The 115,343-nt window shown below is 46.4% G+C and carries 98 protein-coding genes and 1 pseudogene (2 of these 99 cut by a window edge); 56 read left to right on the top strand and 43 right to left on the bottom strand.

Annotated elements, in window-relative coordinates:
- Positions 1-219 carry the start of an NAD(P)H-dependent oxidoreductase gene (locus tag Pcarn_RS16730; RefSeq protein ID WP_261837064.1) on the bottom strand. The gene continues 726 nt to the left of window position 1, outside the view, so the window shows 219 of its 945 coding nt (coding positions 1-219); its start codon is at positions 217-219; its stop codon lies beyond the left edge, outside the window.
- Between the two features lie 120 nt (positions 220-339).
- Here Pcarn_RS16730 and Pcarn_RS16735 point away from each other — a divergent pair, with 120 nt between their 5' ends.
- On the top strand, positions 340-1,245 hold the full coding sequence (locus Pcarn_RS16735; protein WP_261837065.1) for a LysR family transcriptional regulator: 906 nt from the start codon (positions 340-342) through the stop codon (positions 1,243-1,245).
- A 43-nt stretch (positions 1,246-1,288) separates the two neighbouring features.
- On the opposite strand, the gene Pcarn_RS16740 is transcribed toward Pcarn_RS16735, so the two are convergent.
- Positions 1,289-2,008, bottom strand: coding sequence for a GntR family transcriptional regulator (locus Pcarn_RS16740; RefSeq protein ID WP_261837066.1), 720 nt, complete (start codon positions 2,006-2,008; stop codon positions 1,289-1,291).
- 428 nt (positions 2,009-2,436) lie between these two features.
- Between Pcarn_RS16740 and mngA the strand changes: the two genes are divergently transcribed.
- The gene (gene mngA, locus Pcarn_RS16745) at positions 2,437-4,374 is read left to right on the top strand and encodes a PTS 2-O-a-mannosyl-D-glycerate transporter subunit IIABC (protein ID WP_261837067.1); all 1,938 of its coding nucleotides are present in this window, start codon (positions 2,437-2,439) and stop codon (positions 4,372-4,374) included.
- 85 nt (positions 4,375-4,459) lie between these two features.
- Entirely contained in the window at positions 4,460-7,099 is a 2,640-nt protein-coding gene (gene mngB, locus Pcarn_RS16750) for a mannosylglycerate hydrolase (protein ID WP_261837068.1), read from the top strand.
- A 51-nt stretch (positions 7,100-7,150) separates the two neighbouring features.
- Here the strand turns inward: mngB and Pcarn_RS16755 are convergent, their stop codons facing one another.
- The 4 genes from Pcarn_RS16755 to Pcarn_RS16770 all read right to left on the bottom strand — a co-directional run bounded on the left by Pcarn_RS16755 (position 7,151) and on the right by Pcarn_RS16770 (position 10,040).
- Positions 7,151-7,639, bottom strand: coding sequence for a hypothetical protein (locus Pcarn_RS16755; RefSeq protein WP_261837069.1), 489 nt, complete (start codon positions 7,637-7,639; stop codon positions 7,151-7,153).
- A 126-nt stretch (positions 7,640-7,765) separates the two neighbouring features.
- On the bottom strand, positions 7,766-8,098 hold the full coding sequence (locus tag Pcarn_RS16760) for a DUF4156 domain-containing protein (protein ID WP_261837070.1): 333 nt from the start codon (positions 8,096-8,098) through the stop codon (positions 7,766-7,768).
- 26 nt (positions 8,099-8,124) lie between these two features.
- The gene (locus Pcarn_RS16765; protein ID WP_261837071.1) at positions 8,125-8,664 is read right to left on the bottom strand and encodes a dihydrofolate reductase family protein; all 540 of its coding nucleotides are present in this window, start codon (positions 8,662-8,664) and stop codon (positions 8,125-8,127) included.
- A 65-nt stretch (positions 8,665-8,729) separates the two neighbouring features.
- On the bottom strand, positions 8,730-10,040 hold the full coding sequence (locus Pcarn_RS16770; RefSeq protein ID WP_261837072.1) for an ABC1 kinase family protein: 1,311 nt from the start codon (positions 10,038-10,040) through the stop codon (positions 8,730-8,732).
- A 228-nt stretch (positions 10,041-10,268) separates the two neighbouring features.
- Between Pcarn_RS16770 and Pcarn_RS16775 the strand changes: the two genes are divergently transcribed.
- The 12 genes from Pcarn_RS16775 to Pcarn_RS16830 all read left to right on the top strand — a co-directional run bounded on the left by Pcarn_RS16775 (position 10,269) and on the right by Pcarn_RS16830 (position 21,294).
- Complete coding sequence (locus tag Pcarn_RS16775; RefSeq protein ID WP_261837073.1) at positions 10,269-11,180, top strand: homocysteine S-methyltransferase family protein; 912 nt, start codon at positions 10,269-10,271, stop codon at positions 11,178-11,180.
- Positions 11,181-11,182: 2 nt separating this feature from the next.
- On the top strand, positions 11,183-12,724 hold the full coding sequence (locus Pcarn_RS16780; protein WP_261837074.1) for a BCCT family transporter: 1,542 nt from the start codon (positions 11,183-11,185) through the stop codon (positions 12,722-12,724).
- Positions 12,725-12,883: 159 nt separating this feature from the next.
- The gene (locus tag Pcarn_RS16785; protein ID WP_261837075.1) at positions 12,884-13,186 is read left to right on the top strand and encodes a DUF1330 domain-containing protein; all 303 of its coding nucleotides are present in this window, start codon (positions 12,884-12,886) and stop codon (positions 13,184-13,186) included.
- Positions 13,187-13,434: 248 nt separating this feature from the next.
- On the top strand, positions 13,435-13,872 hold the full coding sequence (locus tag Pcarn_RS16790; protein ID WP_261837076.1) for a GNAT family N-acetyltransferase: 438 nt from the start codon (positions 13,435-13,437) through the stop codon (positions 13,870-13,872).
- 107 nt (positions 13,873-13,979) lie between these two features.
- A complete protein-coding gene (locus tag Pcarn_RS16795; RefSeq protein WP_261837077.1) occupies positions 13,980-14,639 on the top strand; it encodes an endonuclease III domain-containing protein in 660 nt (219 codons plus the stop codon).
- Between the two features lie 131 nt (positions 14,640-14,770).
- On the top strand, positions 14,771-15,157 hold the full coding sequence (locus Pcarn_RS16800; RefSeq protein WP_261837078.1) for a hypothetical protein: 387 nt from the start codon (positions 14,771-14,773) through the stop codon (positions 15,155-15,157).
- A 211-nt stretch (positions 15,158-15,368) separates the two neighbouring features.
- A complete protein-coding gene (rbsD, locus tag Pcarn_RS16805) occupies positions 15,369-15,788 on the top strand; it encodes a D-ribose pyranase (protein WP_261837079.1) in 420 nt (139 codons plus the stop codon).
- 18 nt (positions 15,789-15,806) lie between these two features.
- Entirely contained in the window at positions 15,807-17,312 is a 1,506-nt protein-coding gene (gene rbsA / locus Pcarn_RS16810; protein WP_261837080.1) for a ribose ABC transporter ATP-binding protein RbsA, read from the top strand.
- Entirely contained in the window at positions 17,309-18,298 is a 990-nt protein-coding gene (gene rbsC, locus Pcarn_RS16815) for a ribose ABC transporter permease (protein ID WP_261837081.1), read from the top strand. Before rbsA ends, rbsC begins: the two co-directional genes overlap by 4 nt.
- 86 nt (positions 18,299-18,384) lie before the next feature.
- Positions 18,385-19,266, top strand: a complete 882-nt coding sequence (gene rbsB, locus Pcarn_RS16820) for a ribose ABC transporter substrate-binding protein RbsB (RefSeq protein WP_261837082.1) — start codon at positions 18,385-18,387, stop codon at positions 19,264-19,266.
- Between the two features lie 102 nt (positions 19,267-19,368).
- Positions 19,369-20,283 carry a ribokinase gene (rbsK, locus tag Pcarn_RS16825; protein WP_261837083.1) on the top strand — a complete coding sequence of 305 codons (915 nt, stop codon included), beginning with the start codon at positions 19,369-19,371 and terminating at the stop codon, positions 20,281-20,283.
- A gap of 9 nt (positions 20,284-20,292) precedes the next feature.
- Positions 20,293-21,294, top strand: a complete 1,002-nt coding sequence (locus Pcarn_RS16830; protein WP_261837084.1) for a substrate-binding domain-containing protein — start codon at positions 20,293-20,295, stop codon at positions 21,292-21,294.
- Positions 21,295-21,323: 29 nt separating this feature from the next.
- Here Pcarn_RS16830 and Pcarn_RS16835 read toward each other — a convergent pair whose 3' ends face one another.
- Both Pcarn_RS16835 and Pcarn_RS16840 read right to left on the bottom strand, forming a co-directional pair.
- Complete coding sequence (locus Pcarn_RS16835; RefSeq protein WP_261837085.1) at positions 21,324-21,884, bottom strand: sugar O-acetyltransferase; 561 nt, start codon at positions 21,882-21,884, stop codon at positions 21,324-21,326.
- Between the two features lie 2 nt (positions 21,885-21,886).
- On the bottom strand, positions 21,887-22,276 hold the full coding sequence (locus tag Pcarn_RS16840) for a VOC family protein (protein ID WP_261837086.1): 390 nt from the start codon (positions 22,274-22,276) through the stop codon (positions 21,887-21,889).
- Between the two features lie 334 nt (positions 22,277-22,610).
- Between Pcarn_RS16840 and Pcarn_RS16845 the strand changes: the two genes are divergently transcribed.
- Positions 22,611-24,377 (top strand): SgrR family transcriptional regulator, encoded by a 1,767-nt coding sequence (locus Pcarn_RS16845; protein ID WP_261837087.1) that lies wholly within the window; start codon positions 22,611-22,613, stop codon positions 24,375-24,377.
- Positions 24,378-24,486: 109 nt separating this feature from the next.
- A complete protein-coding gene (locus tag Pcarn_RS16850; RefSeq protein ID WP_261837088.1) occupies positions 24,487-24,699 on the top strand; it encodes a hypothetical protein in 213 nt (70 codons plus the stop codon).
- Positions 24,700-24,876: 177 nt separating this feature from the next.
- Here the strand turns inward: Pcarn_RS16850 and Pcarn_RS16855 are convergent, their stop codons facing one another.
- From Pcarn_RS16855 to Pcarn_RS16875, 5 genes are all read right to left on the bottom strand, one after another.
- Positions 24,877-25,542, bottom strand: a complete 666-nt coding sequence (locus Pcarn_RS16855; protein ID WP_261837089.1) for a hypothetical protein — start codon at positions 25,540-25,542, stop codon at positions 24,877-24,879.
- A 155-nt stretch (positions 25,543-25,697) separates the two neighbouring features.
- A complete protein-coding gene (locus Pcarn_RS16860) occupies positions 25,698-26,558 on the bottom strand; it encodes a LysR family transcriptional regulator (protein ID WP_261837090.1) in 861 nt (286 codons plus the stop codon).
- A gap of 74 nt (positions 26,559-26,632) precedes the next feature.
- Positions 26,633-27,748, bottom strand: coding sequence for an ABC transporter substrate-binding protein (locus tag Pcarn_RS16865; protein ID WP_261837091.1), 1,116 nt, complete (start codon positions 27,746-27,748; stop codon positions 26,633-26,635).
- Positions 27,749-27,902: 154 nt separating this feature from the next.
- Positions 27,903-29,246: an anaerobic sulfatase maturase gene (locus Pcarn_RS16870; protein WP_261837092.1), complete on the bottom strand. Its 1,344-nt coding sequence runs from the start codon at positions 29,244-29,246 to the stop codon at positions 27,903-27,905.
- A gap of 63 nt (positions 29,247-29,309) precedes the next feature.
- Positions 29,310-29,696, bottom strand: a complete 387-nt coding sequence (locus Pcarn_RS16875; protein WP_261837093.1) for an FKBP-type peptidyl-prolyl cis-trans isomerase N-terminal domain-containing protein — start codon at positions 29,694-29,696, stop codon at positions 29,310-29,312.
- A 637-nt stretch (positions 29,697-30,333) separates the two neighbouring features.
- On the opposite strand from Pcarn_RS16875, the gene Pcarn_RS16880 reads away from it, so the two are divergent.
- The 3 genes from Pcarn_RS16880 to Pcarn_RS16890 all read left to right on the top strand — a co-directional run bounded on the left by Pcarn_RS16880 (position 30,334) and on the right by Pcarn_RS16890 (position 33,649).
- Complete coding sequence (locus tag Pcarn_RS16880; protein WP_261837094.1) at positions 30,334-32,055, top strand: sulfatase-like hydrolase/transferase; 1,722 nt, start codon at positions 30,334-30,336, stop codon at positions 32,053-32,055.
- A 159-nt stretch (positions 32,056-32,214) separates the two neighbouring features.
- On the top strand, positions 32,215-33,243 hold the full coding sequence (locus Pcarn_RS16885) for an SGNH/GDSL hydrolase family protein (protein ID WP_261837294.1): 1,029 nt from the start codon (positions 32,215-32,217) through the stop codon (positions 33,241-33,243).
- A 73-nt stretch (positions 33,244-33,316) separates the two neighbouring features.
- A complete protein-coding gene (locus Pcarn_RS16890; RefSeq protein ID WP_261837095.1) occupies positions 33,317-33,649 on the top strand; it encodes a YnfA family protein in 333 nt (110 codons plus the stop codon).
- A 48-nt stretch (positions 33,650-33,697) separates the two neighbouring features.
- Here Pcarn_RS16890 and Pcarn_RS16895 read toward each other — a convergent pair whose 3' ends face one another.
- The 5 genes from Pcarn_RS16895 to Pcarn_RS16915 all read right to left on the bottom strand — a co-directional run bounded on the left by Pcarn_RS16895 (position 33,698) and on the right by Pcarn_RS16915 (position 37,878).
- The gene (locus Pcarn_RS16895; RefSeq protein ID WP_261837096.1) at positions 33,698-34,384 is read right to left on the bottom strand and encodes a GntR family transcriptional regulator; all 687 of its coding nucleotides are present in this window, start codon (positions 34,382-34,384) and stop codon (positions 33,698-33,700) included.
- A gap of 309 nt (positions 34,385-34,693) precedes the next feature.
- Complete coding sequence (locus Pcarn_RS16900; protein WP_261837097.1) at positions 34,694-35,566, bottom strand: aspartate/glutamate racemase family protein; 873 nt, start codon at positions 35,564-35,566, stop codon at positions 34,694-34,696.
- A gap of 149 nt (positions 35,567-35,715) precedes the next feature.
- Entirely contained in the window at positions 35,716-35,958 is a 243-nt protein-coding gene (locus Pcarn_RS16905) for a hypothetical protein (protein ID WP_261837098.1), read from the bottom strand.
- 209 nt (positions 35,959-36,167) lie between these two features.
- Complete coding sequence (locus Pcarn_RS16910) at positions 36,168-36,932, bottom strand: hypothetical protein (RefSeq protein WP_261837099.1); 765 nt, start codon at positions 36,930-36,932, stop codon at positions 36,168-36,170.
- 166 nt (positions 36,933-37,098) lie between these two features.
- The gene (locus Pcarn_RS16915) at positions 37,099-37,878 is read right to left on the bottom strand and encodes a phytanoyl-CoA dioxygenase family protein (RefSeq protein WP_261837100.1); all 780 of its coding nucleotides are present in this window, start codon (positions 37,876-37,878) and stop codon (positions 37,099-37,101) included.
- Positions 37,879-37,970: 92 nt separating this feature from the next.
- Here Pcarn_RS16915 and Pcarn_RS16920 point away from each other — a divergent pair, with 92 nt between their 5' ends.
- The 3 genes from Pcarn_RS16920 to Pcarn_RS16930 all read left to right on the top strand — a co-directional run bounded on the left by Pcarn_RS16920 (position 37,971) and on the right by Pcarn_RS16930 (position 41,304).
- Positions 37,971-39,020 (top strand): NHL repeat-containing protein, encoded by a 1,050-nt coding sequence (locus Pcarn_RS16920; protein ID WP_261837101.1) that lies wholly within the window; start codon positions 37,971-37,973, stop codon positions 39,018-39,020.
- A 170-nt stretch (positions 39,021-39,190) separates the two neighbouring features.
- Positions 39,191-40,240: a Gfo/Idh/MocA family protein gene (locus Pcarn_RS16925; RefSeq protein WP_261837102.1), complete on the top strand. Its 1,050-nt coding sequence runs from the start codon at positions 39,191-39,193 to the stop codon at positions 40,238-40,240.
- Entirely contained in the window at positions 40,240-41,304 is a 1,065-nt protein-coding gene (locus tag Pcarn_RS16930; RefSeq protein ID WP_261837103.1) for a Gfo/Idh/MocA family protein, read from the top strand. The genes Pcarn_RS16925 and Pcarn_RS16930 overlap by 1 nt, the downstream gene beginning before the upstream one ends.
- A gap of 39 nt (positions 41,305-41,343) precedes the next feature.
- On the opposite strand, the gene Pcarn_RS16935 is transcribed toward Pcarn_RS16930, so the two are convergent.
- Together Pcarn_RS16935 and Pcarn_RS16940 are read right to left on the bottom strand one after the other, a co-directional pair.
- Positions 41,344-42,198: a helix-turn-helix transcriptional regulator gene (locus Pcarn_RS16935; RefSeq protein ID WP_261837104.1), complete on the bottom strand. Its 855-nt coding sequence runs from the start codon at positions 42,196-42,198 to the stop codon at positions 41,344-41,346.
- Positions 42,199-42,327: 129 nt separating this feature from the next.
- Complete coding sequence (locus Pcarn_RS16940) at positions 42,328-43,344, bottom strand: LacI family DNA-binding transcriptional regulator (protein ID WP_261837105.1); 1,017 nt, start codon at positions 43,342-43,344, stop codon at positions 42,328-42,330.
- A gap of 284 nt (positions 43,345-43,628) precedes the next feature.
- Between Pcarn_RS16940 and Pcarn_RS16945 the strand changes: the two genes are divergently transcribed.
- The 5 genes from Pcarn_RS16945 (at position 43,629) to Pcarn_RS16965 (ending at position 49,314) form a co-directional block, all read left to right on the top strand.
- Positions 43,629-44,744: an ABC transporter ATP-binding protein gene (locus tag Pcarn_RS16945; RefSeq protein WP_261837106.1), complete on the top strand. Its 1,116-nt coding sequence runs from the start codon at positions 43,629-43,631 to the stop codon at positions 44,742-44,744.
- A gap of 60 nt (positions 44,745-44,804) precedes the next feature.
- The gene (locus Pcarn_RS16950; RefSeq protein ID WP_390904504.1) at positions 44,805-46,094 is read left to right on the top strand and encodes a carbohydrate ABC transporter permease; all 1,290 of its coding nucleotides are present in this window, start codon (positions 44,805-44,807) and stop codon (positions 46,092-46,094) included.
- Between the two features lie 4 nt (positions 46,095-46,098).
- Positions 46,099-46,929 carry a sugar ABC transporter permease gene (locus Pcarn_RS16955; protein ID WP_261837107.1) on the top strand — a complete coding sequence of 277 codons (831 nt, stop codon included), beginning with the start codon at positions 46,099-46,101 and terminating at the stop codon, positions 46,927-46,929.
- A gap of 2 nt (positions 46,930-46,931) precedes the next feature.
- Positions 46,932-48,671 carry a glycoside hydrolase family 13 protein gene (locus tag Pcarn_RS16960; RefSeq protein ID WP_261837108.1) on the top strand — a complete coding sequence of 580 codons (1,740 nt, stop codon included), beginning with the start codon at positions 46,932-46,934 and terminating at the stop codon, positions 48,669-48,671.
- Between the two features lie 67 nt (positions 48,672-48,738).
- Positions 48,739-49,314 carry a GDSL-type esterase/lipase family protein gene (locus tag Pcarn_RS16965; RefSeq protein WP_261837109.1) on the top strand — a complete coding sequence of 192 codons (576 nt, stop codon included), beginning with the start codon at positions 48,739-48,741 and terminating at the stop codon, positions 49,312-49,314.
- A 66-nt stretch (positions 49,315-49,380) separates the two neighbouring features.
- Here Pcarn_RS16965 and Pcarn_RS16970 read toward each other — a convergent pair whose 3' ends face one another.
- On the bottom strand, positions 49,381-49,671 hold the full coding sequence (locus Pcarn_RS16970; RefSeq protein ID WP_261837110.1) for a hypothetical protein: 291 nt from the start codon (positions 49,669-49,671) through the stop codon (positions 49,381-49,383).
- A gap of 571 nt (positions 49,672-50,242) precedes the next feature.
- Between Pcarn_RS16970 and Pcarn_RS16975 the strand changes: the two genes are divergently transcribed.
- The 3 genes from Pcarn_RS16975 (at position 50,243) to Pcarn_RS16985 (ending at position 53,261) form a co-directional block, all read left to right on the top strand.
- Positions 50,243-50,749, top strand: coding sequence for a hypothetical protein (locus Pcarn_RS16975; protein ID WP_261837111.1), 507 nt, complete (start codon positions 50,243-50,245; stop codon positions 50,747-50,749).
- A 516-nt stretch (positions 50,750-51,265) separates the two neighbouring features.
- A complete protein-coding gene (locus tag Pcarn_RS16980; protein ID WP_261837112.1) occupies positions 51,266-52,300 on the top strand; it encodes a hypothetical protein in 1,035 nt (344 codons plus the stop codon).
- Between the two features lie 10 nt (positions 52,301-52,310).
- The gene (locus Pcarn_RS16985; protein WP_261837113.1) at positions 52,311-53,261 is read left to right on the top strand and encodes a UDP-3-O-(3-hydroxymyristoyl)glucosamine N-acyltransferase; all 951 of its coding nucleotides are present in this window, start codon (positions 52,311-52,313) and stop codon (positions 53,259-53,261) included.
- A 65-nt stretch (positions 53,262-53,326) separates the two neighbouring features.
- Here Pcarn_RS16985 and Pcarn_RS16990 read toward each other — a convergent pair whose 3' ends face one another.
- The 6 genes from Pcarn_RS16990 to Pcarn_RS17015 form a co-directional block, all read right to left on the bottom strand.
- Positions 53,327-54,934 (bottom strand): glycoside hydrolase family 43 protein, encoded by a 1,608-nt coding sequence (locus tag Pcarn_RS16990; RefSeq protein ID WP_261837114.1) that lies wholly within the window; start codon positions 54,932-54,934, stop codon positions 53,327-53,329.
- A complete protein-coding gene (locus Pcarn_RS16995) occupies positions 54,921-56,756 on the bottom strand; it encodes a glycoside hydrolase family 13 protein (RefSeq protein WP_261837115.1) in 1,836 nt (611 codons plus the stop codon). The genes Pcarn_RS16990 and Pcarn_RS16995 overlap by 14 nt, the downstream gene beginning before the upstream one ends.
- A gap of 194 nt (positions 56,757-56,950) precedes the next feature.
- The gene (locus Pcarn_RS17000) at positions 56,951-57,925 is read right to left on the bottom strand and encodes a Gfo/Idh/MocA family protein (protein ID WP_261837116.1); all 975 of its coding nucleotides are present in this window, start codon (positions 57,923-57,925) and stop codon (positions 56,951-56,953) included.
- A complete protein-coding gene (locus Pcarn_RS17005) occupies positions 57,918-58,739 on the bottom strand; it encodes a Cof-type HAD-IIB family hydrolase (protein ID WP_261837117.1) in 822 nt (273 codons plus the stop codon). Before Pcarn_RS17005 ends, Pcarn_RS17000 begins: the two co-directional genes overlap by 8 nt.
- Positions 58,740-58,748: 9 nt before the next feature.
- Complete coding sequence (locus Pcarn_RS17010; RefSeq protein ID WP_261837118.1) at positions 58,749-59,651, bottom strand: glycyl-radical enzyme activating protein; 903 nt, start codon at positions 59,649-59,651, stop codon at positions 58,749-58,751.
- Between the two features lie 51 nt (positions 59,652-59,702).
- Positions 59,703-61,994: a pyruvate formate lyase family protein gene (locus Pcarn_RS17015; RefSeq protein WP_261837119.1), complete on the bottom strand. Its 2,292-nt coding sequence runs from the start codon at positions 61,992-61,994 to the stop codon at positions 59,703-59,705.
- An 890-nt stretch (positions 61,995-62,884) separates the two neighbouring features.
- On the opposite strand from Pcarn_RS17015, the gene Pcarn_RS17020 reads away from it, so the two are divergent.
- The 8 genes from Pcarn_RS17020 to Pcarn_RS17055 all read left to right on the top strand — a co-directional run bounded on the left by Pcarn_RS17020 (position 62,885) and on the right by Pcarn_RS17055 (position 77,097).
- A complete protein-coding gene (locus Pcarn_RS17020) occupies positions 62,885-64,651 on the top strand; it encodes a class I mannose-6-phosphate isomerase (RefSeq protein ID WP_261837120.1) in 1,767 nt (588 codons plus the stop codon).
- A 9-nt stretch (positions 64,652-64,660) separates the two neighbouring features.
- Positions 64,661-65,590: an ROK family protein gene (locus Pcarn_RS17025; protein WP_261837121.1), complete on the top strand. Its 930-nt coding sequence runs from the start codon at positions 64,661-64,663 to the stop codon at positions 65,588-65,590.
- 15 nt (positions 65,591-65,605) lie between these two features.
- Complete coding sequence (locus tag Pcarn_RS17030) at positions 65,606-67,276, top strand: AGE family epimerase/isomerase (RefSeq protein WP_261837122.1); 1,671 nt, start codon at positions 65,606-65,608, stop codon at positions 67,274-67,276.
- 88 nt (positions 67,277-67,364) lie between these two features.
- A complete protein-coding gene (locus Pcarn_RS17035) occupies positions 67,365-70,097 on the top strand; it encodes an MGH1-like glycoside hydrolase domain-containing protein (protein WP_261837123.1) in 2,733 nt (910 codons plus the stop codon).
- 59 nt (positions 70,098-70,156) lie between these two features.
- Positions 70,157-70,801 carry a polysaccharide deacetylase family protein gene (locus Pcarn_RS17040; protein ID WP_261837124.1) on the top strand — a complete coding sequence of 215 codons (645 nt, stop codon included), beginning with the start codon at positions 70,157-70,159 and terminating at the stop codon, positions 70,799-70,801.
- A gap of 18 nt (positions 70,802-70,819) precedes the next feature.
- Positions 70,820-71,524: a ChbG/HpnK family deacetylase gene (locus tag Pcarn_RS17045; protein ID WP_261837125.1), complete on the top strand. Its 705-nt coding sequence runs from the start codon at positions 70,820-70,822 to the stop codon at positions 71,522-71,524.
- 10 nt (positions 71,525-71,534) lie between these two features.
- The gene (locus tag Pcarn_RS17050; protein WP_261837126.1) at positions 71,535-72,365 is read left to right on the top strand and encodes an alpha/beta hydrolase; all 831 of its coding nucleotides are present in this window, start codon (positions 71,535-71,537) and stop codon (positions 72,363-72,365) included.
- Between the two features lie 232 nt (positions 72,366-72,597).
- Positions 72,598-77,097 carry a phosphodiester glycosidase family protein gene (locus Pcarn_RS17055; protein WP_261837127.1) on the top strand — a complete coding sequence of 1,500 codons (4,500 nt, stop codon included), beginning with the start codon at positions 72,598-72,600 and terminating at the stop codon, positions 77,095-77,097.
- A 315-nt stretch (positions 77,098-77,412) separates the two neighbouring features.
- On the opposite strand, the gene Pcarn_RS17060 is transcribed toward Pcarn_RS17055, so the two are convergent.
- On the bottom strand, positions 77,413-79,104 hold the full coding sequence (locus Pcarn_RS17060) for a DUF4041 domain-containing protein (RefSeq protein ID WP_261837128.1): 1,692 nt from the start codon (positions 79,102-79,104) through the stop codon (positions 77,413-77,415).
- 238 nt (positions 79,105-79,342) lie between these two features.
- A complete protein-coding gene (locus Pcarn_RS17065) occupies positions 79,343-81,085 on the bottom strand; it encodes a hypothetical protein (protein WP_261837129.1) in 1,743 nt (580 codons plus the stop codon).
- 386 nt (positions 81,086-81,471) lie between these two features.
- Between Pcarn_RS17065 and Pcarn_RS17070 the strand changes: the two genes are divergently transcribed.
- Complete coding sequence (locus Pcarn_RS17070; protein WP_261837130.1) at positions 81,472-81,783, top strand: hypothetical protein; 312 nt, start codon at positions 81,472-81,474, stop codon at positions 81,781-81,783.
- Positions 81,784-82,156: 373 nt separating this feature from the next.
- Here Pcarn_RS17070 and Pcarn_RS17075 read toward each other — a convergent pair whose 3' ends face one another.
- From Pcarn_RS17075 to Pcarn_RS17090, 4 genes are all read right to left on the bottom strand, one after another.
- Positions 82,157-82,882, bottom strand: a complete 726-nt coding sequence (locus Pcarn_RS17075) for a hypothetical protein (protein ID WP_261837131.1) — start codon at positions 82,880-82,882, stop codon at positions 82,157-82,159.
- Between the two features lie 545 nt (positions 82,883-83,427).
- Positions 83,428-86,139 carry an MGH1-like glycoside hydrolase domain-containing protein gene (locus Pcarn_RS17080; protein ID WP_261837132.1) on the bottom strand — a complete coding sequence of 904 codons (2,712 nt, stop codon included), beginning with the start codon at positions 86,137-86,139 and terminating at the stop codon, positions 83,428-83,430.
- A gap of 139 nt (positions 86,140-86,278) precedes the next feature.
- On the bottom strand, positions 86,279-87,370 hold the full coding sequence (locus Pcarn_RS17085; protein ID WP_261837133.1) for a Gfo/Idh/MocA family protein: 1,092 nt from the start codon (positions 87,368-87,370) through the stop codon (positions 86,279-86,281).
- A gap of 8 nt (positions 87,371-87,378) precedes the next feature.
- A complete protein-coding gene (locus Pcarn_RS17090) occupies positions 87,379-88,440 on the bottom strand; it encodes a Gfo/Idh/MocA family protein (RefSeq protein ID WP_261837134.1) in 1,062 nt (353 codons plus the stop codon).
- A gap of 423 nt (positions 88,441-88,863) precedes the next feature.
- Here Pcarn_RS17090 and Pcarn_RS17095 point away from each other — a divergent pair, with 423 nt between their 5' ends.
- The 4 genes from Pcarn_RS17095 (at position 88,864) to Pcarn_RS17110 (ending at position 94,025) form a co-directional block, all read left to right on the top strand.
- Positions 88,864-89,760, top strand: coding sequence for an ROK family protein (locus tag Pcarn_RS17095; protein WP_261837135.1), 897 nt, complete (start codon positions 88,864-88,866; stop codon positions 89,758-89,760).
- 377 nt (positions 89,761-90,137) lie between these two features.
- Positions 90,138-91,796 (top strand): glycoside hydrolase family 13 protein, encoded by a 1,659-nt coding sequence (locus tag Pcarn_RS17100; protein WP_315972699.1) that lies wholly within the window; start codon positions 90,138-90,140, stop codon positions 91,794-91,796.
- A 69-nt stretch (positions 91,797-91,865) separates the two neighbouring features.
- Positions 91,866-93,077, top strand: coding sequence for an extracellular solute-binding protein (locus tag Pcarn_RS17105; RefSeq protein WP_261837136.1), 1,212 nt, complete (start codon positions 91,866-91,868; stop codon positions 93,075-93,077).
- 222 nt (positions 93,078-93,299) lie between these two features.
- Positions 93,300-94,025, top strand: a complete 726-nt coding sequence (locus Pcarn_RS17110; protein WP_261837137.1) for an N-acetylmannosamine-6-phosphate 2-epimerase — start codon at positions 93,300-93,302, stop codon at positions 94,023-94,025.
- Between the two features lie 112 nt (positions 94,026-94,137).
- On the opposite strand, the gene Pcarn_RS17115 is transcribed toward Pcarn_RS17110, so the two are convergent.
- Entirely contained in the window at positions 94,138-94,833 is a 696-nt protein-coding gene (locus Pcarn_RS17115) for a GntR family transcriptional regulator (RefSeq protein WP_261837138.1), read from the bottom strand.
- 293 nt (positions 94,834-95,126) lie between these two features.
- Between Pcarn_RS17115 and Pcarn_RS17120 the strand changes: the two genes are divergently transcribed.
- From Pcarn_RS17120 to Pcarn_RS17130, 3 genes are all read left to right on the top strand, one after another.
- Positions 95,127-97,874 carry an MGH1-like glycoside hydrolase domain-containing protein gene (locus Pcarn_RS17120; RefSeq protein WP_261837139.1) on the top strand — a complete coding sequence of 916 codons (2,748 nt, stop codon included), beginning with the start codon at positions 95,127-95,129 and terminating at the stop codon, positions 97,872-97,874.
- 32 nt (positions 97,875-97,906) lie between these two features.
- Complete coding sequence (locus tag Pcarn_RS17125; protein WP_261837140.1) at positions 97,907-98,788, top strand: D-hexose-6-phosphate mutarotase; 882 nt, start codon at positions 97,907-97,909, stop codon at positions 98,786-98,788.
- 293 nt (positions 98,789-99,081) lie between these two features.
- A complete protein-coding gene (locus Pcarn_RS17130; RefSeq protein WP_261837141.1) occupies positions 99,082-100,821 on the top strand; it encodes a glycoside hydrolase family 13 protein in 1,740 nt (579 codons plus the stop codon).
- Between the two features lie 124 nt (positions 100,822-100,945).
- On the opposite strand, the pseudogene Pcarn_RS17135 reads toward Pcarn_RS17130, so the two are convergent.
- From Pcarn_RS17135 to Pcarn_RS17150, 4 genes and pseudogenes are all read right to left on the bottom strand, one after another.
- Positions 100,946-101,088 (bottom strand): annotated as a pseudogene (locus tag Pcarn_RS17135) (helix-turn-helix domain-containing protein); the annotation flags it as partial.
- A 117-nt stretch (positions 101,089-101,205) separates the two neighbouring features.
- Entirely contained in the window at positions 101,206-101,730 is a 525-nt protein-coding gene (locus Pcarn_RS17140) for a transglutaminase-like cysteine peptidase (RefSeq protein WP_261837142.1), read from the bottom strand.
- A gap of 257 nt (positions 101,731-101,987) precedes the next feature.
- Positions 101,988-102,587 (bottom strand): helix-turn-helix transcriptional regulator, encoded by a 600-nt coding sequence (locus Pcarn_RS17145; RefSeq protein WP_261837297.1) that lies wholly within the window; start codon positions 102,585-102,587, stop codon positions 101,988-101,990.
- A 271-nt stretch (positions 102,588-102,858) separates the two neighbouring features.
- On the bottom strand, positions 102,859-103,239 hold the full coding sequence (locus Pcarn_RS17150; RefSeq protein WP_261837143.1) for a Rid family detoxifying hydrolase: 381 nt from the start codon (positions 103,237-103,239) through the stop codon (positions 102,859-102,861).
- A gap of 326 nt (positions 103,240-103,565) precedes the next feature.
- Between Pcarn_RS17150 and Pcarn_RS17155 the strand changes: the two genes are divergently transcribed.
- The gene (locus tag Pcarn_RS17155; protein ID WP_390904508.1) at positions 103,566-104,825 is read left to right on the top strand and encodes an SLC5/6 family protein; all 1,260 of its coding nucleotides are present in this window, start codon (positions 103,566-103,568) and stop codon (positions 104,823-104,825) included.
- A 32-nt stretch (positions 104,826-104,857) separates the two neighbouring features.
- Here Pcarn_RS17155 and Pcarn_RS17160 read toward each other — a convergent pair whose 3' ends face one another.
- From Pcarn_RS17160 to hisC, 4 genes are all read right to left on the bottom strand, one after another.
- Complete coding sequence (locus Pcarn_RS17160) at positions 104,858-105,493, bottom strand: HD domain-containing protein (RefSeq protein WP_261837145.1); 636 nt, start codon at positions 105,491-105,493, stop codon at positions 104,858-104,860.
- On the bottom strand, positions 105,490-105,969 hold the full coding sequence (locus tag Pcarn_RS17165; protein WP_261837146.1) for an ASCH domain-containing protein: 480 nt from the start codon (positions 105,967-105,969) through the stop codon (positions 105,490-105,492). Before Pcarn_RS17165 ends, Pcarn_RS17160 begins: the two co-directional genes overlap by 4 nt.
- A 152-nt stretch (positions 105,970-106,121) precedes the next feature.
- Complete coding sequence (locus Pcarn_RS17170) at positions 106,122-106,895, bottom strand: ABC transporter substrate-binding protein (RefSeq protein ID WP_261837147.1); 774 nt, start codon at positions 106,893-106,895, stop codon at positions 106,122-106,124.
- 12 nt (positions 106,896-106,907) lie between these two features.
- Complete coding sequence (gene hisC, locus Pcarn_RS17175) at positions 106,908-107,984, bottom strand: histidinol-phosphate transaminase (protein ID WP_261837148.1); 1,077 nt, start codon at positions 107,982-107,984, stop codon at positions 106,908-106,910.
- A 153-nt stretch (positions 107,985-108,137) separates the two neighbouring features.
- Here hisC and Pcarn_RS17180 point away from each other — a divergent pair, with 153 nt between their 5' ends.
- The 8 genes from Pcarn_RS17180 to Pcarn_RS17215 all read left to right on the top strand — a co-directional run bounded on the left by Pcarn_RS17180 (position 108,138) and on the right by Pcarn_RS17215 (position 114,948).
- Positions 108,138-109,061, top strand: a complete 924-nt coding sequence (locus Pcarn_RS17180; protein WP_261837149.1) for a LysR substrate-binding domain-containing protein — start codon at positions 108,138-108,140, stop codon at positions 109,059-109,061.
- 94 nt (positions 109,062-109,155) lie between these two features.
- On the top strand, positions 109,156-109,452 hold the full coding sequence (locus tag Pcarn_RS17185; protein ID WP_261837150.1) for a Dabb family protein: 297 nt from the start codon (positions 109,156-109,158) through the stop codon (positions 109,450-109,452).
- Between the two features lie 246 nt (positions 109,453-109,698).
- A complete protein-coding gene (locus Pcarn_RS17190; protein ID WP_261837151.1) occupies positions 109,699-110,178 on the top strand; it encodes a TetR/AcrR family transcriptional regulator in 480 nt (159 codons plus the stop codon).
- 229 nt (positions 110,179-110,407) lie between these two features.
- Entirely contained in the window at positions 110,408-111,649 is a 1,242-nt protein-coding gene (gene codB, locus Pcarn_RS17195) for a cytosine permease (protein WP_261837152.1), read from the top strand.
- Between the two features lie 9 nt (positions 111,650-111,658).
- The gene (locus Pcarn_RS17200) at positions 111,659-112,936 is read left to right on the top strand and encodes a cytosine deaminase (RefSeq protein WP_261837153.1); all 1,278 of its coding nucleotides are present in this window, start codon (positions 111,659-111,661) and stop codon (positions 112,934-112,936) included.
- Positions 112,937-113,132: 196 nt separating this feature from the next.
- Positions 113,133-113,486 (top strand): DUF2799 domain-containing protein, encoded by a 354-nt coding sequence (locus Pcarn_RS17205; protein ID WP_261837154.1) that lies wholly within the window; start codon positions 113,133-113,135, stop codon positions 113,484-113,486.
- Positions 113,487-113,622: 136 nt separating this feature from the next.
- On the top strand, positions 113,623-114,378 hold the full coding sequence (locus Pcarn_RS17210) for a DUF4344 domain-containing metallopeptidase (protein ID WP_261837155.1): 756 nt from the start codon (positions 113,623-113,625) through the stop codon (positions 114,376-114,378).
- Positions 114,379-114,948 (top strand): hypothetical protein, encoded by a 570-nt coding sequence (locus Pcarn_RS17215; RefSeq protein WP_261837156.1) that lies wholly within the window; start codon positions 114,379-114,381, stop codon positions 114,946-114,948.
- Positions 114,949-115,012: 64 nt separating this feature from the next.
- Here the strand turns inward: Pcarn_RS17215 and Pcarn_RS17220 are convergent, their stop codons facing one another.
- On the bottom strand, positions 115,013-115,343 hold the final stretch of the coding sequence (locus Pcarn_RS17220; RefSeq protein ID WP_261837157.1) for a c-type cytochrome. Its footprint extends 1,826 nt past the window's final position; only the last 331 of its 2,157 coding nucleotides appear in the window; its start codon lies beyond the right edge, outside the window; it ends in the stop codon at positions 115,013-115,015.

A 115,343-nucleotide genomic window follows, 5' to 3' on the forward strand; every position in this document is an offset into this window, starting at 1 on the left:
AACCGAATACCAATAGAATGGGAATTGCAGAACAATCACATCCGCTTCAAGCAGTGCTTGCTGCTCTGCTTCCACATCGATTTTGTAATCTGGGTATAGGCTGTCCAAGCGGCGAACCTGGATGTCTGATACGTCTTGTTGAACCTTGTCTAGGATCACCTTGTTAGTGAAAGATTCGTCCAGATTTGGGTGACCAGAAATTACTACAACCTTGCTCATTGCTTTGCTCCAAAATGGGTTAATGCTCGATTTGTGAGTATTCTAGCGAGCCACCTATTGTGTTAGTAGGGCACACTTTACTATTATTTAATTAGGCTAAAGCTAACAATAAAGTTTGATATGAAAGGTACAACATATAATCAGCTGATGGTGTTTCACAGCATAGTGGAGCAGGGGAGTATCCGAGGAGCCGCGCGCAGTCTAGAGATGGCTCCGCCGTCTGTGAGCCAAGCGCTGAAGCTGTTGGAGTCAAATATTGGTCTCACTTTGTTTAACCGCTCTACCCGTCGTATGGAACTGACAGAAGCAGGGCATCTGCTGTATGACCGAACCAAAGAAGCACTCTCCTCACTTTCTAGCGCGTTGGAGAGTGTGAATGAGCTCAGTGAGGTGCCATCAGGGTTAGTGCGCATCACCTTGCCACGTTTCGTCTATCAAACCTATCTTAAGGATATCTACCCCGAGTTCTGTGCTCGCTACCCACAGATACAGCTTGAGATCTCTGTGTCGGATGCGGCGGTGGATATCGTAAAGCAGGGCTTTGATCTCGGGATTAGATTCGGCGATCGTATCGAGCAGGGCATGGTAGCGAGAAAGCTCACAGAGCCCATGCCTGGAGCTATATTTGCTTCACCTGATTACCTTGCTAAGCATGGCACGCCACAAACCATTGATGAGCTAAAGGCGCACCCCTATATCCAGTACCGATACATCACCTCGAACCAGTTTGCCTATTTGGAGGTGATGGATAAAGAGGAAAGACGCAAGCTGGAAATGCCGACGGCCATCGTGGTGAATGATATTGAGCTTGAGGTGGATGCTGCACTAAATGGTATGGGCATTGGCAGTATTGTTTTGCCTTGCGTTGAAAAGCATCTTGAGAGTGGCGAGCTTGTTCCCATCTTGCAACAGCAGTGGGCCATCTATCCGGGTTTATATGTCTATTTTGTGCAGAACAGTCAAAAGGTGAAGAGGGTGAGGGTACTTATCGACTTCTTGGTAGAGAAAATTAACCAGTCACGCTAGGGATACAACTAGCAATGACTGATAATACAAAATAGATACAAATCTAGCTCTTATGTCTTTTTGCGACCAAGGTAAATTTGTAGTCTGTTGATTTAAAGAAGTTTCTGCTGTACTCAAAAACCGTATCGTCGTGCAGATAACCTCGGGTACGTTTCTCTATGATAGGCTGGGTTTCATCGATACCTAGAAGCTCGGCGATATCCTGAGGTGGGTGCACCGGAATGATCTCTTGCTCACTTCTATCTATGACCATACCCTTCTCAGACTCTATGAAATGGTACTTAGAGCCTTGCATCGTCTGGTATGAGAGATCAGGAAACAGAGCCAGTGGTAGCCAGGTCTCTTCTACGGTAATCGGGTTATCGTCTAGGTAACGCACGCGTTTCACGTAGAAGATCTTATCGCCCTCACTTATGTCGAGGTGCTCCGCCATGGTAATAGAGGCCGTCGAGATCTCAAACGCAATCACATCGCTGTGGGTTTTTACATCCAAGTGTGCCCACTTTTCATCAAAGCTCGATTGTTGATAGATGTCGTAGTTCACCTTGTTCTCTTTCACATAGGTGCCACTGCCTTGAACGCTTTCCAGCTCATCATTTTCAATCAATAGCTTAAGTGCCTGACGAACGGTTACGCGGCTTACAGAAAACTCTTCGCGCAGCTGCGCCTCAGTAGGCAAGGCTTCCCCTACCTTATACTCACCACTGCTGATCTTCTCTCTGATTTCATCAGCGATCTTGCGATACATGGGCAATCTGGCCATGAATACTCCAACTAACTTCTAATGTCCCGCTTTGTTACGGGCCGATCTTTATTCTTATTACACCCTTGCAACCTCAAAAAGCCATCGAAGTTACATTTTGAAATACTTGGGTGTTCATATCACAAACCTGAATGTCACCGCTTGCTGATTAATAAATATCCAGCATATTGACCGGAATTATGCATTGCTTGAGACAAATTAGTGCTCTCAAGTAAGGCTTGTGACTAGTCACTGATGGCTATGATACGACTTTTATTTACTTGGACAAGAGTTTGTATAGGACTTTTTAAAGTAACTTTAAATACAAATTTAATACAAAAAGATCAATATGCGAGATCGTTGTCACAGTTTATTTGTATTAAATAGGTATTATTTGAGTCGTTGAGTAGCTACCTCCTCATAGAACGTGACTAACGGGACGACAGGTTATGAAATTAACAACTCTTACCAACGCATCGCTAATAAACCTACAAACGACTTTTGAAAGTCGTGATGCGGCAATACATGCACTTGCAGACCAACTAGATAAACAAGGCAAGTTGCATGACAAACAACAATATTTAGACGCTGTATTTAAGCGTGAACAAGAAGGGCCTACGGCTCTAGGTGAAGGCCTAGCGGTACCGCACGGTAAAACCGATGCAGTAAAAGAAGCTGCCTTTGCTGTTGCAACACTAAAGCAAGACCTTAAATGGCAAGGCATCGACGAAGATGAAGACGTTAACCTTATCTTCTTGATCGCAATTCCTAACGCAGAAGCGGGTTCTACCCACATGCATCTGCTAACCGAGTTGACCACCACTCTCGTTGACGATGAAGTTCGCGAAGTCGTGCTTAACGCAACAACTGCTGAACAGGTTTTGGCGCTTTTGGGCGATGAAGAACCAAAGTCGACCTCATCAGACTCCCCTGCTGATGAGAATGCTCCGACTATCGTATGTGTCACTGCCTGTCCGGCAGGCATTGCACATACCTATATGGCAGCGGAGTACCTTGAAAAAGCGGGTAAAAAGCTAGGCTACAACGTGGTAGTTGAGAAGCAGGGTGCAAACGGCATCGAAGGCCGATTGACTGCTGAGCAACTTAATAAGGCAACCGCTGCAGTATTTGCAGCCGAAGTTGCTATTAAAGAAGTCGAGCGTTTCCAAGGTATTCCGCGAGTTGAGACTCCAGTAGCTGAGCCTATTCGCCACGCTGAGCGCATCCTAAATGATGCGATTGAGGCATCGAAATCTGGCTCTGGTGAAGAGCGTGCAATAGCAACAGACGACAGGCCAAAGAAACTGCCGCTAAAGACCGAGCTTAAGCAAGCACTGCTTTCTGGTATCTCTTATGCGGTTCCCCTTATTGTTGCTGGTGGTACAGTATTGGCTGTTGCGGTTCTGATTGCTCAAATCTTTGATCTGCAAGATTTGTATGCAACCGATGGCTCTTGGCTATGGATGTATCGCAAGCTCGGTGGTGGCCTACTGGGTACGCTGATGGTGCCAGTACTTGCCGCTTACACTGCATACTCACTGGCGGATAAACCGGCCCTTGGTCCAGGCTTTGCCGCAGGTATCGCTGCTAACCTTATCGGTTCTGGCTTCCTTGGCGGTGTAGTAGGCGGTTTGATCGCCGGCTACGTGATGCGCTGGGTGAAAGAGAACGTGCGTTTAAGCCCTGCGTTCAATGGATTTTTGACCTTCTACCTCTATCCAGTCATCGGCACCTTAGTTGCGGGTAGCTTGATGCTGTTCGTAATTGGTAAGCCAGTAGCTTGGCTAAACCAAGGTCTAACCGACTGGCTGAACGGCATATCTGGTACCAACGCACTGCTTCTTGGCGCGGTTATTGGTTGCTTCGTATCTTTCGACCTTGGTGGTCCAGTAAACAAGGCTGCGTATGCCTTCTGTCTGGGTGCTATGGCGAACGGTGTGTATGGTCCTTATGCCATCTTCGGTAGCGTTAAAATGGTATCGGCATTTACAGTGACCGCATCGACCATGCTGGCTCCACGCTTGTTCAAAGACTTTGAGATTGAGACAGGTAAATCCACTTGGCTACTTGGCCTAGCGGGTATCACCGAGGGTGCTATCCCAATGGCGATTGAAGACCCTATACGCGTAATTGGCTCTTTCCTTGTGGGCTCTATCATGACTGGCGCTATGATTGGCGCTGCGGGTATCGGCCTTTCAACTCCGGGTGCTGGTATCTTCTCCATCTTCCTACTGCACGATGCAGGCCTAGGTTCATTCATGGCCGCTGGCATCTGGTTCGGCGCCGCTATTATCGGCACCATTATCTCTACACTGCTTCTGGTTTCGTGGCGTGCACACGCTGTGAAAAAGGGCAAGTTTGACGCTCAAGTAGCGACTCAAAACTAATCACTTAGCAACAATCAAAGATGCTCGGGTTCAAGCAACCCGAGCCATTCCAAACATTAGCGATGTTTCGCACAGGTACAAGATTATGACTACATCTCGCGTCCACATTACTCCACACATGCACTGGGATCGTGAATGGTATTTTACGACTGAAGAGTCTCGTATTCTTCTGGTCAACAACATGGAAGAGATCACGAACCGCCTAGAGTCGGACCCTGAGTACAAATACTATGTGCTCGATGGCCAGACTGCAGTTCTGGAAGACTACTTCGCTATTAAGCCTGAGAACAAACAGCGTGTGAAAGCTCTAGTTGAGGCGGGCAAGTTGATTATCGGACCATGGTATAGCCAAACCGATACTATGCAGGTTTCGGGTGAGTCTATCGTGCGTAACATGCTGTATGGAATGAAGGACTGCTTAGAGTTTGGTCAGCCAATGAAGATAGGTTATCTGCCAGATTCATTCTCAATGAGCTCGCAGTTACCGATGATCTACAAAGGCTTCGGTATCGACCGTGCTATGTTCTGGCGTGGTTGCTCTGAGCGTCACGGTACCAATAAGACTGAGTTCGTTTGGCAATCCAATGATGGTAGTGAAGTAACGGCTCAAGTATTGCCTCTGGGTTATGCTATCGGTAAGTATCTGCCTCAAGATGAGCAGGGTCTGCGTGACCGTCTAGACAAGTATTTCCCTGTACTTGAGAAGCCGTCAGTCACTAAGGATATCCTGCTGCCAAACGGCCATGACCAGATGCCTATCCAGAAGGATATCTTCGAGGTGATGGACAAACTTCGCGAGATCTACCCTCAGCGCGAGTTCAAGATGAGTCGCTTTGAAGAGGTGTTCGAGCGCATTGAAGCGGTTCGTGATCAGCTTGATACGGTTAAGGGTGAGTTTAACGACGGCAAATACATGCGTGTTCACCGCACCATTTCTTCTACTCGTATGGATATCAAGCTTATCCACGCTGAGGTAGAGAACAAGATCGTAAATATCCTTGAGCCATTGGCGTCTATCGCTTGGACCCTTGGCTTTGAGTATCATCACGGCCTTATTGAGAAGATGTGGAAAGAGAGCATGAAGAACCATGCTCATGATTCTATCGGATGTTGCTGTAGCGACAAGGTGCACGCTGAGATCCTAGCGCGTTACATCCTTGCTGATGATATGGCTACTAACCTTATTAAATTCTACAAGCGTAAGATTGTTGACCACATGCTTGAGCGTGAGGGCTGTGACAAGCTGGCATTGTTTAACCTACTGCCGTATGAGCGCGAAGAGGTGGTAAACACTACCATCACTATCCGTGCTCAAGAGTTCAGTCTGTTTGATGACCAAGGCAACGAGGTTGAGTACTTTATTACCGATTCTCGTGAAATTGACCCAGGTAAGGTAGACCGTCAGATCGTTCACTACGGTAACTACGACCCATTCATGGAATTCGATATTCAGTTTACCCGCACCGTACCGGCGATGGGCTTCACCACCCTTCATATTGAGGGTAACAAGTCTGGTTCACTGAAAGCAGTTGCGTCACAAAGTAATGCTCTTGAGAACGAGTTCTACCACATTACTGTTAACGAAAACGGAACGCTTACGCTTTTAGATAAGGCCACCCAAAAGACCTTTGAACAGGTACTGCGCCTAGAGAACGGCTCAGATGATGGTGATGAGTACGACTACTCACCGTCTCGCAAAGAGTGGCTGATCTATTCGGATGAGTTCAAGGTTGATACCAAGGTGACTCAGCAAGGATTCCAGTCTGTTGCTGATATCAAACTGCGCATGCAGGTGCCAACTGACCTTGAGGCTCGTGAAAACCGCAGTAACCAAGATGGCTATGTAGATGTGGTTTGTCAGGTTGTGCTGAAGCAGGGCTCTCGTCGCATCGAGGTGAACATGGAACTGGATAACCAAGCTAATGACCATCGTCTACGCGTGCTTATCCCAACCCCATTCACTACCGACACAGTAGTGGCGGACAACCAGTTTGGTCTTATCACTCGCACTACTCAAGATGCCGCCATGGAAGTGTGGGAGCAAGAGGGTTGGAAAGAAGCGCCAGTGCCTGTGTATCAGATGATGAACTTTGCCTCTCTTGAAGAAAGCGGTGCTGGCATGGCGGTCATGTCTGGTGGTCTGCGTGAGTTTGAAGTAATTGAATCGGCAAATGCTGGCAAACGTGACACCTTTGCTCTGACCCTGTTCCGTGGGGTGGGTGTGCTTGGTAAAGAGAACCTGCTGCTTCGTCCGGGTCGTCCATCGGGTATCAAGATCCCAACCCCAGATTCACAGACCCGCGGTAAGCTTAGCTGTAGCTTTAGCCTGTTTGGATTTGAAGGCACACACGTTGAAGCTAACGTGATGGCAGAAGCGCGTGAGAACGTGACTCCAATTCAGTGCTACAACAAGATCCCATACAACGCGATGAAGTTGAACGTGGGCGAGCAGAACCTACCGCTAGAGTTCAGCCTACTGAACAAACCAAAATCTGGCGCAGTGCTAAGTGTGCTGAAAAAAGCTGAGAATGCCGATGCGCTAGTGCTTCGTGTTTACAACCCTGCAGAGGGTACAGAGGTAGAAGACAAGGTAGAGTTCACCTCGCAAGTGGCAAGCTGGCGAGAAGTAGACCTAAACGAGTCGCTACTTGAGACAGATGCAGAGATGCAAAGCTTTGGTACGCTGAAGCCATGTCAGGCGAAGTCGTTCCAAGTTAAGTTTTAAGACTGACTATATAGAATAGTGAAAGCCGACCTAGTGTCGGCTTTATTACGTTTAATGGCGAGCTGAAGGAGTCCAATAGCTTGATGGTTTCAAACTGCTAAAGTGGTAGTGGGCTCGTTGGATCTCGTTAAACTCTAACATCCATTTAGAGCAGCGTTGCTGGCCACAAAAGGCTTCCATATGTTTGAGCAAGGTCTCTCCATTACTCTCGATAACCTGCATGGTGGCAGTCACCAGATCCGACTGTTCTAAAGAAAGGAACTGCATTAAAGCGTAGTTCTGATTTAGGGTATCGAACGCTTGTTGTTGTCTGCCTAGGCTTTCAAGGATCTTGGATTGAGCAATAGCCGCATCGGTTATACCGCCAAGTAAGCAAACAAACTGGCACGGCCTAGTACTGGTACTTTCAACTGCGTTGTGAACATGAGTTGGAAGGTTGTCTAACACTAACTTAAACAAGCTAAATGCTTCGGGAAGTTGACCTCGCTCCATTAGCTTTTCAGCCTTTTGGTATTGAATCCAGCACTGTTTGAGTTCCATTTTTGAACGCTCCCTTTGTAATCAGCAAACAGTATTTAAATGCAATTAGGTTTCAATTGCAAATAATTATCATTTGTATTTTGAGAGTGTTCAAAAAAGGATGCTAGAGAAACCTAATATCCAGTCCTATTTAAGGCATTTGTACGCACTGCCAGAGAAGGTCACCGATGTCTGGAAGTAACGCTTGTCTATGGTAAGCACGGTATCAGCACCTAGGGCGCTGGCCTCGTTTTTCAACTCGTTTAGTGCGCCTTCAACGAGAGTATCGTTAGGGTAAAATAGATAGCTATACCAATGGCCTTCGGAGCCTGTGACCTCACCAAGCCATTCACAATCGGCATTGGCTCGAATAGGGAAGGATTCCACTGCCACGTTGGCGGCAGTGGGTTCTAATTGCTTGGTAGGCGTTGTGCAACCTGCTAACGCCACTAGGGCGAAGATGCCCAGTAAGTACTTCATTCTTAAACCTAATTTAGATGCTTATCCTAAGCATAGTCGGATCTTGTGAAGGTATTTTTAACTAAAAGGTCATTCAGCGTTTCGCTCTTCTCAAGCTTGAATTGCAAGGGTTGCTCAAGGTCCGAAAACAGTGGAATACCGCCACCTAACAAGATAGGGATGGTAGTGATAACAAGCTTGTCGATAAGGTCTTCTTGAAGAAAACTTTGCACGGTTTTACCGCCGTCGATGTAGAGGTTGTTCAGGCCCTTCTCTTTTAACGTAGCGGTTATCTCTTCAGGGGTTCCTTTGACTGGAAAGATCTTATCTTCTAGACCTTCTGGCGCTTGGGTCAGCTTTGAACTCAGCACATATACAGGTTTGTTGTATGGCCAGTCGATACCAAAAGAGAGCACCTTCTCCATGGTGTTTCGCCCCATTACCAGTGCATCGATGGAGTCCATAAATTCCGCGAAGCCAAAGTCAGAGCCATCAGGGTTTGGCACTTGGTGTAACCAGTCTAGGTCATTGTTCTTGTCAGCAATGTAGCCGTCTAGGCTGGTGGCGATGTAGACGATATTAGCCATGATTTTCCCCGCGTAATCAGTTAGATATAGATTGTAAGCCTTAAAATGGAAGCGGGGTAGAGGGATCAGTCTCTATAGGCCGAAAAGATAGCACTCACATCAACGCGAGCGTTCAGGCGTGCTGCAAGCAAATAGAGTCCACCGATCTTTCTATGCAAGAACAGCGCATCGGCGGGTGGAGTGTGCCAGTAGTCCTGCTCCATGCTAAGGACATTACCCGCTTCGCTGATCCGCTGTGCAAGACCACTCTCGGCAAAGTCATACTTACCTTGGTGCTTGAGAGGCTCGCATGCGAGTTTCACTAGCTCGAAGATGGCTTGTTTTTGCTCGGGCATTATCTGCTGGCTGAAGAATCCTATCTGTTCTAGCGCATCATTGAGACGCTGGTCGTCGTTGTGTAAAACACCGTTAAAGGCATGGCGATAGCCGTCACTGATGCGGTCGCTATACTCTCGCGTTGCACCGAAATCTAGCAGCACCACACGGCGCGAATCTTCTTGGTATAAGAAGTTGGCGAAGTTAGGGTCGGTTTGCACTAGCTTGAACTCGAATATCTCGCGAAAAAGTAGCTCTAGCAGCAGGTGCATGATGCGGTCTCGAGTTTCTTGGTCGGCGCCATCAAGGCTTTCTATGGGAAGTCCCTCTACATGGGTCATGGAGAGTACGCCCTCAGAGGATGATTCTAGATGTACGGTCGGCAGAACGAAGTCAGGATTCCCACTTAGCAGTTCTTGATAGCGGGTTATCCAAGTTGCTTCCAATATATAGTCTGCTTCAGCGTGGAGCTGTTTCTTGGCCTCATCAAGCAAGCCTTTGTAGTCCACCCCCTTGGGGATAAGCCCGATTAGGTTTAGCAGGGTACCTACGTTGTCCACGTCACTGTCGATACTCTTGCGTATACCGGGGTACTGAACCTTGACGGCAAGCTTGGTACCATCGTCTGCATGTGCCTGATGAACCTGACCGATAGAGGCGCTGGCTATGGGCCTAAAATTGAATTCGATGAAATTGTGTTGCCAGTTGTCGCCTAACTGTTCTGTGAGCACTTGTGAAAGCTGCTTGGCTGGCATTGGCGTTGCGTCTGAGCGAAGGCGGGAGAGGATATGAGCGAGCTCAGGACTGATAAGATCCCCTGCATCCATTGAGAGCAGTTGGCCTACCTTCATAGCTGCACCGCGAAGGTGGGCCAGTTGGTCGGCAATGCGCTTGGCATTGGCAGGCGTCAATAAAAGGTCTTTGGCCTTGGGTCGTTTACCCTGTGCCAGTTGCTTAGCTCCCTCGGTGACCATAGCACCCCCTACCCGTGTGGCCAGGGATGCAATCTTGCCAAAGCGCGAAATGCGATGGGTGGGAACCTTACTTTCTTCGACTGCCATATCAGAACCTTTTCCTTAACTTCCTGTGCATCATACGCAACTTAGCCTTGGCTTGCTCAATTGTTGTTTTGATTCATGAGTTTGAGTGCATAGCGATTCTGAACATGAGTAAAACTCATAGTGCCAACATGAATTTTGCTCATGTTGATGCTGAGGAGTTTTCACTTTGATTTCCATCACACTGTGGTTGAATGGAGTCATATCCGTTTAGCAGTATGGAAGTCTACAATGACAAAGGTAACGATTTTAGATGGTGGCATGGGACGCGAGCTTAAGCGAATCGGTGCACCTTTTTCTCAACCATTGTGGAGCGCACAGGCGCTTATCGAATCGCCTAAGCATGTGGCACAAGCGCATCTTGGTTTTATTGAGGCGGGCGCAGAGATCATCACAGTAAACAGCTATGCCTGTGTACCATTTCACCTAGGTGAAGAGCTTTATGCAGAGCAAGGCGCTCAGCTTGCTGAAAAAGCGGCTAAGATTGCGCGCGATACAGTGACTGAGTCTCAGAAAGAGGTATTGGTTGCTGGTTCTATTCCACCTGCATTTGGTTCATATCGTCCTGATTTGTTTGAAGCGCAAAAGGCTTTGGAGATAAGCGATACCTTGTTCAAGGCACAAGAGCCACACGTGGATATCTGGCTTGCTGAGACGGTAGCCAGCATTGCAGAGGCTAAGGTTATCACTCAAGTACTGTCGAAGACTGATAAGCCAAGCTACATCTCCTACACCTTGATTGATGAAGTCGATGAACCTGCGCGTCTTCGCTCAGGTGAGTTGGTAACGGATGCGGTGGCGCAGCTTCTTAAAACCAATGCCAGCGGTATCTTCTTTAACTGTTCCATCCCTGAGGTAGTCGAGCAGGCAATCAAGGATGTTAATCAAGTCCTAGAAAAAGCGGGTAAAACACTCACCATAGGCGTGTTTGCCAACAGCTTTACGCCAATTAAATCGGGCCATCAGGCCAATGACACCATCCAAGAGTTACGCAACTTCTCTCCTGTGGAATATCTAGAGTTCGCAAAAACTTGGCAAGCACTGGGTGCGAGCATTATTGGCGGCTGCTGTGGCATCGAACCAAGCCACATTCAAGAGTTGGCAGCATGGAGTGACAGCCTAGTAAACGAGATGGAGCAGTAATCGTGAAGAACCTTAACTTTGGCCTAGCCATTCCCGCTATCGCGCTAGTTATCCTGTTGCTGGCCGTTTCTTCTTTCTTCCCCGACCAGTCCCAGGCGATGGCCGGCAATGCCATGACCTTTGTGACCGACTGGTTCGGTTGGCTGGTGCAACTGGGCAGTTTAGCTTTGGTGGGCTTTCTATTTTGGCTGGCTTTCTCTAAATATGGCTCTATCCGTTTGGGAGAGGGCAAGCCTGAATATTCGAATTTCTCATACGGCGGTATGATCTTTACCGCAGGTGTCGGCGCGTCGCTAATCTATTGGGGCATCGGCGAACCTATGTATTATCTGCAGTCGCCACCACTGTTTGCAGATACCAATAGCTACGCAGCTGCAGCATGGTCGGTCACCTATTCCATCTTCCATTGGGGAATTACAGGCTGGGCTATCTATTGCTTCCCAGCGATCCCTTTTGCTTATGCGTTTTACGTTCAGAAGAAACGCACACTCAAGCTTTCTACCCTGTGTGAACCAGTAGTAGGTAAGAACCCTGTAGTGGCTAAGTTTATCGATCTTCTGGCTATCTTTGGTACCTTGGCAGCATTCGCGAGCTCTCTAGCATTGACGGTAACCTTGCTTAGCACAGGTGCATCTGAGTTGTTTGGTATCGAGAATGGCCTAGTGCTACAAGGTGGCATCATTCTGCTGTTTGTTTTGGTTCTTCTAGCAGTAATGCTGGTGGGCTTTAATCAGGGGATTAGCAAGGTATCTGATTATACGGTTATGGCGGCCATTGGCTTTGCTCTGTTTGTGCTGTTCTCATCCAATGCACACTTTATCTTGAATAACTTTACCGATTCCATTGGTGTGATGCTGGATAGCTACTTCCGTATGTCGCTGTGGACGGACCCAGTTCAGCAAAGCGGTTTCCCACAGGCATGGACTCAGTATTACTGGTTCTGGTACTACGCTTATCTCATCATGATGGGTCTATTTATCACTCGTATATCCCGTGGTCGTACTATCCGTGAGGTGATTCTGTATGCTATCTCGATGGGCTCTCTTGGCTGTGCATTCTTCATCTCTATCTTCGGTGGATACGCAGTATGGGCGCAGCTACTCGGTGGCTATCCGGTGCAGGATTGGATGAGCGATGGCGGTCTAACCTTTGCTGTGGTCTCTCTTATCAAGACTCTGCCTGCGAAGAATGTAATCCTAGCGGTATTCTTGGTAATACAGTTCTTCTTGATGCTAACCACAATGTCGAGTGCAAGCGTGGCAACATCTATGCTCACCACCAACCAACTAGCACTGAGCGGTGACCCAGACAACAAGGTGAAACTACTGTGGGCAGGTGCCATTGCGCTTATAAGCTTCAGCGTGTTCCTGTGCGGTGGCGGCATTAATACCATCAAATCACTGTGCGTGGTTGCAGGTCTGCCGATGATGTTTATCTACGCCATCTTGGTCAGAACCCTGATGATGCAGCTCTCAGGAGATGAGGTTAAGGAGAGCGAAACCTCGAAAAACGAACAAGCAGAGCTTGAACAACTGACTGCTTGATACAGCGTTAAGCGAAAATCCCTTTAAGCTCTGTGCTTGAAGGGATTTTTTAGTTTTTATTGAAACTGATTACCTTTGTAGAGCAATTATCAACTTCAAAACCTATTGCTATGCTTAAGTCTGTTTTGGACATCATGCATCAACAGAAGGGTTTTGAAGATGGCTTATTATTCGGTTCTTGAAGTGACCCCAACCACAGATACTTGGCAAGCGGACTATGTTCCTGTGTCCAACCGCATAGTTGAAAAGCATGGTGGCAAGTATGTGGCACGTACCGTGAATCACGAACGCATTGAGGGAGCAGGAACCGAGCCAGCACTGCGCATCATCCTTTGGTGGCCATCCAAAGAGGCTGCGATTGCATTCATGAACGACCCAGAATATTTGCCTCACCTCAAGGCTCGCACCGAGGGCTCTATCAGTGACCATGTGTTGATTGAAGCTAAGGATGATCTCGCTTAAGTGAGAAAGAGTGGCACCTGCACAAGAATGCTAGGTAAACTCGTGTGTGCAGGAAGAGCGTTCTGTGATTCAAGCCAGGTGCCAATGTCGACTCATGCACCCTAACCCGCGAGCGATGCAAAAAGAAGAAGCTGGCCTTTAGAACGCAAATAGCCATTGGTTATGGAACCTTTTGTTTAGACATTAAACAACTTGTTGTACACTGGCTAGCGACTCAATTCCGAGTCGACAACCTAAGTTTAAAACAGATGAAACTCTATGACGTGACCCCTGCCGATTACGCAGAAATGCTGGCGGTTTGGGAAGATTCAGTCCGAGCTACTCACGACTTCATCACAGAAGAAGACATCGAGTTTTTTAAACCCATCATTATGGAACACGCCTTTCCTGCAGTCGCACTCAAGTGTGCGAAGGATGAGGACGGCGCTATCCTTGGCTTTATCGGTGTCAATGACCACAAGATAGAGATGCTGTTTGTGCTGGACTCAGCCAGAGGGCAAGGGATAGGGAAACTGTTATTGCAATATGCCCTTGAGCACTTTGACGTGAACAAGGTAGATGTGAATGAGCAGAATCCGGAAGCCACTGGCTTCTACAAAAAGATGGGCTTTAAGGTGACCTCACGCTCACCACTCGATGATATGGGAAAACCATTCCCAATTCTGCATATGGAGCTGGATAAGTAGTCTCGAAAAGACCTCAACCTATCTGTTAGAAGAAAACCCCGAGAATAATAAGCTCGGGGTTTTCCGTCTTTATCCTGCTGTTAGGTCAATTCAATAGGATCTCCTCTATGTCTAGCAAAGTTTCTGATAACGCGATCATCCGTAAGGTATTCAATGACCTAGAGTCTCATTACGGTTATTTTATCTGGTGGCCAAGCGATGATGCCTATCAGATCATGCTGGGGGCTATACTGGTTCAGAACACCAACTGGAACAATGCTCAGAAGGCGATAGACAACCTAGGTGAGCGACTTAATCCTAGGTCAATATCTGCGATGAATTTAGATGAGTTGGCACCCCTGATTCGTCCTAGTGGCTACTACAACCAGAAAGCTATCAAGATAAAAGCCCTCACTGCATGGTATGCACAATACCGCTTTGATATTGAATTAGTGCGCGCACAAGAATTCGATAGACTTCGCAGTGAACTGCTGGCGATTAAAGGTGTGGGTGGTGAAACTGCAGATGTAATTTTGACCTATGCCATCGGCAAGGCCTCGTTCGTCATTGATGCCTACGCAAGGCGGATCTTCTCTCGCTTTGGTCTCACGGTTCCGAAGAGCTATGAGTCATTCAGGGATATGATGCAACAAGCCATTGCGTCCGATACCAAGATCTACGCCTACTATCATGGCTTGATGGTGGAGCATGGGCAGAGGTTTTGTAAAAAGCGTCCAATGTGCGAAGAGTGTCCCTTATTCTTTGAGTGTAAGAAGCTCGGCATTTAAATATTGATCTGGATGAATATAACTCCAATAACTTCAGACCTTTGATCACAGAAATGATTTTAAATCAGTCAGTTACTTAGTCAGTGCGCTAATTTATTCCTAATTCCACTTTGTTGAATATGAGGGCATTTGTGCTAAATAATCAAGATTTTGGCATTCAGGGGAATCGGTTTTATTTCAAGTCTGACGATTACAAACTCGATAGAATAAGAAGTGCCCGAGCTAGAGAAAATTCATATCAAAGTCAGTTAGTTAGGGTTCTAGTTATTGGGGCTTTATTTTCCAGCATTGTTTGGGTTATCTGCCCTGGTGGTTTCGCTACCATACTTGCGCCAGTTGCTATGCTTGTTGGCGTTATCTTTGCCCTATTTACCGCCAAAAGGTACGAATTTCAGGTCAAATTCGCACATATCGATGAGACTGGAGAGCAGTGGGTATCCGTAGCTAAGTCCAACAAACAGGCTGATATGGCCCTATTTGAGCAACAAGTCGATTTGCTCAAGGCCTCAATAAGCTGACAGTTTAGTATTCAATTAGGGGCACTTAGTTCCCCTTAATTGATACCCCCTTCACATTCTTCCTAGATCCAGTCTCGATCCCGATCACACATTCAATCTTTGAATATTTCTAATTTCTGAATCATAGTTAATATCTCATCGAAACGTATCGATGTGTATTTCTCGACGTTAACAAAATATAAAAAGTAGCGTTAAGCAAAAGGTCTCTGACATGAAAAAAAGCACCCTAATCAACTCAGAAATATCCTATCTGGTTGCAACCCTTGGCCACACAGATGAAATAACCGTGTGCGATGCAGGTTTGCCTATCCCAGATGAGGTGCAACGCATTGATCTTGCGCTGACCCATGGCGTGCCGTCTTTTATCGACACGGTAAAGGTGATCCTGACTGAGTCTCAGATCGAGGGCGTGGTTATCGCTGAAGAATTCAAAACTGTGAGCCCAGAGCTTCATGATGCACTGCTTGATGAGCTTAATACTGAAGAGTCACGCTGTGGCAAGCAGATTGGCATTCAGTATGTGTCTCATGAGGAGTTCAAGGCGAAGACACGTGAGAGCCGTGCTGTAGTTAGAACCGGTGAGTGCACTCCATACGCAAACGTGATCTTTCAAGCTGGCGTGGTTTTTTAACCCATTAGAGGAATTGGTATGACACAAGCCATTCTACAACTCGCAGAGATTGAAAAGGCATTCCCTGGCGTTAAGGCGCTAGATAAAGCCAGCCTCAATGTCTACCCGGGCCGTGTTATGGCCCTGATGGGAGAAAACGGCGCCGGTAAATCGACCCTGATGAAGGTGCTGACCGGCATCTACACCATGGATAGCGGCTCTATTTTCTATCAAAATGCCCCCGTTGCCTTTAAAGGTCCTCGCGATTCGCAAGAGGCAGGCATCAGCATTATCCACCAAGAGCTAAACCTGATTCCTGAGTTGACCATCGCCGAGAATATCTTCCTTGGCCGTGAGTTCACTTCAAAATTTGGTCGCATTCAGTGGGACCAAATGTATCAAGAGGCCGACCGCCTACTTGCCCGTCTCAATGTGAAGCACAGCTCAAAGACATTGCTTGGAGCATTAAGCCTTGGTGAGCAACAGATGGTGGAGATCGCTAAAGCGTTGTCGTTTGATTCCAAGGTCATCATCATGGATGAGCCAACCGATGCGCTGACTGACACCGAGACTGAATCTCTATTTTCTGTAATCCGTGAGCTACGTGAGCAGGGCTGCGGCATTGTTTATATTTCGCACCGTCTTAAAGAGATCTTCGAGATCTGTGATGACATTACTGTGCTTCGTGATGGCAAGTTTATTGGTCAGTGTCAGGTTTCTGAGACCGATGAAGATGGCCTTATCGAGATGATGGTAGGTCGTAAGCTAGACGAACAATATCCTCGAATCGATGTGCGTCATGGTGACCTTTGCCTCGAAGTAAAAGGGCTTACCGGCTCTGGCGTACATGATATCAGCTTCAACCTAAAGCGTGGTGAAATCCTTGGCGTATCCGGCCTAATGGGCGCAGGACGTACTGAGCTGATGAAGGTTATCTATGGCGCCTTGCCGAGCGAGCGTGGTGTTATCAACCTAGACAATCGCACGATCAATCCAGTCAGCCCACAAGATGGCCTTGCCAATGGTATCGCTTATATCTCGGAAGACCGTAAGGGTGATGGATTGGTGCTTGGCCTTTCAGTGAAAGAGAACATGTCTCTTTGTTCACTAGATAAGCTCACTAAAGGTGGTCGTATTCAACACGGCGAAGAGGTGATAGCGGTTGAAGACTTCATCAGACTTTTCAATATCAAGACCCCGACCCGAGACCAGATCATTGGCAACCTATCAGGTGGTAACCAGCAAAAAGTGGCTATCGCTAAGGGCCTAATGACCAAACCTAAAGTGCTTATCCTCGATGAGCCGACCCGTGGTGTAGACGTGGGTGCGAAGAAAGAGATCTATCAGCTAATTAACAAGTTCAAAGCCGATGGCATGAGCATCATCTTGGTTTCATCTGAGATGCCAGAAGTGCTTGGCATGAGCGACCGCATCATAGTGATGCATGAAGGTCGAATTAGCGGTGAATTCGATGCCAAACAGGCAGACCAAGAGAAATTAATGGCATGCGCCGTTGGCAAGAGTATTAATGAGGTAGCAGCATGAGCAGCAAGGCTATGAGCAAATCAACAACTGAAATGGACAGCAGCAAAAAGCTGTTTAGCAAAGAGTGGTTAATCGAGCAGAAGTCTCTGATTGCACTGCTATTTTTGATTGTCGTGGTGTCGTTTTTGAACCCGAACTTTTTCACCGTAGACAACATCCTTAACATCCTTCGCCAGACCTCAGTGAATGCGATTATCGCGGTAGGTATGACGCTGGTTATCCTAACCGCAGGTATCGACCTTTCGGTCGGCTCAGTGCTTGCCCTGTGTGGCGCATTTGCTGCCAGCATGATAGCCCTTGAGGTGCCGGTGCTGATTGCAGTTCCGACTGCTCTGTTTGCCGGTGCAGCTTTGGGTGCTATCAGTGGCATTATCATTGCCAAAGGTAAGGTGCAGGCTTTTATCGCAACCCTAGTGACCATGACACTGCTTCGCGGCGTGACCATGGTGTACACAGACGGCCGTCCTATCTCTACTGGCTTTACCGAGACTGCTGACGCATTTGCATGGTTTGGTACTGGCTACGCTCTAGGCATCCCAGTTCCTGTTTGGCTAATGGTTATCGTATTTGCATCGGCTTGGTATCTACTAAACCACACCCGCTTTGGTCGCTATGTTTACGCTCTGGGTGGTAATGAATCAGCAACTCGCCTTTCAGGTATTAACGTAGACCGCGTGAAGATCGGCGTATACGCCATCTGCGGTATGTTGGCTGCCCTTGCTGGCATTATCGTTACCTCTCGCTTGTCTTCGGCTCAGCCAACCGCTGGTATGGGTTATGAGCTAGACGCGATTGCAGCGGTTGTATTGGGTGGTACTAGTTTGATGGGCGGTAAGGGTCGCATCATGGGAACCCTGATCGGTGCGCTTATTATCGGCTTCCTCAACAACGCCCTAAACCTACTCGACGTATCTTCTTACTACCAGATGATTGCTAAAGCTGTCGTGATCCTTCTGGCAGTGATGGTAGACAATAAAAATAAATAATCTCATTTGGTAAACAAACCTAAAGGAATGCCAACTGACTGGCTTGCTAGTCAGTTGGAAACCTCTCCCTACACAAGGAAATTACAATGAAAAAACTAACTACTTTGATCTCCGCGGCTCTGCTTTCATCGACTATGTCTGTGGCAGCGCAAGCTCAAGACACTATGGCGATCGTTGTTTCAACCCTAAACAACCCGTTCTTTGTCACCATGAAAGACGGTGCTGAGGCGAAAGCAAAAGAGTTAGGCTACAACCTGATCGTTCTTGATTCGCAAAACGACCCAAGCAAAGAGCTTTCTAACGTGGAAGACCTGACTGTGCGTGGCGTTAAAGCGATTCTGATCAACCCAACAGACTCAGACGCGGTATCGAACGCTATCCGTATGGCTAACCGTTCTAACATCCCTGTACTGACTCTTGACCGTGGTGCAAGCCGTGGTGAGGTAGTAAGCCACATCGCATCAGACAACGTTGCTGGTGGTGAGATGGCTGGTAAGTTCATCATGGAGAAAGTAGGTGAGACAGCAAAAGTAATCCAACTTGAGGGTATTGCGGGTACTTCTGCTGCACGTGAGCGTGGTGAAGGCTTCATGAAGTCTGTTAAAGAAAGCAAGATGCAAGTGCTAGCGAGCCAGCCTGCTGACTTTGACCGCACTAAGGGCCTAAACGTAATGGAGAACCTACTAGCAGCAAACTCTGACGTTCAAGCGGTATTTGCTCAGAACGATGAGATGGCGCTGGGTGCACTTCGCGCAGTTCAAGCATCTGGTAAAGACGTAATGATCGTGGGCTTTGACGGCACAGATGATGGTATCGCAGCGGTTAATCGTGGCCTACTTTCTGCAACTATCGCACAGCAACCAGACATGATCGGTGCTTTGGGTGTTGAGACTGCAGACAAGATGCTGAAAGGCGAGCAAGTTGAAGAGTACATTCCAGTACCTCTAAAAGTGGTTACTAAGCAGTAATTACCTTATTTGCCCCCTCTCTGGTGAGGGGGCAAGATATGTCTGGGTTCTTATCAAAGTGCCCATACCTATCTTTATCACCCCATTTCCAGAGGGCAACCAATGAGCAAACTAGTCGTTTTGGGCAGCGTGAACGCTGACCATGTGTTGCAGGTTCCATCTTTTCCTCGTCCGGGAGAGACACTACACGGTCGCAACTATCAGGTGATCCCTGGTGGTAAGGGCGCAAACCAAGCGGTTGCCGCAGCAAGATTGAACGCAGACGTTGGCTTCATCGCTAGCGTGGGCAGTGACGCCTTTGGTATCAATATCATCGAAGACTTTAAGGGCGATGGTATCGATACATCAGGCGTAAAAATTGTAGAGGGACGCCCAACCGGCATCGCCATGATTCAGGTAGCAGACAGTGGCGAGAACAGCATCTGTATTTCAGCTGAGGCAAACGCAGACCTAACCGCTGACGCTATTACGGATGACCTGGAAGCCATTGCCAGCGCTGAGTACCTTCTCACACAACTTGAAACACCTTTGTGTGGCATTCAAAAAGCAGCTCAGCATGCCAAAGAAAACGGCACTCAGGTTATCCTAAACCCAGCGCCAGCCTGTGAGCTCTCCGATGAACTGCTTGCGCTGGTGGATATGATCACTCCAAACGAAACCGAAGCAGAAGTGCTGACGGGTATTGCAGTTACTGACCAACAAACGGCACAATTAGCCGCGGATAAGCTCCATCAAAAGGGCATTCGCACCGTGATGATTACTCTTGGCGCGAAAGGCGTGTGGGTAAGTGAGAACGGTGAAGGTCGCATCGTTGAAGGCTTTAGAGTCGAAGCGACAGATACTACGGCAGCGGGTGACACCTTTAATGGTGCGCTCGTGACTGGGCTTATCGAGGGTAAGGAATTGCAACAGGCGATCATCTTTGCCCATGCGGCTGCTGCGATTTCTGTTACCCGATTTGGTGCGCAGACATCCATCCCAAGCCGCGATGAAGTAGATGCATTTTTAGAAAAATAAGGGATACATATGGCGACAATGAAAGACATAGCTAAGCTGGCAGGGGTTTCTTCCTCAACGGTTAGCCATGTGATTAACAAGAGTCGCTATGTGAGCGAAGAGATCTCTGAGCGCGTCAACAAGGCAGCTAAAGAGCTGAATTACTTTCCATCTGCGCTGGCGCGAAGCCTGAAAACCAACCGCACCAATACCATAGGTATGTTGGTGACTAACAGCACCAATCCCTTCTTTGGTGAAGTGGTAAAAGGGGTAGAGCGCCACTGCTACCAGCGTGGCTACAACCTTATCCTGTGTAACACTGAGGGCGACCAAGCGCGAATGCGAGACTCCATCGAGACCTTGATGCAAAAGCGTGTGGATGGCCTTATCTTAATGTGCCCATCCCTCGAGGGTGAGAAGCTAGAGGTGTTCGACAAATACCCGAGCATCCCTCTGGTAGTAATGGACTGGGGCTCGGTCAGCTTCGAAAGTGACAAGATCCAAGACAACTCGCTGCAGGGTGGCTATATCGCTACCAAGCACTTGCTTGATTGTGGGCACAAGGATATTGGCTGTATTACTGGTCCTTTGTCTAAGCATCAGGCTCAGATGCGTTTGGATGGTTTTAAGCAGGCTCTGAACGAGTTTGATATCGACTTAAATCAAGAGTGGATAGAAGAGGGTAACTTTGAGTGCGAGGGCGGATTCGAGGCCCTTGAGCGATTGATTGCTAAGGGTGAACTGCCAAGTGCTTTGTTTGTCTGCAATGACATGATGGCTATGGGTGCGCTCAATGCCGCCGCCAAACACGGTATTAAGATCCCACAAGATCTATCGGTCATTGGATACGATGATCTGCACATCTCCAAGTTTATGACTCCGGCACTCACTACAATCCATCAGCCTAAGTTCCGACTGGGTAAAGCCGCTGTGGATGCGGTTTTGAATAAACTACAGAGCCAAGATAGCGAACATCAGATAGTGCAGCTAGAGCCTAAACTGGTGGAGCGCGATACTGTTAGACCGCTTTGAGGGTAATGGCAGTTTAGGCTCGTCGCTAACTAGTTGTTCAGTTCACGCAGTACTCGGCAAGGATTTCCGGCAGCTAGTACATTCCCTGGGATGTCTTTGGTGACCACGGAGCCAGCACCGATCACTGTGTTGTCTCCGATGCTTACTCCTGGGCAGATGATTGCCCCGCCACCAATCCATACATTGTGGCCAATCTTTATTGGCAGTCCAAACTCGACGCCTTCCTCGACGCGCTGTTTTACATCGAGAGGGTGACCGGCCGTGTATATCTGCACGTTAGGGGCGAGCATGACGTTGTCGCCGAATTCCACTGTATTTACGTCTAGCACAGTACAGTTATAGTTGGCGTAGAAGTTTTTCCCAAAAATGATGTTACTGCCATAGTCACAATAAAAGGGTGGATTGATCTGCGGTATGTCCACCCTGTTTGGTAACAAGCTCTCTATTGCTGATTTCCAAGTATCTGAGTGACGTGTGCTTTGGTTCAGTTTCATTAGGAGCTCACGGCATCGAGTGTGCTCCTCAAACAGCTCTTTGTCGGAAGCCAGATAGGCTTCACCGGCTAACATCTTTTCTTTTTCAGTTTTCATAATCAGGTCGTTATCTCAACTCGGTTGCCTTCAGGGTCTAAAATTTCACTCTCATAGTATCCGTCACCCGTCCATCGCGGTCCGCTGATAACCTCAAACCCGTTAGAGGCGAAAGACTCAGTAAGCGCTTCAACCTTCTCGACACTACCCAGCGAAAACGCCACATGTGCCATGCCAGTGAACTGCTTTTGAACATCCTTGGGTAGCGTCTCAACCGAGTCCATTTTCATCAACTCGATACGAGCACCCTCAGAAAGAGACAAGAAGTAAGAAGAAAATCCCTTTTTTGGGTTTTCATATTTGTTATTGCTCTTGGCATTGAAGAAGGTCTCATAAAAGGACTTCATTTTCTCTAGGTCTTCACACCATATTGCTATGTGTTCAATCTTCATTTGTCCGCCTTGTCATTTGTCGTTTCATTCCAGTCATAGAGAGAAAGTAATGACTGGGTGTAAGCTATCATCTCCCGCTCCAATGTGGTTTTTGCGCTTTCACATCGGGATTGGTAGTAGTGGGTAATGGGTTTTGAGTTCAGGTTTAGAATAAAAGCCTTCATTGCTGTCAACATGTCATAACCTCCGCTAGTTGGGTTTATTATCAATAAAATACGGAAATCAAAAACAGAGAATGGAAATCTATAAATTTCCACATATTGCTGTTTTAATAAGGTTTTTAGCTTAAAATTGGCTCTGTACGGTTAAATGTGGAAATTTATAGTTACTGGGAGTGCCTATTTTGAATGTCGAAAAACAGATTCTTTATTTTTCTCGTTTGGCTAAGCTAGGGGTGAGCAAAGAGATACTCACCACACTTCCAGAACTTGCAGAGACCATGTTCACCAGTACACGGCACTGTCGTGCTTTACTAAAAGAGCTCAGCAATGCAGGCTGGATAGAATGGACTCCAAAAGTGGGGCGCAATCAACGCTCGCACCTCTTCCTAAACTACAGTTTGGAAGGCATGAAGGCAGAGCTGTCGAAGCAACTCATAAGAGAGGGAAGCTATGAGAAAGCACTAAACCTCATAGACAATGACCAAGAGCTGTTTGGCCGCCTGCTGAAAAGTACCTCTGGCACACAACAGCACCAAGGGCGGCTCCATGTTCAGCTTACCTATAACCGCCAGTTCTCTACCTTAGTTCCACATATCCCTCAGAGAAACAGTGAGCGTTTCCTATTGCGTCAGGTATACAGTTGCCTCACTCGATGTGATGAACTAGGTCATATTCAGACGGACCTCGCTCATCACTGGAGTTACGATGAACAAAAACTGGTGTGGCGATTTCATCTAAGACCTTACCTTAGATTTCATGATGGCAGTGACATTAACTCGGCAGTTGTTGTAGAGCTATTTCAACAACTTAGAAAGAGCGCAGTATATAAGCAAGAACTCGCTCATATTAAAGAGATGCGGGCAATCAATCCTCTTTGTATTGAGCTTGAATTAAGTGAATCCGACCCCGGCTTAGCGGGCCTGTTATCTCAGATTAAGTATTCAATTCAGCCTAGCGTTCAAGACTCCAAAGCGAGGAAAGTGGTTGGCAGTGGCATGTTCAAAGTCACTGAACACAGCCTTCAGCAACTGACTCTTCAGGCCTTTGATGATTATCATGGCTTTCGAGCACTCACAGAGTCGATTACGATTTGGCAGGTGGTAGAGCAATCTTCGCGAGTATTTGGAGACACTGTGCTTCAGGCGGGAACAGGGAAGCAGACCATCCCTCTTTGTTCCAACTACTTGTCTGTAGAGGGCGGGCAATCTGAATCGGAGAGTGAACAGAGAAGCAGTATCGAGGATGGGTGCCTACTGACCCTAGTGAATAGCCGTGCACAACTATCTTTGTCTCAGCGTAAGTATCTAGGCCAGCTTATTTCCACCGAGCGGCTTTTGCAGCAGGTAGCCTCTACAACGGATAAAGTCGAAGCTGTTCCAGCCTACAATCTGCTCCCTGATTGGCTCGGCATGTTGCAAATTGAAGACTGTGTAGAATCACTTCCGAAGAGGCTGACCATAGGCACCTTTGAGCACAAAGCCCTTAAAAAATGTGCCCCGATAATCACTGAATTACTAGAGCGCGTGGGGGTGACTTGTACGACCAAGATATACTCATTTGAAGAGTTTCATCAGCGTGCAAGCGACAATACACTGTGTGAGGACTTGCTACTCACCAGCATGAACCTAGATGAGAATCGCCCTATTTCAGCCTTCTATTGGATGTGGTCGAATCCTATTATTCACCAAAGCCTGCCTGTTCAAGATGCTACTTGGTTAAAAGGTCGTCTGACAGAGATTAGAAGCGAAAAACCTATAACAAGATACCTTAAAGAACTGGAGCCTATCGCATCGGCCCTGATTACATCTGGCTGGATTATCCCTATGTTTCACCATCGTCAGACCTTGCGCTTTGAAGGTGTACTAAAAAACGTGGCTATGAACACCTGGGGCTGGCCTGTTCTCCAAGATATCTGGAGTGATGAAAGCCAAGCTAATTAGTCTAGATATCTGCTTATCAATAACGTTGAGGTTTGAACCTAAGCTGATCTAATTTATACCGTTAGGTACTCGCTATATCCTGTTTTATATCGAAATAGGAGGAGAGATTATGCCAGTATTAGCGACAATAGCTGCGATTACAGCTGTGTTCTATGCCACCTCATCTGATGATGAAGATACGGTGCCAGTGCCTTACAGCATTGAGTGGATCTGCGAAGATAATAAGGCGTGCTATCGCGGAATTGTCTTTGAAGTCCCTGATGTTATAGCGCAAGCGAGTGTACATTTGAAAGAGACACCCAGCGTGCGGCAACAGACTTAGGAGTAGATGATTAGATATTCCAAATCAAATGGTTGGAATATCTAATCAGATAGATTTTAACTTGCCAACCCTTCGTTTTGGATTTTTATTATATCTTGGTCTAATTAATATGTTTATTGTGTAAATCTCAATAGATATATCTCTCTAAATCTGTCTATTTATTAATTCAGGGCAGTTTTAAAAAGCAATTTTATATTGAATATATGCTTCTCCATCAAATGACTTATCATAGTCTAAATCGTCATACTCCATACTCGAACCAGTGTAACCCAAACGTATTTGATTATTTCCCATCTGATAGCTGAGGAATAGATCGGCACTGAAGCTGTTATAACCTGATTCACCAACACTGATAAAAGGGTCAAAGCCGAGTGATAAGCCTGGGTATAGCTTTGCACGGGTATAGAGACCTAAGGTGCTAGTTGCAATCCAGTCATCCTCTTCAATCTCCAAGCCCCCAAGGACTAGGACGGGGTGAAACTTAAGGCTATCGTTTATCTGAATCGTCGAGATCCCCCCTATGCTTGCAGTTGAGCCGGAGTTGCCGTCCAGCTCAATCTTGGATTCGGCATATACACCGATACTGTTCCATAGATTCATATGGGCATAACGAAATTTGAGGGCGTCAAATCCGTCTTTGGTCTCGGCTAACAATAAGTTGCTACCCCAAGAGAACCCTGTAGTGACATCAAAGTTGCCATCCGCATCCAACCTTGCCCCGACGCTCGAGTAAACAGCGGTAGGGTCAGCCATATCGACACTTTTCGCTTCATCTTCTGCGAGTACCGAACCTGTGGCTAATAGGCAACTTGATACCAAAATGTATTTATAAATAGAACGCATGTAAATAGAACCAACTGTAAATGAAATTATGTAAAGGCTAACAAGATAAATTAGATCATTAAATAATGGTGTCTTTGTGAAAGAAATAAATAATGCTGATGTCTAGAATATATGCGAGGCTAGTGTTGCTTTATTAAACACTATCGAGTTTTAAATTAACCGTACAGCCTAGAGGGACCAATATTCTTGGACAAAGAATACTTTATCGTTTCCCTTATATTCTTATGGAAGGGGTCATTGATATGGCGGCGATGATAAATCATATTTATTTTTGCAGGCTTCAGTTTGATAGGATATTCATAAATATTTAAGCCAAACTGTGGTGCTAATTCTTCAGCGATAGAACGAGGAGCCGAAGCAATGTAATCCGTTCTCGAAGCCAGTGACAGCATTGAGGAAATGGACTCGGTTTCTACCTTAACCTGCCGCTCTTTGACCGGTTGCTCAGCCAAAAACTCTAGAGTGTTTAAGTTATCTCGGCGAAATCTCCACGCTATGTGTTGCTCTTTATAGTATTGCTCCTCATTTATCGTATCGCCTATTCTCGGATGACCAACTCTTGCCAAGCAAACAGCTTCTTCCTCGTATATTTCTTCAGATACGAGTGCACTAAAATTGTTGCGCATCACATCGATAACTAAATCAACCTTCTGCATCACCATGTTATCTATGATTTCTTGCTCGCTTACAGGGGTAGCCGCAATATCAATCGCCTCGATACATGCAATCTTGTGAAGTAGCAGTTCGGTGCAATACAGTTTTACATGTCCAGTTTGTTGTCCAACACCTTCAAGAATAGAAAGCGGATGGCTAATTTTTTTCGCTAGAGCAACGGAAAAACTAGTCGGAGCAATACCTCGACCATCTCGAACAAAGAGTGGTTTGCCTAAACTACTCTCTAGGCGTTTTAACGCTGCACTCACTGCAGGTTGGCTGATTTTTAGCTCTTCGGCCGCCAACGTTATTGATTTTCGGTTGTACACGGATAAAAAAGTGGTTAACAGGTTTAGGTCCATTTCTTACCTCTCTTAGCGTTTAGAATGGGTTGCAGTCAGCAACAACAGGCTGCTGACTGCAGGGATTTAGGTGGTTAGTCTTCGCTTAAATCGGTGAATTTGAGTGTTGATGGATGGAAGAGCTCTTCAACCTTTAGCTGTTTGCTCGCTAGCCCCTGTTCGTATGAGTAGCGGAATAAGGTCTCAAGTGTTTTGGTATTCTTCTCATCTAAGCCATAGGTGAAGAAGTTCTCTCCCATCAGAGCCTGAGTAGACTCTATCTCTTGGACATACCAAGGAAGCATGTCGGCAGCCCAACCTAGCTTATTCATTTGAGCGTAAGAAATATCTTTGGCTTCAATGTATGCGTCATACACAGCCTCGGCTAACCAAGGATGCTCTTCTAAAAGTTCTGTCTTGATAGCGACAGCATGCATGATTGGAAAGATGCCAGTCTCTTGGTAGTAAGTTTGCTCAGCTGAGCGTGAGTCAGCAAACAGGCGTCCTACTCGCTCATCACCCTCTACATAGGCCTTTGGTTCCGCCGCATGGAATAGTGCATCTACTTCACCCGTTACCAGTAGCTCGGACTCATCTTTGCCCTTGCTCCCGGTGCGAATGACCACACCATTTGGCATAACGGCTTCCTGTGCTGAAACCGCTCCTGTCAGCTCTTTAGACGAGTCAGCGTCAGATGAAACCCAGTTTACGTCTTGGGGTGTGATGCCATATTCGTCTTGGAGCATGCCTCGGATCCAAGTTAAAGATGTGGAAGAGTAACCAGGTGTGCCTATAGTCTTGCCTTTCAGATCTTCTGGTTTTTCAATGCCAGAATCTGTGTTGATAAAGATGCTCTTATGGCGGAAAACTCTGAGAGGATAGATAGGTAGCAAGGTGTAGTCGCGGAACTCTTCGTTGGCATAGGCGAGCATATATGGATGCAGACCAATCTCAGTAATATCTAGAGTCTGATCGCCGTTGAGCACGTCGTTGTTCATCTCACCGATACCCATTTTCTTGAACTCCAGATCGACACCTTGGATATCGACCTTGCCACTTAAAATAGGCTCAAGACGAGGAAAGTCATAGCCTGAGATAGTAAGTTGCAGATTGCCGCTCTCCATCACTTGGGCTTGTGTGGTAGGGCTGGTATCAGCATACGCGACTGATGATGCCAGAAGCAGACTGGTTATTTTTATCTTGTGTTTCATTTATTGTTCTCCAGTTTAGATAGGGATAATTCGTAAATTTGGTGAGACTTGGCTTTTATTGGACGTAGGTCGACCGAGAGCAAGGCGCTGAGGCCTACCTTGCTCTTGTATTGATGGTTAGATTTGAGGCTGTGGGGAGGAACTGCCTACTCGACTAGTAGCTCACGTTAAAGATATGGCGCTGGTTCTGACCAAGCATCTGTGCCATGCGCTCATCGTTGTAGCGACCAAACTTCACCGGATAACCATAAAGGCGCGCGATTCTTGCCATGCGCTGGTCGATATGGGCAAAGTATTTCTTCCAGCCAGCACACAGGTAGTTTTGATTGGCTTCGCCATTCTTGTTCTTGATGAAACGGTTCTTAGGGCACTCGCCATAGCAAGCAAACACATATTCACAGGTCTGGCACTCTCTGGTTAGTGACTCAATCTTGTTATAGCCAAACTCCTGTTGCTTCTCGCCATAGATGATACCCTCGAGGTTGTCATGATGGATATTGCCGACCTTGTGCTCGGGATATACGTAGTGGTCACAGGTGTAAAGGTCGCCATTTGGCTCCATTGCTAGCCCTTTCCCGCAAACAGGATTAAGGGTGCAAAGCTGGCTACTCTCACCAATCCAAGATGCTAGATTGGCCTCAAAATATTGAACGAATACCTTGCCAATATCTTGCTTTTCCCATTCATCAAACACAGCGATAAGGAAATTACCCCAGCCAAGATCAGACACACAGAATGACTCTACTACTGAGTCTTTATTGCCTGGGATCAGGCGCTTATCACCTTGTAGGATCTGATTCTCTGTATTCCAAGAATCCGTGCCGCTCTGTGGTGCATCGGTGCGGAAGGTTTTCTGTTCAACGATAGGAATGAACTGCATCTGGGTCGATTTCACTACATCACGCAGGAATCGATACACCTCAACTGGATTCTGGCTAGTGAGGTTATTCACGCAGGTCAGGGTGGCAAACGACACCTTGTGTTTATGAATCAGTTCAACCGCTCTCATTACTTGGTTGAAGGTGCCTCTACCTGCACGGTTCTTGCGATGCGCATTGTGTAGCATCTCTGGACCATCAATACTCAGGCCAACCAAAAAGTCGTGCTTGGCGAGGAATTCGCACCACTCATCGTTTAGAAGAATACCGTTGGTTTGCAGGTCATTCTTAATTGTGACCCCTGAAGGACAATATTTCTGTTGCAGTTCAACAACGGTTTTGAAGTATTCCAAGCCCAGAAGAGTAGGTTCGCCACCTTGCCACGAGAATATGATCTCTGGGGCATTGTGAGACTCGATATAAATCTTGATGTAGTTCTCAAGCTCAGCCTGATTCAGTTTAGGCGTACAGCCTTTCTTATATTCAAGTAGGTCTTGCTTACTCAGGTAATAGCAATAAGTACAATCGATATTGCATGCAGCACCAATAGGCTTTGCCATGATATGGGTGCGCTTGATAGGGCTACCGTTGAAGGTGTGGTTGTTGTTGATGCTTGTCATATCTTACCTGTCACTTGGTTGTTAACACACAATTGATGTCTTATTTCGCTAAAGAGGGGCTTGTTACTGAAGACCGGCTTCTTTCTCTAACTGAGCCACTGCGCTAGCAATGTCTTCTGTTAGCTCTTCAAGCAGTTCTGTAGATGCCGCTGGGGTAATTAGTGATGAGCCAGTGAGGGTGTCGGTTATGCCCTGAAGGACGTAGTTCTTATCGATCTCGACACCGATTTCAGCGGACTGCTCAAGCTCCATCGACATTCGTATTGCAACCGTTGAGCCCAATGCGTAGGCTTTTTGTTCCGCTCTATCACTCGGAATATATGCCTCACTCGATTCGGTTGCTGAATTTTCAACAACCTCTACAGGCTGTTTATTTTCTGTTGTTTCTTCAGTTTGGCAACCTGCAGTAATTAACGCAGATAATGCTATTAGAGCGATTTTAGTATCCATGATTACCTCTGATTAGTAATGAATAAGGCAGTGCGCCTTGAATTGCGATGAACTATAAAAGAGATATTTATAAAGTGAAATGCATTAATTTATTGATAGATAAAGTCGAGGTTATTTATCGAGGCTGCATAGTTAAATAATACTTATATTATCAATGGTTTGGAGGTGTGATAACTGATACATAAACGAGATTGAGGTGACAAGTAAAGCTAGCTTTATTGTTTGTTTTCGAACGTTCAATGGATTGAATTGGTTTGTGGTTCATGCAATGAGTTAATTTATATTTAGATGTATAAGACCACTTAAATATTAATTTCCACATATTACTTCTGCTTTTATTTATATACGTAAAACATAAACAAAAGTGAGGTTTCATGTAAAGTTTACTTAATTGATTGAAAGCAAGATAAATTAGAGGATACGTATCGCACGGAGCACATGCCTATTTAGAAATAAGGCGAATCCGTCAGAAAAAAGATTAGTTGTCCGCACTAGGAAAGGTGTTACTCAAGGAGCTAATTGGTTTGGTTACTTTATCCAAACAGCTGACTAAATAATCCACCTATTCGTTATGTACACAAGCGAGCCGGTCAGACTCGAAACCGAATAGCAGTACATAATCTACGAGGGCGATACTGTGTTAAAAATTAATAAATCAATAGTCGCGGCATCTGTAGCAGCTGCTACTTTCGGTGCCACTACTGTACAGGCAAATGAGATCATTCACGATGCAGAACACTATATTCTGCACGCACAAAGCGGTGAGCGTTGGGCGGTTGAAGATGGTGAACTTGATAAAAAGCTAGCTGAGCTAGAGGCTCGTTTCGGTACTAAACCTAACATCATTCACTATATGTGGGATGACACACCGCTAGGTGATGTGGGTATTCCGGATATCCAAAAAACACGTGGCTATGAAACACCTGTGATGAACCAGATGGCCAAAGACGGTGCAAACTTTATGCGTATGTACACCGAGCCTTCTTGTACTCCCACACGTGCTGCTGCACTAACCGGTCGTTATGCAGTACGGAACGGCATGTACACCGTTGGTTTCCCATACGAGTATGGAGGTCTGCCACGTACTGAGGTGACTATCGCTGAAATACTGAGTGAAGCGGGCTATAAGACTGCATTCCACGGTAAAGCTCACCAAGGTGATACCGAAGGCGGTAACATGAATGAGCAGGGCTTTGATGAAGCATTCTGGACGCCATACAACCAAGTACCAAGTCTTTACAATGCACGTGGTCAACACGGCGTTCTTGCGAAAGGCGTACTGATGCCTGAAATGTTCCCAGAAGATCCATATGAGCTGGATCCTGAGTGGCGTCCAAATGGTTTTGTGTATGCGCTCGAAGGTAACAAAGGCGGTCCTGTAACAGAGTGGGGCGAGCCAACCGAAGACTACTACTACAACATCGACCGAGAAGCGACTGACCGTACTCTAGATTTCATTGAGCGCAGTGTCGATGAAGGCAAGCCTTTCTATGTTGCACATTGGCCGACTATGGCATCTTTCCTAAACATCAAACCAGGTGAAGATTTCCGCACAGTAAACGGCTCAATTCTGGCTGAAGGCCTAGTTCGCATTGATGACATGCTAGGTGAGATTCAGGACAAGGTTAAAGAGCTAGGCATTGAAGAAAACACGCTAATTATTGCTATGGCAGATAATGGCCCTATGGTAACCGGTGGTCCAGTGGGTATGAACGAAACCCTACACACAGGTGGTAAGGGTATGTACACCGAGGGTGCGGTTCGTGTTCCTATGGTGGCGACATGGCCAGGTATGATTGAAGAGGGTTCTGTCCCAGGTGATATCCTTCACGTAACGGACCTGTTTACTACCTTTGCTCGTCTAGGTGGCGCTCTAGAGCATGTTCCGACTGACCGTATTATCGATGGTGTTGACCAAACTTCACTGTTCATTAACGGTGATACTCACAGCCGTCGTGACTATGTGTACATCTACACCGGTGATGAGCTAGGTGCGATTGTGAAAGGTCGTTACAAGTGGCATGCAGGTAATGCGGCTAAAGGTCTATCAGGTGCTGAGTACTATGACATCTACGCTGACCCACGTGAGCGTGTTGGTATGATGCTGCCAATGTTCCCTGCAAAAGGTATGTTCACTACCATGAAGGCTCGCCACAACATGATGATCGATGCGTATCCAAACATCGAACAGGAGCGTGCAATGCCATTCATCTCAGTTGAGAACCCACGTGAAGACCTTCGTAAAGCGGGTGAGCTACGAGTGGATGAGGAAACCTTCCCAATCGATATTCGTGAGCACATGCAAAACGTGAAAGGCTACGAAAACTTCCAACAAGATGAGTGGAAGCGTGAGAAGTAATTAAACCTCTCTGAAGTCTGAATTGAAGCCCTTGCAGTATTTCTGTGAGGGCTTTTTTATTGTTTTAACACTAAAGGGATGTCTGTGCGTAAAAGGCTGAAGTTTGCTTTTTTGAACTAAATTTACCTCTTACATCTAGTAAAATGGAGTTTATGTGTGATGAAACTACTTCCACTAAAAGTACTCGGCCTTTCTTTAATTCTCAGCAATTCCGCTTTTGCAGACACGCCTAACTACAGCAATTTTTATGTGTTCGGGGATAGCCTTTCTGACAATGGTAATCTAGCGCAGGTTCAAGAAATTAAGCCTTATGTAGATAGTTTTACTAACGGTGATGTTGCTGTGGAATACCTTGCACAAGAGTTAGGTATTCCCTTAGTGCCATCAGGTTATCTTGTGGCACTCGCGGTTGAAGGTGCACCTATTATCGGAAGCAATTTTGCGGTTGGCGGGGCTCGCGCCTTGAACAACCCTGATGCAGGAGCCGCTGGTAATGTGATCAACCTTAGCACTCAAGTTGATGTGTTCTTGCAATCTCAAGGCGTTGTTCAGGGAAATCAAATAGATCCAGCTGCTCTGTATTTTGTGGGTGTAGGTGGTAATGATATTCGAGATGCTAGGGCCATCATCCAAGATAGTATTGGGAAAAGCGGTGGTTTCTTTGCTCGTTTCGAGGCCTACTCTCAACTTGCAGATGCTGTGGAAGCGAATGTTACTGAGGTTGGCAAGTTAGCCTCTTTTGGCGCAAAGAACATAGTAGTTATGAATGCTCCAGACATAGGACTAATCCCTGAATCTGACATCTTATCCCAATCAAAGCTTTCCGAAGCAAATAACTTTTCTGAGAGATTTCAGGCTAGGTATCTACCACAGACAGCAACCCACCTAACTAAATTTTACAACACTCAACTGAGCCAAGGGTTAAAGCTGTTGCAGGCACAATTCCCAGACTCAAATATCATTGAATTTGATCTATTCGCATTAGAAAAAAAACTTGTCGCGTCACCAGTGAGCTTTGGTTTTTCTGAAATCGATCTAGCGTGCGCCAACATATTTACTGGCGGTCCAATCAATGACCCTACATTTGTATGCCCAGGTTTCTTGTACTTCGATGAAATCCATCCAACAACTCAGGGACATAGTGTTATCGCGCAAGGCCTATTAGAAGCAATACAGGATGATGATTAGCGCATTACTAGCCTAATCTGAGGCTGAATGAGATACTTCAGCCTCTCTATCTCCATCTCAACAGGTAACCTAAGTGCCAGAGTTAAAAACAGTCGGCCTATTTTTCATCACCGCAATTGCAGAGATACTAGGGTGTTATCTACCTTACCTTTGGTTAAAAGAAGATAAGTCTGTGTGGCTATTACTACCTGCGGCTTTCTTTTTGGGCTTGTTTGCTTGGCTGTTATCTCTTCACCCAACAGCCGCTGGTAGGGTTTATGCCGCCTATGGTGGCGTCTACATTTTCGTTGCTATCTTGTGGCTATGGGCCGTGGACGGCATTAAGCCAAGTATGTGGGATGTAGTAGGTGTGTCAGTGTCGCTACTTGGTATGGCGATCATCATGTTTGCGCCGAGGGCAGGTTAAGCGCGAACAGTAGCAGACCTCTTTTCTTCAAAGAGGTCTGAAAATCAACTATCGAATAGAAACGGTAGTCAGCTCATTTGAAGCCAACGTCTCAATCGTATACTGCGCCAGTACAGAGTGGAGTAGATAAACATGGTGATGTATAGACAGACACACATGACCTGTTTCCTTGCGTAGCAAGAAGGCTTCTTTGTCGTTAAGTACCTTACCACTGATGGTCTTGGCGTCGTGGCTGATGTTTTGGCCTGATTCGCGTTCAACAAATTTAAGCATCGAAGACTCGCAATCTTGCTCCTTTAGGCTTGGGAACATCGCCTTTGGCATCCAGGTCTCTTCGATGATAGATGGCTCATTATTGATGATGCGCATGCGCTTGAAGTGATACATGCTAGCGCCAAGCTCGATCTTGAACTTCTCGGCTAGGATTTCGTCCGCCTCTACCTCAGCAAATTCCAACACGATATTCTTCAATACCGCATCATTGTTAATGCGCTCCGAGATACTGGTCAGATTGTTGTCTTGATAAAACTCTGGCGGGTTTACAAACATACCTGAGCCTTGTCTTGAGTGAACAAAAGACTCTTGTTTCAGCTTCTCTATGGCTTTGCGCAGGGTAGGGCGGCTTACCCCAAAGCGTTCGGCTAGGGCGTGCTCACCATCTAGCTGAGACCAAGCTGCAAATTTGCCACAAGTGATGTCAGCCCTGATTGACTGGTAAACCTCGATATATTTCATAAATATGAGTCTACAATGCATGTAATTACAAATCAAAGGCTGTTGGTTGTTTTTGATACGTTTCCACTATAATTTAATTTGTTTTTCATGCTGATATATCAGTGCGGTTGTTTAAGTTTATTCTTTGATGGTTTAATTTGTACTGTCAAAAATAGGTTCATTGACACCAAGTAGGGCTCTCTGGTGACCTGTCACATGAGGATGTTGTAGGCGATGTGGATACATAAAGCCTCTAAACCAGACAAAGGAGCTCATTTAGCTCCTTTTTCATATATAAACAGCTTGGGTCGGCTCCCTCGCTTTTCGCTATCAGTAAGAAGTATTACTCAAGATGTAATCAATGATGTCTTGGTCTTCATGGATTTGAGTAGGTTCTAACCCAACCTTTGGAAAGTAACCTGCTTCGATAAGAATTTCAGCTCTTTGGTAGATTGCTACCACTCTATCGGCAACGGCTTCCATAGGGTCGATAAAGCTTAGCTGTGGGAATTGCTTTTGCAGATAGCTACGCACTAGAGGTAGTTCAGTACAACCCAAGATGATTGTGGTTGCGCCTCTCTCAACAAGGGGCTGAATAGCTAGAGCAAGTAGCCCCGCATTTCGCTCAAACTCGCCAGACTTGATGCCGTTTTTGTGGCGGATATCTTGTCCGCACTCGGTTTTCTGTCCTGTTACCTCACCATAGATGGCGCTATGCACATAGTGCTCTTGCTCGAAACGCTCTGGCTTAACATACACAAGGTTGGCTTGTTCAAGATAGGTGTCATAGATGCCCGAGTTATAGGTACCATTGGTACATAGGATACCCACAACTGATTCAGGATTGTCAGCCTTGATATGGTCAACCGTAGTTTTGAGCATATCGACGATATAGGTGCGGGTTTGCTTTTGAACCTGTTCGCGGAAGTAGTGCGCCGTATTACAGGTCATTACCGCGAACATAGCATTGTTTCGCTCAAGCATTTTTGCAGATTTCACCATTTCAGGTACTGGGTCCTGCCCGCCCTCATTAATTGCTTCTGAGCGGTCTGGAATATCAGGGTTTTTCACCACTAACATGCCCATATGGTCTTGGTCTTTGAGGGCGCCGTGCTCGATTTCTTTCTTAGCCACAATGTCTTGAAACAGTGCATCAGCTTCTGGGCCCATATTGCCCATCACTCCAAATAGAATTTTTTTCATCATCAGTCTCCATAGATTTAACTTGGGACCTAGGTTAGGGGCAATTGGGTGGATGACTAACTCAACCTTGATGGATCGAATCCTCTAAGCACTCTTTAGACAAAAAAATAGCGAGGTATCTAACCTCGCTATTGTGTTTCGTATCGGATTTACTTGTTTGGGAGCACAACGTATAGGGTGGTGCAGATCAGACAGATGACCATTGATGCTCCGGTGAAGGTAGCTAAGGTATCCTCTGTCAACGACAGACCAGGTATGGATTTATGTATATGCCAGATGTCCATCATAAACAGACCTACCGCGAAGGTGACCCCAGAAATGAGAGCGATTACTAGCATTATCCATGTGATTTCGAACGTCTTTAACTGTGGTACATGTCTACCATGAGACATTAGCACCTCCCTGTTGTTCTTGATTTTCCACTGCTTTTTTCTTTTTTAGAAATATAAATATCAGTGGAAGTATTGAAACAACATGGACTTCTGTAAAGAAGGGGCTTTTATCGCGAGGGTAAAAATATGAAGCTCGCCACAGATATATGTAGCGAGCGACAAATATTTATAGCCTCTAGATTCTGAGGCTATTTAATTCAGCCTGGCTATTAGTAGCCGAATGCAGGGGCAAGAACCTTGTGTATCTTTGCAGGGAAGTCATCAAATAGATACAGGGTATTCGTATGAAGCGAGCCATCTGGAAGACGGAAAGTCGCGTTGAAGAAGAAACGCTCCGCATTCTTATAGGCATCCATATCAAAGTCTGTGCTGCCAAACAGTGGTCTACCGTCTGAACGTACATGTGGCGTATCACCACGAGCGAGCAACACATGATTGATGTACTGGCAGGTATAGTCTTTGCAGTCATAAGAGATGTTGATGGTCGCACCTTCTGCATCTAGGGTCACATCTTGGTCGGCAAGACCAATGGCATTGTGATTGATCATTGGCCAGATACGGCCGTTGTTGATCTGCTTGTCATTAATCACCCAGATAAAAGCGTGCTCATACAGCATCTCAGGCTCGCTTTGACCACGAGAAATGAAGTACACCACGCTCAGTTCATCGTTTTGCCAGTTGCACGAAACATGGGTAAACATCTGTGGATGCTCTTCTCCCTTATAGCGACATACTGCATCAAGGTCTTCAACTGTCATGCCATAGCGCGTAGAGGCTTCAAAATACCAGTGATTAGGGTCCCGATCTGGGATCAGGTCTTCCGGTAGATGCCCTGGGCCTTCAGGATTAGGGCGTTCAGGGATCATATCTCCCGGAAGATGTACCGGTGGCAACTGCTGTGAAGCATTTTGATTGTCAGAAGAATTACATCCAACTAAAGCAAGACCTAGGAACAGGGGAACAAGGCGTTTCATATATAAACCGAGTGAACAGTGGGACACGGCGCAATTTATATCAGTCCTGAATCTGCTGGACTATTTAGTCTTCCGTATATCGATGATAAGCAAAACTTATCATCAACCAGATGTGAAAAAGGCTCTAGATACCTAGAGCCTTTTAATGAGCTATCAACACTAGTTTTTAGAACTCAGGCACCTGTACAACTTTGTTGTTACCTAGGTTTTCACCACGAAGATGATATAGCTTGTGAGTCTCATTGCCTGGGTGGTTCTGGTTAATTTTACAGTCGAGAGACACATAGCGCATGGTGTATCCACAGCGTCGTATTGGGCTGGTGTTTGCTAATGCGCCATGGAAGATGCGCCCGTCATGCACCGAGCACTCATTCGGTTGCAGTTCAAAATAGACCGCATCGTTATCATCGAAATATCGATTGTGAAGCTCGGTACCAAAGGTATGGGTTTCCTTGCTTACAGGTACATACTCTAGATCGCCACTTACCAAATGGGTGCCAGGAATCACGCGCATACAACCGTTTTGCTTGTTTGAAGGGTCAATAGCAAGCCAAATGGTCGCCAGCTTATCCATTCTATCGATTCGACCTTCCCAGTATTTTGAATCTTCGTGCCAAGGTGTAGTACGTCCGGTGAAGGGTTCTTTACAGATGAAGTGGCTACTCCAAAGGCCAATGTTAGGACCGATCAAGGATTCAACCAGATCCAATACAGGTTTGGCTGTCAGAAACTCAAATAGTCTTGGATCTGCATAGTGAGGGCGGTTGAGTTCATCCGCTCTGAGGTCTCCCTTCTCAGCGAGTAGAGATTCAAAGATCTCGGCCAGCTTAGAAAACTGACTTTCTTTAAGAAGAGGCTGCTTATGCAGGATGAAGCCCTGTTCTTGATATTGCTGCAGGGCAGTAGGATTTTGTGATTCAGGTCGAGTAGGGGTAGCTGTTGTCATAATGCCCTCCGTTTTTGTGTTTACAAATTAAACTTGTTTGTTATGTTATGCAAACTTTATTTTGTTAACTTTGTAATAACAGAGGATCAGCCATGCCTACCAAGTTTGAGGTCAATACCAATTGGACTAAGGTGCCACAACATATACGCATAGATAACTGTCATGAGCTAGCACAGAGCCGAGATGGTAGGGTGTTTCTAAGCGTCGATTGCCCAGAAAACAATATCTTAATTTTCACAGAACAAGGGAAGTTCCTTGAAAGCTGGACCCTCGGCTTTGATGGTACTCACGGGCTAACCCTGTTCGAAGATGAAGGTCAGGAATACCTGCTTATTACACAAACTGGCGTGACTGAGATTAATGGTGTGGTCAATAAAGGGTTAGGTAAGGTTGTAAAAACAACTTTGGATGGAAAAGTGCTTCACACCTTTAAGAATCCATTTGAACTTGGTCTATATGAGCAAGGTTTAACCTACAACCCAACTGAAACCTGCGTTGCCAGCAACGGTGATATCTACATCGCAGACGGCTACGGTGCGAGCTTTGTGCACTGCTTTGACCGAAAGGGCACCTATAAACATACCTTTGGTGGCTTCAGTGAATTGGACAGTTCACTGCTTAATCCGCACGGTATCGCTATTGATTCTCGCTCTGGAACTGAGCGTTTGGTGGTATCGTCTCGAAAACAATCGCGCTTTAAATTTTACACGCTCGATGGCGAATATATCGAGGCTATTCATTTGCCCGGCGCTTACCCGTGCCGCCCCGTCATCAAAGGCGATTACCTGTATGCAGGCGTGTGTTGGTCTGGCCCAATCGTCAGTGATGTTGACCTAGAAAATTATCTCGAGCGAGATGACAACAGTGGTTTTGTCTTGATCCTGGATAAGCAAGGTAAGGTGGTTGAGGCTTTGGGTGCAGAGGCGGTTCTCTATGACAATGGCATTCTTACTCCTCTCTGCGTATCCGAAGACTCCCCCTTCCATCATGTGCATGACGTTCTGGTATTGGAAGACAATAAGCTGATTATTAGTCAGTGGAGAGCAGAGCAAACCCTTCCTTTTTCCCTTCTATATATAAATCATCAAAGCGACGATTGTGATTTGAGTCTCAGCGTTAATAGTCGATTGTTCGAGGGATAATTTTTAGGTTATTTGGGGTAAGTATTGCGCGGAATCCTCGTTTATTAGTCCTGTATATTTGTCTGCACAAACTAGTGATTGTTGCTAGATTTCACCGGTGCTAGGGGGTCTGAAGGTAACTCACAACAGTGATCAATTTGTACACAACTAGACTGATTTATGGGACTAAGATGAAAAAGTGGAAAGTAGCAGGAATCAATTTTGACCATATGCATATGAGCATGTTGCTAGGAGATGCTTATAGCAACAGCAATGTAGAGATTGTTGGGGTCTGTCATGAACGCGTTGAAGAGATGGCCGACTCTATTGAGTCATTCCATATTTCTCAAGACCGTGTTTATTCTGATTACAAAGCGTGCCTAGATGAAACTCAACCTGATATTGTAATTATTTGCCCAGCAAACAAAGACCACCTAGAGTGGACTCGCAAGATTGCAGAGCATGGTGAGGGTTATCACATAGTGGTAGAGAAGCCATTCGCCCTGACGCTCTCTGATGCTCAAGAGATGATCAATGTTGTTGAGGCGACTGGCAAGAAATTGGTGTGTAACTGGCCTCTCGCTTGGTATCCCTCTCATGTGACCGCGAAGCGCCTTATCGATGAAGGCTTGATTGGTGAACTTTTGGATATCCATTATTACGATGGCAACATGGCCGACGATGATGTGATTTCAGGTGACCAGTTGTGGCTGCTGAACAAAGAGCAAGGCGGTGGTTCACTACAAGACTATTTGGGCTATGGTGTGACCCTTGGCACCTGGTTTATGAACGACAAACTGCCAAAGTCAGTAACTGCGTTCGCCACAGTGCGTGACGGTGAGGAGATCGATCGCCACAGCATCACGGTATGCGAATACGATACTGGCCTGTCTAAGTTTGAAACTCGCTGGGACATGCTGTCTAACCCTTGGGAGGAGCAACCCCTGCCGAAGACCGGTTTTATCCTAGTTGGAAGTCAGGGTACGATTGCGAGTTTTGATTACGCAGAGGTGGTTGAGGTCCAGCTGAGAAAAGACAAGCAACGCTTGGATATACCAGTGGATACTCTGCAAGCTCCGCAGCAAAACTTCTGTCAGTACCTGATCCACTGCATCGAGAATAATCTTGGGGTTGAAGGCCCAATTTCGGCCAAGACCTCGAAGATAGGACAGATGATAGTTACCGCTGCTGAGATGAGCATCGAACAGCGCAGAACTGTTGCCGTAGAGGAGCTGTTCTAATGGATAAGATCGCTAAAGCACTTCAGTTGGCATACAAACCGACTCTGACCCAAGGTTTTGAGCCGCGCATTGCATTAATAGGCTGTGGTGAGATCTCGGGCGCACACCTGCAGGCCTATCAAAAAGCCGGTTATCAGGTAGTGGCACTGTGTGATATCGACCAACAAGCGATGGAAAAGCGTCAACAAGAGTTTTTCCCTGAAGCCAAGCTGTACTCGGACTATGAGGTGCTTCTTGAGGAAGCCAGCGTAGATATTGTCGATATCACTACCCATCCAGATATTCGCGTCAAAATGATCGAAAAGGCTATAGTTGCGGGTAAGCATATCCTGAGCCAAAAGCCGTATGTGCTCAATCTAGAAGATGGTTTGAGACTGGCAGAGCTTGCCGAGGCGAAAGGGGTGAAGCTGGCCATCAATCAAAATGCTCGCTGGGCACCGCATTTCTCATATTTGAAAGAGGCTGTGCGTCAGGGTCTAGTTGGTGAGGTGCAGGATGTGCAACTGTGCGTTAACTGGGACCACAACATGATCGCAAGCATGCCATTTAACGAGATGAAATACGCCATCTTATATGACTTTGGTATCCATTGGTTCGATATGTTGGCGGGCTTTATGCACCCGAAGAAAGCTGTGGATGTGATGGCAACCGCTGCGGTAGGTGTGGGTCAGACGGCCAAGCCACCACTGCTAAACAACACCATTGTGCGTTACGAAAATGCGCAGGCGTCTATTGTGCTCAGTGCTAATACCATGTACGGACAAAACGATCGCACCGTGATCATTGGCACACAAGGTACCCTGGTCAGTGAAGGGCCGAATCTGAATCAGCAGACCATTACCTTGCACACCAAAGAGGGACGAATCTCCCCAGTGCTCGAGGGAGCATGGTTTACCGATGGGTTCCATGGTGCGATGGCCGAGTTAATCAACGCTATTGCCACCGAGCGTGATCCCCAAACCAACGGTATGGATAACCTAGAGAGTTTAGGTTTGTGTTTTGCCGCCGTCGCCAGTGCGGAAACGGGCAAGTCGGTCAAACCCGGTGAGGCTTTGGGTCTTTAGTGAAAGAGTAAAAAGCGCCTCTAATGAGGCGCTTTTTGTTTAGGCTGGTGTCTGCACCGACTTGCGATACTCGCTCGGTGAGCAGCCTTTAAGCTTTAAAAAGTTACGATTGAAGCTACTCAAGCTATCAAAACCAGTCTCTATGGCAATCTGGCCAATCTGCTGCTGGCTGTTTATCAGTAGTCGGCACGCATCTTCGATTCGAACATTGTTGAGATAGGTGAGAAAGCTAATCGACATGGACTTTTTAAACCAGCGGCAAAAAGCTGGGCTGGTCATATTGGCGTGGCTTGCCACAGTATCCACCGACAGTGACTCGCCTTTGTTGTCGTGAATAAAGGCAAGTACCCGATTGAGCTTCTCGTAGCGCTGCTTCTCGATATCGTATTTAGTGAATTTTACCGAGGACAAAACCTTTGGCGCATGGCGCTGGCTCTCCTGAACCAGTTCGTGCAAAACGGTCAGCATACGCACCATTTGTAGCGGTGGCTCGAGGTTTTCGATATCGAGCAGGTTTTCTTTGATTGCCAGTGGCATATCATCAAAGCGAAGCCCAAGTTTAGCCAAGTCGAGCAATTCACGAGTGGCCTTGAACTCTGGAAACGCCGACAAGAATTCACTGTGGAAGTGGATCACCATAAATTTGCAGTGCGGGTGTTCAGGTTCCACGACTAGATCATGGGGAAGATCTTCACCCAGTAGCAGCAGCTGTCCGGCGGACAGAATATCTCGGCTATCTCCAACCAAGCTGCGGCAACTGCCCTCGATGGCGTAAATCAGCTCTATCTGTTTGTGATAGTGCCAATAAGGGTCCTGCTTTTTTAGGTGGATCGCATAACAAGAGAAGGTATGCGAATCCGTATGTTGTGGTAGAGGCTGTCTAATAGGCTGCATGGCTCTTTGCTAAATAAAAGGTGTAACTGCTGCGATTCCCAAAAAGGGTGGGGAAAAGCAGGGGGCGGCAATCAAAAAGAAAGCGACAAAATAAGGTCGCTTTCTCCATTAGTAAAATAAGAAGCCTTGCTAGTAGGTGCTATGGCTCTGAGCGCCGGTGGATTGTCGCACTACGAGTTTGGGTGAGATGATGATCCTGCGCTGAGGCTCATCATTACCCTCGATGCGCTCTACCAATGCCTTGGCAGCGCGCCGACCGATCTCGGTGGCCGATACCGACACCGTGGTGAGGTCTGGGTAGGACTCTCTCGCCTCTGGTACATCATCGAATCCGGTTACCGCGAAATCTTTACCGGGGAACAACCCTTTTGCGTGCAGTGCGTTCATTACCCCAAAGGCGATCACATCTTGGTGGCATACGACTGCAGTCACCTTGTGGTGATATTGCAGGATATAGCGGATGGCTTCGGCACCGCCTCGACGAGTAGACGGGGATGGTACTATGTAGCGCGGATTAGGGGAAATTCCGTGCTCCATCAGTTTTGCCATGTATCCCGCTAATCGACTCGAACGCGTCATCGACCCTTCCTCACCACCAACAAATGCGATGTGGCGATGACCAAGGTCAATCAGGTGCTTGGTGACCAGCTGTGCACCATAAAAGTTGTCGGTACCGACAAAGTCCAGGTCGGTGCCATCGATAGGTCGTACAGATAACACGATAGATAGCTGGCGCTTTTTTAGGGTATCGAGTAGGCGAACATCAAAGTTTGGTGTCGGACAAAGAATTAGACCTGAGGTGTTGTAGCTGAGCATGTTCTCAATGAACTTCTCTTGTTTCTCCTTAGAGTTACCAGAGATAGCCAGAAACAGCAGTTTATTGATGCTTTCTATGTGCTCATTAACCCCGGTGGTTAACTGGCTGAAGAAAGGGTTGGTTATGTCGTTAACCAGTAGGGCTATCTGGTTATTATTTCGCGATCTCAGGTTGGCGGCGGACTGGTTATAGATATAGCCAAGTTCGTCTACAGCTTTGAGAACACGGTCACGGGTTTTTTCTGAAATTCGACCTTTATTCCTCAAAACCATGGAAATGGTTGCGGTGGAAACACCGCAATATTGAGCTAGGTCAACAATAGTCGTCATCGGGGGAAGTGCCGTTCGTTATTATAATGGTTAATCATTTAACCTAATCATATATCGGATCAATCATATAAAGTGTGAATCGGGTCAAGTTAAGTGTTGCATAACAATAATGGGCATTGTTCTTGAGAGGTTAAACATTTTAACCATGTAACCGGATTCCCCTTCCGTTAGTTAGCATGAAGCCATGTAGTTGAAGTGAAAATAGCGCTCTGTCGGAGATGACGAGCCTATCTCGCTTAGCAACCCTACAAACTAATAAATAATAAAGTTGATAGGTAACAATTATGGCAAGTGTGCAGTTACACTCAGTGATAAAAAGCTATGAAAATGGCTTTAACGCAGTCAAAGGCATCGATCTAGATATTAAAGACGGCGAGTTTATGGTCTTTGTTGGACCATCAGGTTGTGCGAAATCAACCACCCTAAGAATGATTGCTGGCCTAGAGGCTATCACCGATGGTGAGGTGAAGATTGGTGGTCGAACCGTCAACATGGTCCCAGCGAAAGATCGCGGCGTAGCCATGGTGTTTCAGGACTACGCTCTGTATCCGCACAAAACCGTATACGACAACATGGCGTTCAGCTTGAAGATCAGCAAGATGCCAAAAGATGAAATCGATCGTCGCGTGCAAGAGGCGGCGAAAGAGCTGGAAATCACAGATCTGCTGATGCGTAAGCCTAAAGAGATGTCTGGGGGCCAGCGTCAGCGTGTAGCGGTAGGCCGTGCTATCGTGCGTAAGCCAGACGTATTCCTATTCGATGAGCCTCTCTCAAACCTTGATGCAAAATTGCGTGTCTCTATGCGCGCTAAGATCTCAAAACTGCATCAGAAGCTCAAGAAGCAAGGTAGCCCAGCGACCATGATCTACGTAACCCACGATCAGATTGAAGCGCTGACTCTAGGTGATCGTATCTGCGTGTTGAATCAAGGTGAGATCATGCAGGTAGATACACCATCAAATCTGTACAAGTATCCAAAAAACAAGTTTGTAGCGGGCTTTATTGGCACACCGCCTATGAACCTGATCGATTGTGTACTGGACGAAGAGAAAGGCGAAGCGTATGTGGAGCCAGTCCCTGGAGAGAAAATCGCAATTCCACAAAACAGTAACCTAATGCCATATATGGGCGGGAAGGTATGTTTCGGTATCCGCCCTGAGCATGTTCAAGTGGTTCCGCATGATGAAGCAGGTGCTATCGACGGCAAGCTTTTGGTGGTTGAAAACATGGGTGACGAGAAATATCTGCACTTTAGAGTCGGTGCAGGTACAGTGATCTCAAAGATGGCGGACATTGATATCGATCCAAGCGATGTTGGCTTCAACTACAAGCTGAAATTTAATACTCAGTTTAGCCATGTATTTGATGTAAATACGGAAGAGAACGTAACTCTGAAGTAAGTGGTGAACATCGCAAACTCTAGTGAGTTTGTGAGATGAGAATTAAATAAGGTTTCTATTATGCATGTACACGAAAGTTTGCCACGGAAAAGTAGCTTTAATCTTTTGCACTTTTTAGTGATGGGAAGTGCACAAATAAAAAGAGGCGACCAGATCAAGGGTGTTTTCCTACTGGTTATACAGCTACTTTTTATTTTCTATATCCCGCAATTTATCCATTCAATCAATGGCTTAATCACTCTAGGTGAGGTGACTCAACAGCGCAATGGCTTCGAGGTTATTCAGGGGGATAACTCGATCCACTTGCTGGTGGAAGGGGTAGTAATGGCGTCATTCCTAGTGATGTTTATTACCTTGTATGTCTTTAATGTTAAAGACTCCCTAAGAGATGTGCCTTATTGCCGAATTTCGGTTAAGCAGCAATTTAAAAATATCTATGAAGAATATTTCCCTGCTCTGGCATTAACACCGGCGGCAATTGCGACTCTATTCTTTATCATATTGCCAATTATCATCACTGCGATGGTGGCGCTGACAAACTACTCTGCACCTAACTATATTCCGCCAAGGAATCTGGTTGACTGGGTCGGTCTTGAAAACTTCTTCAGACTTTCCAGCGCGAAAGGTTGGTCAAGCACCTTTATCTCCATCACTATCTGGACGCTGATTTGGGCGACCACAGTGACAATTTTGACCTACGCGGTTGGCTTTATGATGTCGAGCGCGGTGGAGAACCGTCAGGTTAAGTTCAAGGGCATGTGGCGTCTTATCCTTATATTGCCTTATGCCATCCCTGCGTTCGTTAGCTTGCTCTCGTTCCGCCTGATGCTAAACGGTATCGGCCCGGTAAACGACTTCCTAGCTTCTATTGGCATTGGTTCGATTGCCTTTTTGACTGACCCTCTGTATGCCAAGTTGGTGTGTATCTTTGTGGGTGTATGGCTGGGTAGCCCTTTCTATATGCTGCTGATCACTAGTGCTAAAACCAATATCCCTGCCAACCTGTATGAGGCGAGTGAGGTAGATGGTGCGAGTCGATTCCAACAGTTCAGAGAGATCACCTTACCACTGGTTCTCCAGCAAACCGCACCGACGCTGGTGATGAACTTTGCAATGAACTTTAACAACATGGGTATCGTGTATCTGATCACAGATGGTGGACCTATTAATACCGACTACGTGTATGCAGGCCACACGGACATCCTGATCTCATGGATCTACAAAATGACGCTTGAATTTAAGCAATATCAGATGGCATCGGTAGTATCTATCCTGATCTTCTTGTTCCTATCCGTCATCGCAATCTGGCAATTCCGCCGCATGAAGTCGTTTAAGGAAGAGGTAGCGTAAGGTTATGAATAATAAACTGACATTCGAAGGCATCATTTCGTATGCATTCCTTATCATAATAAGTGCGTTAGTGCTTACCCCTGTTGGCTGGATCGTGATTTCCTCCTTTAAGTCCAGTGCGTCTCTGTTCTCTTCAGAGCCACTCGACTGGAGCACACTGAACTTCGACAACTACCGCAAGCTACTGGATACCAAGTACTTGCAGTGGTATTGGAACACCTTCTATGTGGCGACAGCGAATACCTTGCTGAACCTTATCTTCGTGACCATTACCGCTTATGTATTCTCACGTTATAAGTTCAAGGCTAAGCGTCACGTTATGATGGGTATTCTGGTGTTACAGATGTTCCCTGCCTTCCTGTCTATGACGGCGATCTATGTCATCTTGACGCGTATGGCGCTCATTGACAGCTACTGGGGCTTGCTGATTGTTTACAGTGCCGCGACGCTGCCGTTCAATGCTTGGTTGGTAAAAGGCTTCTTCGATGCTATTCCACGCTCGCTGGACGAGGCCGCAACTCTGGATGGGGCAGGACACCTGCGAATCTTTGTTGAGATTATCTTGCCACTGGCAAAACCTATCCTGGTATTCATTGCGCTGACCTCGTTCACCGCACCTTGGATGGACTTCATCTTACCAAGTATCATTTTGCGCTCAGAAGACAAGATGACGCTAGCTGTGGGCATATTTGGTTGGATTCAGTCGCAGTCAGCTGAGAACTACAAGCTGTTTACAGCAGGTGCCATCTTGGTTGCGATTCCAATCGGCAGTCTATTCATTTTCATGCAAAAACACATTTCAAAAGGTTTAACAGGCGGAGCGGTTAAGGGTTAATTATGGACGCATTAAGTACTATTTTTCACACAGGTTCAGGTCGTGATTGCTATGCATTCGATAATGACACCATTCATATTCGTCTGCAGACAGGCATCGACATTGCCACTAAGGTGTGCCTATGGGTTGGTGACCCGTATGTATGGGACATGTCATCGGACAATAAAGAACTTCGTGGCTGGAACGGTGGTGAAGAGATCGAGATGAAACTAGAAGCCACTACTGACCACAGCCAGCATTGGTTTGCTGACTACAAGGCAGACAGAAAGCGTGCTCGCTATGGCTTTATCGTTTACTTGAATGATGGTCGTCGTATGTTGGTCGGTGAGTCGTTCAGCGCTGACATCACAGATGCAAAATCCGCAGATAGAGAACTGAAGACCCTTTATAACTTCTTCTGTTTCCCTTACATAGTGCCATCAGATGTGATCAAGACACCGCAATGGGTGAAAGAGACTATCTGGTATCAAGTCTATCCTGAGCGATTCTTTAATGGTGATCCATCTTGTGACCCTTTGGGCTGCCTGCCTTGGGGGACGGAGAACACCAACGTCGGTCAAACTGGTGGCGACTTGTGGGGCATCATCCAGAAATTGGATTATCTGCAAGAGTTGGGTATCACAGGGGTGTATTTCTGTCCTGTGTTTACCGCGGAGTCTAGCCATAAGTATGACACCATCGATTACTACTCGGTAGATCCTACCTTTGGCGGGAACAAAGCACTTAAGACACTGATCGAAGAGGCGCACAAGCGTGGTATCAGAGTCATGCTGGATGCGGTGTATAACCATATTGGGCATAAATCGCCGATTTGGCAGGATGTGATCGTTAATGGTGAAAACTCTAAATACGCAGACTGGTTCTATATCAATCGCTTCCCTGTGGAGCATGACAAGAATGAGTACGATGACAACGGTGTGCTGAACTACGAGTCGTTTGCCGACAACGTTTCTATGCCTAAGCTAAACGTTCAGAATCCAGAGTGTCGTGATTATCTATTGGCGGTAACCAAGTACTGGACCGAGAACTATGATATCGATGGTTGGCGTTTGGACGTGGCTGCCGAGGTTGGGCATGAGTTTTGGCGTGATTTCCGACGCACGGTGAAGGCCATCAACCCAGAGTGTTACATCTTAGGTGAGATCTGGCACGGAGGTATGAACTGGCTTCGTGGCGAGCAGTATGATGCGTTGATGAACTACCCACTGAGCCAGCCAGCGATTGACTTCTTTGCCAACCAAGACATCAACAAAGGAGAGATGGTCAGTCGTGTTAATACGGCGAACCTCATGTATCCAAAGCCTATTCAAGAGGTAATGCTTAATCTGGTGGATAGCCATGATACGTCACGCATCAAGACCTTGTGTGATGGTGATGAACGTAGGGCTAAGCTGTTGTTTGCCTTCTTGTTTACTCAACCTGGAAGCCCATGTATTTTCTATGGCTCAGAGATAGGCATGCAGGGTACCATTAACATGTCGGCCCGTAACTGCATGGACTGGAGTGAAGAGGCACATCAAAGTCCGATGAAGCCGTTTATCAAGAGCCTAATCGAGCTCAGAAAAGAAAACGGTCACTTTATCGGACACAGCCTAGAATGGCTGGAGACTGGCGCGGAAAAAGTGGTGGCGTACAGGATCGGTAACTTGTTGGTGATTCTAAGTAACAGTGACCAAGCGGAAACGGCTGAGATTCAAGGCCAACGTTTTGAGCTTGAACCTTACGGATTACGCTTGAGCTAATCTGAGAAATTAAGGCACATCAAGCTCGATGTGCCTTTTTTAGTTTGTTGCATGCTAAGGAGATTTTATGGATGTCGACAACCAAAACTGTCCGGTGGATAAATATCTGGCACAGACGCGATTGTTTGACGAGCTAGTGCAGGCTTCGGATTGGGTATTCCTCGGAGATAGCATTACCAATGCTGGTCGTTGGGGGGAGCTGTTTCCTTCTAAGCGTGTCGCGAATAGGGGTATAGATGGCGACACTATAGTAGGTATGCTCGGAAGACTAGACTCTGTACTTGCTACTGAGCCCGACACGGTTTTCTTGCTTGCTGGTATCAATGACATTGCCCAAGACCGAACGCCTGAGCGCATCATGGAAAGTTACCGAAAGGTGGTGGATACTCTGACTAAGCAAGGTGTTCGTGTCGTATTGCAATCAACCATTTTGACCAATAACCCTGATTGGAATCAGAGTGTTGATAAGCTCAATGGTCTGATTGAAGAGCTGGCTAGATCGCAAGGTCTTACCCTGATCGATCTAAATAGTTTGTTTGCTGAGCGCGGCACAATTAAATCAGAGGCCACGTTTGACGGCGTACATCTGCAAGGGGATATGTATCTGCAGTGGCGCGATAAACTGCTTGCTGAGGCGGTGTAATTCTACTGTATCATCTAGGGTTGCGGCACCGTATGCAGCGCCGCAACTCACTGACCTTGCGCGAGGTTAGTTATGTGATGATTGATAGCGGGTTTGAGAAGTGATTCTATTTCGCTGGCTGTTATATCGATCAAAGCTTGGCTTATTTTCACGACCAAGTTCATAACGCGCAACATATTCCGAATTAACATTGCGGCACAAGCCATCGTATGGAAGCTGCTCTTTCCCTGCTTTATATCCATCTTGCTGACAAATCTCATTGATTTGCTCTTGAGACAGATTAGCGTGATTGTTTCCTCCAGCGCATCCCACAATTGAACCACCTAATAGTAAAACAAATAACACTTTCTTAAACATAATGGCTCCTTACTTATTGTTGGCACGAGATCATTATAGGCCGAACTGCATCCTGTGTATGTCATTATTAATAATTTACTCTCTCAATAAATTGTAACTTATTGTTTTTATTGGGTAATAAATTTTGATCTTGATCGGACTTTTTATAAGGTTAATCGTTAAACTATTGTGTCGGTAATATTGCTGGTATGGTTTTTGTTTGTTGCTTTTTTGTGGGTTGTGAAAATGGACTGCGTTCTAGTTCGAAGCACTACTAGGCCCACCATATATAGAGTTAGTTCGATTTAAGCTTTTTTTGAGTGGTGGAAGTGGCGCTAGAAATATTCAATTATGTGTGGTTAAACCATTAACCAGTATGCATCTGGTCAATAAGAAGAAATGTGAGAATTTCATCACACTAAGCGCGCGTAAAGCCTTCTCCTATGAATAATTGTTAGATTAAACATTTTAATCATGTGTAATTAGCCCCTAATTAGGGATTAAAGTAGCGTTGGTCTTAGATAAAAAGGGTGCAGCCGATAGTTTGTGGGCTGATACCGGAAAGTTTCATAATTAGAAATAGGTTAACTATATGATTAATAATAAGAAAGCGCTGATCCTTGCCCTATGCTCCACAGCCCTATGGGGTTGCCAGTCTACTGGTAAAGATGTTGTCCTTGAGCCAGCAGCAGTGCCAGCCGACCTAGAAGCCTTCATGATGGCGTGTGATAACCCTGATCACAACTACCGCGAAGGCGTAAGCAAGAAGTTTATCTATGTTTCTGGTGCGTTTACTGACAGCTACTGGGCACTGCATGACGACCGCCTAATGCAGTACAAAGGCAACAACGTGTATCAGCTGGTTCATGAAGAGCATGAAGGCATCTTCGACATCCAGTTTGCTAAAGCTGGTTGGACAGATGTGTACATCTTTGAAAACAGCAGATACTGGACCCCTGAAGTTCCTTCGTACATGAAGCGTGGTGGCTTTGCTAAGCCATCAACGGTTGAATTCAAAGAGCCAGGTAAATATGTTTGGTCTCTTAAGTTAGATGAAAATGGCAAAGAGCAATACGGCATGATTGCTAAGTGCAGTTAATTTCAACTTAGATGTATAAATGCCGCCATTTTGATGGCGGCTTTTTGTGTTTTTCTTATTTGGAATAATTAGTTAATTCGCTCGTCGATTAATAATATTTTAAGGCAATAAATATATTTTATTACTCGAAATATATCATTATTTTAGTGATGAATTAATTGGTGGCTTGTTCTAATTTTTTGAACCGACCCGTTTTGGTCTAAATGGACCGGTGTATGGAAACCTTAGACCACTCATGGCCTGGTGTGCAGTGATTTTACCCCATGTCTCACTTGTCAAATTTGGTCTTGAGTAAATTTAAATAAAGTGAGGTTAATCTATTAACCAGAGTTATAACCTTATTTGGATTTAAATTGGTGCTTATTTGTGATTATTGTCCCGTTTATTTTGTCACAGGAAGTAACCGTGAAGGGGTTGAGAGGTTAAACGTTTTAAGCAAATTTAATAAAGATGACACATTGGATATATTTTTCGTGTCTTACAAATCAAATTAAAATAATTAATTTCGGGGTTAAAATGAAAAAGAAATATCTTGCCTTATGCGTAAGTAATGCACTTATCGTAACGTCCCTATCTTTGGGTTCAATGCAAGCACAAGCAAACTCAGACCTTACATTTTCTGACAAGATCGTCAAAGTGAATGGCCACGTTGGTCTAATCGCTGAGACTCAAGATACGGTTTACTATGATCCAACAGGGAGTAAAACAGGTAAAGCTACCTACCGTGAAAACTCCATAATAGATACTGCTCTTACCTTTCAGGAATACCCTTTAGATATCTTTTATGCCTTTAAGCAGTTTACTGATGAATACCGCTCTGCCGATGGCTTAGATAATCAGTTGGAAGAGGGTCTAAAGCACCTTATCTTGCTTTCAACCGATTACTACATTGGTAACGGGCTCAATGTAGGTGCTTCACTAAACAATGAATTTGCCAGTTCAGACCGAGTATATAGTGGCCCATGGATCAACGGCCGATATGGCAAATCAGAGCATCTACTGGAGGCAAGCGCTTTCGTCGACTACTGGAACAGTCGCCAAGGTTTCGGTGCCTATAGCTATGCTACCTACAAGTACAGCAACTTGGTTAACGACCAACAAGCAGGTGCTGATTGGGGTGACTATGACATCAATGGCTGGGCAATTTCTACTAGACCAACTATGAACTTTGATTCCATCAACATAGGTGTAGAGTTCTATTATGGGAAAGACGAATCCACGGGCAATGTGACAGATTCCCACCTGCAAGACTTTGAGGAGTGGTTAGTCGAGCCATCCATCAGCTATACAGGTCCATACGGTACACTGACAGTACGCCATCGCTACGCACAACAAACTACCACGCAAAACGGTGGTCAAGATGAGTACTTCACCACAGTTAACAAAACCACTATCGGGTACAATTACAGCTACAACAGCTGGCGTCTAGGCGGTGAAGTAGAGTTCACTCATAACGACAATGAGGCGGATACTTCTTGGTCAGGCGGCAAAATCGATAACGGCAAAAACGAAGTTACTCGCTTCATGATTTTTGGTCAGTACGCGTTCTAAAGAGTTTTACATGATATCCATACTAGAAATTAAACAAATCTTAAATGCTCAGGCTTTTGGTGACCCATCAGTATCTATCGATAAGGTAGTACCCTTGGACTGCGAAGAGAGGGGAGGTCTTGCGATTGTCTTTAGGCAGAGCGATTTGAATTTGATTTCTGGTTCTCAGGCCGATGTCATCGTCGGCCCTGAGGCGATATTAAACAAAGCGTCACTAGCGAAAACTAAGTTGGTGGTGAAGAAGTTTGAGGTAGAGAGGATCAATCAGGTCTTCTTGATGCTTAAACAGATGCAGGTGCAAAAAGCGGCTCAACAGGCATCGAGCCTAGAACCGACCCCTGAGTTCGACAAGGTCAGTATAGGCGTGGGCTGTAAAATTGGTAAGAACTGCTATTTTGCCCCAGGTGTGGTGATAGGGAATTTTGTGACCATAGGTGACAATGTCGCTATCAATGCTAACACCGTGATTAAAGACAACACAGAGATAGGCAGTCACGTCATTATTGACTCAAACTGCTCAATCGGGAACAACAGCTTTGAGTACTTCACTGACATCAATGGTGATTATCAAAGACTGCTTAGCCTAGGCAAGCTGGTGATAGAGGACCAGGTTGAGATCGGCTGTAATTGCACCATCGACCGCGGCACCTTAGGGGCCACTCGAATTGGGCGCAATACCAAGATAGATAACTTGGTGCAGATTGGACACGATGTAGAAATAGGTCGACGTTGTATTCTGGTGTCTCAGGTGGGTATCGCTGGTTGGACTAAGCTCGAAGACAACGTCATTTTGCATGGTCAGGTGGGTGTAACAGGAGGCATTACTATCGGTGCCAACACCATAGCGCACGGTCAAGCGGGTATTACTAAGTCTATCAAGCCAAACAGTCGTGTCTCCGGTTATCCAGCGCGTAATAGCAAGGATTTCCTGCGCAGTGTGTCTAAGCTAAACAGCCTTTAATTACACCACTGTTTCCTTCTTAAGACTGCCTGTAGATGTTCTCTCAGGCAGTCTTTTTTTATCCTCTACTCCTGTCCTATATATCGGACTGAAGTGAAGTCACACCAGGCTGGCTCACTGTTCAAGCTGACGCAGTACAGGCCACATACGGCGCCGGTGTAGTACATGGAAAGAAGCTCCTCTCCTTGCCATTCGCCCAACTCTATCTGTTGGTTATCTGCCTTGCATTGGAACCAATACTTGTCCCCCTCACAGGTTATGGTAAAGACAAATCTATTGTCCTTTGGCCAAGCAATCGACTGATTGATGATGGCCTTACTGGCGAGGGTGACTTGCAGTTGTGCCTTGTCACCGGTTTTACGCGCGGTTAGGCTGACAAACTTATCATCCTTTTGCACCACAGCAATTCCGGATTCGCTGCAAACACTTGGGTCAAAACAGGCTTTGGCACTGAAGGTAAAGATAGAGCTTCGCTGGCGCATGCCGATAAACGCACTCTGCTTACGCTCTTCGAGGCGCTGCTCATTGCCAAGCAGTCTTAGGGTGTGGCTAGATGGAAGCAGTTCATAACGGGGCGTTTGCGGGGCACGTCTAAACAACCATTCATGGCTCAGGCTTTCTTGACTAAAGTCGTCGAAGTAGCAGAGGTCTCGATGTTGAATGCTTGTCTCAAATGGCGCCTCTATGCTCGGCTCTACCCGACCTGTGTCTGGCGCACATACTGGCCATTCGATATTCGCTCCTCGGTACATATGGTCATAGGCCTTTGGACCTCTTTCCCACATAACGGGTAGAAGGAAAGTCTCGCGACCCATGTTGGTTCTGTGGTTGGCGTGGTTGCGAACCCCTAGGCAAACCATATAGGTGCGACCATCTGCGAGTTCCACCAGATCACCATGGCCTGTGCTGTGTACCCAGTTATCGTGAGCGAGATTGCGTGAGGTCAGGATGGGGTTTCGGTCATTGCTGAGATATGGCCCGGTAATGGATTGGCTTGAGGCGACCGTTACAGCATGACAATAGCCGGTGCCACCCTCAGCACACATTAGATAGTAGCGGCCCTTGCGTTTATAAAGGTGTGGCCCTTCGACCCAAATGCCGCCGGTTCCTCGCCATACAGGGTATCGCTCGCCAATCAGTTGCAGGGTTTCACTGTCTAGCTGTTGTATCCATATTTCGCCCTCAGAGTCATCGGCTCGAATTTCTGGAGTGTGGGTACCCACATACCAGATAGTGCCATCATCATCGAAGAAGATGTCCGGGTCGATACCCGGCGCACCTTTAACCACTATAGGTTTCGACCAAGGACCGGCAGGGTGATCTGCAGTAATGATAAAGTTAGTGCAATTATCTAGATGGGACTCTTGCCCTTCGGGAGCGTGATAGACATTGGTGGTGATGATATAGAACTTTCCCTGATGATAGCGAATCGATGGTGCGTGGATACCACCATCGGACTCCACGTCCATAAGGTTGATGCTATCGTCGAGCTGTTCTTGTCTATCTAGGCCATAGCCAATTAGAGTCCAATTGGCTAAGTCTTTGCTGTGATGAATTGGCAGTCCTGGGAAGAACTCAAAGCTTGAGTTCACCAAATAAAAGTCGTCCCCAACTCGCACAACAGAAGGATCAGGGTAGGCCCCTGGCAGGATAGGGTTCTTAATCAAGGTCATAGCTTTGTACCACAATATTGAAGCTGTAAGCACTTAGGGTGCGGTCATTGATTGATAGCGAACTGTTATTGAAAGTGATTTCGCTGTCACTGTTGTTAAGCAGTAGGTAGACACGGTTATTGGCGGTTTGTTTTCGTAAGATGAAGGCATTGTGATCTGTGTCTATTTCCAGCCATTCAAACTCTAGGTTAGCCATAGCTGGGTTTTCTTTTCTTAGTGCAATCAATTGCTTAAGAAAACTATGCAGTTCATGAGTGTGTGGCTGTGGCGACCATGGCATGCATTTTCTGCCATCATAAGGGGTGACGCCGGTTAGGCCCACTTCACTGCCGTAGTAGATACAGGGAGCGCCGGGCATAAACATGTGCAGGGCGTAAACGAGCTTGGCTTTGCGAACGTCATTTTCACAAAAAGAGATGACTCGCTCAGTGTCTTGGGTATCGGCAATATTAAACATGTTTGGAAGCATGTTTTTGGGGTAGTGAACAAGATAATCATGCAGATCCTTGATGAATTCAGTCGCTGTTTTCTTCTTATGCAGATACTTATCACCGATAAACTCAAGGATGTTGTATGTCACCTCAAAATTCATCATGCCATCAAATTGATTATCACGTAGCCAAGGATAGGAGCGGTCCCAATTCTCACCTATGACATACACGTGAGGGCTTACTTCTTTGAGGGTTTGCTTCAACTCTCGCCAAAAATCATGGGAGATCTCGATAGAGACATCCATGCGCCATGCATCCACACCAAATTCTTCTGTCCAATATTTGGCGGAGTTGATCAGATATGCGCGAGCTTCAGGGTTGGCATCATTCCATTTTGGCGCGAATGGGTTTAGGGCAAAGGTATGATAGTTAAGGTTATTCATTACCTCGTAGGTGAGGTTGGTTGGATCTATCTCTTTGGGGTCGAAGTTGATCACGGGCTCGCGCTCTATCACAAACCAATCAAAGTAGGGAGATTGTGCTCCTTTCTCAATAACATCTTGCCAATAAGGGTGTGCCCAACCACAGTGGTTGAAGACCCCATCTAGCATGATCTTTATGCCTCGCTTGTGGGCTTCGTCCACCAAACGCTTGAAGTCTTGGTTGCTGCCATATTGCGGATCTATTTGATAGTAGTCGTCGATGTCGTACTTGTGCGATGACTCGCCTTTGAACAGCGAATTGAAGTAGATACCACTGAAACCCAGGTCTTTGATGTAGTCCAGCTTTTGAATAATGCCTTCGATATCGCCACCAAAATTAGTGAACTGGGTTTCACTGGTTTGGTCTCCCCATTCAATCGTGTGCTCATCATTAAGTTTGGGGTTCGCGTTGTTGAAGTAGTTGGGGAAAATCTGATACCAAACGGTCTGGTGTGCCCAAGAGGGTGGAGAGTAACGGTCCGCTTGGTTGAAGAATGGGTAGTGGAAGAAGTAGGGCATGATGCTAGAGCAGGCACTCTCGTAGTCAAACGCCAGATATTCTTCTTTTGTGATCACACCTTTAGGGCCGTAGAAAAAGTCCCCTTGTTGGCTGTGACCAATAAAACCGTATCTTAGGCGCAGCGAGGGCTGGGTGATTTCCACAAACCAATAATCAAAAAATGCGTCGCTGTGCTCCTTTTGCATCTGGTCGTAGATGAAGCGATCGCGATCCAGTGACCAGTTTGCGTTGGCGGTTGGGTCCGGTTTCCAGTGATATGGGTCCCAGCCAACCACTTGCAGTGACTGTGCTTCCCCCTTGGCTACCCTTAGCCTTAGGTGCAAGGTATCCTTGCTAAATAAGTAACAATAGCGGCTCTTTATCTCGTGGAAAATGCTATGTTCGACCATCAGATTTCCTCATTTTGTAATCACAAAAAATATGTGAACACGTTATGGAACCTCTACTTTTTGGTCAAATTGGTTATATGGTTTAACCCTGCATTTTCCAGTTGTCATGTCAAAACCGGCTATTGCCTGCCAGATGCTGACCTTTGTTTAGGCCCTGTCATACAGTAAAAACCCGCCAAACAGGCGGGTTAGGTTTAGACTGCGTCGGCGGGAAAGTGCACGCCGGTTTGCTTACGTATCTCGCTCAAAAGGTTTGCCACCGTGAGTGAGTGCTGACTTGTATAAGGTCCTTTGTGCTGGATGCGCTGTGCAAATGCCTCGGCTTCGTAATACATGGAGTTTTCAGCTTGGGGCAACTCGATATGCTCTACCTCACCATTAGAATACTGGATAGTAAGTCGGTCGCATTCGGCGATGTGTTCTATGATGATGCTGCCTTTTTCTCCTTGGATCTCGCTGGCAAGGTGACTGTTTGTCACCTTAGAGTGAGAGATGAGAAGATCAAAGTCTGGGTAGGAAAGGATTGCCGTTCCATGCCCATCCACTCCAGAAGGGAGAAGGTGAGCACTGGCTAACACCTTTTGTGGTCCGCCAAATAAGAAAACCGCCGCCGCAATACAGTAGAAGCCGATGTCCATGATTGAGCCATTAGAGAAAGCGGGATTAAAGGTATTGGGGTTTAAGCCATCCAGATACTTTTGATAGCGGGATGAGTATTGGCAATAGTTAAAGTGCGCTTTATGCACCTTACCTATTTTCCCTAAATGTGTGTCGAGCGCCCTAAAGTTTGGCAAGAACTGCGTCTTGTACGCCTCAAGCAGCACCACATGGTTGGCCCTAGCCACCTCCATCATTTTTATCACTTCATCTGGGGTAGATGCCAAGGGTTTTTCACAAACAACATGCTTTCCATGCTCCATCATGACTATCGCTTGCTCACAATGCAGTGAGTTTGGAGAAGCGATGTAGACAGCATCGATCTGTTTGGCTTTGGCTAAGCTCATTAAATCGTCATATAAGGTTTCGACCTTAAATGGCTGGGCAAACGCTTGTGCCCTCTCCAGTTGACGGGAATAGACCGCCTTTAGGTTGAAGCATCCGGTTTCGTGGGCGGCTTGGACAAACTTTTCTGTTATCCAGTTAGTGCCAATCACAGCAAGATTAATCATTTTCAAGTACTAATTCAGAGTTTAAATAGGAAGTGAGGTAGCGTGCGACGGCATCATCGGCGTGGTGCCCAATGGCTTTTAGACCCGGCATAGCTTTAGTCAGTCTAGGGTCAGCATTGCTGGTGACTAGGCTACAACCGGCTGCTTTCAGCATGGAAAGATCGTTCATGCTGTCGCCAAAGGCTAGGGTGTGTTTAAGTTCCACATTCAGTTGATTGGCCAACAAGCGCAGAGCATTACCCTTGGAGTCTTGTTTGGCATTAAACTCCAGAAAATGTTTGCCTGATGAGGTGAGGGTAACATCATCAGCAAAGCGCTGCCGGCCTAGGTGCGCATACTGCTCCAAGATGGCTGGGTCACCACAGGTGACAAAGATTTTCAGGATATTCTTCAGTGGTGGTTTGCGTATATCGAACCGTTCTGGGGTAAAGCCAGTTTGCTGATTTTGGCCTGCCATCAAGGGCTCAATATCAGAGCAGAGCCAAGCTCGAGAATTGTATAAATGTACCCGAATATTGGGCTGGTTCTCGAATAATGCGATGATCTCGGCGCAAAGTGCTTCATCCAGGAAGTTTTGATAGATAACACTCCCATCTGGCGCGTGGATGCAGGCGCCGTTTGAGGTGACCATAAAGGCCGGTATGCCCACATATTGGTGCAGTTTAGCCACATCCAGATGGTGTCTACCAGTGGCAAACGCGAAATGGATGCCGTGCTGGTGGAGTCGCTCAAGACAGCTTTTGCTCCTTTTAGATAATCTGTGCTCTGCGTTTAATAAAGTTCCATCTAGGTCTGAGGCAACGAGTCGAAACATAGCTTCTCCTTAGCCTAGACTGACGTTGATAACCCCATGGGAACGTATGCGCTCTATCCATGTGGCTGAGTCTGAATCGGTTGGCATCTCAACCTCTACCTCATATTCTCGGCCGATCTCTTTAGCCTTACCTTGACCAAAATTGTGATAAGGCAAAACCTCTACCTTTTGGATGTTGTTATAGGCAAGGGTTAGCTCGGATATCGCCGCAAGGTGCTCATTACTTAGGTTGTATTCAGGAATGATGGGGCAGCGCAGAATAACATCGGCGTTGAGCTGATTAAGCAGGGCCAGATTTTCGTCGACTAGGCGACGGGTCAACCCGGTCAGCTGTTTGTGGGCTTTATCACCGGTAGCCTTGTAATCGAACAAAAATAGGTCGACAAAAGGAGCAATGGCTCGATAGTGATCGGACTTGGACGCGCCGTTGGTTTCAATGCACACATGCAGTCCGTGTTGTTTACATTTTTTCGCCAGTGCCAAACAAAAATCAAACTGCTTTAGCGCCTCACCACCTGAGAGGGTAATGCCACCGCCCGATTTATCAAAATAGACCTTGTCTTTGATGACTTCATCAAACACCTCGTCCACCGACATGGTTTTACCATAGATCTTTAATGCCCCATGAAGGCAGGCATCGACGCATTTCCCGCAGGCATCACAGGCGTTAAAGTCCACTAGGTGTCGGCCATTGGCGTCAAAGGAGTGAACGTCGTTTGGGCAGACTTCAACACAGCTTTTACACGAAGTGCACTTTTGCTCTGAAAAAGAGAGCTGTTTCTGTACCGACAGAGACTCTGGGTTGTGGCACCAAACGCACTTCATCTGACACCCTTTTAGGAAGACGGTCGTGCGCACACCGGGTCCGTCATTCACACTGAACTTCTGGATATCAAATATCACACCATTCATAACTTAATAACCTTGAGAAAAGAGCCCGCAATAGAGCGGGCTATAAGTGGATTAATCGTTAAGGGTACGATTCAGGATTTCCAATTGAACATCTCGGTCCAGGTTGACAAAGCGAGCACTGAAGCCGCCGACGCGAACCACTAGGTTAGGGTATTGCTCAGGATTGTGGTAAGCCGCTTCCAACTCACCTTTACCTACCACGCTGACCATCAGCTGTGGTCCGCCTTGCTCAAAGTAACCGTCCATCAGGGCTTCTACGATTGGACGCTTGCCGTTGAACATGTCCTTACTGAACTTAATATTCTGTACCGAACCTGCGTGCACGTCTGCTGTTAGCTTAGCCAGTGAATTCAACATCGCCGTTGGGCCGTTTTTATCGGCACCACTTTGCGGGTTGTTGGCGTTGCTCATGTAGACGCCACGGTGACGGCCATCGGCAGAGGCACTGGTTGCACGGCCCCACTCGGTATTTACTTGGTTGTTGATGATAACCACTAGGTAGCTGTCCATGCCCACTTTCGCGGCGGCATCTTTAATGCCGTTACAGATGTACTCGTGCATCTCTACTGCGATGTCATCAATGTAGGCATCATCGTTACCAAATTTTGGTGCCTGAATAAGGTCGTGCTTCATACGGTCGTAGCCGTCGAAGTCCACTTTAAGAGCCTGAATTAGCTCGGTATAGCTGTATTTCTTATCCTCGAAGATAACCTTTTTGATAGCTGCTAATGAGTCATAAGCATTTGAGTTACCATAGGTTTCGTTGGTGCCACCTAGCTTGTAAACGCCACCGTCAAGCAGGGCCTTGCTACGGCCGATACAGTCGTCAGTCAGGATGCTGGTGAACAGATAACCTACCTGCTCATTCATTACCTGATAAGAGTAAGATTGTGCTTCAGAGGTGATCTTGATGTAGTGATCAAGCAGGTCTTTGTAGTTCTGCATCACATCATCGAAGCTGGTGATGGCGTCTGGTTGCAAAAGTGGTGTCCCGCCGCTCTTGTCTTGTCCATCCCAGAAATCAGTGCCGCCAGTTAGGGCAATGTTGAGGATCTTAAGGATGTTGATACAGGTGTTTGGCGTCCCTACGCTCATACCTGATAGAACAAACTCACCGCAACCAAAAGGCACATATTGCTGCGCATCTTTCTCTGAAATCTGCATCGACTTCATTACAGCCGGCACGTTTACATCATCGTTATAAAGAATAGGGTAGGTAAGACCCTCACCGATGGCTTCTAGCGCGTCCGAGTAGACTTCTTCACTCATGCCTTTATAGATACGCAGGGTGAACTGTGGCTCTGTGTCCTTATTCTCGCGCACCGCTTGAATGGAAAGTCGGCAGTACACGTCTGCGGTTTCTGGGTTGCGACGCCCGACACCACCAATGATAACGCGGCCATTAACCGTGGTCTTACGCGACTCGATCAGGCGATAGTGTGAACGAATGTAGTTGATGGCTTGGCGCTCTGTGATTCGGCCCGATTCAAGATCTGCCACTAAAAGGTCGCCAAGGTAGTCATCCATGCGGCCAAAATTCACTACCCCTGAGCATAGGCTGTATAGCCAAGTCAGTTGAATGCCCTCTAGGAAGGTTTTTGGTTTTTCTTCGCGCACGGCGCTTAGGGCATCAATCAGGTCGCTCATCTCTTGCTTACGAGTGAGTTCTGAGGTCTGCTCCATCTCCTTGGCACACAGTGTAATGTGATGGTCGATAACGTTTTGTACAATTGCGAATGCCGATAGGAATGACTGGTGCAGTGATACTGCCTTGTGGTCACCGACCGCTTTTGCGCTAGACAGCTGGTCATTAATGATCGCCTTCATACCGTTAATGCCATTATCTACAAGCTTGTTGTAATCAAGATACATACCGCTTAGGCGCGCTGTTGCAATCGCAGGGTAATTCACATCTACAAACTTACCAAGGGTAGTCTCGGTCAAGGTTTCTTTGAAATAGATTGAACGGGTATCGTGCTCTTTCCAGTATTCGAGCAGGGCGTCAATACGTGCGTGCTCGCTGTCATTGAGCTCGTCTTTTAGCTGAGCGAGTTTGTCAAAGTTGCAGTAGTGACCTACTCCGCCCACTGAGGTTACGCTACCAAAACCGATAGGCAATGCATCTAGGCGTCCAACGACTATGTCTTCCTGTTCAATTTGTCTGAACAGAACCGGGTAAAGCTCAGCCAAGCATTTGGCTTCACGCTTGTAGATATCAGACTCAGATTGGTGAGCCTGGGTGTACGCCTCCATGATCTCAAGCTGCTGAAGCAGCGGTTTTTCACATGGAATCTTCTTGTTTACATCAACCTGACTTGGGTTGTTTTCAATTTTTGATGACATGATTTGGTTTCCTCTGGAAGTATGGGTACACCTTAGCCAAGTCTCTAAAATATGTAAATACAAGTTGCATGAAAAAGCTTAAAAAAAGTGGGGTTTTAGGCTTTTATAGCAGATATTGAGTGGTTAAACTGGTTAATCTGTAGTGACAAATGGCTGGAGAGTAGGTTGGCTTTAGAGAGTCATACAGTAATCGCGCTCTGAACCAGTCAGGATACCTCCGTTGTGTGACGGGCTCAGTTTTGGTCGGTATCGATTAAATAGGGCGATGTCTTCCAGATCCTTTGAGCCATCCCTTCGCCAAGAATCAGTTTGCCGTTTGTTGTGTTTCTGAATAAGCGGTTGGGTGCTGATAGTTTTACACAGATGTTTAACGCAACACTCAGGGTACTTGTCTTGGTTATTTCTCTTCCTTGTTTAATCGGGTTTGCTTAAACCGTGCTTAAATTTAGTTGGGTGAAGAGGTTCTTTATTTGTTATTACAAGTTTGGCTGTTTCTCAGCTGAAGATAGCAAAATATTATGTGATTGAGTTAGCAAATCCCTATGAATCAGGGGGACATCAAGCAGTCAAATAGCGAATTTGTGCACTGCAGAGGCTTGGGTTAGCTGCAATTACAAAAGTCAGCACGAAAACCTGTTTTTACAACTGTTTTTGGGTCTTGACCCTATTGGTGACCGAGTTATCAAAAACAGCCAAATATGCAGGGTTAAACCTTTAACCTATTTTTGGTATTTGGGGGCTTAAAAAAAGGTGATGTCAATCACATATCCCCCGAGATTTTAGGCAAATCAGGGGTTTGTGTGTGGTTAAACTCTTTTAGCAAATTGAGGCCTGCGGGTGGGCAAGATATCGTGATTCGCAAATAAACCTAAAGAGTTTCGGAAGTGACAATGACATATCTAACTGGCAAAGCGAATTACGACAAATTCCCACATATTGAAGTTAAGGGCCATGAGTCTCAAAGCTGGCAAGGCTGGAACAGCATCTGTGATGCTATTGCCACCAAACTGGCGGGTAAAGAAGACAGCAAAAATGTTCTTATCATTGATATGTACCCAGGTGTTGATAAAGGCTCTGTTATCAATGCCATTGAATCAAGCTTCACAGACGCACTGATCGTAGACTCAGAGGTGGCAAAATTGCCGGAAGAGCGCATCATAAACATGATAGAGCGCAACCTTACTGATGACCGCGTGTTTGGCTTTATGGCCCCACATAAACTAGAAGAGTTCTTCGATGGCGACAAGTTGGCTGAGTTGCAATCTCAGGTTAAAAACGCCACCAATAACCTAACTATAGTTATTGGCCCGGGTGCCACATTGGTACACGAGGGTGACGTCCACGTCTACGCTGATCTAGCTCGTTGGGAGATCCAACAACGCTATCGTCGCGGTGAGATTGGTAACTGGGGTGTAGACAACACGGAAGAAGATATCTTGCGTCGTTACAAGCGCGCCTTCTTCATTGAGTGGCGTGTATTCGACCGCTTTAAGACACCACTGCTCAAAGAGACGGATTTCTTACTTGATACCAATGATAACAGCACACCAAAGCTGATCACTGGTGATGCACTGCGTGCTGGTCTGAAGCAATCGACTCAGCAACCTTTCCGCCTTATCCCATTCTTTGACCCAGGTGTTTGGGGTGGTCAATGGATGAAAGAGGTGTGTGATTTAGACCCTTCAAAAGATAACTATGCTTGGTGCTTTGATTGCGTTCCAGAAGAGAACAGCATGTGCTTGAAAGTGGATGACGTTATCGTTGAAATCCCATCTCAAGACCTAGTATTAATGGAGCCTCGTGCTTTGTTGGGTGAAGAGGTCCACGCTCGCTTCGGAGCAGAGTTCCCAATTCGTTTTGACTTCCTAGATACGATGGAAGGCCAACATCTAAGCCTTCAGGTGCACCCGTTGACCGAATATATCCAGCAAGAGTTCGGCATGCATTACACCCAAGATGAGAGCTACTACATGCTGGATGCGGGCGATGATGCAACGGTTTATCTAGGCGTGAAGAACGGCGTTGATCCAGATGAAATGATGGAAGATCTGCGTGCGGCGCAGCGCGGCGAGAAGTCGTTTGATGATGAGCGCTTTATCAATCAATTCCCGGCGAAAAAGCACGATCACTTCCTGATCCCTGCGGGCACTATCCACTGTTCAGGTGCGAACTCTATGGTACTTGAGGTGAGTGCAACTCCTTATATCTTTACCTTCAAATTGTGGGATTGGGACCGCGTTGGTCTGGATGGCTTGCCACGCCCTGTACACCTTGACCACGGTAAAGAGGTGATTCAGTGGGATCGCGATACCGATTGGACCAAAGAGAACCTTATTAACCGTATCGAGTTTATCGAAGAAGGTGACGGCTGGATCGAAGAGCGCACTGGTCTGCACGAGCGTGAGTTCATCGAAACACGTCGTCACTGGTTCAGCAAGCCAGTCACTCATAAAACCAATGGCAACGTGAACGTGCTCAACCTTATTGAAGGTAAAGAAGCCATCGTTGAGAGCCCAACAGGTGCATTCGAACCTTATGTTGTGCACTACGCTGAGACCTTCATCGTACCAGCATCGGTGAGCGAGTACGTTATCCGTCCTTATGGCGAGAGTGAAGGACAGCAAGTGGCTACGTTGAAAGCCTTCGTTCGCGTCTAGGAGGCCAGGATGTATCTAGGAATAGATATTGGTGGCAGTCACGTGAAATACGGCCTGGTGAGTGATCACCAGGTTCTATTCTCCGCTCAGTTTGCCTCTAAGACAATGACACTCAATGACATCCTTGGAGAGCTTGAGCAGAGAGTACATAACGGCTTTGCTGACCAAGGTATCGCCCTAGAGGCGCTGCAAGGTGTGGCTATCGCGCTGCCGGGCATCGTTGATTCAAGAAAAAACGCCCTGATTGCCATTAATAAAAAGCTTGAAGAGGCGGTAGGTTATGACTTCGCCTCTTGGTCTGCAGACTGTTTTGGTGTTCGAGCTGAACTGTTCAACGACGCCAAGCAGGCATTGATGGGTGAGGCTATCTCTGGCTGTGCTCAAGGCTACCAAGATATTTCTCTGGTCATCATAGGGACCGGAATAGGCACCGCTGTGATGATGAATGGCAAGGTACTGCACAGCCGCAATCATGTGGCGGGCAATATCGGCGGACACTTAATCGGCCATGTAGGGGGCCGAGAGTGTACCTGTGGTAATCAGGGGTGTATCGAAGCCTATGCCAGTAACTCTATCTTGAACGAATACCTAGAGGAGCGAGGTGTGGTGCTGGAGGGTATCGAGTTCGACGGCCCCGTGGATTATAAGGTGATCTTTGATCATTACCACAGCCACCCTGTCTGTCAGCAGCTAGGCGATGAGCTTATTGCCCACTGGGGAAGTGCGGTGATCAACATGCTTCACTCTTATGACAGTGAAGTGGTGGTGCTAAGCGGTGGTGTATTTAACTCCTCAGTCAACATCCTAGACAAGATCCAAGACTACGTATCAGAGCGTGTGTGGCTACCTAAAGGCAGCTTTAAGATCATGCTCGCACAGAAGCCAAGCTATTCAGTCATGCTTGGCGCAGAATCAAAAACAAAAAATTACTTCATGTAATCCGGATAAATCATCATGAACACTACAATTTCACAACTGGCTAAAAAATGCCGCTCTTGGTTAACCGAACAGGCGCTGCCGTTCTGGTCTGAGCGTGGCTTTGATTCGTCAACCGGCATTTTTGCCGAAGAGTTTGAGTACAAAACGGGTGAATCCCTGGCTTCTCGTAACCGCTTTCGCGTGCAAGCTCGTCAGGCTTTCGTATTCGCTCACGCTGAGCAACTAGGTCTATTTAACCAAGCCAAGGCAGCGGATACCGCTATCGCTAAAGGCTTCGACCAATTCAAGAATGATGCAGGTGAGTTCATTTTCTGCATCAACAGTGAAGAGAACGCGAAAGATGATGTAAATGCTTATGAGCATGCGTTCGCGCTGCTTGCCTATGCGTGGCACTACAAGGTATCAGGTAGCGCAGCCTCTCTAGAGCAGATGGAGAATACCTATAACTGGATTAACACCGTACTCAAAGATGAGCAAAATCTGGGCCTTTTCTATTCACGCACCGAGCGTGAGTTCAAATCTCAGAACCCGCACATGCATCTGTTTGAGGCCTTAATGTCATGCTATGAGGTGACTCAAGACAGCAAATGGTTAGCGCGTGCAGAAGAGATCTACCAACTGTTTAATAACTACTTCCTAGAAGATGACAAGATGCGCGAGTTCTTCGATATGGAGATGGGCACCTCTCATCCAGCCTGTCAGCATATCGACCCGGGTCACCACTATGAGTGGATCTGGCTACTGAACCACTATGCACACCTGTCGGGCAAGTCTCTTGGCCATCAGATGAAGGCACTTGAGTCTTTCGTTAAGCCTAACGGTCAAAATGCGAATGGATTAGTGCGTGATGAGATGCATCAAGATTGGAGTGAGTATCGCAACACCTCTCGTCTATGGTGCCAAACTGAATACCTAAAAGCTCAGATTGCCCTGTTTGAGCAGACTCAAGATGAGTCTTATATCCCTGAAATCGAGGGTGCAGTGAATCGCATCTTTGATGTCTATTTTGCCCCTGCTTTCCCTGGCGGTTGGGTTGATCAGGTGGATGAGCATGGAGCACATGTCTCTAAGACCGCACCGGCGAGCACCTTCTATCACATCTATGTGGCATTTACAGAATTATTAAGATTGAGCAATAGCATGAAAAAAGAAACCATCCCTTCATTTAATTTCGTTACCGGCAAGATCGACGGTGAAAACGTGATTGCAAAGAGCACTATCTTGTCTTCTCTAGAGGGCATCTTTAGTGATACTGAGGCGTTCGCCAAGCTCGATCCGAACAAGGTTATCTATAACGTAGAAATGGTGGCGGCTGAAGAGAAAAATGGTGAGTTGCACTTTGGTGTGTCTCATATCGAACCGGGTACGGTGGGTAATGAGTTCCATATCACTCGTGGTCACATCCATAAGGTCGAAGAGCAAGCGGAATACTATTTCGGTATTGCAGGTAACGGTCTACTGCTACTTCAAGATGAGGCAGGCGAGGTTACCTATCAAGACGTGTATCCGGGTAGCGTTAACTACATCACAGGCCATGTGGCGCATCGCCTAGTGAATATCGGTGATGAGAAACTGTCGGTGATGGCGGTATGGCCTGCAATTGCTGGCCACAACTATGCATTCAACAATGGCGAAGGCTTCAACGCACGCGTATTCAAGACAGAAACGGGTTACGAAATCAAATAATCCAGCAAGACCTGTGGGACTCCCCTGAGGGTCCCACAGGGTTGGATGACCTCTGATTTGAACCGAACCCAGATTTTTAGGATTTCCTATGGCGTTTATTGAAAAGAATCATGACCTTAATCTTCCTGATTGGGGGCCTTACTCAAAGAAGTACGCGGGTGTTGCTCACATCGCAAACCCTGAGCGCGGCCTGCGCTTTGATGTTTCTATTTTACCTGGCCACTACCGTCGCCAGATGTTGGTACCCAATGAAAAATGGGCATCGGCCCATCATGCGTGGGAAGCCTCACCGTATCTAGAGTACTATTCCTACCGCTATGAGATTGAGTGGAAGGACAAGCTTTATTGTGACGTATCGGTGTCGGAAGCGGGTGATAACGCGCGCCTGATCCGTGCAGAATACGTGAATAACACCGATGAGATGCAGAACCTGATGCTGCATTTGGCGGCAAACCTGAACTTCCCTGCGTTGCCGGGTCAGCCTGATGTTGAACTGAACATGGCTAAGGTGTCGCTGCCTAAAGGCGCTGTTTGGCTTGATGCTATCGAATACAGTGACCTGACATTCGCTAAGCCAGAGATGAAGGACATCAATACCGAAGATGGTCGTTTGCGTGGTGAGGTACGGGTTCACGGCGTGGTTGGCGGCAGCGCAGTAGGTGGCGGCTTTGGTGCCCATGAGGGTGATATCGCGACATACAAGTTTACTCTAGATAGTGCTATCTCAGAGGCAACACTGGTGGTTCGTTATGCCGCTAAAGGCACAGCGAGTCGATTCAATTTGAGCGGCGACGCTTCTGCTGCCATAGAGCTGCCAGATACCAAGGGCAAGTTCACTTTGGTCAGCGTGCCTCTAGGCGCATTGGATGCAGGTGACAATACCCTGACCCTGTGTGCGACCGGTGAGGGAGCGCTTACTCTGGATGGTTTGGTGGTGTGCGATAGCCAAGCATCAAGCGAGGTAGTGTTTGAGGATGAGGTTCGTCATCACAAACCAAGTATTGAGCAGGTTGCCGATAACGCAGTGATTCTGAAGTACGAAGATTCAGACTACTACTATGCACTGGCATGGCGTCACGAAAATAGCTGGGTGCGCGAGGTATTCAGTAACGAGCTAGACAGCACCTTGCGTCTGTATGTGCCGAACAACTATGCAAGCGTGTTGGTTCCTTATAACTATGAGGGCATTGCCGATGAAGAGGCGGAAGAGCTAGGCCACTTTACCAACGCCTTTATGCGTCCTGTGATGGTTAACCCGAATGGCTCCAAGGTGGTTTACTCGCAAGTTTCTTGTGGTGAGAGGGAGAAGGTTACCCAAGACATTCAGGCCTTCCTAGCAGCAGAAGAGCAAGCACTGGAAGAGGTATATCAGGCCGCTCGTGATAAGCGCGTGAAGCCTAAAGTGTTAAACAGTGGCGAAACCTATCGATTTAGCCAAGAGAGAATGGCGGCTACTGAGCTTTTGAATATCGTTTACCCGGTTTATACCCGTAAGCAATATATTCGCCACAACACACCGGGTAAGTGGTGGGATTCTCTGTACACTTGGGATTCTGGTTTCATGGGCATGGCGCTGCTTGAGTATGACGTAGACCGTTCCATCGATAACCTGAATACCTATCTGGTACCAGAGAACGACACTCACTGTGCTTGGGTTGCCCACGGCAGTCCTATCCCAACTCAGTTCTTCCAGTTTCAAGAGATTTGGAACAAGACCAGTGACCGTGACTTCTTAAAACAAGTGTACGCGAGCCTGAAACATTACTACCTCTTCCTAGCGGGTCGCAGTGAGGGTTCAAACACCACCAATATGAAATCTCGTATGGTGAGAACCTGGGATGTGTACCGTTGGGACTCAGGTGGCTGGGATGATTATCCACCACAACTGCATACTATTCATAATGAGTTGTTCGATACAGTTGTTCCGACCGCGAATACCGCCTATATGATTCGTGGCGCTAAGATCCTTGCCATGGCAGCTCAAGAGCTAGGCCTAGAGAGTGATTTAGCCCTGTATCAAGAAGATGTGGAGAAGTTCTCTGAGGCACTTCAGGTTCATGCTTGGGACGAAGAGGTGGGCTATTTTAGCTACGTGACTCACGATGAGCGGGGCAATCCGACCGGGCCGCTGCGTCACACTGATGGCACTAACTACAACATGGGCTTAGATGGTGTAATGCCACTGATGGCGGGTACGTGTAGCGAAGAACAACAAGCTCAGTTCCTAGAAAGACTGCAATCCCAAGACAACTTCTGGACCGACATAGGCATCACGTCCGTAGATAAATCGGCGCCTTATTACAAGGCAGATGGTTATTGGAACGGGGCTGTATGGATGCCACACCAATGGTTCTTCTGGAAAACGGCCTTGGATCTTGGAGAGGTTGAACTTGCGCACAAGATTGCGAGCACCGCCTTGAATCTATGGAAGAAAGAAGTGGAAAATTCATATTACTGTTTTGAACACTTTATCGTTGAGTCTCAAAGAGGTGCGGGTTGGCATCAGTTTGGTGGCCTATCTTCACCTGTGGTGGCGTGGTACTCGGCGTATCACAAGCTAGGTAAGCTGAGTGCGGGCTTTGATGTCTGGGTTAAGACTCAGACCCAGAACGACGATTGCAGCTACTTTGAAGCGGAACTGGCGCTAAATGCTAAACCACAAAGTGCCACGCTTCTGCTCAACCTAAAAGAGGATCAAGAGTATCAGGCAACATGGAATGGTGATGATATTCCTCTCGCGGTTCTTGAGAGTGGCACCTTGCAGCTCAGCCTGCCACAAGGCGCTGAACAAGGACAATTGATAGTGAAAACACGTTCTTAATATAAAGGGCCCAGTGGGAATTTATTCTCACTGGGCCATCATCGTTAGTTGGAAAAATTATGAAAGTTGTACAGTGTTGGGATGATGGATTAGTTAGCGATATACAACTGATTGATATTCTCAAGAAATATGATGCGAAAGCGACATTTAATATAAGTGCCGGATTGAACCAGACTTCGAGACAAGCGTTATGGTGTTATGAAGGCACGGATGTTGTTGCCCTTGCCAGAGGTGAGCTTCGAGACGTATATACAGGTTTCGATATTGCCAATCACTCATTATCTCACCCAAACCTAACCACCCTTTCAGAAGAGGACGCTTATTATCAGATATCTGAGAATAAGCGCGTGCTTGAATATATATTCGGCCGAGAAATAAAAGGATTTTGCTACCCCTTCGGTGGTGCGGATGAAAAGGTTAGGGATATAGTGGCGCAATGCGGTCATACCTATGCACGAACAACTGAACGACAAGATTCTCAACAATTTGGCGATGATAAGTTTTTACTAAAACCTAACTGTCATTTCTTAGACCCTGATTTTTGGGACCTGTATGAGAAGGCCAAGGAAGAGGGCGTGTTTTATTTCTGGGGGCATACCTACGAAATGAAAAATGACGCTATGTGGCTTGATTTTGAAGAAAAAATCAAAAGAATAACGGAAGACGAAGATTCTGAGTGGGATTCGGTCTTTAACCTCTACTAAATAATAAGTATCCGAAATATGAAAAAAGTAATAATAAATGTAGATGATTTTGGGGTATGCGAAGAATACAATAAGTACGTCAAGGAACTGATAGATAACGATAAGGTTTCTAGTGCCTCAATTCTGGTGAATCGAAATGCACAGAGCGCCCAAGACGCACTTTTATTTGCCCAGCAGTGTAAGAAAAACGTGAGCTTTGGTCTTCATCTTGATCTGAGTGATTATTTTCAATTTGATGCTCTCGGCCTATGGGGAAGAGACGAAGAGCACATTATTGAAGAGTATCGCGAGATCATTGAAGAGAAGCGCACTGATATTCGCTTGGATATCGAGCAACAATTTAAAACCTTTGCCAATTATAATGTGCCAATCTCGCATCTAGATGGGCATCACAATATCCACCTTTTCCCTGAAATTAGGGATATCTTATTACCCATAATGCTGGGCTATAACGTTCTTAAATGTCGATTTTTCGACGACTTTTATCTAAAAAGTGAAAACCTAGAACAGACTCAAAACTTATATCAGGCACTTGGCGTGAAGACCCCAAATAATCTTATCTTTGGGGTGCCAACTGAAACGAATAAGTTCCTTATCGATGGGGTTAATGAGGTGATGATCCATGCCACCTTTGGCACTGAGCAAGGGGGCACAGAGTTTGATAACCTGATGACAGGCCAGTGCTTTAATGAGGCTGAGCTTATCACCTACTACGACATCTAGTGAGGTAGATATGCAAGAGTTAGATTTATCTCGCCTGATCACTCTAGAGGCCTTTCCCATGGCGCAGCTAGGTCGTACTAGACGGGTTCAGGTCTATCTGCCAAAGGGGTATACGGAGTCTAATCGTTCTTATCCCGTGATCTATATGCATGATGGGCAGACCATATTTGATGGCGAAAATGCCTTTGGTGGACGTAACTGGCATGTGCACTCCAGCCTAGACCACTTCTTTGATGACCAAAGCGGTGTGATCCTAGTGGGAATTGACAATGGCACGGAACATAACGGTTTGTGTCGAATGTACGAATACTCGCCATGGCCTATGGATCAGGCCTTTGAGCTGCCTAGCTGGGATCCTGCGGTTAAGCAGTCCGGTGGACAGGGTAAGGCGTATGTGGAGTTTATCGTCAACGAGCTTAAGCCTTATATTGATGCCAACTACCGTACCCAGTCCCAGCGAGAATTCACCGCGATTGCCGGCAGCTCTATGGGTGGATACATCAGCTTGTATGCAGCATTGGAACATCCGAACACCTTTTCTAAAGCCGGTGTCTTTTCGCCTGCGTTGTGGTTTAACGAACAAGAAATGTTGGCTTATCTGAGTAAGGCTGAACCGCAACAGCCAACGCAGATTTATCTGGATATGGGTACAGATGAAACCAGTGACCACACTCTCGAGTTCGAGAAGATCTATCTGGCGGGTGCGGAAAAACTCAACGCTGTTTTGAGTGAGAAGCCTTTACTGGACCTTAAGTACATTATTGGCGAAGGAGATAAGCACGACGGTGATGCCTGGGGCAGGCGTTTTCCTGAAATGCTTGAGCACTTCTACGCCGATTAAGGCCTTATCGCAAGTTTGCGTTCTAGACCTCCTGTTATTTGCCTTGTGGGTAGCAGGAGGTTTTTGTTTGTCTTAACTTCGCCGATTTACTCACTATTTACGGTCAAATAGCCTGTATATAAGTTTAAACTAACCTTCTTTTTACTGTAAGAAACTCAGCTTATCGTGTTGCCGCTTAATTTGTTACAAGCAGTTTAAGTTAATAATTTTGCAACGGTTCTATGGATGAACAATGATAACTAAGTTTAAATTCTCTCCAGTAGCAGTCATGCTGACGCTCGCTTTGATGGGCTGTGATGACTCTTCTGACAACAATACAACAGGTAATGGCGACAACGACTTTGGCGTTAACATCATTACACCTCCGGACGATATCGAAGAACAGTTTCTGCCTGTTGATCCACCTGTGGTTGATGGAACCACTGGCGCGGACAGTGAGCAGGAATCTACCGAAATATCCGACTACAACGAATATCACATCAACTCGGATTTGAAGCTGACTCGTGGTGAACTTAATCACACTAAAGGCTCGGCCATCATGTCGATGGAGTTCTTGACTGGAAACGGTCTAGACCTCCTGCCTATTGAGCGCTCGACAGGTCAATTCTCTATGCAAACAACCAGTGCGTCGGCGAATAAGGAGCTTGATAAGGGCATCAATGTTATCGGTGCGGTGAACGGAGACTTTTACGATACCTATGACGGATGGAACCTAGGTATCTACACCCGAGATGGTGTCAATTACACAGGTTGGGACACCAACAGTGAAGCGGCTATCGTAGTCAAACAAGATGGCGAAATAGACATCATGGAAGCGTCTCCCTATTTTGAGCTAGTTTGGGCTCTCAATGGTGGAGAGTTTGACCGAGTTAAAGCGGTTCACTATTTCGACAAGCAGGAGCACATCAGTAAAGCCTTTACCTCAGAGACACCTGATGCGGGTTCTGTGACCATCTATCCTGGAGATAGCTATCGTGGGAGCGTGGACCTGTCGAGTTTGACCGGGGCGTTGGTGAAACCTGAAGTGAACGGTATAACCGTTGTGGCAAATAGTGACGATTCGGCCCAAGTACAGTTCGCCCCTTTAACCGGTGAGGTCACCGAGCTTGTTCGCGGCGACAACAGTTATGTTATCCCGTCTGGTTATGCCCTTGTGGTGTTTAACCCAGATGAGACGAACATAGCAGCAGGCGACCTATTTGAAGCTAGGTTTGTCACCCAAGACCCTGCTTGGGCTGATGTTAAGCACGCCATCGGTGCAGGTAACAAAGCGCACTTGCTGGTGAAAGAGGGAGAGTTGTCAGAGGGAGCTGTTGATGAGGAGGCGCTGAGCAGTCGCACCGCATTTGGAATCAAAGGCGATGGTTCGTCCTTCTTCTTGACTGTGGACAAGCCTGTTGGATCCGCCACCGATGGGGTTACCTTAAAGAAACTTGGACAGATCATGCTGGGTTATGGTGCAGTGGAAGCGGTGAACCTAGATGGAGGGGGCTCGACGACGCTGGTGGCAAGAATGCCGGGACAAAAACAGAACCATGTGATCAATGTCCCTGCTGATGGTAGTGAGCGCGAGGTTGCCAATAAGCTGGCTCTTACTCTTGATAAAGACAAAGCGACTTACCCAGATGATGTGGCTATTTATCCAAGAACCATGACCATATTGGCCGGTTCAGTGTACGAGAGTTTTATGGCGATTGGCTATGATGGCTCAACACTGGCAGGCAGTGAAGTGGATAAAGAGTTTGGAATTAGCTCGATTGATATTGGTCGAATTGACATGGACTCAGGTGCCTTTACTGCATCGAAACAGGCGGCTGAAGGTTATGTGGGTGTCAACGTGGGGGATCTGCAAGGCTTTGCTCAGGTTGAGGTTGTGGACCGTATCGACGCTTTGCTATTTGACCTTGTTGAGGTAACAGTGGATGCCGGTGGTGAAGTTACGTTGCTACCAACCCTGATCTCTGATGATGAGCAAGTGACCTACACCCCAGACCAACTTGAATATCAGTTAAGTAGCGATGAGTTTGGCCAGATCGATCCTGAAACCGGTGTGTTCCATGCCAACGATGTTCAGGGCGCAGAGGTTGAAGCGACCGTGAAATATCAAGATAAGCAAGCGAGTGTTCTGATCAAAATAGGTGTACCACCAGAGGTGGTCGATGATTTTGAGACCGGAGTGGATGGGTATGTTGCGAGTGGCTCTAGATATCAAGAGGTTAATATAGAGCCAGAGAATGAAAATGTGTTTGAGGGTAGCACGTCGTTAAAGCTAAGTTGGGTCACGGATCCTGCCCAGCCCGGCACATTTGGTGCTTATGTCGTCGATGAGGCGCAGCAAGAGCTTATTGGCTATCCACAAGCACTGGGTGTGAACGTCTATATTCCAGAGGAACTGGCTGGAAAAGAGTGGTGGGTACGAGGCTCTCTAGTTGACAATGCAGGCACTGCAATTGGCATCGACTATAACAATGAGGGTGATAGCTTGCCGGAGAAGGGCTGGCACTTTATGCAAGCTCAGATACCAGAAGGTTATGCTCCGCCGTTGAGAATGGATGAACCTTTCCGTTTCTTGGTATTGGAGACGGCTAGCCGAATTGATTCGCATGTTGTGCTGGATAACTTTACCACCATTTACAGCAGTGATACTGACCTAACTGGGCCAAGTGTTACGGTAACCCCTGCCGATGAAGAGACGGTCGACAGCCAAGAGGTTTCGGTTCGCCTGCAGCTTTTTGACGATTCTGAGGTGGACTTTGAGCGTACCGAGCTGATCCTTGATGGTGAAGACGTTAGCGGTTCGCTGCAAACCAATAATATTGATGCGGTCTGGTTTGATGCCAATGGCTTGGCTGATGGCTGGCACAAGGTGGAATATCGAGCATTTGATAAGAATGGTAATGTCTCTGCGGGAGATACGCTATTTGATGTAGTGACTGATGAAGCGCGTATTTACGTCGAATCGGAACATGAACTCATCTATCCATCGGGCACCTTTGATTTCCCAGTAAAAGTGACCAAGGGTGAAGCGCTAGGTACTTTTGTGTTGGAGCTTACTTATGATGCCACTAAGTCGCAGATTAATGTTCAGCCTGAGGATGTTTTACCTACTGATGTTGTAGAGGAAACAGGTTACTGGAAGGGCACCTTTACAGGTATGGACGAAAGCTCTGAGACACTGGCTCGTGTGGAGCTGACTGTCGACGACTATGTTCAGAACAGCGCGATATCCTTGGGCGTGAGTGGTGCCCTCGACGGTGAGGCCTATTATCATCCGCTCATCAAGCAAGATGTAGGCGGCAAATACATGCTGATCACCGACCATACCATTAAAGGTCAGGAGAAGTGGTTACTGGTTACCGATGCACAAGGTAAACCTGCCCGCGGGGTTGATGTAGAAACTTTCCTTTACAACATTGAAACCGATGAAGTCTCAGATGTACGTCAGTTGGGCACTACGGATCATACAGGGCGAGTGCTGTTTCAAGAGGTGGACGTAGGCCCAAGCCGAGAGGTCTATTTTAGAGCTTATGATGATGAAGGTGCCTCGTTGATGTCCACCTTAATGTCACTGGAAGAGCAGTTAACGAACTTACCGAGCCAAGTGTTTATTACCCCAGGTCGGGATGTGAGTGAGGTGAACGTGACTTGGTTTACTGCCTCGACGGTGGAAGATACGGTAGCTTTTTATGGCTCTGACGGATTGAACCAAACAGCTCCTGTAACCTCATCTGAAATCCTACCGTTTTTCTACGGTGAGGAGCCAGGGGTGGTTCGTGTTCATCATGCACTGCTGACAGATCTTCAGCCTGGTACTCAGTATCAGTATCGAGTGGGTCATCAAGGGAAGCTAAGCGAAACCTATAGCTTTACCACCGATGATCAAGACGATGATGTGCGTATCATGCTGTACGGCGACACTCAAACAACCGGTGATGGCAGTATTAATCATGGCGCACCTTTGGTGACAGAACTGTTTGATAAAATGGAGAGCCAACTGCCAGATACGGATCTTATCATGCATGTGGGTGACTTCACTGAAGATATGAGTGACTACCAATTAGTGCGTCAGTTCTTCGATGCGATTTCTGGTGAAGGTCGCTTAGCGTCGAAACTATTCGTTCCTACAGTGGGCAACCATGAGGTGTATAACGAAGGGCGTGAGAAATTCGAAGCTATCTTCAACACACCGCAGAACGGGCCTTTTGGCTATCCGAACCAGAAATCTGTGTATAGCTTTGATTACGGCAATGCCCATATCGCAGTGTTGAATACCGAGCTCTTTACCGATGAAGAGTGGCGTATCATGACCGACTGGTTAGTGAATGATATGCACGGCTCTGACAAGCCATGGAAGCTAGTGATGTTGCATCGTCCACCGTATAACGCCAACCCGAATTCGGGGAACGATATGGTGAATCAGTATCTACCACAGGCTGCGGATGCAGCGGGGGTCGACCTTGTACTGTCAGGCCATGACCACATCTACTCTCGCAGTGTTGCGGTTGAAGATGGCAAGCCCAATACTGAAGGAGTGAACTATCTGATAGCAGGTTCTGCTTCAATGAAGTTCTATGATGCGGGTCAAGACGGCATAGTGCCAATCGCTGAGGTGTTGTATGACGATGATGTGCATACCTTTACCACTCTGCATATCCATGGTGAAGAGCTGACCCTTGAGTCTCGCAACATCAACGGTGTGCTAATCGATAGCAAGGTACTGCTCAACAATTGATAGCGAGCTGGCACAGGGGCAATAGTCAAAGAAGAGCCCTTGTGCCAGACCATTGCGCTTTGCTGTGGTTTTTATCTAGCAGAAGCACTCAAACGCCTTAGTACATGGTATCTCTGCATCTGCTGAGGCGTTTCTTTTGGAATAAAAGCTTGTTTCATGACTTTTTGGTGTCAAGCTCAAACACGTAATTGGGCAAAAACACACTATTTGTTTATCTCAAACGTGTCGGCAGTCGCACCCCATCAAAGATGCTCGTGCTAAAAAGGTTTTTACATTACAGTTATTACTCATTTCTGTTTCCCTAGTTTTTCAGTATTAAGCTACTTTAAATAACTTATCCTTCTGATCACGCATCGCTTTGGTTTCGTAATAATCTCTCGCGAGCGCAGTTTCAGTGAATTCGACTTCACCCTTGAAGTTACCTTGAACGGCTTTTTTAATTTCATCCAAAGTCACTTCAAAAAACTCTTTGCGACGGTTAATCGCATTGACACGACGCTCGTCAAATACGTCATGCAGCTTCTTCTCTAGTGCAGGCGCATCATCGGTATGAATCATCGCGTGCACGTCGAAGGTGAACGGCACTGATGCGTCACCAAGCTCTTTCACACGATCCATTGGCTCTAGTCGACGAGTCATACCAATTTTATAAACATTCTCACCAAACGAACCTACGTTTGATATTACGTATACATGACCTTGCCTAGTCTGTTGAGCCATTGATTCTGCACGCTGATGTTTCTCTTCCGCCTTCTGTAGAGCCTCTCGTAACTGAATAATCTTGTCTTCAAGTTTGTTGCGCTTCTCACCCTCAACGCTTAAGAGCTCGTTCTTAGCCTGCTCAAGAGCCTCACTATAACGCTTCTCTTCCTCTTCGGCTTCTTTCTCAATACGCTTGATCTCTTGCTCAATCTTCTGCTCTTCACGCATTTGCTCGCGGATTTCTGCCTGCTCTTCTTTCTCACGTTGCTTCTTTTCTTTGTACTCGTGAGTTAGCTTCAGCTCTTTTAACTTCAGCTCTAGGTACTGCTTAGTGATTGAAATGTGGTTCGACTCATTTACTTTATTTATCGAATCGAAAGCACGCTTGATACGCTCTTCCATGCGAAGTACGTTCTTCCACGTACACTTCGCAATTGCCGCATCACATTCGTTGTTGAATGCTCGAGACGTTAGGCGGATGCTACGTTCCGTCATCTTACGCCCCTCGGTTCTCGAATCACCGACTGTCCATTCTGTAGGGCAATAGAACGCACCGTTTTTGTTGTTCTTGAGACGAACCAACGACTTTTGCTGTTCTTTCACTTTATCGATAGCACGTTTATATGACTCACTGTCGTCATAGTCATACTGCGCTTTATAGAAACCAAGCTCCGCCAACTCGACATCTTCGTTATAGACAGCAAACGCTTTGTACAACTCATCATATTCTTCTTTGCGCTTGCCAAAGCGAAACTCCAACTGACTAAGCTTTCTATCCAACTCTTCTTTTTGTTCTTGATGCTTTGCCTCAAGGTCTCTCGTGCGTTTGGCAATCTCATTGGTCTTACGGTCACTGTCTTTTTGCAGTCTTTCCATAGCCACTTTGTACTCATTCTTCATGGCGGATTTTAGAGCTTCTCGCTTCTTCGACTCCGTCTGAGTAAGAGTCTCCTGCTCAGATTTGTTGCGAGCCTTCTCTTTTCTCATATCTTCGTCGAAAGTCGCTTTTAAGATCTCTTGTTCCCTAGCAAGCTCGTCGCGCTCCTGAGTCGCCAACTCTACAACCGCCTTTTGCTCAGCCTTGATTGAGATTAGTCGCGTCTCTGCTTCAGAGATAATTGAATCTGCTTCGGCTTGAGCGTCAACTATGTGGCTGTACTTAGTGTTCAGTTCATCGAGGTTGCTCTGCTGTGACGCAAGGGTCTTCGTTAAAGCTTTCTGTTTCGAATGTGCGAAAAAGAGGACTACTAGCAGCAATATCGATACTAGAGAAAGCCCTATTAGAGCAAAATGAAGTGGAGACATATTGATTACCCGTGCAGATGTTGTTGCGGATAATTTTAAAGTAAAACCTAAAAAATCACTGATCAGTTCACGCCAATTGAAAGTATCTTGCAGTTCACTGGAAAATAAAAAGAACTACCAAGGTTGGATGAACCAAAACCACAATAGTACTGAGAGCCTCAACCTGTACTAAAAAGGCCGACATTCGTTTCTGTGATGTCGGCCTAGTAAATACCAACCATAGGCACACGCGTTTAGATTACGCTTCAGCTTCCGCCAATAGGCTCAGGTTCTCCACCAAACTCAAGTAGCTCGAACCCAATACGCCTTTCGCTTTCCAATCTTGGTGGGATCTGGCATTAAATGTTCCACTTCGAGTCACTAATAATCCATAGTCACCATCTAACGCAGACTTAGACATATCAGCATACATGAATGCCGACTCTGGGATTTCACCATCAATTTCATAAATCTGAGCGACCGCGATCTTGCCAGACGCGTGGTTGAGCTTAATTAGCTCTGGGTCAGAGTGATCTTCTCTATCAACACTCCAACCCTCAGCGTGCATATCAACAATTTTAGTCAGGAAGTTCTTAAACTCACCGTCTTCCTCTGGGTCATAGCTATAGCGATGCTCCGAGGCGAGATGGTTGACTTGAATAAGGTTAGTTAGGATGTCATTTGTGTAAATCAAGGTGTGGTAGATAGTATCCCAGAAGCAAACTTCCTCATTGCCGTCTTCGTCCTCATCTTCGTCATAAAGCAGGTCCCAAATAATATCTTCATCAAACTCAGTGGCTTGAAGCAACATTTCTTCCACGTCATCTTCAGCAAGTGACCCCAGTTCTTCCTTGAACTCAGTTTCTAGAAACTCATCCCACTCAGTTCTATCTGAATGGCTATACAACTTCTTGTAGCTATCTACAATCCAATCGCACTTATTAGCGAGCAATTGGTAGCAGGCATACTTTTGCGCCAGTAATACAGCCATATATATTGGGGTGATCGCAATCTCTAAGTTAGCCTCCGAGTCTCGGGCGAAATCTTCAAGATCGGACATAAAGATAGACTGAGGCGACACTTTATCTTGGTAAATGTCGATGATGGCTGTTTTAAACTTTTCTATTTCAGCCATGCGAAGTTCATGAAGCTCCTCCAGAGACATTGTTTCTCTCGGGTCTACATATTCCTCATCATAATCAATTTCTGTGTCACAGATTTCTAGCTCATTCACAGCAGGTTTCTGGATGCTGTATGAACTATGAGAAGCTTTCTCATGCGCCCCATTTGCTTCACGATGCATCTCTTCTCTGAGGCGTTTAAATTCATCACTAAAGCCACCCATCACTTTTACTTGTGCCAATAGGTCACTTCGCTTTTGCTTAACAAACGCACGTTGGTAACCATACCCGCCCGCTAGCTGTTCGTCGGTCATTAAAAGCAACTCCTCCCAATAGCCAAGGTCAGCCTCTAAAGCGCTCAGACGACCATTGTTGTAGCGCTCACTTGTGTTTTTAATGGAAGATTGACCAGACTTGCTCTTAAAGAATGCTTTGTCACTCTCTATCTTTGAGTAGGTGTCTGCTGTTATTTGGCGGTTAGCTGATGATGACTTTGCCTTTTTAGCCTGTTTTGGTTGAAGGTTTGATGAAACTGCCTTCACGTCTGTTTTGCTACTTGGAGTCGATCTGGGTGAAGGCTTTTGAGGTTCAACTTTAGAGACGGGTCGGGTCGGCTTTTTCATCGCATTCGCCCTGACCTCAGCGTGGTGCTCAATCTCTTCGCTCGACATTGCCTTCACTCTTTTGTTCGGCCGACGCTCACTTTTGATGTTTGGCGAGTGGTCTTCAAGGAATAATTTACCAATACCCCACATGATTAGACCTGCTAGCCCCACCCAAAAACCGATTTCAAGTAGAGTCTGACCAAACTCAATTACATTTTGACCCGTTTCTGAACGGAAGAATACAATAACTAGAACAATGGCAATTATGTACTGCACTTAGGCACCCTCAACACTATCAACAATGACGTAAGTATATGGGTCAATGGGGCAAAACCACTTATCAGTTTCCGCCAAGTGAGGAATCTGATTCCCTATTTGGTGCCTGTCCTTCAATCTTTTCTCAATCTTTTTGGAATGACACCGCCGCCCCCACTAATGCTAAATAAAAGCGATTTCAGGAAGAGCCCAAAACACTGCGTTGTGGTGCGGTGGGTAAGGATATAGAGCTTGTTTCTAACGGCGGCCGAGTTGATATGCCGTTCAGGTGAGAAGATTAACCGCAGATTCTTGGGTTCCAATAGCTATGAGATATCGGTTATTCCCAGCGAAATTTAGGCTTCATATATAGTTCACGCTGTGGTTAATAAGTGGAGAATTCTGTTGTGTTTAAATATGTAGCGGTGTTATTACTGGCGCTATCTTTTGGAGTAACTGCAGGTGAAGGCGTTGAGCCTGAAATAGTCACTTTGCACCAAGTGAGCGTTACAGATGCGTTTGCAAAATATGAAGTCATGGTCATTGCCAAAGACTCGGATGAGTGGTTCGCGGCAACTATCTCAAAGGGAGAGCTTGATGTGCGCTTTTGTAATGTCCTCAGTGCATGGAACCTTGAGCTCGTTGATGCTCAAGTGCTAAATGTCGAGCGTCAATTGGTAGGTGCGCATGCCGTTACCAAGTGGGACTGCCGTAATTAGTATTTTAAGACTTTGAATATGGCAAAAGATGCAGAACATACACCAAAAGTACCAAATAACGGCTTATGTTATGTGAATAGGGTTCCTTCTTTGGTGCCTGTTCTTTAATCTCTTGCTCCACTAGCTTGTCTAGAGCACAAACCTAAACATATTAAAGAATGTAAGTATTTAATTATTATTGTCTTTCATTTCAAGAATCAACCAAACTAAGAAACCATCAGTTTTTAACTCTTTAGGATAGTGAGAAAATAAATTGTCCATAATCCACCAAATAATACAACGCCGCATTAAGGTGTGGAGTAAAGTGTGCCATACTTTGAGCGAAGCGAAAAACGGCACACGTTACGAAATCGCTCTAAAATTTTTTGTTGGGCTATAAATTTTCAACTACGTAATTTTGCCCCTCAGTTAAAATCTTCAAACCTCTCTCGGCTGGATTGAGACCATAAAGCTCCTCGATAAAGTTTCGATTTAAAACTATCTTTAAGCCTTGGACTGATTCTATTTCAAAAGTTAAGGTTTCCGAATCTAAACTAGAAGTCGTTTCTGAAACTTCATATGGTCCAATTTCCAAAGCCAGCTTGGAAATAGCAGATAGCTCATTGATACATTGATTCCAGTGAAGTTCACAGTCTGTCCATGGACTCGCTACTATTTTTTCGAGTTCAAGTTTGATACTTTGTTCAGTCGCATAAGCATAATATACTGGGTTCATGGCTTTTTTTGATATGTATATTAGGCCGGATGCATTCATTGTTTGATTATTTTCCAAATGAAATATACGCTCACCAGTATCTTCAAAAAGTGTCAGCCCAGACACATACTGATTTGTATTTTCTAGAACAGATGACAGTTCTTTAACTATATCGTGTGAAAAATATACCGGTTGATTACTTGACTGAACGAGAGTAATGATCAACCTCTTATTTATTCTGTTCTCCTCCGCATTTGAGTATGTTTTGTAGCCGGTAGCTATCGAAGTCAAAACTGCCAAAGCAATTATGGTCAGCTTCGTACCACTACTAGGATTAGAGAATGTCCCTAGCACAGCCATAGCGAGAGTAATACCGATCAATATAAATTCTACAGTAAAATCCATTTTATCTTCCTTTTACCTAACATTGTTAATAACAGAACAGCTCGTTTTTCTATTGCCTAGCTTTCATTCAAGGTGCCATAAACCAATGAAATATATTGTATATAATTCATATTTCGTATTCTGTCTTTACATAAAAACGAGCGAGCGTGTTATCTTAGGAAGAATAGTGTTAATCCTATTAATAACAATAATTTATTAAATTTTCTATCCGCAAACGAGATTGGGATCTCGGAAAAAAGTCATTCTTCATATACAACCAAATCTAGCCCCAATAAACTGTATAAATTTACAAGAATTGCATGCCAGAGTGCACAGTGCCAAACAAATTTGTCCGCAGAATTGGAGGTGTTGGCATAAGTGAAAATAAGTGAAACGACATGCAGAATGTTGTGCAGAAAAAGGACCTTAAACATAATTGGGCATAAACAAGCTAGCCAATACTCCCTGTTCGCAAATATAAAGTACAAACTTCAAACCTAAGCTCATAAAAAAGGAGCTCGCAATGAGCTCCTTCAATATTCAGTATTTTCTCGTTCTATGTACCGTTAGGCTCTAGCGATAGCAAGTTCGCCTGCTTCAGCCTTGCTTGGCAATAGCACCTGTAAGGTACCAGAGTCGAGCTTGGTGATTTCGATAGGAGCTTGATTCCAGGTCGCTTGATACTCATAGCGCTCATCAAGGTTGACCAATACGATACTCTGTTTGGCATTGGCACTTACGCGAATGGTCGCATCCAGTTTGGTGTAGTCTGCATCCCACTCTTGTTTCTCTACCCAAGTATCGAAGCCAGTGGTGAGCTTACCCAGCACATGGTAGGAGTTAAACCAGTTTACTACTGGAGAAGTAAGGCCACTGAACTGATGCCAACCCGCACCACGCTCAGACTGAACGATGAAGTGCTCGAAACAGAAGTAAGAGGTTTCCACTTCTTTCTTCCAAAGATCCAGTGCAGTGCGGCCGATACGATGGGCGAGCTCAACATCACCTAGATCAAGGGCGGTCTTCCAGAAGAACCACTGATGTGGCATCCACACCGCGCCGTTACAGTAGCCATCTGGCTTGTAATAAGGGGCTTGGCGATCGACTAGGGTAATACCAATAGGTGTCCAGAAGTGCTCACTCGATTTTAGGCGAGACAGGAATAGCTGCTGCTGTTCTTCATCACACACACCGGCAATAACAGGCATAACGCCGTCCATACCCATGTTGTAGTTGATGCCATCGTCTGTGTGCAGGTGACCCGTTGGTTTTCCTTCTTCGTTGTGCAGCACATAGCTAAAGTACTGAGATTTAGGATCCCAAGCGTGCTCTTGTAGCGCTTGACTAAACAGTTCAATGTCTTGGTCATAAGCGGCCACATCGGCATCCAGTTCAAGGGTTTTAGCAATGTCTTTTAGGATGCGCGCCGCACGTATGGTGTAAGCCGAGTTGCACGAGCACGCAACGGTCTCTCTTAAGTCCGTACTCTCATCATGAATGACTCTATGCTGGGCTGGATAGTCATCCCAGCCGCCGGTATCCCATGGGAAAATGTCCCAAGTACGTAGGATATTTGATTGAAGGTTGTTGGTGGCTGAGCCTTCGCCATGACCTGCCAGATAAGCGTAGAACTGTTTAACGCTGCCATACACCTCTTTTAAGAACTCCAGATCACCCGTCTTATTCCAGATCTCTTGCAGAAGGTAGATCTGGATAGGAATAGGGCTACCATGGCTGATATAAGCGGAGTGGGTATCCCCCTCAGGGGTCAGATAGGTGCGCAACGTCTCTTTCGCGCGCTCCACGTCATAATCCATCAGTGCCATACCGATGAAGCCAGAGTCCCAAGTGTATAGGCAATCCCACCATTTACCTGGGGTGTTGTGCTTGATGTATTGGCGACGAGTATAAACCGGATAGACCACATTCAGGATCTCGGTGGCCGCCATTCTTTCTTGACTGAACTCATAGGTCTCACCGCTAGGCATGGTGTTCATGCGTACGCGAGTTTCACGTGCACTATGGTAGACAGTCTCTAGCTGTTCATCATTAGATTGGATAAAGCGATTGATATCGGCCAATACCTTTTCACGGTTCCCCGAAGATACCTGCGAGTAGATTACTTTTGAGGTATGGCTATCCACGTTGATAGGACGCATAAAGGCATTAAGGAAATGACCCTGTTGATCGCCTTGGATAATAGACTGATAGGTATTTGGCACAAACAGGCGTAATGAGCGATCAAGCTCGCTGCTGAAGATCTGACGTAGCCAGCAGCTGTCATGCTTCCAGGTAATACCGTAGAAGTTATCTGAATCTTCATATTTTAGGATAACGCCATAGTCCCCTATGTACTCTATCTCTGGAGTGTAATTCTTGGCCTCTTGTGGGAAGCTTACTTGGGCTACTTGTTCCTTTTCAACAACAACAATTGAGTCGAATACTACCTCTTGTTCGGTAGCTGAGGTTAGGGTGAACTCGAGATTTGAGCTCAGTGCTCCTAGTGGCAGTTCTGCCAGTGCAAACTCATCGTCCGTTGCGGTAAGCTCCACAGTGCCTGAAAGATCTCCAGAGAGATCAAATGAGGCCGCCGCTTGGCTTGAATAGCGAATCAGTGCCACGGCATTGCTGAATGATTTGTCATTGGCATCAACCTGATAGCTGACCCAATCACCTTTTTCTGCGCCAAATCCGGTGCCGATACCGCTGCCGCCCACTAGGTTGTGTCCACGAAACTCAGCGCGCTTTAAGCCATCCTCTGTGTTGTGGTCTGTGCGACGCATGGTGGCAAATTTCAGCTCTTGGTAATCAACCGCATCCAGATAGATAGCGTCAGTTGGCAGGTATGGCTCAACAAGCTGCATCTCGATATCGTGATCACCCATGCTGGTTGGCATCAGAGGATAGTTAAGGTTTGCCGCTAGATGCAGGTTAAGGTTTTGAGTCACGTCTGTGTTGTTTCTATAGTCACAGCGAATCAGGCGACAATCTTCACCCGCCGCAGACACTGAAACATCGCAGTAAACCTGATCTTTCCATTCAATCTCATAACGGTATGAATAGTATTCGTGATTTGGTGACGCTTCCCAAGCATGGAATGCAGAGGCCCATTTTTCGTTAGGCACTATCATTTGACGGCGGAAGTGACCTGGCATGACGGTGACATCGAAGCGTAGGCCTCGATCATTATTTGCTACGTGAGCAACACCGGCATAGTTCTTTGAGTATGGGCCCCAGTCTGGCAGGCTCAAATCTTGATTCTTTTTGATAAATGGCATTGTACAACTCCAAGATTGCCAAATTGGTTGACACTAATAAGGCCAACATTAATAAATCGATTTTCTTGTGAAATGATATTCATCAAGATGCAAAAGAGTGTAAAGGGCGTGACTTCACACTCTGGTTGATTAGGTTTGGTTAAATTCGTTCTACCTGACGTGGGTCTACTGGTTGGCCGCTTCGAGAAGACTCAATAGCAGCAAAACAGAGTCGTAGACCTTCTAAACAGGACTCCGGGGTCCCCTGTGGGCGGCGCTTATGGTCGATAGCTGACATGAGATCGCCCATGGTGCCTTTGAAGGCGGCAGGGAACCAATCCGGGGTGACAGAGATATTGGCTTGTCCTTTATGATTTACGACCTTGATAGGTCGGTCGCTTGCACCAAGAGAGCCCCCCTCAAGAGAAGCGACTCCTTGGGTACCACACACATGGTAAGAGCCTGAATCCTCGTGGTGTGAAGAGGCGCGCATGTTGATGCTGACTTGGGCGTCGCCAAAGTCGATGTTGACCGAAACCAGAGTAGGTACATGAATGACTTGCTGTGGAGTAGTGGTTGCTTTGGCGTATACCGAACGGGCTTGCTTGCCAGCAAACAAGGTGGCCACAAGATCAAACCAATGGATGGCAAAGTCATAGCAGATAAGGTGCTCGACCTCGGCCAATGGATGTCCCTTCATTATCAGGTCATGAGGCCAGTAGACATTAAAATCCGCCGAAACTATCTCTCCAATATGTCCCTTGTCGACCACCTCGCGCAGCGCATAAAAGTGGGGGGCAAAGCGGCCGTTTTGGTTGACCGCTAGGGTATTGGAGCCTTGTTTTGCCAGTTCACACAACTCAAGACCGTCGGAGATTGCCTCGACGAATGGCTTTTGGCTCATGACATTCTTACCCGCTTTCAAGGCCGCTTTTACCACGCTCGGGCGAATGTCTACATGCAGCGCCAGATCGACGATATCAACGCTTGGATCGCTCAAAACATCGCTGTAATTGGCAGTAATATAGGCATCAGGAAAGAGCTCTTTTTGGAACGACTCAGCGCGCTCAAGCTTAATATCGCAAAGGGCAACGACCTTCCAACCGCACTCTTTATAGGCGCTGGCTTGGACTCGACCTATGGCGCCGCAACCGATCAGGGCAACCTTGTGCTGACTTTTAGGTTGTGGGTAGAGAGGTATCTCGATGTCGAACTGTTTGATGTCCGTTTGGGCAATAGAATTATATGGCATTTGGCCTCCTACTTAAGACGAACCGGTTGGCGTGTCTCGGCACTCTGTTTGGCCGCATCCACAAACTTCTGACCCAGAAGGGAGTAATGGGCACCGCACGGGCCCTCGACTTTGCCTCCATCATCGATAACGCGATTTAGGTATTCGAAGATGTCTCGCTGCTCACCGAAGTCGTGAACCGCCAGCTCACGTACCTCTGGGTGAGCACTGGTTTGCACCTGCACATGGGTAGCGTAGTCGCGACTCATGATGGTGCCTTGGGTGCCTACCACAACAAAGCCACAGAAGGGCTGCGGCTGAGTGACCCAAGGGTCGGTAAATGTGCCCCAACGGGTTTGGAATGAGGAGAGGCCTGCTGGATAGCGTGCAATGACGATGCTTTGCTCATCCACTTCATATCCGGCTGGAATATGGGAAACTGCGGTCACTTCTTCAGGCATCTCACCATCGCGGAACCAGGTACCTATGGTGACTCCGTAGCCAAGATAGTCGAGCAATGAACCGCCCCCGGCTGCCTTGCTATACCACCAGGTTTCATTTGGGTCAGGCGTTTCGGTCACCTCTTTTTTACCGTGCAGATGGTAAAGAGGGCCTCGGTTTCCATCATAGTAGTGCACCTCGGTGACCTCTCCAATCTCGCCAGCATCAATCATGGCTTTGGTGGTGCGATGGGTGTCATACCAAGCCAAGGGCCAGTTCACGCAGAGATGCACCTTATGTTGATTGGCTACACGAATGGCCTCCTCTGCATCGGCGGTACTGGTCGAAAATGGTTTTTCTAAAAGAATATGGATGCCACGCTCGGCAAGTCGCTGGGTCCACAGAGTATGGTCATCGGTCACCGAGCAGACGATGCCTAGGTCAGGCTGAGTCTCCTCAAGCATCTGTTGCCAGTCGGTGTACATGAGTTTGTGAGGGATCTCTAGATCATCACAAACCGGGATCATTCGTTCGTTAGTTGGGTCGTAAACGCCAACTACTTGGTAGTCTTTTGATTTCTGGGCAATCTCTAGCAGGTCGCCGATGTGCATTTGATCGAAGCAAATGCCAACCACTTTTTTTACTGTCATGTCGCTATTCTCAATATGTCTTTACAAATATATTATGCAAGGATACTAGCAACATTGTTCTTGATTAAATGTGATAGAAATCAAAATCGAATTCACATCATCCAAATAATGCATTTAATGCTGGACTGAGGTCAGTCGAAAAATGACGAAGTCCCCTTATATAAAAGGGTTTGGATGAATTTTCATGTTTTGTTTGGAGATTCAGACTTCTGTTAATCCCTGAGATACCAATCACAGTTCGTTGAAGTTCAGTTAAAAGCGCGCGTGATATTTGATTAGAATCAATACCTGTCTCATCTTTACTCTTATTGTTGTAAATACAAAAATTAAGCGCTCTTTGATTAATTGATATATGACGAGGGTGAACTGTCACTACGCTCAGTGCATAGGTGATGGTGCAGACTGACTAGTATGGGGATTGAAATGAAATATAGACTCGGAATAGACATGGGCGGCACGGAAATCAAAATGTCGATTCTTGATGAGCAAGAACATGCGGTTCTACAAAAGAAGTTCTTAACTAATGATGATCCAAACGACCCAATGAGTTGGGCCGACTCTTTGATGCGCGCAACCGATGAGATGTTGGAGGATTTCGATGGCGAACTGCTGAGTGTAGGGGTAAGTGTGCCTGGGCTAAACGATAAAGCGTGTGAAAAGATTTTATCTATGCCTGGTCGTCTTAAGGGCATTGACACCTTTGATTGGACACAACTTACATCAAGAACGTCTAACGTCCGAGTTATTAATGATGGCAAGGCGGCGCTGCTGGGTGAGCTGCACTCTCAGAACTTCAACCATGTCTCCGATGTGGTGATGCTAACCCTAGGTACGGGCGTCGGCGGTGCCATTATGATTGACGGTAAGCTCTATCAGGGGGCTCGAGGCGTAGCGGGTCACATAGGCCATATCTGTCTTGACTGGCAGCAGGAGAAAGGCATTACCGGAATTCCCGGCAGTTTTGAGGACAGCATTGGTAACTCAACCATAGCCAAACGCACTAACGGTCGCTATACCTCAACCTATGATCTCGTTCAGGATGTTAAGAAGTACGATGAATTTGCCATCAGTGTTTGGCTGGAATCAGTCAGGAAGTTGGCCATCGCCATCTCTTCCATCAACAACATACTGGACCCTGAGATGTTTATCCTCGGCGGAGGCATACTTAATGCTGGTGATGAGTTGTTTAATCCGTTGTATGCCTATCTTAAAGAGTATCAGTGGGCACCCACCAACGAGGATATTAAGCTAGTCCCTGCGGTGAATGGCACATGGGCGGGCTCTATCGGCGCTGCGCTCTTAGGAAAGTCATACAGCTAACTCGAACCATCACTGTTTGTTATTGCAATGCGCTCAGGCCAGATAGGTCTGGGCGCATTTTTGCTTTTCTGCGCCCCTTTGGTTTCTGTTTTTGGGTGTGATTCACCACTTTCTACGAGTATCAAGCCCGTGGGCCCTTGGGCTCACGGCTATGAGTCCCTTGAAAGAGAGGCGGCAAGTCATGCTTAGAAATTTCAGCGGTGTCATATTATTGGGATGAATTTGATTTGGTTAATCTTGTTAATTTCACACATTCAAACTTATGCACTCACATGATCAGCGCAAATATGTACTATCTGTAAGTACAAGTTCTGAATAAATTGCCAGCCTTGTGATGGCTTAAAAGAATGCAACGATAACGGGTGCGTGAGAGTAGTATGACAGCAGCAATGATAGAAAAGGCTTGGTGGAAAGAAGCCACGGCTTATCAGATTTACCCAAGGAGCTTTAAAGACAGCAATGGCGATGGTATCGGCGATTTGAATGGCGTGACCTCGAAGCTGGATTATCTAAAGGATCTTGGGATCGACCTTATCTGGATCTGTCCTATCTTTGCTTCTCCTAATGATGATAACGGCTATGACATCAGTGATTACCAAGACATCATGGCCGATTTCGGCACCATGCAAGACTTCGACCGTCTTCTTGCAGAAGCGCACAAGCGTGGCATCAAGTTGATCTTGGATCTGGTGCCAAACCACACCAGTGATGAGCATGCGTGGTTTAAAGAGTCTCGCTCTTCTCGCGATAATCCAAAGCGTGATTGGTACATCTGGAAAGATGAAAGCGAAATCAATAACTGGGAGAGTATCTTCAAGGGCTCTATCTGGGAATATGACGAGCTGACCGACCAATATTATCTGCACTTTTTTTCTAAGAAGCAGCCCGACCTCAACTGGGAGAATCCTGAGGTTCGTGATGCCATGTGTAACATGGTCAACTGGTGGCTAGAAAAGGGGATTGATGGCTTTAGAATCGATGCCATTAGCGTAATGAAGAAGGCCCCAGGTTTGCCAGATCTGCCGAATCCTGATGACCTTGACTATGTGCCTTCTATTCAGGCCATGATGAATGTGGATGGCATCATAGATTTTGTGGATGAAATGTGTGAAAGAACCTTCAACAAACACGGTGCAGTGACGGTTGGTGAAGCCAATGGTGTGAATCCAAGCAGTGCCGTTGACTGGGTGGGCGCACAGCACAATCGCCTGAATATGATCTTCCAGTTTGAGCACTTAGCGCTATGGCAGGAGGGTGAGAGCAATCAACTGGATCTGGTGAAACTTAAGCAGGTGTTTAACCAGTGGCAACAGGGCATGCATGGTGTGGGTTGGAATTCACTGTTTGTGGAAAATCATGATATCCCGCGAGTGGTCTCCAAATGGGGGGATACAGACAACTACTGGTATGAGAGTGCCACGTCCATCGCCGTGATGTATTTCTTAATGCAAGGCACTCCCTTTATCTATCAGGGCCAAGAAATTGGGATGACCAATACCCAGTTTCAGCGAGTCGAAGATTTTGACTGTGTACTGATGAAGAATCAGGCAAAAGAGATGCAAAGAGAAGGCATGAGTGACCAGGCTATCATCCAAGCCCTTGCCCCTCATGCGCGTGACAATGTGCGTACCCCAATGCAGTGGGATAGCAGTGAGCATGCAGGTTTCAGCAGTGCAACCCCATGGCTTGCAGTGAATCCTAATTATTCAAAGATCAATGTCGCTTCTCAGATAACGGACAGCAACTCTGTGCATGGCTTCTATAAACAGCTTATCGCGCTTCGAAAACAAGTTGAGTCACTTATCTATGGTGATTTTGATTTGGTGCTACCTAAGCATGAACGTCTGTTTGCCTATGTGCGCCGTTATGGGGATGAAAGCACCTTAGTGTTAGTGAATTTCTCTGATGAGGAGTTGTTATTGAGCGCGGAGGAGCTTGGTCACGAGCCATCTTCCCTGTTGCTGAGTAACTACTCAGATTTTCAGGCAACATTAAACCTTCGTCCATTTGAGGCCAAGGTTTATACCATCAACTGATTATAAATAGCCACCCGCCGACTCGGGTGGAACATGACTTAATTACTCTATATTACGACGGAAACAATTATGAAAAAGAACCTAGTTTTATTGGCATTGCTTTCTGGCAGTGCGATGGCTCAAATCGTACCTGAGGAAGGCGCAGAGTTGGTTGTTTGGGCAAACCCAGGCGAGAATGCTGAAGTAGCGCGCTATGCGGCAGATAAGTTTGAACAGAAATACGACGTCGAGATCCAGGTAAGAGAGGTTTCGGTTCTAGGCTCTGTAGATCAGATGATCCAAGATGGCGGTTCCACCCGTGTTGGTGACGTATTCCAGTTCCCTCATAACATGCTGAGCTCAGGCGTTGAGTCGGGTGTCCTGATGGAGAACTTGGTCAGTGCTGACCGAGTGAAGAATGACTTTATTCCAAGCGCTACCGATGCGTCTACCTATAGCGATGGCAAGGTGTATGGTTTCCCTTCATCTATGACCACAACCGTGCTTTTCTATAACAAAGACCTGCTACCAAATGGCTTAACCAGTTTTGAAGAGCTGGTGGCGAAAAATGGTGAGTTTACCAACCCAAGTAAAAATGAATATGCGTTGGTCTGGGCTATCAATGATTACTATATGAACCGTCCATTTATGACCATGTATGGCGCGTATGAGTTTGGTGATAACAACCTTAACCCTGACGATATCGGTATTACTGGCGATGCAGCAGTCAAAGGCCTAGAAGCTATGATGGAGCTTAAGGACCTGACGGTGAGTAACTCTAATGACGTATCAAACAGCCAGGTTCGTCAAGGCTTGTTTGCCGATGGCAAGGTAGCAGCTATTATCGAAGGCCCATGGGCGTATGAAACCTTTAAGAGCTCGGGTGTAAATCTTGGTGTGAGTGCGCTTCCTACTTATAAGGGACAGACACTGACCACCTTCTCTGGCTTTGAGCTGTATGGTGTGTCGACCTTCTCTGAATACCCAAGAGCGGCGCAGCTGTTTGCTGATTATCTGACCTCAGAAGAATTCGCTGAATATCGACTAGAGACAGCCAATCGTCTGACTCCAACTAAGGCATTCATGGAAAAAGTCAAAGCTAACCCAGCCAATGATTATGTAGCGGCTCTCACTCAGCAGTCTGAGCATACCGTTGCTATGCCTCACCTAATGGAGATGAACTTCCTTTGGGGTCCATTGACCGGTGCGGTTTCTGATGTTTGGAACAAAGACGTTGCAGCTAAAGATGCGCTAGTCAAAGCAGGTCAATCAATTGAGCTACAAATCGATATGAACAAGTAACCTAGTTTGAGTAAAGAATAGGCTAGCTCTGTATGAGCTAGCCTATTTGTTTTTAGAGACTTAAATATGTACATACTTATATTTCGCGATTTAGATATCAAATCTGACTAACAAGTCATTTATCGCTGGTTTTTATTGATGAAAGCTGACTTTGATCACTATAAATAGAGTCTACTTTGAATAAAATACTCTTAAATTGTAAATACAAATAGAGTTGAGATTATGAGTTCTACTAAAAAAGATATTATCCCTAGAGGTTTGATTGTTTCTTGTCAGACAGTCGAAGGCGACCCAATTCACAATGGTTCTGAGACAGTAGTGACCATGGCGAAAGCCGCTGAGTGGGGCGGAGCAACTGGTATCCGTGCAGACAAGCCTGAGCAAATCAAGGCGATCAAACAGGTGACAGATCTGCCGGTAATCGGTCTTTGGAAGGTGTGGAAAGAGGGTACTGATGTCTTTATTACGCCTTCTATGAAAGAGGTCCGCGCTATTATCGAAGCGGGTGCGGATATTGTTGCTGTGGATTGTACTCAACAGCTTACAGCGGAAGGACGCCCGGCGTACGAAATCATCCCTGAGATCAAGGCAGAGTTCCCAGATGCAATCATCTTTGCGGACGTTGCAACGGTTGATGAGGCTAAGAATGCGGTAGAAATGGGTGTAGATATTGTTGCTCCAACCCTTTATGGCTACACCAAATACACCATAGCGCCGAATGTCACCGATCCTAGCTGGGAACAGCCGCCAAGCTTCCAACTGCTTGCTGACATAGCCCGTGAGTGTGGTGATAAGTGTGTGGTTATGATGGAAGGCCATATCAACACGCCTGAGGAAGCGGTTCAGTGTATGTATCTTGGCGCGGAAGCCGTAGTAGTAGGCTCTGCCATTACTCGTCCGCACTTGATCACTAAGCGCTTCAACCAGCGCATCAATAAGTATCAGTAACTGTTGGTTGCGTGCTATCAGGCATCCAGTTCACAATACAGAAAAGGCCCAGCAGATGCTGGGCCTTTGTGTAGGCGTATAGAAGCTTTATCGTCTGATGAGAGAGGCGTGCCTAACGGATCGACACTGAGGTAATCTCGTTAGAGACCAAGGTTTCTATGGTGTATTGCGCCAGCACTGAGTGTAGAAGGTAGACGTGATGATAGATGCTCAGGCAGAGATGGCCCGGTTCAACGCGCAGCAAGAAGGCCTCTTGGTCGTCTAAGATCTTGCCACAGATTTTCTTGGCGTCATGGCTGATGCTTTGATTGGCTGAGTTTTCAATGAAATCGAGCACAGATGCATTGCACGCTTCTTGATTAAAGTCTGGGAATAGGGTAACCGGCATCCAAGTTTCTTCGATGATAGCAGGCTGTTCATCTATGATGCGCATACGCTTGTAATGGAAGAATTCAGCGGTATCTGTTAAATCAAATTTCTTCGCGATCTCTGCGGGCGCAGTTTCTTTGTTAAACGACAGAACTATGCTTCTCAAAGAGGATTCATTATGAATCTTTTCAGAGATACTGGTAAGGCTGTTGTCTTGATAAAACTCCGGTGGATTGACAAATATGCCAGAGCCTTGACGTGAGTGTAGGAAGGACTCTTGTTTAAGTTTATCAATTGCTTTGCGCAGTGTTGGGCGACTGACACCGAACTGATCAGAAAGGGCGTGCTCTCCTTCTAACTGCGACCAAGCAGGATAGTTACCATTGATAATATCGTCTTTGATGGACTGATAAACCTCTAGGTACTTCTTAGGTTTCATGGGTGATTCTCAGGTCAAGTTCAATCCGTGTATTGTATTAAAATAGTGCTGATTTGTGAATTCAAATATAGGGTGGCTCTGGGGCTAGAGCTAGGTCACAGATGTGTTTGAATTTGTGAGGTTAAACGCTTAAGCGCTACTTGGGTTTATTTCACCGTCGAATTGTTGAGCTAACTCGCAGATGTCACCACAGCTCGGCCATTTTGGCTGATAAAACGCGTTAACCAAGTTAAGGATGAGCTCGAGAAGCGATATCTTCTGTACATCATAATAATACAGAGCTTGGAACTAAGATGTACAGCTGTCACGACCTAAACCTTTGCCAATGGGGCCCTTATTCAAAGAAATATATCGGTCTATCACACATTCCGGATATCGATTCTGGGGTGCGATTCGATATCGGCATCATGCCTGGGTTTTATCGTCGTCAGATCACGATTCCAAGTGAAAAATGGCAGTCGGCCTGTCATCCGTGGAAGGCGAGTGCTGACCTTAGCTACCTGAGTTATCGATATCAGCTTGAATGGAAAGATAAGGTCTACTGCGATGTCTCTGCGTCCACCTTTGAAGGGGGGAAACTGCTTCGCTCTGAGTTCGTTAACAACAGTCAGCAATCGCATAACCTGGTAAACCACCTGGTTCCTTACATCAACTTCCCACCTTTGCGTCCTTATAGTGACGAGGCCATCGAGCTGGTGGAGTGTCTAGCGCCGTCTGAAACTAGCCTCTGGCTGGATGGCATCGATTATCAGGAGCTCAACAGCGTTGAGTCTCGCTACGACGATAACCTAGTGCCGGATGGCTTGAAGCGCGGCGAAATTCGTGAGCACTTTTTAGTAAACGGCAATGCTCTTGGTAAACACATCCTCGACAAGGAGGGTGATACGGTGGAATACCGCTTGCCGGAGAGCATCAATGGAAAACCGGTCGTGAAGGCCTTGCTTCGCTATCGCGTGGGGCAATACAACCAAGACTCTCACTATGTGGTTGAAGATATAGAGCGCTTCGAAAAGGGGCAACAGAAAGGACTCTGGTTCAGCGGAGCTTGTAACAAGGCGGTGACTCTATGCAACGAGTGTGAGGATGAGTGGGGCTTTAGCTATCTAGAGCTAGATCTGACTCAACCTGAGTCTGAGAAGCTGATGCTGATCAGTCAATGTAGCCAGAGCATCATCGTTGATGGCCTGTTGTTAAGTACCGAGCAAGACCTGTGTGAGGTGAAGTTTGCTGCTAAACAGTGGCAGGCTGAACCAGAGCGCATTCAAGGGTTGGGTGACTCGAGCTTGATCCTGAAGTTTGCTGATGTGGATGGCTATTACGGTATCGCATGGCGACACGATAGTTTCCGTGTGCGTGAGTTCTTGAACAGCGACCTAGACAGCTTTATGAAGTTGATGGTGCCGGACCATGTGAGCAATACCCTTATCGGCGACAAAAAAGGCCATTTTACCGATATCTTCCTTAATCCAATTAAGGTGGATGCAAACAGCAAAGCTGAGGTGTATGCATTCGCCTGTTTTGGCTCTAAGCAAGAGGTGATGGCTCAGCTTGAGCTGTTTGAGGGCGCGAGCGAGTCACAGTTGGAAGAAAGCTATGAATCTGAGCGTGCAAAAGCGGTATCTATCCCACACCTAGAGAGTGGTGATGAGATGGCCTTTAGTCAGGAAAGGATGATAGCGACTGAGCTGATGAACGTGGTGTATCCAGTCTATACCCGTCAGCAATACATACGCCACAGCTGTCCGGGTAAATGGTGGGACTGCTTGTATACTTGGGACTCTGGGTTTATCGGTCTTGCCCTTAATGAGTTGGACAAGCAAAGAGCCTATGACAATTTGAAGGCCTACCTCACCCCAGAGGGGGATACCAACCAAGCCTTTATCCATTATGGAACACCAATCCCAACTCAGATCTATCTGTACCAAGAGTGGTTCAACAAGCAGCGAGATAGGGAGTTGGCAAGAGAGTTGTATCCATCTGTACGCCAATATTACCGATTTATGGCTGGTACACACTCAAGCTCTACAACCCGAAGCTTAAACTCGAACCTACTTAGAACTTGGGAGTACTTCTGGGAAGCCGCTGGAGCCGATGACTATCCGGCACAAAAGCATACCCTGCAACATGAGGTGCAAGATGAGATAGCCTGCAGTGGCATCACCGCACATGTGTTGCGCAGTGCGCAGATACTGAAACAGATGGCCGAGGTGTTAGGCTTTGAAAACGATATTCAAGCGTACCAACAAGATATTGAAACCTTCACTCACGCTTTGCAAACGCACGCCTGGGACGAAGAGGCGCACTACTTTAGCTACATCAAGCATGATCAAAACGGCAATCCGACCGAGGTGCTGAAGACCGAGGAGGGAGTGAACTTCAATATGGGCCTTGATGGTGTCATGCCATTGATTACCAGCATATGCTCCGAGGCTCAGACCGAAGGTTTTTATGGCATGTTGCAAGACCCTGAGCGTTATTGGTCGCCGATCGGCATCTCCACTGTAGATATGTCAGCCCCGTATTACAGTAAAGAGGGCTACTGGAATGGTGCGGTTTGGATGCCACATCAATGGTTTATTTGGCGTGGTGCCTTAGACCATGGCAAGGCGGACTTTGCCAACACCATAGCGCAAACCGCCCTTAAGCTGTGGAAGTCTGAGGTAGATGATTCTTACTGCTGTTATGAGCACTTCATCATAGATACCGAACGAGGCGCAGGCTGGCACCAATTTAGTGGCCTCTCTTCTCCCGTGATCAATTGGTACTGTGCTTACTACAAGCCAGGTCAGGTGACTACAGGGTTTGATACCTTGCTGCTGGAGAAAAACTGGAGCAGTAATCAAACCTGTTGGATCAAGCTAAACAGAAGCAATCCAGACAATGAGGGCACAGTGCTGGTGAATGTGTTTGATCAGCAGGCCTATGTGGTCAAGATCAATGATGAGGTGGTTGATTACACCATTTACGAGAGTGGAACCTTTGCCATACCGCTCAAACAAGGATTGTCAGATATTACAGTGACCCTAGAGGTCGACCGTTAATCACGGTAAGCAACAATAATAAGGAATCGTCAGTGGAAAGTATCAACATCGAGTCTGAAAAAACATCAGCACCCAGTATCTCAGTGGGCGAGGTCGGCCAGCTACCTGCTGTGTTTGTAGAACACCCGAAATTCTCAGCGGCTATCTCGCTGTTCGGCGCTCATCTGCTCTATTTTAAGCAGGTGAATTGCGAGCCATTGATATGGCTCAGTGAGCTCGCCAAGTTTGACGGCTCAAAGCCAATTCGTGGGGGAGTGCCTATCTGTTTTCCTTGGTTTGGTAACAAAGAGTCTATGCCGGCTCATGGCTTTGCTCGCACCCGCTTATGGGAGCTGCATGGTTATCAACTTAACGGTGATGAGGTAGAGGTTAAGCTCGCTTGCACCCATGATGAAACGACTCTGGCGCTATGGCCACACAAGTTTGAGAGCGCCGTTACCTTTACTTTTGGCGCTGAGCTTAATATCAGCATGGAAACCACCAATTTAGATGAAGCGGCTTGGGAGTACAGTGGTGCGTTACACACCTATTTGAATGTTAATGATGTCGAGCAAGTGGTGGTCTCTGGCGTAGGGGGGCACTACTTTGATGGCACCAACGGCTATGAGCTAACTCAAGGTGATGACCCTATGAGTATAGGAGGCGAAACGATAAGAGTTAGCCTAGACCCGCAGTCACAGATCGTGGTGGAAGATGCGGGTAATAGTCGCTCCATCTTTGTGGAGAATCAGGGACACAATGCTGCTGTGGTGTGGAACCCGTGGAGGGAAACCAGTGCGACCATGTCGGATATGGCGGACCATGAGTATGCTTCCATGCTGTGTGTTGAATCTACAGTTTATTCCACTATGCCAGTGTCCATCGCGCCAGGTGAATCACATACTCTAGCTACCAAACTCTGGAGCAAGAGTTAAACCTTGTTTTCATGTTTTACCCCCCTATGTCGATAATTTTTGGGGTGTTCAATTTAGTAGGTTGCCCGTTATTAGCTTGCGGGCTTTTTTCGTTTTTGTGACCCAGATTTTAACGGTAAGCGAAGGTCAATATCTGCAAGGTTTTTGGTAAAAAATAGGCAGTTATTTAAGGACCATTCCATTAACGTAATGGGCAGATATTAAGAATTATTTAGCCCATAAGCCCGGGACAATCAGCCCGGTGCTAATCCAAGATTTCAGAAAATTAGATAAGTATAAGAAAGGAACCACTGATGTTAGAGATGAGTGCAGTACATCATGAGAATTCAGGACGCTATTGTTATGCCTACAATGACAATGACGTGCATATTCGACTAAAGACAGGCAAACAGAATATTGAGAGAGTGACCCTGTTTGTGGGTGACCCCTATGTTTGGACCAGTGATGTGACGGCTCGAGACCTGTGTGGTTGGGAAGGGGGAGAAGAGCTAGATATGACCCTTGAGGCGACCACTGAATCCAACTTCAACTGGTTTTGTAGCTACTTTTCTGAGAAAAAGCGCGTCATGTATGGCTTCATCATCTATCTCAAGGATGGTCGCAGTTACATCTATGGTGAGTCTTATTATAAAGAGATCACCGATCCAGAGGTGCGCGCATTTGAGCTAAAGAAAGCGTTTAACTTCTATAGCCTTCCGTACATTGCCAAGGTCGACGTAAACCGCACCCCTGATTGGGCTAGAGAAGTGACTTGGTATCAGATCCTGCCTGACCGTTTCCGCTGTTCTAATGAGCAAGGTGACGACCTGCAACCTGAGACCTGGGGTACGCAAAACGGTCAAACCTATAAGGCAGGGGGTAATCTGTGGGGTATCCTAGATAAGCTCGATTACATTCAAGAACTGGGCTTCAATGGTCTATATCTTTGTCCTGTGTTCGAGGGTGAGACCTGGCACAAATACGACACCATTGACTACATGAAGGTTGATCCGGCGTTTGGTGGTAATGAAGCTCTTGAGAAATTAGTCGCGGAAGCCCATAAACGTGGTATGAAGGTAATGCTAGACGCTGTGTTTAATCATATTGGTCATCGCTCACCAATCTGGCTAGATGTTATCGAGAAGGGTGAGGCGTCAGAATACAAAGATTGGTTCTATATAAATAAATTCCCGGTGGAGAAAGACAAGAACTTTGACAGTGAAACCGGCATTCTAACCTATGAAGCGTTCGCCGATATTGTAGAAATGCCTAAGCTGAATGTGGATAACCCTGAGTGTCGCGATTACCTGCTTAAAGTGACTAAGTACTGGACTGAAAAGCTCAATTTGGATGCGTGGCGTTTGGACGTTTCTATTGAGGTATCACACCAATTCTGGAGAGAGTTTAGACAGTGCGTACACGGTATAAAACCGGACTGCTTTATCGTCGGAGAAAACTGGCACGAGGGAATGAATTGGCTGCGTGGAGATCAGTTTGACTCCTTTATGAACTATCCGATCTCTCAGCCAATGATCGACTATTTTGCGTATCAAGAGACCACAAACCAAGAGTTTATGTCTCGCTTTACCAATGCTTCAATCATGTATCCGAAACAGAACCAAGCTGTGATGCTGAACCTGATAGACTCTCACGATACCTCAAGAATTTTAACGGTTTGCGACGGTGATCTAGAGAAAGTGAAGTTGATGTATGTAGTGCTACTGACTCAGCCGGGCAGCCCGAGTATCTATTACGGGTCTGAGCTTGCGATGGAAGGTAAGATGTTTACCACGGCGCGAGATGTGGTGAATTGGGATGAGTCCAGCTATCAGTCTGACTTAAGACCTTTGCTCAAGGAGCTGTTAAGCTTGAGGAAGAAGCATAACTACTTCATTGACCAAACTATTCAGTGGCTGGTATCTGGTGATTCTACTCTGCTCGCATACCGCATGGGTGACTTGAAGGTTATTCTCAACAATACGTCTGAGGCTGTTTGTGAGGAGGTCGATGGCGAGAATGTAGAGTTGGCTCCATTCTCATATCTACTGGCTTAATCGAACTTTTAGCCGAATACTCGAAGGCAACACCATACTGTGTTGCCTTCATTCATTTAAACCCTATGGTTTAAAACTCGGTAGTTTTGATACCTGCAGTATCGAGCTATCTAGGCCCCATCTCTCACAAATAGAGGTAGATGGTGTCCCTTGAGATACCCAGCTTCTTGGCAGCCAGAACGATACTGTCTTTGTATTTGAAGATGCCTAGCTCTTGCAAGCGAGTGATCACCTCACGGTGCGCTTCGATGGTGCGATGGAGGTGTTGGCTTTCAAACTAAATGTGGGTAGAGCCTCACTCTTTGATGGTCATGTAAGTGAGTTGTTGTGAGAGCAACTGCTTTACTGTGTTCTTATGCTTACTAAATGCAAAAAAAAAAACGATTATCGGGCTTTTAAGACGCGTTGAAACTTCTTTAGCCTCATGGGGATTGTGTTAGTTGAATTGTGTCCATGACCCGCCCACATATCGGTCTCATTGAATGCGATTTCAAAGCGTAGGTCTTTGCGTTCCTCTAAGTATGAGATGTGATCTCGTGCGTTATCGAGGATGTAAACGGTATTGTGGATAGTAACGCTAGCAACCATATGTTTGGTGTTGCGCTGAGTGGTTACAAGCAGCAGTTTCACGTCTTGAAAGCCAAACTTTTTCAGTTCGAAGAACTTAGCGATAGCGAAATCCTCACAGTCGCCCTTCATGTTAGCTTTAAATTCCTCTGGGGTTGCCCAGAAATCGGAGGTGTTATAAGTGTTTTTATCGTACGCGTATGAGTAGGTGTTGTTGTAGTGGTTATTGATTGTATTGACCAATGCAACGAGCTCGGCGTGTCGTCCGTTTTGATGTGTCGCATAGCTAGCGCTAGGAGTTAAAAGTAAGAGGATGAATATTGTCTTAATGATATGTGCCATAGCCATACCCTCGTTTATTTAGCTCTAGTAAGTTAGGGGAGGCACAATGTATTTCAAATATATTTGGGTGCTGTAGAAAGGCGCGTTGAGTCAAGGAGGTCGAAATCAAGCCTACAGGGAGGTATTTACAGCGGCTTGCCATGCATCACTGGCAGAGTAAGTACACGAACCTGAAGTAGTAGTTGTTCTCGCTAATCTGCGATGAACCATTAAAAAGCCCAACACTAGGTTGGGCTACTATCTATTGTCGAGCAGGGTTATCTTGAACCCATCTCTCTCAAATAGAGGTAGATGGTGTCCCTTGAGATACCTAGCGTCTTAGCTGCTAAAACAATACTGTCTTTGTATTTGAAGATGCCCAGCTCTTGTAGGCGAGTGATCACCTCACGATTGCGCTTAGATGGCGCTATAGATGTGTCGGCATGCACTTCATTTCGAACGACCTCAGCGGTACTGGTTACCGTTTCATCGATATCTTTGGCAAAGGTTTCAGGGGCCTTGGTTATCTCTCCAAGCTCTAATGGAAGCATGGTCTTTAAGAAGGATTGAACCGGCGCATCCATATCCACATTGATACACAGAAGGCCTATTGGGTTGCCTTTGGTGTTACGGATGATAGTCGTCATAGAGCGCAGGGTTTTACCACAGGTGCTCTTGGTCATATAAGACTCAGACACATCCTGACCTTCTTTTAATTTGAGTAGCGCTATATTGGTGATGGGTGCGCCTTCATCTCGACCTGTGATATGGCCGTTGGCGATCTTTAGGATAGAGGGGGAGTCCACATCTAATGTGTGCAGAATTACCTCGGTATATTCCCCGAACATCTTAGCGATTCCATCTACCACACTTCCCATGGCATTGAGGGTGTCGTAATCGCTCTTGGTCAGCTTGCGTAGTTGTTCCAATGTTTACCTCTTTGGCCAAATGGCCCAAATTTTCTTATTTCTTGGCATCTTTACGCGTGCCTTTGTGACCAATAATACCAATCTTTTGCTTGGTTTTTCGAGTGGCAGGGCGTGAATTTACTGGGTTGGGCTCATAAATGAGAACGCCCGCAATAAGAGTTGCGGGCGCATCATCGATTCTGGAGGCATAAACCGATAATAGTTGAGGGTAGGCTAGGTCTTACGCTTTATGAGCGATAGCTTCTACTTCTACAAGAACGCCTAGTGGCAGGTCTTTTACTGCGAAACAGCTACGAGCCGGACAGTCTCTATTGAACACATCAGCGTACACCGCGTTGAATGCAGCGAAGTCTTCGATATTGGCTAGGTAGCAGGTTGTTTTCAGTACGGTATCGATGTTGCCGCCACCCGCTTCAATCACACTTTTTAGGTTCTCAAGGGACTGAACGCTTTGCGCGGTAATGCCACCTTCTACTACTTTGCCTGTCTCTGCGTTCACTGGAAGTTGACCAGAGGTAAAGATCAGGCCCTCAAAAGCTGTGCCGTGTGAGTATGGGCCGATAGCTTCAGGTGCTTTGTTTGAGTTGATTGTAGTCTTCATATAATCCTCACATAAATTTGAGTTATTCATCATTTGTTGAGAGGGATTCTGCGATCGATTTGAACTAATTTCAATATAATTTGAGAAATTTAATGTTAGCTACCAGCTTGTTGTGCCAAAGATCTCGTTTATTCAATCGCTTATAGATTTAGATCTCAGATTTTGCTGAATTTTTGTTTCGTCTATTGTTGAAAGTGTTTTTCTCAAATATCGTTGAGGAAGATTCAAGGACAACTAACAATAATTTCAAAGAGACGTGAACAATGAGTGAAAACATACAAAATCTGCCTTTGGACTCTAAACCAGAGATCTGGGAAAAGGCGGGCATGACCCAAGCCGAGTGGAAACAAGCCGTTAAGTTCGATGGTGTTGATATCGGTTGGGTGGTGATGAGTATCGGCATGGCCATCGGAGCAGGTATCGTGTTCCTGCCTGTGCAGGTGGGCATCATGGGCCTTTGGGTCTTCCTGCTCTCCTCTATCATTGGCTATCCAGCCATGTATATGTTCCAAAAACTGTTTATTAACACCCTAGCTGAGTCAAAGAAATGTACTGATTATCCGGGTGTTATCTCCGGCTACCTAGGCAAGAATTGGGGCGTGGCTCTGGGCGTGCTCTACTTTATGATGTTGGTGATATGGGTTCTGGTTTACTCACTCGCCGTTACCAATGATAGCGCCTCTTATCTGCACTCCTTCGGAGTGACCGAAAGCCTGATGAGTGAGAATGTCTTCTATGGTCTGGGGCTTATCTGCGTACTTTCTTTTATCGGTAGTAAGGGTGAAAAACTGCTATTTAAACTGTCTGGTTTTATGGCGGTAACCGTACTTTCGCTGGTGGCCGTAATGGGGATTCTACTGATGGCACGTTGGGATATGAACAATATCCCTGCCATGGGTGCATTCATTCCTATGTTGAAAGATGCCATCATTACCTTGCCGTTTACCTTGACCTCAATCCTGTTTATTCAGTCTCTGAGCCCTATGGTTATCTCGTATCGCTCAAAAGAGAAATCTATTGAAGTTGCTCGCTATAAAGCAAGTCGAGCAATGAAGATCGCCTTCTCTATTCTGTTTGTTATCGTGTTCTTCTTTGCGGTTTCTTTCACTTTAGCCATCAGTCAAGAGCAGGCGGTTGATGCTATGAACCGTAACGTTTCTGCGCTGGCCATTATCGCGGCTTACTTCCCAGGTTCGTGGGCGACCGTGACTGGCATTGTTATCAATATCTTTGCGGTAGTGACCTCTTTCTTTGGTGTATTCCTAGCATTCCGTGAGGCATGTAAGGGACTGGCGATGAACCTTCTGCAACGTAAATACAAAGAAGAAGATATTAATAAAGATTTAGTAGAGAAGGGCGTAATCGCGTTCATCATTCTACTTGCTTGGAGCGCGATTGCACTGAATGCACCTATCCTGTCATTCACCTCTATCTGTAGCCCAATCTTCGGTCTAGTAGGGTGTTTGATTCCAGCTTACTTGGTCCACAAGATGCCGCATCTGCATAAGTACAAAGGCATGTCGACCAATCTGATAATAGGCACGGGCATCCTGCTTTGTATCTCGCCGATATTGGCATTCCTCTAAAACTAACAAGGGCCACAGATGTGGCCCTTTTGCTATAAGGTTTCTTGCCTCAATTGATTGAGGTATTGGCGCATGAAGATGGCGCGTTTTTTCCCTTCCTTCTGCCCAGCCTTGGTTTGCATGGTTTCCGGCAACTTGAACAGCTTAGTAAAGAAGTGGTCAATACAGTATTTCTTATCCTCTAGCTCTCTATTTTCGGCAAAGGGGTCTTCTCTGTGATAGAGCTCGGATGAAAATTGGCTACTGACTTGAATACAGCGTGCGATACCAATAGCGCCTAGCGCATCCAGTCTATCGGCATCTTGTACCACTTTTGCTTCAATGGTTTCGGCGGGAATTCCTGCGCTAAAGCTGTGGGCACTGATGGCGTGATAGATATCTTTATGGGTATCACTTGGGTAATCGATGCTTATTAAAAATTGAACTGCTTTATCGGCGGCGAGTTGCGAACCAAGGTGACGCTCTGGATGGTCTTTAGGAAGATTAACGCAGTCGTGCAGGTAAGCAGCCGGGAGAACCACTGCCATGTTAGCATTTTCCTGAGATGCGAGTTGCTTAGCGGTTTTTACCACTCTAAGTATGTGTGAAATATCGTGAGCCGCATCCATCTCCATCTGCTCGGAGATAAACTCAACAAACAGCGCCTCGTACTTTTCTATCTCACTCATGCTACCTCTTCCAATGGGAACACCTTGTTGAAATATTCTAGTACGAGAATGGAATCTGGGGTGAACTCAGCGCCAATATGCTCTGCGTAACCTTTAAAGAAATTCATATGGGCGTTCTTCCACCACTCTAGGGTTTGATCGCCTTCACCCTCTAGGGCGGCAAATTCTTCACTAACTTGGTTAAAGGCTGAGGTCTCTACTTTATCGATTCTGATAATACACACAGGGTTTTGAGCCCAGTCTAAGACCACAGTGAGATCGCCAGCTTTGGGTAGTGGAACACCCTCGATGTCATAACCTGCTTTTAGGCTACAAGAGGCACGTTTGATGTTTTGATTGATGAGCTTTGCACACTCATTGGCGTTGTATTCATCGGCACAAAAATGCTCAAAGGTGATGTTCCCTATCTCAGCTCTTTGAGTGTCAGAGAGGGTTTCTAGGTAACTCTCGAGGAACCGCTGTTGCTTAATCGCCATTTATAGATGTCCATATCTTTAATCCTTTGTTTATTCTATAAAAGTGACTGCATATCGTTGTGACATAAACCACTATTTTTAAAACAAAAAAGGCCGAGCATGAGCCCGGCCAAAGATGGAGTATAACTAGGAACTAGTTATAAGTTTTGCTATTAAAGTGCTTCACCATAGATATCAAAGTTGAAGTACTTAGCTGCAATCTTGTCGTAGGTGCCGTTGGCACGGATCTTCTCGATAGCTTGGTTGAATTTTTCAGCCAGCTCTTTGTCTTGTTTGCGCAGTGCTAGGGCTGTGCCTTCGCCGATATAAGCTTTATCTGTTACCGCTTCGCCTTTGAACTCGAAACCTTTGCCGATGTCTTTGCCAAGGAATGCTAGCTCTAGCTGATCAGCGTTACCAAAAGTCACATCTAGACGACCGTTTTGCATATCGATATACACCTCGTCCTGACCGTTGTAACGCTTGATGTCAGCTATTTTTCCAAACTTGTCAGTCACGTAGCGATCGTGGATAGTACCTTGCTGAAGACCGATTACCTTGCCTTTTAGGCCCTCAGCATCCATTGCAAAATCAGCGTTGGCTTGAGCCACAAAGCGCGCTGGTGTTTGATAATATTTGTCAGTAAATAGGATGCGCTGCTTACGTTCTTCAGTGATGCGCATAGACGCCATAATTACATCAGATTTGCGCGCCAGTAGGCTTGGGATCAGTGAGTCCCAACCCTGAGAAACCCAAGTACACTTCAGTTCTGCTTCCTTACATAGGGCATCAGCAATCTCGATATCGAAGCCGACAGGTTGACCTTCAGCATTCTTGTAGTTGAAAGGAGGGTAAGTGAAGTCAGAAGCCAAGCGAACCTCTTTTGCTGCCACAGCGGTTGAACCTAGTGTTGCAGCAAATGCCAGTGCCATAAGTAGTTTTTTCATGTTCAAGTCCTTTTAGAGTGCGGTTTGAGGGTACTGACAGATCAAATCAGCGACTTCTTGCATCGACTCAGAAGAGCCGACACTGATTCTGACGCAGTTTTGTAACGCAGGTTCGTGGGTTTGGTTACGCGTTACAATCCCATGGTTTTTCAGGTAATCAAATAGGTCTACTCCTTGTTTTGTGCGGATAAGCACAAAGTTGGTAGCAGACGGGTAAATGGTCTCAATCCAATCTAGGTGTTGGATTGAGCTTACAAATTTTTCTCGGGTAGCAATGACGGCTTGGGTATTGGTCATTGCGATATCGATGCCTTGTTTGGAAAGTGCTTTAAGCACGATTTCTGCCGAACAGTCCGGCATTGGATACGGTGGGATCAGCTTTTCAACGAATTGCATTACCTCAGGTGCGGCAAGGATAAAGCCACAACGAACCGCAGCCAGACCAAAGGCTTTTGATAAGGTGCGAATGATGATGAGATTTGGATACTGCTCGATAAGCTCAACCAGATTAGTTTCAAGCTCAAACTCGATATAGGCTTCATCAACCACCACTAGTGCTTCGTTTGAAGTACCCTCAAGTACCTTGATGATGTCAGCACGACTCAGAAGGTTACCTGTTGGATTGTTTGGCGAGCATAGAAAGACAAGATTGGCTTCTGGTGCTTTAGCCAGCACTCCTTCAACATCTAGGTCGAAGTTTGGTGTTAATAATGGAACATCCAATGTTTCGATAGCCAGAGCATCAGCGCAGAACTCATACATGGCATAGGTCGGTGAGGTGATAAGGATCTTATCTTGCCCTGGCTTACAGAAACTGCGAATAAGCAGATCGATTGCCTCGTCCGCACCGCGAACAGCCAGTGTAGGCACTTCAGTGCGACAGTATTCTTGATAGGCGGTAGCGATATCTTGAGGTAGAAAATCTGGGTAGCGATTGTAGTCCACCGATGATGAATCGTAATGAACCCCTTGTTCTAATTCGTTGGCATTCAGCCACAATCTGCCCGAGCCTCCAATGCGGCGCGCTGATTGATATGGTATTAGTTTTTTTATGCTTTCAGGCGCTAGTTTTTCAGCCAGTGACGTCATTGGTGTACGTTCCTTGTGAATGCAGAATCAGATTAAAGTCTAATTTATGCATATGTATCTCGATTTAGTAATAATCTAATCAATCTATGATTGTTAAAGAAGCGAAATAATCACATACTAGCCATGATAAAAATGCATGGATAAGCACGGTAAATGAACACACATCTTCCCTCGACCAAGAATTTGCAGGCATTCTTGGCTACCGCAGAGCACCTTAACTTCACGCATGCGGCGCAGTCGCTAAATATGACGCAAGGTGCCATTAGCCGACAAATTCAATCTTTAGAAGAACTTATCGGTGTTTCTTTGTTTTTTAGACAGGCTAGGGGACTAAGCTTGACGCCGGAGGGGAGCAAGTTTGTGCCCTTGGCTGAGGACATCTTACTGCGGATGCGAAACGCTATGCTCGAGGTGGCCGAGCGTTCTAATCGTATCAAATTAAATGCGCCGAGTTGCGTTACCTCATGGCTGCTTCCTCGATTGATGTCTTTTCAACAGCACTATCCAGATATAGAGGTGGAGCTCACCTCTAGTATCAAACATCAGATCCTGCCGAACTTCGATACCTTCGATCTAGTGATTGTGTATGGCAAGCCCGCTCAATCGCTGTCTGTTACTCAACATGTGCTGTTTGACGAGATGTTAACACCTATTTGCTCTCCAGAATTGTGGAATAAGGTGATGGAAGACAACTGGCAGGATACAGACTTGGCTAAGTTTACCTGGTTGCATGCCGATATAGAGCAAAGAGATTGGAAGCTGTGGCTTAACAAGGGGGGGATAAATTCGGTTCGAGCTAGACGCAACCAGACTTTTTCTACCCTAGATCAGGCCATGAATGCCGCCCAACAGGGGTTCGGTATCGCCATCGGCGATGTCACTCTCGCAGAGCAGGATCTAAAGCTCAATAGATTGATGAGACCATACAATAAGTCTGTCGCGTCAGGGCAAAGCTATTACTTGCTAAGACCGGAGCAAGCACAAAGCGGTGCAATAGATATCTTCCTAGCTTGGTTGATAGATCAAAGCTCCGACTCGGCTTCGTATGGGACTGAACTTGAGGTTTTGGAACAATAGCCCCCCACCTTTCAAGAATGCAACGTCATATTACTTGGCTCTGTCTTAGGCCTGATTGAATTAAGTTAGGTTTACTAGTTTTAGGAGAGCCACTATGACCATACAGCACTACGTATTATTTAAGCTTAATGATTCAGTTCCAAGCGATGAAGTCGCTAGAGGAATGCTCCCTTTTGTGGCCAAGCTAAGTGGTATTCCGGGCGTTTTGTCCGCAACTTTTTCACAAAATGGATTTCAGCGAGATGGTAATTTTGACCTTATGTTACAGGTTTCTTTGCAAGATAAGAGTGCGCTAGAAACCTATATTGCTCATCCGATCCACAAGCGCTTTTCTGCTCAGATACAGCCTTTTATTGAAACTAAAGTAAAGTTTGACCGTGTGATGGGCTAGAAAAGCCAGCAACAGTCGGGGGACCGTCACTGGCTGGAGCTTAGCGGAGAGGTGGAGATGTAGCCTATGACAGTTCAACCGGTGCCGGGAGAGCACCTATTGAGTTCAAAAACACATCTATTTTTGCAGAACCTCACGTTTAAGTGACGGGCAAAATAATCGTACTAAATATGAATAGCAAGTAATTTTTCGTTCCGAATACGATTTGTGATACTATCGCTCTTATTTCGTTAAAAGACCCCTGACATGGCTAGAATCACACAACAGCAAAAAGCGGAAAACTTGGCTCGTTACAACTCAATCATCCTAAGAGTCTTTTTAGACGAGGGTTGGGACAGCGTTACCTACGATAGATTGGCTAAGGAAACTGGACTGAGAAAGAGTACCTTGCAAGGCTACTATCCGTCGAACAAGGACTTTGCTCAGGCGATGCAAGGCAAGGTTATGCCGATTGTGTTGGAGCAACTGGACTTTAGTTCTGCAGAGGCATTCGTTGAATCTTGGATGAAAGGCCTAGAGCAGAAACAGTTTTCTATGATCGTCCGAATGTTTGTATCTAACTCTACCAAGCCACATCCGAACGAGTTTACCCAGCGTGGTATTTTAGGGCTAAAACAGATGCTCGTCTCGCACCTTCCTGATGAGAATGCGGATGAGATCTTAGAGTCAGTATTAGGTAAGTCAGTAATGAACCTACTTTTCTCTAATAAAGCTAAGTTTTCTTAATTTTTACGCCCCATTCGATGTTAAGTCGAGTTGGGGCGTTTCTTTATCTGTAGTCTTATAATTTTTTTCAGTTTGTAACCCATTGATATAAATGATGTATTACCAAGATAACTTACACGCAAACGTTTATATGACTAAAAACACGTTGACTCTGTGATTTATATCACCATAATACCGCCCGTTTGTCTGAAATTTGCACACGAAATTGCTAAGTAGTACGGAGGTAAGTATGGCTGGTGACAACAACTATAGCCTTGGGCCGGTTCCTGAGAGCGCACGAAAAGGTGTCGCATCGCTAACCATGGTGATGTTGGGTTTGACCTTTTTCTCAGCGAGTATGTGGACGGGTGGTTCGCTCGGCACAGGTCTTAGTTTCAACGATTTCTTCCTAGCCGTAATCCTCGGTAACCTAATCCTCGGTATCTACACTTCCTTCCTCGGATACATCGGCGCCTCTACTGGCCTTTCAACTCACCTTCTAGCTCGTTTCTCTTTTGGTACAAAAGGCTCTTGGCTTCCATCGGCACTGCTTGGCGGTACGCAAGTAGGTTGGTTCGGTGTAGGTGTGGCTATGTTCGCTATCCCTGTTCAAAAAGCGACTGGCATCGACACTAACATTCTTATCCTAGTATCTGGTCTACTAATGACAGGTACGGTTTACTTTGGTATCAAGGCGCTGATGGTGCTTTCAGCTATCGCAGTACCTGCTATCGCTATGCTTGGTGGTTTCTCAGTATTGACGGCAGTAGACAGCGTAGGTGGCCTGGATCAGCTTCAGCTAATCAAGCCTGAAACGCCAATCGACTTCTCGGTAGCTCTGGCTATGGTAGTAGGTTCATTCGTGAGTGCAGGTACACTGACTGCTGACTTTGTACGTTTCGGCAAGAAGGCCTCTAGTGCGGTTGTAGTGACCATGGTGGCGTTCTTTATCGGTAACTCATTGATGTTTATCTTTGGTGCGGCAGGTGCGGCAGCAACAGGTCAAGCGGACATCTCAGATGTGATGATGGCTCAGGGTCTACTTATTCCAGCAATCATCGTTCTTGGTCTAAACATCTGGACCACCAACGAGAACGCGCTATACGCATCAGGCCTTGGCTTCTCAAACATCACAGGCAAATCAAGCACAATGCTGTCGGTTATCAACGGTCTTGTAGGTACCCTGTTTGCGCTGTGGCTATACAACAACTTTGTAGGTTGGTTGACCTTCCTATCTCTGGCGATTCCACCAATCGGTGGCGTGATCATCGCTGACTTCATCATGAATAAGAAGCGCTACCAGAACTTTGAAAAAGCAGAGTTTCTAACCGTTAACTGGGCAGCAATCATTGCAGTAGCGGTAGGTGTAGCGGCAGGTAAGTTTATTCCAGGTATCGTGCCTCTAAATGCTGTACTAGGCGGCGCGCTGTGCTATATCCTGTTGAACCCTTTGATGAACAAAAAAGCCATCGCTTCTGAGCAAGCAGCTTAGGATTTTCCAATGAATTCATTACTGATCAACAACGTTCGTTTTCCAGACCAAGAAGAGCTACATCAAATCTTGGTGGAGAACGGTCAATTTACCCGTATCGAAAAAGCGGGCACCCTGGACGCGTTTGAGGGTGAGACCCTAGATGCGGAAGGCGGTATTGCAGTTGCTCCTTTCTGTGAGCCTCATATCCACCTAGATGCGACACAAACCGCCGGTGAGCCGAGCTGGAATATCTCGGGCACGCTTTTTGAAGGTATCGAGCGTTGGGCTGAGCGTAAGCAACTACTTACTATCGAAGACGTTAAGACACGCGCTAAGCAGACTCTAAAATGGCAGATTGCTAACGGTATCCAACACGTACGTACACACGTAGACGTTTCAGACCCAACTCTACTGGCGCTCAAGGCGATGGTAGAGGTTCGTGAGGAGATGAAAGAGTGGGTTGATATCCAGATCGTTGCATTCCCGCAGGAAGGCATCCTTTCTTACCCGAACGGTAAAGAGTTGCTTGAAGAAGCAGTGCAGCTTGGCGCAGACGTTATCGGTGCAATTCCTCACTTTGAGTTTACTCGTGAGTACGGGGTTGAGTCACTGCACTACATCTTCGAACTGGCGCAAAAGTACGACTGTCTGATCGATGTGCACTGTGATGAGATTGACGATGAGCAGTCTCGCTTTGTTGAAACCCTTGCCGCTCTTGCGCACAAGTTCGAGATGGGGCATCGCGTAACCGCTAGCCACACAACGGCGATGGGCTCATACAATGGAGCCTATGCATCGCGTCTATTCCGCCTGCTTAAGATGTCGGGCATCAGCTTTGTGGCAAACCCGCTAGTGAACACTCACTTGCAAGGTCGCTTCGATGATTATCCTAAGCGTCGCGGTGTGACCCGTGTGAAAGAGATGCTGGCTGCGAACATCAATGTCTGCTTCGGTCATGACGATGTGTTTGACCCTTGGTATCCACTAGGGACAGCAAACATGCTTCAGGTACTGCACATGGGTCTACACGTGACTCAGGTGATGGGTTATGACCAAATCAATCAGTCTTTGGATCTGATTGGTCAAAATTCTGCCAATGCTCTAAACATTCAAGACAAATACGGTATCGAGGTTGGTAAGCCAGGTAGCCTGCTTATCCTACCGGCTGAAAACGGCTTTGATGCAGTTCGTCGCCAAGTACCAGTGCGCTACTCAGTGCGCCACGGTAAGGTGATTTCGTCGACTGTTCCTGCGACGACGACGATTACACTAGACAAACAAGAAGAGGTAACCTTCAAGCGATAAGCGTTCTAGGTCTCTATCAAAAAGGCGGAATTCACCTCTGGTGGTTCCGCCTTTTTGCATTCTGATACCTAAAATTTATTGATCTGGTGCGCAGATTATTGGATCTTCTGTGAAAAATGACCTTAATTGATATCTAGGCGTATTAACTTGCGGATTCGCCGTATTGGCGCCCCTAGTGAACCTAAGGAGTTGATTCATGATTAAGAGCCTTCTAGTTGTATCGCTATCCGTGCTGTTTGTAGCTGGCTGTTCAAACACGAGCGTAAATGACAAAGACATCAGCTGGTCATCCTATGGCTACGAGACTGGGTCTCATGGTAAGCGAGCAGACGCAACCTTGCTTGCGCTTGCAAACGCAGAGCAACGTCAAGAATTTGAGCAAGGTTATGCCAAAGGCAACCAAGAGTTCTGCTCGCAAAATGGTTATTCGGTGGGTTTGACCAGAACACCTTATTATGGGCAATGTGCAGATGTAGCATCGAGTTTTGAGGCTGACTACTACCTAGGCCTAGCGGACAGCGCCAAGATGTATATCTCTGATCGCAGCTAACAGCACCATCAGTTTTACCAAACAGCACTCTTTCGAATAGAAGGGGTGCTTTTTTTGTATTTTGAGTAGACTATTTATTGAGATGCGCTTAACTAATCTATTGATAGTTATAGAAATTTAGTTGTAAGGAAAGGGCATGCTAAGGAAAGCATTATTGGGTGTCGCGCTATTCGCTCCAGTGGCATTGGCGGCGAGCTCTGTAGAGCTGAAATATGAAAAACGCGCAGATAGCAACGAACAACAGGTGTATGAGCTTATTAAAGAGAGTGGCGTAAACGAGCAGTTTATCCAACTGTCGGATGAGCTGTTTCCATTCGAGGAGCCAATGAAGCTTGTTTATGGTGGCAGTGAGGGGCCACTGTATGACCCGAGCAATCACACCGTATATATTCCCTACGCTTTTGTTCTAGAAGCTCAACATTACTTCTCAAAGCACAGACCCAAATCCGAGGTAGACCAAGGGGCTATTGATACCCTAATGCACACCCTGCTTCATGAAGCGGGTCATGCGTTGGTTTCGGATAATGGCATCCCTATCTTGGGTAAAGAGGAGGATGCGGTTGATAACCTCGCCACTATTATCATGCTGCAATATCTGGACAATGGAGCAGAAGCCGCAATAAACGCCGCAGATATGTTTAGCTATGAATCGGAAGAGGGTGGTGAGTATTACGACTTCGGTGAATATGCGGGTGTGCATAGTTTTGATATGCAGCGCTATTTTGCCACTCTGTGTCTGGTGTATGGTAGTGATCCTGAGGGTAATAAAGGGCTTCTAGATGAAATAGAAGAGGATTATTTGCCCGAGCAGAAAGAGACCTGTGAAGAGACTTATCTGCAGCTCGATTATAACTGGCATGAGTATCTAAAAGGTGATGCTAAGGGAGACTAAATGAGGACATTGCTGCTGTCTGGCGCGCTGCTGGTTGCGCCTGTTGCATACGCCGAGGTAATCGAGGTATCGTCTGAAAAACTGAGCCAGATCCCAAGCAATGAAGATATCTGGATTCATGTACAGAACCAAGGCAATCTGAGCCAGTATCAGGCTCGCTTCATTTCAACCTTGTCCAAACAGTGTATCGAGCAAATGGACTTTGCTTCCACTCAGGTTCTGGATAGCATCAACCGCAAAACACGATTTTCAGAAGATGAAAGTGGCCAGATAAAGGGTAATCGCCCGGTCGGCTTTTTCGATATTACCTTTGATATTGATGTGACCACTGAAAGGGGTGAATCTGGTACCAAGGTCCAGCAACACCTGCATAACTACAATATGTTTGTAGATTCCGCCGAGTTTCAATTCACCATGACGCCCCAATCCGACAGCAATGTGCTGGTAGATCTGATTGCCTCAAATCGAGTCAGTGATGATATACCTAGCTGGCTGAGCAATATGTTCCAGAGTGATGTTGGCGATAAGGTACAGCACTTTCAGAATGCGCTGAATGGCTTGTGCGATTGAGGGTTGAAAACCTTGGCTAATGACGGGATAGAAAAAGGGCACGCTAATTGCGTGCCCTTTGTACTTATTTGATGTTGATATTCCTATCTCGTTTATCGTACATGTCAGGAGTGGTATGTACACCGCCTGCATAGCCAGCAGCTTCTAGGGTTTCACGTACCTCTTTCACATCATCTGCGGTAACCGGAATAGTCCTAGCACCTAAGTGGTAGCGAACGAAGGTAATGAGATCCGCCAAAGCTTGGTCAGACAGTACATCCTCGAAGCTCGCCATCGGCATGAAGTTTTTGTCTTCATCCAAGTAGGTTGGCTGCAATCCTCGAATGGTTACCGCTATGGTGTTGAATGGGTCGCGGTGCATGATAATACCATTGTCCAACAGAGCTGGAGCGATA

The sequence above is a fragment of the Vibrio ishigakensis genome (assembly GCF_024347675.1).
GTDB lineage: Bacteria > Pseudomonadota > Gammaproteobacteria > Enterobacterales > Vibrionaceae > Vibrio > Vibrio ishigakensis.

Excerpts from the sequence above, each read along its gene's own strand:
- Pcarn_RS16735 (WP_261837065.1), top strand. The coding sequence starts at position 340 with ATGAAAGGTACAACATATAATCAGCTGATGGTGTTTCACAGCATAGTG.
- Pcarn_RS16740 (WP_261837066.1), bottom strand. The coding sequence starts at position 2,008 with ATGGCCAGATTGCCCATGTATCGCAAGATCGCTGATGAAATCAGAGAG.
- mngA (WP_261837067.1), top strand. The coding sequence starts at position 2,437 with ATGAAATTAACAACTCTTACCAACGCATCGCTAATAAACCTACAAACG.
- mngB (WP_261837068.1), top strand. The coding sequence starts at position 4,460 with ATGACTACATCTCGCGTCCACATTACTCCACACATGCACTGGGATCGT.
- Pcarn_RS16755 (WP_261837069.1), bottom strand. The coding sequence starts at position 7,639 with ATGGAACTCAAACAGTGCTGGATTCAATACCAAAAGGCTGAAAAGCTA.
- Pcarn_RS16760 (WP_261837070.1), bottom strand. The coding sequence starts at position 8,098 with ATGAAGTACTTACTGGGCATCTTCGCCCTAGTGGCGTTAGCAGGTTGC.
- Pcarn_RS16765 (WP_261837071.1), bottom strand. The coding sequence starts at position 8,664 with ATGGCTAATATCGTCTACATCGCCACCAGCCTAGACGGCTACATTGCT.
- Pcarn_RS16770 (WP_261837072.1), bottom strand. The coding sequence starts at position 10,040 with ATGGCAGTCGAAGAAAGTAAGGTTCCCACCCATCGCATTTCGCGCTTT.
- Pcarn_RS16775 (WP_261837073.1), top strand. The coding sequence starts at position 10,269 with ATGACAAAGGTAACGATTTTAGATGGTGGCATGGGACGCGAGCTTAAG.
- Pcarn_RS16785 (WP_261837075.1), top strand. The coding sequence starts at position 12,884 with ATGGCTTATTATTCGGTTCTTGAAGTGACCCCAACCACAGATACTTGG.
- Pcarn_RS16790 (WP_261837076.1), top strand. The coding sequence starts at position 13,435 with ATGAAACTCTATGACGTGACCCCTGCCGATTACGCAGAAATGCTGGCG.
- Pcarn_RS16795 (WP_261837077.1), top strand. The coding sequence starts at position 13,980 with ATGTCTAGCAAAGTTTCTGATAACGCGATCATCCGTAAGGTATTCAAT.
- rbsD (WP_261837079.1), top strand. The coding sequence starts at position 15,369 with ATGAAAAAAAGCACCCTAATCAACTCAGAAATATCCTATCTGGTTGCA.
- rbsA (WP_261837080.1), top strand. The coding sequence starts at position 15,807 with ATGACACAAGCCATTCTACAACTCGCAGAGATTGAAAAGGCATTCCCT.
- rbsC (WP_261837081.1), top strand. The coding sequence starts at position 17,309 with ATGAGCAGCAAGGCTATGAGCAAATCAACAACTGAAATGGACAGCAGC.
- rbsB (WP_261837082.1), top strand. The coding sequence starts at position 18,385 with ATGAAAAAACTAACTACTTTGATCTCCGCGGCTCTGCTTTCATCGACT.
- rbsK (WP_261837083.1), top strand. The coding sequence starts at position 19,369 with ATGAGCAAACTAGTCGTTTTGGGCAGCGTGAACGCTGACCATGTGTTG.
- Pcarn_RS16830 (WP_261837084.1), top strand. The coding sequence starts at position 20,293 with ATGGCGACAATGAAAGACATAGCTAAGCTGGCAGGGGTTTCTTCCTCA.
- Pcarn_RS16835 (WP_261837085.1), bottom strand. The coding sequence starts at position 21,884 with ATGAAAACTGAAAAAGAAAAGATGTTAGCCGGTGAAGCCTATCTGGCT.
- Pcarn_RS16840 (WP_261837086.1), bottom strand. The coding sequence starts at position 22,276 with ATGAAGATTGAACACATAGCAATATGGTGTGAAGACCTAGAGAAAATG.
- Pcarn_RS16850 (WP_261837088.1), top strand. The coding sequence starts at position 24,487 with ATGCCAGTATTAGCGACAATAGCTGCGATTACAGCTGTGTTCTATGCC.
- Pcarn_RS16855 (WP_261837089.1), bottom strand. The coding sequence starts at position 25,542 with ATGCGTTCTATTTATAAATACATTTTGGTATCAAGTTGCCTATTAGCC.
- Pcarn_RS16860 (WP_261837090.1), bottom strand. The coding sequence starts at position 26,558 with ATGGACCTAAACCTGTTAACCACTTTTTTATCCGTGTACAACCGAAAA.
- Pcarn_RS16865 (WP_261837091.1), bottom strand. The coding sequence starts at position 27,748 with ATGAAACACAAGATAAAAATAACCAGTCTGCTTCTGGCATCATCAGTC.
- Pcarn_RS16870 (WP_261837092.1), bottom strand. The coding sequence starts at position 29,246 with ATGACAAGCATCAACAACAACCACACCTTCAACGGTAGCCCTATCAAG.
- Pcarn_RS16875 (WP_261837093.1), bottom strand. The coding sequence starts at position 29,696 with ATGGATACTAAAATCGCTCTAATAGCATTATCTGCGTTAATTACTGCA.
- Pcarn_RS16885 (WP_261837294.1), top strand. The coding sequence starts at position 32,215 with ATGAAACTACTTCCACTAAAAGTACTCGGCCTTTCTTTAATTCTCAGC.
- Pcarn_RS16895 (WP_261837096.1), bottom strand. The coding sequence starts at position 34,384 with ATGAAATATATCGAGGTTTACCAGTCAATCAGGGCTGACATCACTTGT.
- Pcarn_RS16900 (WP_261837097.1), bottom strand. The coding sequence starts at position 35,566 with ATGAAAAAAATTCTATTTGGAGTGATGGGCAATATGGGCCCAGAAGCT.
- Pcarn_RS16905 (WP_261837098.1), bottom strand. The coding sequence starts at position 35,958 with ATGTCTCATGGTAGACATGTACCACAGTTAAAGACGTTCGAAATCACA.
- Pcarn_RS16910 (WP_261837099.1), bottom strand. The coding sequence starts at position 36,932 with ATGAAACGCCTTGTTCCCCTGTTCCTAGGTCTTGCTTTAGTTGGATGT.
- Pcarn_RS16915 (WP_261837100.1), bottom strand. The coding sequence starts at position 37,878 with ATGACAACAGCTACCCCTACTCGACCTGAATCACAAAATCCTACTGCC.
- Pcarn_RS16920 (WP_261837101.1), top strand. The coding sequence starts at position 37,971 with ATGCCTACCAAGTTTGAGGTCAATACCAATTGGACTAAGGTGCCACAA.
- Pcarn_RS16925 (WP_261837102.1), top strand. The coding sequence starts at position 39,191 with ATGAAAAAGTGGAAAGTAGCAGGAATCAATTTTGACCATATGCATATG.
- Pcarn_RS16930 (WP_261837103.1), top strand. The coding sequence starts at position 40,240 with ATGGATAAGATCGCTAAAGCACTTCAGTTGGCATACAAACCGACTCTG.
- Pcarn_RS16935 (WP_261837104.1), bottom strand. The coding sequence starts at position 42,198 with ATGCAGCCTATTAGACAGCCTCTACCACAACATACGGATTCGCATACC.
- Pcarn_RS16940 (WP_261837105.1), bottom strand. The coding sequence starts at position 43,344 with ATGACGACTATTGTTGACCTAGCTCAATATTGCGGTGTTTCCACCGCA.
- Pcarn_RS16945 (WP_261837106.1), top strand. The coding sequence starts at position 43,629 with ATGGCAAGTGTGCAGTTACACTCAGTGATAAAAAGCTATGAAAATGGC.
- Pcarn_RS16950 (WP_390904504.1), top strand. The coding sequence starts at position 44,805 with ATGCATGTACACGAAAGTTTGCCACGGAAAAGTAGCTTTAATCTTTTG.
- Pcarn_RS16955 (WP_261837107.1), top strand. The coding sequence starts at position 46,099 with ATGAATAATAAACTGACATTCGAAGGCATCATTTCGTATGCATTCCTT.
- Pcarn_RS16960 (WP_261837108.1), top strand. The coding sequence starts at position 46,932 with ATGGACGCATTAAGTACTATTTTTCACACAGGTTCAGGTCGTGATTGC.
- Pcarn_RS16965 (WP_261837109.1), top strand. The coding sequence starts at position 48,739 with ATGGATGTCGACAACCAAAACTGTCCGGTGGATAAATATCTGGCACAG.
- Pcarn_RS16970 (WP_261837110.1), bottom strand. The coding sequence starts at position 49,671 with ATGTTTAAGAAAGTGTTATTTGTTTTACTATTAGGTGGTTCAATTGTG.
- Pcarn_RS16975 (WP_261837111.1), top strand. The coding sequence starts at position 50,243 with ATGATTAATAATAAGAAAGCGCTGATCCTTGCCCTATGCTCCACAGCC.
- Pcarn_RS16980 (WP_261837112.1), top strand. The coding sequence starts at position 51,266 with ATGAAAAAGAAATATCTTGCCTTATGCGTAAGTAATGCACTTATCGTA.
- Pcarn_RS16985 (WP_261837113.1), top strand. The coding sequence starts at position 52,311 with ATGATATCCATACTAGAAATTAAACAAATCTTAAATGCTCAGGCTTTT.
- Pcarn_RS16990 (WP_261837114.1), bottom strand. The coding sequence starts at position 54,934 with ATGACCTTGATTAAGAACCCTATCCTGCCAGGGGCCTACCCTGATCCT.
- Pcarn_RS16995 (WP_261837115.1), bottom strand. The coding sequence starts at position 56,756 with ATGGTCGAACATAGCATTTTCCACGAGATAAAGAGCCGCTATTGTTAC.
- Pcarn_RS17000 (WP_261837116.1), bottom strand. The coding sequence starts at position 57,925 with ATGATTAATCTTGCTGTGATTGGCACTAACTGGATAACAGAAAAGTTT.
- Pcarn_RS17005 (WP_261837117.1), bottom strand. The coding sequence starts at position 58,739 with ATGTTTCGACTCGTTGCCTCAGACCTAGATGGAACTTTATTAAACGCA.
- Pcarn_RS17010 (WP_261837118.1), bottom strand. The coding sequence starts at position 59,651 with ATGAATGGTGTGATATTTGATATCCAGAAGTTCAGTGTGAATGACGGA.
- Pcarn_RS17015 (WP_261837119.1), bottom strand. The coding sequence starts at position 61,994 with ATGTCATCAAAAATTGAAAACAACCCAAGTCAGGTTGATGTAAACAAG.
- Pcarn_RS17020 (WP_261837120.1), top strand. The coding sequence starts at position 62,885 with ATGACATATCTAACTGGCAAAGCGAATTACGACAAATTCCCACATATT.
- Pcarn_RS17025 (WP_261837121.1), top strand. The coding sequence starts at position 64,661 with ATGTATCTAGGAATAGATATTGGTGGCAGTCACGTGAAATACGGCCTG.
- Pcarn_RS17030 (WP_261837122.1), top strand. The coding sequence starts at position 65,606 with ATGAACACTACAATTTCACAACTGGCTAAAAAATGCCGCTCTTGGTTA.
- Pcarn_RS17035 (WP_261837123.1), top strand. The coding sequence starts at position 67,365 with ATGGCGTTTATTGAAAAGAATCATGACCTTAATCTTCCTGATTGGGGG.
- Pcarn_RS17040 (WP_261837124.1), top strand. The coding sequence starts at position 70,157 with ATGAAAGTTGTACAGTGTTGGGATGATGGATTAGTTAGCGATATACAA.
- Pcarn_RS17045 (WP_261837125.1), top strand. The coding sequence starts at position 70,820 with ATGAAAAAAGTAATAATAAATGTAGATGATTTTGGGGTATGCGAAGAA.
- Pcarn_RS17050 (WP_261837126.1), top strand. The coding sequence starts at position 71,535 with ATGCAAGAGTTAGATTTATCTCGCCTGATCACTCTAGAGGCCTTTCCC.
- Pcarn_RS17055 (WP_261837127.1), top strand. The coding sequence starts at position 72,598 with ATGATAACTAAGTTTAAATTCTCTCCAGTAGCAGTCATGCTGACGCTC.
- Pcarn_RS17060 (WP_261837128.1), bottom strand. The coding sequence starts at position 79,104 with ATGTCTCCACTTCATTTTGCTCTAATAGGGCTTTCTCTAGTATCGATA.
- Pcarn_RS17075 (WP_261837131.1), bottom strand. The coding sequence starts at position 82,882 with ATGGATTTTACTGTAGAATTTATATTGATCGGTATTACTCTCGCTATG.
- Pcarn_RS17080 (WP_261837132.1), bottom strand. The coding sequence starts at position 86,139 with ATGCCATTTATCAAAAAGAATCAAGATTTGAGCCTGCCAGACTGGGGC.
- Pcarn_RS17085 (WP_261837133.1), bottom strand. The coding sequence starts at position 87,370 with ATGCCATATAATTCTATTGCCCAAACGGACATCAAACAGTTCGACATC.
- Pcarn_RS17090 (WP_261837134.1), bottom strand. The coding sequence starts at position 88,440 with ATGACAGTAAAAAAAGTGGTTGGCATTTGCTTCGATCAAATGCACATC.
- Pcarn_RS17095 (WP_261837135.1), top strand. The coding sequence starts at position 88,864 with ATGAAATATAGACTCGGAATAGACATGGGCGGCACGGAAATCAAAATG.
- Pcarn_RS17100 (WP_315972699.1), top strand. The coding sequence starts at position 90,138 with ATGACAGCAGCAATGATAGAAAAGGCTTGGTGGAAAGAAGCCACGGCT.
- Pcarn_RS17105 (WP_261837136.1), top strand. The coding sequence starts at position 91,866 with ATGAAAAAGAACCTAGTTTTATTGGCATTGCTTTCTGGCAGTGCGATG.
- Pcarn_RS17110 (WP_261837137.1), top strand. The coding sequence starts at position 93,300 with ATGAGTTCTACTAAAAAAGATATTATCCCTAGAGGTTTGATTGTTTCT.
- Pcarn_RS17115 (WP_261837138.1), bottom strand. The coding sequence starts at position 94,833 with ATGAAACCTAAGAAGTACCTAGAGGTTTATCAGTCCATCAAAGACGAT.
- Pcarn_RS17120 (WP_261837139.1), top strand. The coding sequence starts at position 95,127 with ATGTACAGCTGTCACGACCTAAACCTTTGCCAATGGGGCCCTTATTCA.
- Pcarn_RS17130 (WP_261837141.1), top strand. The coding sequence starts at position 99,082 with ATGTTAGAGATGAGTGCAGTACATCATGAGAATTCAGGACGCTATTGT.
- Pcarn_RS17140 (WP_261837142.1), bottom strand. The coding sequence starts at position 101,730 with ATGGCACATATCATTAAGACAATATTCATCCTCTTACTTTTAACTCCT.
- Pcarn_RS17145 (WP_261837297.1), bottom strand. The coding sequence starts at position 102,587 with ATGGGAAGTGTGGTAGATGGAATCGCTAAGATGTTCGGGGAATATACC.
- Pcarn_RS17150 (WP_261837143.1), bottom strand. The coding sequence starts at position 103,239 with ATGAAGACTACAATCAACTCAAACAAAGCACCTGAAGCTATCGGCCCA.
- Pcarn_RS17155 (WP_390904508.1), top strand. The coding sequence starts at position 103,566 with ATGACCCAAGCCGAGTGGAAACAAGCCGTTAAGTTCGATGGTGTTGAT.
- Pcarn_RS17160 (WP_261837145.1), bottom strand. The coding sequence starts at position 105,493 with ATGAGTGAGATAGAAAAGTACGAGGCGCTGTTTGTTGAGTTTATCTCC.
- Pcarn_RS17165 (WP_261837146.1), bottom strand. The coding sequence starts at position 105,969 with ATGGCGATTAAGCAACAGCGGTTCCTCGAGAGTTACCTAGAAACCCTC.
- Pcarn_RS17170 (WP_261837147.1), bottom strand. The coding sequence starts at position 106,895 with ATGAAAAAACTACTTATGGCACTGGCATTTGCTGCAACACTAGGTTCA.
- hisC (WP_261837148.1), bottom strand. The coding sequence starts at position 107,984 with ATGACGTCACTGGCTGAAAAACTAGCGCCTGAAAGCATAAAAAAACTA.
- Pcarn_RS17180 (WP_261837149.1), top strand. The coding sequence starts at position 108,138 with ATGAACACACATCTTCCCTCGACCAAGAATTTGCAGGCATTCTTGGCT.
- Pcarn_RS17185 (WP_261837150.1), top strand. The coding sequence starts at position 109,156 with ATGACCATACAGCACTACGTATTATTTAAGCTTAATGATTCAGTTCCA.
- Pcarn_RS17190 (WP_261837151.1), top strand. The coding sequence starts at position 109,699 with ATGGCTAGAATCACACAACAGCAAAAAGCGGAAAACTTGGCTCGTTAC.
- codB (WP_261837152.1), top strand. The coding sequence starts at position 110,408 with ATGGCTGGTGACAACAACTATAGCCTTGGGCCGGTTCCTGAGAGCGCA.
- Pcarn_RS17200 (WP_261837153.1), top strand. The coding sequence starts at position 111,659 with ATGAATTCATTACTGATCAACAACGTTCGTTTTCCAGACCAAGAAGAG.
- Pcarn_RS17205 (WP_261837154.1), top strand. The coding sequence starts at position 113,133 with ATGATTAAGAGCCTTCTAGTTGTATCGCTATCCGTGCTGTTTGTAGCT.
- Pcarn_RS17210 (WP_261837155.1), top strand. The coding sequence starts at position 113,623 with ATGCTAAGGAAAGCATTATTGGGTGTCGCGCTATTCGCTCCAGTGGCA.
- Pcarn_RS17215 (WP_261837156.1), top strand. The coding sequence starts at position 114,379 with ATGAGGACATTGCTGCTGTCTGGCGCGCTGCTGGTTGCGCCTGTTGCA.